The 115,343-nt window shown below is 32.3% G+C and carries 117 protein-coding genes, 8 tRNA genes, 1 pseudogene, 4 riboswitches and 1 other annotated feature (2 of these 131 cut by a window edge); of the genes and pseudogenes, 89 read left to right on the top strand and 37 right to left on the bottom strand.

Annotation, left to right across the window (positions count from 1 at the left end):
* Positions 1-117: the 3' portion of an aminotransferase class I/II-fold pyridoxal phosphate-dependent enzyme gene (locus DY123_RS00940; RefSeq protein WP_140923661.1), read on the top strand. Its footprint begins 1,059 nt before the window's first position; the window shows 117 of its 1,176 coding nt (coding positions 1,060-1,176); the start codon falls outside the window, past its left edge; its stop codon occupies positions 115-117.
* A gap of 20 nt (positions 118-137) precedes the next feature.
* The gene (gene ppcA, locus DY123_RS00935; protein ID WP_140923659.1) at positions 138-1,649 is read left to right on the top strand and encodes a phosphoenolpyruvate carboxylase; all 1,512 of its coding nucleotides are present in this window, start codon (positions 138-140) and stop codon (positions 1,647-1,649) included.
* A gap of 42 nt (positions 1,650-1,691) precedes the next feature.
* Here the strand turns inward: ppcA and DY123_RS00930 are convergent, their stop codons facing one another.
* The 3 genes from DY123_RS00930 to DY123_RS00920 form a co-directional block, all read right to left on the bottom strand.
* Complete coding sequence (locus DY123_RS00930; protein ID WP_140923657.1) at positions 1,692-3,092, bottom strand: MFS transporter; 1,401 nt, start codon at positions 3,090-3,092, stop codon at positions 1,692-1,694.
* A 95-nt stretch (positions 3,093-3,187) separates the two neighbouring features.
* Positions 3,188-4,162 carry a diaminopimelate epimerase gene (gene dapF / locus DY123_RS00925; protein WP_140923655.1) on the bottom strand — a complete coding sequence of 325 codons (975 nt, stop codon included), beginning with the start codon at positions 4,160-4,162 and terminating at the stop codon, positions 3,188-3,190.
* A gap of 12 nt (positions 4,163-4,174) precedes the next feature.
* A complete protein-coding gene (locus tag DY123_RS00920) occupies positions 4,175-5,533 on the bottom strand; it encodes an aspartate kinase (protein ID WP_140923653.1) in 1,359 nt (452 codons plus the stop codon).
* A gap of 174 nt (positions 5,534-5,707) precedes the next feature.
* Positions 5,708-5,893: riboswitch (Lysine riboswitch) on the top strand.
* A 133-nt stretch (positions 5,894-6,026) separates the two neighbouring features.
* Here DY123_RS00920 and lysA point away from each other — a divergent pair.
* From lysA to DY123_RS00885, 7 genes are read left to right on the top strand one after another with little or no spacing between them, the layout of a single operon-like run.
* Complete coding sequence (gene lysA, locus DY123_RS00915; protein WP_140923651.1) at positions 6,027-7,334, top strand: diaminopimelate decarboxylase; 1,308 nt, start codon at positions 6,027-6,029, stop codon at positions 7,332-7,334.
* Between the two features lie 14 nt (positions 7,335-7,348).
* Positions 7,349-8,053: a 2,3,4,5-tetrahydropyridine-2,6-dicarboxylate N-acetyltransferase gene (gene dapD, locus DY123_RS00910; RefSeq protein WP_140923649.1), complete on the top strand. Its 705-nt coding sequence runs from the start codon at positions 7,349-7,351 to the stop codon at positions 8,051-8,053.
* 5 nt (positions 8,054-8,058) lie between these two features.
* Positions 8,059-9,201, top strand: coding sequence for an N-acetyldiaminopimelate deacetylase (locus tag DY123_RS00905; RefSeq protein WP_140923647.1), 1,143 nt, complete (start codon positions 8,059-8,061; stop codon positions 9,199-9,201).
* A 9-nt stretch (positions 9,202-9,210) separates the two neighbouring features.
* Positions 9,211-10,125: a 4-hydroxy-tetrahydrodipicolinate synthase gene (gene dapA, locus DY123_RS00900; RefSeq protein WP_140923645.1), complete on the top strand. Its 915-nt coding sequence runs from the start codon at positions 9,211-9,213 to the stop codon at positions 10,123-10,125.
* Positions 10,122-10,898, top strand: coding sequence for a 4-hydroxy-tetrahydrodipicolinate reductase (dapB, locus tag DY123_RS00895; RefSeq protein ID WP_108983081.1), 777 nt, complete (start codon positions 10,122-10,124; stop codon positions 10,896-10,898). The genes dapA and dapB overlap by 4 nt, the downstream gene beginning before the upstream one ends.
* Positions 10,899-10,913: 15 nt before the next feature.
* Positions 10,914-12,092, top strand: a complete 1,179-nt coding sequence (locus DY123_RS00890) for an aminotransferase class I/II-fold pyridoxal phosphate-dependent enzyme (protein ID WP_140923643.1) — start codon at positions 10,914-10,916, stop codon at positions 12,090-12,092.
* Positions 12,093-12,103: 11 nt separating this feature from the next.
* On the top strand, positions 12,104-13,183 hold the full coding sequence (locus tag DY123_RS00885) for an aspartate-semialdehyde dehydrogenase (protein WP_140923641.1): 1,080 nt from the start codon (positions 12,104-12,106) through the stop codon (positions 13,181-13,183).
* A gap of 43 nt (positions 13,184-13,226) precedes the next feature.
* Here the strand turns inward: DY123_RS00885 and DY123_RS00880 are convergent, their stop codons facing one another.
* From DY123_RS00880 to DY123_RS00865, 4 genes are all read right to left on the bottom strand, one after another.
* Positions 13,227-13,676, bottom strand: coding sequence for a Fur family transcriptional regulator (locus DY123_RS00880; RefSeq protein ID WP_108983078.1), 450 nt, complete (start codon positions 13,674-13,676; stop codon positions 13,227-13,229).
* A gap of 106 nt (positions 13,677-13,782) precedes the next feature.
* A complete protein-coding gene (locus tag DY123_RS00875) occupies positions 13,783-14,211 on the bottom strand; it encodes a hypothetical protein (protein ID WP_108983077.1) in 429 nt (142 codons plus the stop codon).
* 57 nt (positions 14,212-14,268) lie between these two features.
* Entirely contained in the window at positions 14,269-15,228 is a 960-nt protein-coding gene (mmuM, locus tag DY123_RS00870) for a homocysteine S-methyltransferase (protein WP_140923639.1), read from the bottom strand.
* 2 nt (positions 15,229-15,230) lie between these two features.
* Positions 15,231-16,601 (bottom strand): amino acid permease, encoded by a 1,371-nt coding sequence (locus tag DY123_RS00865; RefSeq protein WP_140923637.1) that lies wholly within the window; start codon positions 16,599-16,601, stop codon positions 15,231-15,233.
* Positions 16,602-16,643: 42 nt separating this feature from the next.
* Positions 16,644-16,878: a binding site (T-box leader), on the bottom strand.
* A gap of 154 nt (positions 16,879-17,032) precedes the next feature.
* On the opposite strand from DY123_RS00865, the gene DY123_RS00860 reads away from it, so the two are divergent.
* Entirely contained in the window at positions 17,033-18,070 is a 1,038-nt protein-coding gene (locus tag DY123_RS00860; RefSeq protein WP_105963847.1) for a lactonase family protein, read from the top strand.
* A 26-nt stretch (positions 18,071-18,096) separates the two neighbouring features.
* Here the strand turns inward: DY123_RS00860 and DY123_RS00855 are convergent, their stop codons facing one another.
* Entirely contained in the window at positions 18,097-20,457 is a 2,361-nt protein-coding gene (locus DY123_RS00855; RefSeq protein WP_140923636.1) for an ATP-dependent DNA helicase, read from the bottom strand.
* A 41-nt stretch (positions 20,458-20,498) separates the two neighbouring features.
* Here DY123_RS00855 and DY123_RS00850 point away from each other — a divergent pair, with 41 nt between their 5' ends.
* The 3 genes from DY123_RS00850 (at position 20,499) to DY123_RS00840 (ending at position 22,292) form a co-directional block, all read left to right on the top strand.
* The gene (locus tag DY123_RS00850) at positions 20,499-20,699 is read left to right on the top strand and encodes a hypothetical protein (protein ID WP_140923634.1); all 201 of its coding nucleotides are present in this window, start codon (positions 20,499-20,501) and stop codon (positions 20,697-20,699) included.
* Between the two features lie 86 nt (positions 20,700-20,785).
* On the top strand, positions 20,786-21,265 hold the full coding sequence (locus tag DY123_RS00845) for a DUF2798 domain-containing protein (protein WP_140934309.1): 480 nt from the start codon (positions 20,786-20,788) through the stop codon (positions 21,263-21,265).
* Between the two features lie 178 nt (positions 21,266-21,443).
* Positions 21,444-22,292, top strand: a complete 849-nt coding sequence (locus tag DY123_RS00840) for a DegV family protein (protein WP_140923632.1) — start codon at positions 21,444-21,446, stop codon at positions 22,290-22,292.
* Here the strand turns inward: DY123_RS00840 and DY123_RS00835 are convergent.
* The 3 genes from DY123_RS00835 to DY123_RS00825 all read right to left on the bottom strand — a co-directional run bounded on the left by DY123_RS00835 (position 22,289) and on the right by DY123_RS00825 (position 24,818).
* Positions 22,289-22,978 carry an aquaporin gene (locus DY123_RS00835; RefSeq protein ID WP_105963842.1) on the bottom strand — a complete coding sequence of 230 codons (690 nt, stop codon included), beginning with the start codon at positions 22,976-22,978 and terminating at the stop codon, positions 22,289-22,291. The two genes, DY123_RS00840 and DY123_RS00835, sit on opposite strands and share 4 nt — an antisense overlap.
* 89 nt (positions 22,979-23,067) lie before the next feature.
* The gene (locus tag DY123_RS00830; RefSeq protein ID WP_140936356.1) at positions 23,068-23,442 is read right to left on the bottom strand and encodes a hypothetical protein; all 375 of its coding nucleotides are present in this window, start codon (positions 23,440-23,442) and stop codon (positions 23,068-23,070) included.
* 65 nt (positions 23,443-23,507) lie between these two features.
* Positions 23,508-24,818 (bottom strand): nucleobase:cation symporter-2 family protein, encoded by a 1,311-nt coding sequence (locus DY123_RS00825; RefSeq protein WP_263854102.1) that lies wholly within the window; start codon positions 24,816-24,818, stop codon positions 23,508-23,510.
* 75 nt (positions 24,819-24,893) lie between these two features.
* Positions 24,894-24,993, bottom strand: a riboswitch (purine riboswitch).
* A 123-nt stretch (positions 24,994-25,116) separates the two neighbouring features.
* Between DY123_RS00825 and DY123_RS00820 the strand changes: the two genes are divergently transcribed.
* The gene (locus tag DY123_RS00820) at positions 25,117-26,091 is read left to right on the top strand and encodes an asparaginase (RefSeq protein WP_140923628.1); all 975 of its coding nucleotides are present in this window, start codon (positions 25,117-25,119) and stop codon (positions 26,089-26,091) included.
* Positions 26,092-26,109: 18 nt separating this feature from the next.
* On the top strand, positions 26,110-27,273 hold the full coding sequence (locus DY123_RS00815; RefSeq protein ID WP_108982910.1) for a hypothetical protein: 1,164 nt from the start codon (positions 26,110-26,112) through the stop codon (positions 27,271-27,273).
* Positions 27,274-27,322: 49 nt separating this feature from the next.
* Here the strand turns inward: DY123_RS00815 and DY123_RS00810 are convergent, their stop codons facing one another.
* From DY123_RS00810 to DY123_RS00795, 4 genes are all read right to left on the bottom strand, one after another.
* Positions 27,323-27,505, bottom strand: a complete 183-nt coding sequence (locus DY123_RS00810) for an LBP_cg2779 family protein (RefSeq protein WP_105963838.1) — start codon at positions 27,503-27,505, stop codon at positions 27,323-27,325.
* Positions 27,506-27,578: 73 nt separating this feature from the next.
* Positions 27,579-28,220, bottom strand: a complete 642-nt coding sequence (locus DY123_RS00805; RefSeq protein WP_140923626.1) for an energy-coupling factor transporter transmembrane component T family protein — start codon at positions 28,218-28,220, stop codon at positions 27,579-27,581.
* Positions 28,221-29,630, bottom strand: a complete 1,410-nt coding sequence (locus DY123_RS00800; RefSeq protein ID WP_140923624.1) for an ATP-binding cassette domain-containing protein — start codon at positions 29,628-29,630, stop codon at positions 28,221-28,223.
* Between the two features lie 15 nt (positions 29,631-29,645).
* Positions 29,646-30,200, bottom strand: coding sequence for an ECF transporter S component (locus DY123_RS00795; protein WP_140923622.1), 555 nt, complete (start codon positions 30,198-30,200; stop codon positions 29,646-29,648).
* Positions 30,201-30,285: 85 nt separating this feature from the next.
* Positions 30,286-30,376, bottom strand: a riboswitch (TPP riboswitch).
* Between the two features lie 78 nt (positions 30,377-30,454).
* Between DY123_RS00795 and DY123_RS00790 the strand changes: the two genes are divergently transcribed.
* Both DY123_RS00790 and DY123_RS00785 read left to right on the top strand, forming a co-directional pair.
* The gene (locus tag DY123_RS00790; protein WP_181398767.1) at positions 30,455-31,438 is read left to right on the top strand and encodes a D-alanyl-D-alanine carboxypeptidase family protein; all 984 of its coding nucleotides are present in this window, start codon (positions 30,455-30,457) and stop codon (positions 31,436-31,438) included.
* Positions 31,439-31,557: 119 nt separating this feature from the next.
* Positions 31,558-32,175: an LVIS_2131 family protein gene (locus DY123_RS00785; RefSeq protein WP_140923619.1), complete on the top strand. Its 618-nt coding sequence runs from the start codon at positions 31,558-31,560 to the stop codon at positions 32,173-32,175.
* A gap of 39 nt (positions 32,176-32,214) precedes the next feature.
* Here DY123_RS00785 and DY123_RS00780 read toward each other — a convergent pair whose 3' ends face one another.
* Complete coding sequence (locus DY123_RS00780) at positions 32,215-34,059, bottom strand: FAD/NAD(P)-binding protein (RefSeq protein ID WP_140934308.1); 1,845 nt, start codon at positions 34,057-34,059, stop codon at positions 32,215-32,217.
* A 121-nt stretch (positions 34,060-34,180) separates the two neighbouring features.
* On the opposite strand from DY123_RS00780, the gene DY123_RS00775 reads away from it, so the two are divergent.
* The gene (locus tag DY123_RS00775) at positions 34,181-34,507 is read left to right on the top strand and encodes a hypothetical protein (RefSeq protein WP_140923615.1); all 327 of its coding nucleotides are present in this window, start codon (positions 34,181-34,183) and stop codon (positions 34,505-34,507) included.
* 37 nt (positions 34,508-34,544) lie between these two features.
* Here the strand turns inward: DY123_RS00775 and DY123_RS00770 are convergent, their stop codons facing one another.
* The gene (locus DY123_RS00770) at positions 34,545-35,054 is read right to left on the bottom strand and encodes a YbhB/YbcL family Raf kinase inhibitor-like protein (RefSeq protein ID WP_108982902.1); all 510 of its coding nucleotides are present in this window, start codon (positions 35,052-35,054) and stop codon (positions 34,545-34,547) included.
* A 109-nt stretch (positions 35,055-35,163) separates the two neighbouring features.
* On the opposite strand from DY123_RS00770, the gene DY123_RS00765 reads away from it, so the two are divergent.
* Positions 35,164-35,586, top strand: coding sequence for a MarR family winged helix-turn-helix transcriptional regulator (locus DY123_RS00765; RefSeq protein WP_140923613.1), 423 nt, complete (start codon positions 35,164-35,166; stop codon positions 35,584-35,586).
* A 4-nt stretch (positions 35,587-35,590) separates the two neighbouring features.
* The gene (locus DY123_RS00760) at positions 35,591-36,973 is read left to right on the top strand and encodes a DHA2 family efflux MFS transporter permease subunit (protein WP_140923611.1); all 1,383 of its coding nucleotides are present in this window, start codon (positions 35,591-35,593) and stop codon (positions 36,971-36,973) included.
* A 59-nt stretch (positions 36,974-37,032) separates the two neighbouring features.
* On the opposite strand, the gene DY123_RS00755 is transcribed toward DY123_RS00760, so the two are convergent.
* On the bottom strand, positions 37,033-37,563 hold the full coding sequence (locus DY123_RS00755; protein ID WP_108982899.1) for a hypothetical protein: 531 nt from the start codon (positions 37,561-37,563) through the stop codon (positions 37,033-37,035).
* A 157-nt stretch (positions 37,564-37,720) separates the two neighbouring features.
* Here DY123_RS00755 and DY123_RS00750 point away from each other — a divergent pair, with 157 nt between their 5' ends.
* Positions 37,721-38,581 (top strand): NAD(P)-dependent oxidoreductase, encoded by an 861-nt coding sequence (locus DY123_RS00750; protein ID WP_108982898.1) that lies wholly within the window; start codon positions 37,721-37,723, stop codon positions 38,579-38,581.
* Between the two features lie 43 nt (positions 38,582-38,624).
* Here DY123_RS00750 and DY123_RS00745 read toward each other — a convergent pair whose 3' ends face one another.
* The 5 genes from DY123_RS00745 to DY123_RS00725 form a co-directional block, all read right to left on the bottom strand.
* Positions 38,625-39,395 (bottom strand): ABC transporter ATP-binding protein, encoded by a 771-nt coding sequence (locus tag DY123_RS00745; RefSeq protein WP_108982897.1) that lies wholly within the window; start codon positions 39,393-39,395, stop codon positions 38,625-38,627.
* Positions 39,388-40,284, bottom strand: a complete 897-nt coding sequence (locus DY123_RS00740; protein ID WP_140923609.1) for an ABC transporter permease — start codon at positions 40,282-40,284, stop codon at positions 39,388-39,390. The genes DY123_RS00745 and DY123_RS00740 overlap by 8 nt, the downstream gene beginning before the upstream one ends.
* Positions 40,281-41,276, bottom strand: coding sequence for a tryptophan ABC transporter substrate-binding protein (gene trpX / locus DY123_RS00735; RefSeq protein WP_140923608.1), 996 nt, complete (start codon positions 41,274-41,276; stop codon positions 40,281-40,283). The genes DY123_RS00740 and trpX overlap by 4 nt, the downstream gene beginning before the upstream one ends.
* A 403-nt stretch (positions 41,277-41,679) precedes the next feature.
* The gene (locus tag DY123_RS00730) at positions 41,680-43,305 is read right to left on the bottom strand and encodes an APC family permease (RefSeq protein ID WP_108982894.1); all 1,626 of its coding nucleotides are present in this window, start codon (positions 43,303-43,305) and stop codon (positions 41,680-41,682) included.
* A gap of 171 nt (positions 43,306-43,476) precedes the next feature.
* Complete coding sequence (locus DY123_RS00725; protein WP_140923606.1) at positions 43,477-43,860, bottom strand: VOC family protein; 384 nt, start codon at positions 43,858-43,860, stop codon at positions 43,477-43,479.
* A gap of 151 nt (positions 43,861-44,011) precedes the next feature.
* Between DY123_RS00725 and DY123_RS00720 the strand changes: the two genes are divergently transcribed.
* A complete protein-coding gene (locus DY123_RS00720; protein ID WP_491700879.1) occupies positions 44,012-45,592 on the top strand; it encodes an ABC-F family ATP-binding cassette domain-containing protein in 1,581 nt (526 codons plus the stop codon).
* 38 nt (positions 45,593-45,630) lie between these two features.
* Here DY123_RS00720 and DY123_RS00715 read toward each other — a convergent pair whose 3' ends face one another.
* The 3 genes from DY123_RS00715 to DY123_RS00705 all read right to left on the bottom strand — a co-directional run bounded on the left by DY123_RS00715 (position 45,631) and on the right by DY123_RS00705 (position 49,918).
* Positions 45,631-46,443, bottom strand: coding sequence for a hypothetical protein (locus DY123_RS00715; RefSeq protein ID WP_140923604.1), 813 nt, complete (start codon positions 46,441-46,443; stop codon positions 45,631-45,633).
* 106 nt (positions 46,444-46,549) lie between these two features.
* Positions 46,550-47,461 (bottom strand): proline iminopeptidase-family hydrolase, encoded by a 912-nt coding sequence (locus tag DY123_RS00710; RefSeq protein ID WP_140934307.1) that lies wholly within the window; start codon positions 47,459-47,461, stop codon positions 46,550-46,552.
* A 36-nt stretch (positions 47,462-47,497) separates the two neighbouring features.
* Positions 47,498-49,918, bottom strand: a complete 2,421-nt coding sequence (locus tag DY123_RS00705) for a Xaa-Pro dipeptidyl-peptidase (protein WP_140923600.1) — start codon at positions 49,916-49,918, stop codon at positions 47,498-47,500.
* 146 nt (positions 49,919-50,064) lie between these two features.
* Between DY123_RS00705 and DY123_RS00700 the strand changes: the two genes are divergently transcribed.
* Together DY123_RS00700 and DY123_RS00695 are read left to right on the top strand one after the other, a co-directional pair.
* On the top strand, positions 50,065-50,481 hold the full coding sequence (locus tag DY123_RS00700) for a bis(5'-nucleosyl)-tetraphosphatase (RefSeq protein WP_140923598.1): 417 nt from the start codon (positions 50,065-50,067) through the stop codon (positions 50,479-50,481).
* Between the two features lies 1 nt (position 50,482).
* Entirely contained in the window at positions 50,483-51,043 is a 561-nt protein-coding gene (locus tag DY123_RS00695; RefSeq protein WP_140923597.1) for a guanylate kinase, read from the top strand.
* Positions 51,044-51,074: 31 nt separating this feature from the next.
* Here the strand turns inward: DY123_RS00695 and DY123_RS00690 are convergent, their stop codons facing one another.
* A complete protein-coding gene (locus tag DY123_RS00690) occupies positions 51,075-51,932 on the bottom strand; it encodes a LysR substrate-binding domain-containing protein (RefSeq protein WP_140933829.1) in 858 nt (285 codons plus the stop codon).
* A 103-nt stretch (positions 51,933-52,035) separates the two neighbouring features.
* On the opposite strand from DY123_RS00690, the gene DY123_RS00685 reads away from it, so the two are divergent.
* The gene (locus DY123_RS00685) at positions 52,036-53,058 is read left to right on the top strand and encodes a YeiH family protein (RefSeq protein WP_140934306.1); all 1,023 of its coding nucleotides are present in this window, start codon (positions 52,036-52,038) and stop codon (positions 53,056-53,058) included.
* Positions 53,059-53,100: 42 nt separating this feature from the next.
* Here the strand turns inward: DY123_RS00685 and hflX are convergent, their stop codons facing one another.
* Positions 53,101-54,369, bottom strand: a complete 1,269-nt coding sequence (gene hflX, locus DY123_RS00680; protein WP_140934305.1) for a GTPase HflX — start codon at positions 54,367-54,369, stop codon at positions 53,101-53,103.
* Between the two features lie 322 nt (positions 54,370-54,691).
* Here hflX and DY123_RS00675 point away from each other — a divergent pair, with 322 nt between their 5' ends.
* From DY123_RS00675 to DY123_RS00645, 7 genes are all read left to right on the top strand, one after another.
* Positions 54,692-56,320 (top strand): peptide ABC transporter substrate-binding protein, encoded by a 1,629-nt coding sequence (locus DY123_RS00675; RefSeq protein WP_140934304.1) that lies wholly within the window; start codon positions 54,692-54,694, stop codon positions 56,318-56,320.
* Positions 56,321-56,488: 168 nt separating this feature from the next.
* Positions 56,489-58,117 carry a peptide ABC transporter substrate-binding protein gene (locus tag DY123_RS00670; RefSeq protein ID WP_140934303.1) on the top strand — a complete coding sequence of 543 codons (1,629 nt, stop codon included), beginning with the start codon at positions 56,489-56,491 and terminating at the stop codon, positions 58,115-58,117.
* A gap of 149 nt (positions 58,118-58,266) precedes the next feature.
* Complete coding sequence (gene opp3b / locus DY123_RS00665) at positions 58,267-59,196, top strand: oligopeptide ABC transporter permease (protein WP_140934302.1); 930 nt, start codon at positions 58,267-58,269, stop codon at positions 59,194-59,196.
* Between the two features lie 4 nt (positions 59,197-59,200).
* Positions 59,201-60,220 (top strand): ABC transporter permease, encoded by a 1,020-nt coding sequence (locus tag DY123_RS00660; RefSeq protein WP_140934301.1) that lies wholly within the window; start codon positions 59,201-59,203, stop codon positions 60,218-60,220.
* 10 nt (positions 60,221-60,230) lie between these two features.
* Complete coding sequence (locus DY123_RS00655) at positions 60,231-61,277, top strand: ABC transporter ATP-binding protein (RefSeq protein ID WP_140934300.1); 1,047 nt, start codon at positions 60,231-60,233, stop codon at positions 61,275-61,277.
* Between the two features lie 18 nt (positions 61,278-61,295).
* A complete protein-coding gene (locus DY123_RS00650; protein ID WP_108982578.1) occupies positions 61,296-62,237 on the top strand; it encodes an ABC transporter ATP-binding protein in 942 nt (313 codons plus the stop codon).
* A 79-nt stretch (positions 62,238-62,316) separates the two neighbouring features.
* Entirely contained in the window at positions 62,317-62,580 is a 264-nt protein-coding gene (locus tag DY123_RS00645; protein WP_140934299.1) for a hypothetical protein, read from the top strand.
* A 48-nt stretch (positions 62,581-62,628) separates the two neighbouring features.
* On the opposite strand, the gene DY123_RS00640 is transcribed toward DY123_RS00645, so the two are convergent.
* Positions 62,629-63,291 carry a histidine phosphatase family protein gene (locus DY123_RS00640; RefSeq protein WP_225426724.1) on the bottom strand — a complete coding sequence of 221 codons (663 nt, stop codon included), beginning with the start codon at positions 63,289-63,291 and terminating at the stop codon, positions 62,629-62,631.
* Positions 63,292-63,447: 156 nt separating this feature from the next.
* Here DY123_RS00640 and helD point away from each other — a divergent pair, with 156 nt between their 5' ends.
* From helD to DY123_RS00615, 5 genes and pseudogenes are all read left to right on the top strand, one after another.
* Positions 63,448-65,748, top strand: a complete 2,301-nt coding sequence (helD, locus tag DY123_RS00635; RefSeq protein WP_140934297.1) for an RNA polymerase recycling motor HelD — start codon at positions 63,448-63,450, stop codon at positions 65,746-65,748.
* A 118-nt stretch (positions 65,749-65,866) separates the two neighbouring features.
* Positions 65,867-66,790 (top strand): type I pantothenate kinase, encoded by a 924-nt coding sequence (gene coaA / locus DY123_RS00630; RefSeq protein ID WP_140934296.1) that lies wholly within the window; start codon positions 65,867-65,869, stop codon positions 66,788-66,790.
* A gap of 80 nt (positions 66,791-66,870) precedes the next feature.
* Positions 66,871-68,418 (top strand): glutamine-hydrolyzing GMP synthase, encoded by a 1,548-nt coding sequence (gene guaA, locus DY123_RS00625; RefSeq protein ID WP_108982598.1) that lies wholly within the window; start codon positions 66,871-66,873, stop codon positions 68,416-68,418.
* Between the two features lie 122 nt (positions 68,419-68,540).
* Positions 68,541-68,936 (top strand): hypothetical protein, encoded by a 396-nt coding sequence (locus DY123_RS00620; RefSeq protein WP_140934294.1) that lies wholly within the window; start codon positions 68,541-68,543, stop codon positions 68,934-68,936.
* 31 nt (positions 68,937-68,967) lie between these two features.
* Positions 68,968-69,807 (top strand): annotated as a pseudogene (locus DY123_RS00615) (DNA/RNA non-specific endonuclease); the annotation flags it as partial.
* Positions 69,808-70,085: 278 nt separating this feature from the next.
* Here the strand turns inward: DY123_RS00615 and DY123_RS00610 are convergent.
* Positions 70,086-70,406 carry a hypothetical protein gene (locus DY123_RS00610; RefSeq protein ID WP_140936134.1) on the bottom strand — a complete coding sequence of 107 codons (321 nt, stop codon included), beginning with the start codon at positions 70,404-70,406 and terminating at the stop codon, positions 70,086-70,088.
* A gap of 79 nt (positions 70,407-70,485) precedes the next feature.
* Between DY123_RS00610 and DY123_RS00605 the strand changes: the two genes are divergently transcribed.
* The 7 genes from DY123_RS00605 to DY123_RS00575 all read left to right on the top strand — a co-directional run bounded on the left by DY123_RS00605 (position 70,486) and on the right by DY123_RS00575 (position 77,403).
* Positions 70,486-70,833 carry a hypothetical protein gene (locus tag DY123_RS00605; RefSeq protein WP_108982586.1) on the top strand — a complete coding sequence of 116 codons (348 nt, stop codon included), beginning with the start codon at positions 70,486-70,488 and terminating at the stop codon, positions 70,831-70,833.
* Between the two features lie 17 nt (positions 70,834-70,850).
* Positions 70,851-71,171, top strand: a complete 321-nt coding sequence (locus DY123_RS00600) for a hypothetical protein (RefSeq protein WP_140936133.1) — start codon at positions 70,851-70,853, stop codon at positions 71,169-71,171.
* An 83-nt stretch (positions 71,172-71,254) separates the two neighbouring features.
* Positions 71,255-72,184, top strand: a complete 930-nt coding sequence (locus DY123_RS00595; protein WP_140936132.1) for a hypothetical protein — start codon at positions 71,255-71,257, stop codon at positions 72,182-72,184.
* Between the two features lie 111 nt (positions 72,185-72,295).
* Positions 72,296-72,919 (top strand): YoaK family protein, encoded by a 624-nt coding sequence (locus tag DY123_RS00590; protein WP_140936131.1) that lies wholly within the window; start codon positions 72,296-72,298, stop codon positions 72,917-72,919.
* A 72-nt stretch (positions 72,920-72,991) separates the two neighbouring features.
* A complete protein-coding gene (locus DY123_RS00585; RefSeq protein ID WP_140936130.1) occupies positions 72,992-74,386 on the top strand; it encodes a flavocytochrome c in 1,395 nt (464 codons plus the stop codon).
* 37 nt (positions 74,387-74,423) lie between these two features.
* Entirely contained in the window at positions 74,424-74,813 is a 390-nt protein-coding gene (locus DY123_RS00580) for a hypothetical protein (protein ID WP_140939040.1), read from the top strand.
* A gap of 64 nt (positions 74,814-74,877) precedes the next feature.
* Positions 74,878-77,403, top strand: coding sequence for an ATP-binding cassette domain-containing protein (locus DY123_RS00575; RefSeq protein WP_140936129.1), 2,526 nt, complete (start codon positions 74,878-74,880; stop codon positions 77,401-77,403).
* A gap of 41 nt (positions 77,404-77,444) precedes the next feature.
* Here the strand turns inward: DY123_RS00575 and DY123_RS00570 are convergent, their stop codons facing one another.
* Positions 77,445-78,080 (bottom strand): carbonic anhydrase family protein, encoded by a 636-nt coding sequence (locus DY123_RS00570; protein WP_140934285.1) that lies wholly within the window; start codon positions 78,078-78,080, stop codon positions 77,445-77,447.
* An 89-nt stretch (positions 78,081-78,169) separates the two neighbouring features.
* Between DY123_RS00570 and DY123_RS00565 the strand changes: the two genes are divergently transcribed.
* The 5 genes from DY123_RS00565 to DY123_RS00545 all read left to right on the top strand — a co-directional run bounded on the left by DY123_RS00565 (position 78,170) and on the right by DY123_RS00545 (position 81,912).
* The gene (locus tag DY123_RS00565) at positions 78,170-79,048 is read left to right on the top strand and encodes an RluA family pseudouridine synthase (RefSeq protein ID WP_318530761.1); all 879 of its coding nucleotides are present in this window, start codon (positions 78,170-78,172) and stop codon (positions 79,046-79,048) included.
* Between the two features lie 14 nt (positions 79,049-79,062).
* Entirely contained in the window at positions 79,063-79,827 is a 765-nt protein-coding gene (locus tag DY123_RS00560; RefSeq protein ID WP_108982594.1) for a DUF1003 domain-containing protein, read from the top strand.
* 12 nt (positions 79,828-79,839) lie between these two features.
* Entirely contained in the window at positions 79,840-80,238 is a 399-nt protein-coding gene (locus DY123_RS00555) for a hypothetical protein (RefSeq protein WP_140934283.1), read from the top strand.
* A gap of 134 nt (positions 80,239-80,372) precedes the next feature.
* A complete protein-coding gene (locus DY123_RS00550) occupies positions 80,373-80,909 on the top strand; it encodes a GNAT family N-acetyltransferase (protein ID WP_140934282.1) in 537 nt (178 codons plus the stop codon).
* 91 nt (positions 80,910-81,000) lie between these two features.
* On the top strand, positions 81,001-81,912 hold the full coding sequence (locus DY123_RS00545) for a cation diffusion facilitator family transporter (protein WP_140925968.1): 912 nt from the start codon (positions 81,001-81,003) through the stop codon (positions 81,910-81,912).
* 46 nt (positions 81,913-81,958) lie between these two features.
* On the opposite strand, the gene DY123_RS00540 is transcribed toward DY123_RS00545, so the two are convergent.
* Positions 81,959-82,303, bottom strand: a complete 345-nt coding sequence (locus DY123_RS00540) for a hypothetical protein (RefSeq protein ID WP_140925969.1) — start codon at positions 82,301-82,303, stop codon at positions 81,959-81,961.
* 162 nt (positions 82,304-82,465) lie between these two features.
* Here DY123_RS00540 and DY123_RS00535 point away from each other — a divergent pair, with 162 nt between their 5' ends.
* From DY123_RS00535 to DY123_RS00525, 3 genes are all read left to right on the top strand, one after another.
* Entirely contained in the window at positions 82,466-83,125 is a 660-nt protein-coding gene (locus DY123_RS00535) for a metal-dependent transcriptional regulator (protein WP_108983222.1), read from the top strand.
* A 109-nt stretch (positions 83,126-83,234) separates the two neighbouring features.
* The gene (locus tag DY123_RS00530) at positions 83,235-83,990 is read left to right on the top strand and encodes a threonine/serine exporter family protein (protein ID WP_108983223.1); all 756 of its coding nucleotides are present in this window, start codon (positions 83,235-83,237) and stop codon (positions 83,988-83,990) included.
* Between the two features lie 9 nt (positions 83,991-83,999).
* On the top strand, positions 84,000-84,461 hold the full coding sequence (locus DY123_RS00525; protein ID WP_140934281.1) for a threonine/serine exporter family protein: 462 nt from the start codon (positions 84,000-84,002) through the stop codon (positions 84,459-84,461).
* 19 nt (positions 84,462-84,480) lie between these two features.
* Here the strand turns inward: DY123_RS00525 and DY123_RS00520 are convergent, their stop codons facing one another.
* On the bottom strand, positions 84,481-84,852 hold the full coding sequence (locus DY123_RS00520; protein WP_108983225.1) for a DUF1634 domain-containing protein: 372 nt from the start codon (positions 84,850-84,852) through the stop codon (positions 84,481-84,483).
* Between the two features lie 11 nt (positions 84,853-84,863).
* Entirely contained in the window at positions 84,864-85,697 is an 834-nt protein-coding gene (locus tag DY123_RS00515; protein ID WP_140922221.1) for a sulfite exporter TauE/SafE family protein, read from the bottom strand.
* 157 nt (positions 85,698-85,854) lie between these two features.
* Between DY123_RS00515 and DY123_RS00510 the strand changes: the two genes are divergently transcribed.
* Positions 85,855-86,523 carry a phosphatase PAP2 family protein gene (locus DY123_RS00510; RefSeq protein WP_105963791.1) on the top strand — a complete coding sequence of 223 codons (669 nt, stop codon included), beginning with the start codon at positions 85,855-85,857 and terminating at the stop codon, positions 86,521-86,523.
* A gap of 36 nt (positions 86,524-86,559) precedes the next feature.
* Here DY123_RS00510 and DY123_RS00505 read toward each other — a convergent pair whose 3' ends face one another.
* Complete coding sequence (locus DY123_RS00505) at positions 86,560-87,363, bottom strand: lp_1002 family arylesterase (protein WP_140934280.1); 804 nt, start codon at positions 87,361-87,363, stop codon at positions 86,560-86,562.
* Between the two features lie 62 nt (positions 87,364-87,425).
* Here DY123_RS00505 and DY123_RS00500 point away from each other — a divergent pair, with 62 nt between their 5' ends.
* The 16 genes from DY123_RS00500 to rpoC all read left to right on the top strand — a co-directional run bounded on the left by DY123_RS00500 (position 87,426) and on the right by rpoC (position 103,672).
* Positions 87,426-87,917, top strand: coding sequence for a GNAT family N-acetyltransferase (locus DY123_RS00500; RefSeq protein WP_140934279.1), 492 nt, complete (start codon positions 87,426-87,428; stop codon positions 87,915-87,917).
* Positions 87,918-87,958: 41 nt separating this feature from the next.
* A riboswitch (Lysine riboswitch) is annotated at positions 87,959-88,135 on the top strand.
* Between the two features lie 110 nt (positions 88,136-88,245).
* Positions 88,246-89,703: an amino acid permease gene (locus DY123_RS00495; RefSeq protein ID WP_108982478.1), complete on the top strand. Its 1,458-nt coding sequence runs from the start codon at positions 88,246-88,248 to the stop codon at positions 89,701-89,703.
* 121 nt (positions 89,704-89,824) lie between these two features.
* Positions 89,825-90,466 (top strand): deoxynucleoside kinase, encoded by a 642-nt coding sequence (locus DY123_RS00490; RefSeq protein ID WP_140934278.1) that lies wholly within the window; start codon positions 89,825-89,827, stop codon positions 90,464-90,466.
* 278 nt (positions 90,467-90,744) lie between these two features.
* Positions 90,745-92,028, top strand: coding sequence for a serine--tRNA ligase (gene serS / locus DY123_RS00485; RefSeq protein ID WP_105963786.1), 1,284 nt, complete (start codon positions 90,745-90,747; stop codon positions 92,026-92,028).
* Positions 92,029-92,245: 217 nt separating this feature from the next.
* A tRNA-Val gene (locus DY123_RS00480) sits at positions 92,246-92,318 on the top strand.
* Positions 92,319-92,320: 2 nt separating this feature from the next.
* Positions 92,321-92,393 (top strand) — tRNA-Lys (locus DY123_RS00475).
* A 21-nt stretch (positions 92,394-92,414) separates the two neighbouring features.
* Positions 92,415-92,498: transfer RNA gene (locus tag DY123_RS00470), tRNA-Leu, on the top strand.
* A gap of 18 nt (positions 92,499-92,516) precedes the next feature.
* Positions 92,517-92,590 (top strand) — tRNA-Thr (locus DY123_RS00465).
* A gap of 3 nt (positions 92,591-92,593) precedes the next feature.
* Positions 92,594-92,665 (top strand) — tRNA-Gly (locus tag DY123_RS00460).
* 20 nt (positions 92,666-92,685) lie between these two features.
* Positions 92,686-92,771, top strand: a tRNA-Leu gene (locus DY123_RS00455).
* 23 nt (positions 92,772-92,794) lie between these two features.
* Positions 92,795-92,868: transfer RNA gene (locus DY123_RS00450), tRNA-Arg, on the top strand.
* 13 nt (positions 92,869-92,881) lie between these two features.
* Positions 92,882-92,955: transfer RNA gene (locus tag DY123_RS00445), tRNA-Pro, on the top strand.
* Positions 92,956-93,131: 176 nt separating this feature from the next.
* Positions 93,132-93,599, top strand: a complete 468-nt coding sequence (locus DY123_RS00440; protein ID WP_105963785.1) for a CtsR family transcriptional regulator — start codon at positions 93,132-93,134, stop codon at positions 93,597-93,599.
* A gap of 16 nt (positions 93,600-93,615) precedes the next feature.
* A complete protein-coding gene (locus tag DY123_RS00435; RefSeq protein WP_108982474.1) occupies positions 93,616-96,132 on the top strand; it encodes an ATP-dependent Clp protease ATP-binding subunit in 2,517 nt (838 codons plus the stop codon).
* 266 nt (positions 96,133-96,398) lie between these two features.
* The gene (rpoB, locus tag DY123_RS00430) at positions 96,399-99,995 is read left to right on the top strand and encodes a DNA-directed RNA polymerase subunit beta (protein ID WP_181401234.1); all 3,597 of its coding nucleotides are present in this window, start codon (positions 96,399-96,401) and stop codon (positions 99,993-99,995) included.
* A gap of 17 nt (positions 99,996-100,012) precedes the next feature.
* Complete coding sequence (gene rpoC / locus DY123_RS00425) at positions 100,013-103,672, top strand: DNA-directed RNA polymerase subunit beta' (protein WP_140934277.1); 3,660 nt, start codon at positions 100,013-100,015, stop codon at positions 103,670-103,672.
* A gap of 35 nt (positions 103,673-103,707) precedes the next feature.
* Here rpoC and DY123_RS07755 read toward each other — a convergent pair whose 3' ends face one another.
* Both DY123_RS07755 and DY123_RS07705 read right to left on the bottom strand, forming a co-directional pair.
* The gene (locus DY123_RS07755; protein ID WP_498365770.1) at positions 103,708-103,950 is read right to left on the bottom strand and encodes a hypothetical protein; all 243 of its coding nucleotides are present in this window, start codon (positions 103,948-103,950) and stop codon (positions 103,708-103,710) included.
* A gap of 8 nt (positions 103,951-103,958) precedes the next feature.
* Entirely contained in the window at positions 103,959-104,354 is a 396-nt protein-coding gene (locus DY123_RS07705; protein WP_140936354.1) for a prepilin peptidase, read from the bottom strand.
* A 212-nt stretch (positions 104,355-104,566) separates the two neighbouring features.
* On the opposite strand from DY123_RS07705, the gene rpsL reads away from it, so the two are divergent.
* The 20 genes from rpsL to rplF all read left to right on the top strand — a co-directional run.
* Positions 104,567-104,980: a 30S ribosomal protein S12 gene (rpsL, locus tag DY123_RS00415; protein WP_105956384.1), complete on the top strand. Its 414-nt coding sequence runs from the start codon at positions 104,567-104,569 to the stop codon at positions 104,978-104,980.
* 37 nt (positions 104,981-105,017) lie between these two features.
* Positions 105,018-105,488 carry a 30S ribosomal protein S7 gene (gene rpsG / locus DY123_RS00410; protein WP_105956383.1) on the top strand — a complete coding sequence of 157 codons (471 nt, stop codon included), beginning with the start codon at positions 105,018-105,020 and terminating at the stop codon, positions 105,486-105,488.
* A gap of 93 nt (positions 105,489-105,581) precedes the next feature.
* Entirely contained in the window at positions 105,582-107,675 is a 2,094-nt protein-coding gene (gene fusA, locus DY123_RS00405) for an elongation factor G (RefSeq protein ID WP_105963780.1), read from the top strand.
* A 292-nt stretch (positions 107,676-107,967) separates the two neighbouring features.
* On the top strand, positions 107,968-108,276 hold the full coding sequence (gene rpsJ / locus DY123_RS00400; RefSeq protein WP_105956381.1) for a 30S ribosomal protein S10: 309 nt from the start codon (positions 107,968-107,970) through the stop codon (positions 108,274-108,276).
* A gap of 31 nt (positions 108,277-108,307) precedes the next feature.
* Positions 108,308-108,943 carry a 50S ribosomal protein L3 gene (rplC, locus tag DY123_RS00395; RefSeq protein WP_105956380.1) on the top strand — a complete coding sequence of 212 codons (636 nt, stop codon included), beginning with the start codon at positions 108,308-108,310 and terminating at the stop codon, positions 108,941-108,943.
* 17 nt (positions 108,944-108,960) lie between these two features.
* On the top strand, positions 108,961-109,584 hold the full coding sequence (gene rplD, locus DY123_RS00390) for a 50S ribosomal protein L4 (RefSeq protein WP_108982470.1): 624 nt from the start codon (positions 108,961-108,963) through the stop codon (positions 109,582-109,584).
* On the top strand, positions 109,584-109,871 hold the full coding sequence (gene rplW, locus DY123_RS00385) for a 50S ribosomal protein L23 (protein ID WP_105963778.1): 288 nt from the start codon (positions 109,584-109,586) through the stop codon (positions 109,869-109,871). Before rplD ends, rplW begins: the two co-directional genes overlap by 1 nt.
* Before the next feature lie 25 nt (positions 109,872-109,896).
* Positions 109,897-110,736 (top strand): 50S ribosomal protein L2, encoded by an 840-nt coding sequence (gene rplB, locus DY123_RS00380; RefSeq protein ID WP_105963777.1) that lies wholly within the window; start codon positions 109,897-109,899, stop codon positions 110,734-110,736.
* A 63-nt stretch (positions 110,737-110,799) separates the two neighbouring features.
* Positions 110,800-111,078 (top strand): 30S ribosomal protein S19, encoded by a 279-nt coding sequence (rpsS, locus tag DY123_RS00375; RefSeq protein ID WP_105963776.1) that lies wholly within the window; start codon positions 110,800-110,802, stop codon positions 111,076-111,078.
* Between the two features lie 16 nt (positions 111,079-111,094).
* Positions 111,095-111,442 carry a 50S ribosomal protein L22 gene (gene rplV / locus DY123_RS00370; RefSeq protein ID WP_108982469.1) on the top strand — a complete coding sequence of 116 codons (348 nt, stop codon included), beginning with the start codon at positions 111,095-111,097 and terminating at the stop codon, positions 111,440-111,442.
* Positions 111,443-111,455: 13 nt separating this feature from the next.
* Positions 111,456-112,127 carry a 30S ribosomal protein S3 gene (gene rpsC, locus DY123_RS00365; protein WP_108982468.1) on the top strand — a complete coding sequence of 224 codons (672 nt, stop codon included), beginning with the start codon at positions 111,456-111,458 and terminating at the stop codon, positions 112,125-112,127.
* 2 nt (positions 112,128-112,129) lie between these two features.
* Positions 112,130-112,564, top strand: a complete 435-nt coding sequence (rplP, locus tag DY123_RS00360) for a 50S ribosomal protein L16 (RefSeq protein WP_105963774.1) — start codon at positions 112,130-112,132, stop codon at positions 112,562-112,564.
* On the top strand, positions 112,554-112,748 hold the full coding sequence (gene rpmC, locus DY123_RS00355; RefSeq protein ID WP_105956372.1) for a 50S ribosomal protein L29: 195 nt from the start codon (positions 112,554-112,556) through the stop codon (positions 112,746-112,748). Before rplP ends, rpmC begins: the two co-directional genes overlap by 11 nt.
* A 20-nt stretch (positions 112,749-112,768) precedes the next feature.
* Positions 112,769-113,035 carry a 30S ribosomal protein S17 gene (gene rpsQ, locus DY123_RS00350; RefSeq protein ID WP_105963773.1) on the top strand — a complete coding sequence of 89 codons (267 nt, stop codon included), beginning with the start codon at positions 112,769-112,771 and terminating at the stop codon, positions 113,033-113,035.
* A 60-nt stretch (positions 113,036-113,095) separates the two neighbouring features.
* Positions 113,096-113,464 (top strand): 50S ribosomal protein L14, encoded by a 369-nt coding sequence (rplN, locus tag DY123_RS00345; RefSeq protein ID WP_105963772.1) that lies wholly within the window; start codon positions 113,096-113,098, stop codon positions 113,462-113,464.
* A 32-nt stretch (positions 113,465-113,496) separates the two neighbouring features.
* Positions 113,497-113,805 (top strand): 50S ribosomal protein L24, encoded by a 309-nt coding sequence (gene rplX / locus DY123_RS00340; protein WP_140923526.1) that lies wholly within the window; start codon positions 113,497-113,499, stop codon positions 113,803-113,805.
* A gap of 27 nt (positions 113,806-113,832) precedes the next feature.
* The gene (gene rplE / locus DY123_RS00335) at positions 113,833-114,375 is read left to right on the top strand and encodes a 50S ribosomal protein L5 (protein ID WP_105956368.1); all 543 of its coding nucleotides are present in this window, start codon (positions 113,833-113,835) and stop codon (positions 114,373-114,375) included.
* A 15-nt stretch (positions 114,376-114,390) separates the two neighbouring features.
* Entirely contained in the window at positions 114,391-114,576 is a 186-nt protein-coding gene (locus DY123_RS00330) for a type Z 30S ribosomal protein S14 (RefSeq protein ID WP_105956367.1), read from the top strand.
* Between the two features lie 30 nt (positions 114,577-114,606).
* Positions 114,607-115,005 (top strand): 30S ribosomal protein S8, encoded by a 399-nt coding sequence (gene rpsH, locus DY123_RS00325; protein ID WP_105963771.1) that lies wholly within the window; start codon positions 114,607-114,609, stop codon positions 115,003-115,005.
* A gap of 30 nt (positions 115,006-115,035) precedes the next feature.
* On the top strand, positions 115,036-115,343 hold the 5' portion of the coding sequence (rplF, locus tag DY123_RS00320) for a 50S ribosomal protein L6 (protein WP_105956365.1). It continues 232 nt past the right edge of the window; only the first 308 of its 540 coding nucleotides appear in the window; it begins with the start codon at positions 115,036-115,038; its stop codon lies off the right edge, out of view.

The raw sequence follows: 115,343 nt of genomic DNA, 5'->3' as shown, positions 1-115,343 counted from the left end.
GTAATTCCAGGAAGTGCATTTGGACCTGGTGGTGAAGGGCATATTAGATTTTCCTATGCAGCATCTGATGAAACTATTCATGAAGCACTAAAAAGACTGAAAGCATATTTAAACTAGACTATTTGGGGGTAAATATTATGGATAGAAGAATACCAAACATTATGGGCACTCAACACCCAGATAATGCTAATGTTCCATTTTTTAAAAAAGATGGTGAACAATTTGTTTCAGCTTTTAATGAAATTAATGAGGCATATCAAAATTATGCTGTTTTGGATGCTGATGAATACATGTGGGATTGGGAAGGTAAACATGCTGATTCATCAGTAATTGATCGATTATATTCAGAACATTATGAATACTTTAAGCAACATCCATTAGGTAATGACAAGTTTCTTACTTTTAGATTACCTAATATTTGGGAAGAAAAGGGCTATAGCCTCATGCAGGCCATGACAACCATTTTATTAGCTGAAGATTTTGCTGATGATTTGAACTTTAAAAATCGCCCATTATTTGAAGCAATCTTACCAATGGCTAGAACTGCTGAGCAATTATTAAAAATGGAAGAAAAATTTTCTAGTTTGGCTCATTTTAAAGACCAAGAATTTGGTAATGGTCACAAAAATACTGATCGCCTAAGAATGATTCCATTATTTGAAAGCTTTGAAGCGCAATATAATGCACCTAAAATTTTGCAAAAATATGTAGAACTTTATAAGAAAAACTTTGGTGAAGATTTAAAATATATGCGTGTATTTTTAGCTGGTTCTGATTCAGCACTATCAAATGGGTTCTTAAACAGTATTATTGGAAATAAATTAGCCTTGACCAAGTTAGGTGAATTTTCAACTGAATCTGGAATTGATATTTATCCAATTGCTGGTACTGGTAGTACTATTTTTAGAGGTGGATTATCTCCTAAGTTAGTCGATCGTTATCTAGAAGAATTCCCTGGATTGAAAACAGCAACCATTCAATCAGCATTTAGATATGACTATCCACTAGAATCGGTCGTTAAACCAGCAATTGCTAAATTGCGTGATGGACTACAACATAATGCATTTAAGATTATTAATGACGATGATCAAAAAACTTTATTGGATGTTGCTGACAAGGCAGCAGCTGAATATCATAAAACATTGGATCCACTGATTAATGATTTACAATCTGTATTTGATGCCTTTCCAAAGCGTCGTGATCGTCACCAACATGTTGGAATTATTGGATATTCTCGTGACGTTGATGGTTATAAGATGCCCCGTGCAATTACATTTACCGGATCATTATATTCAGTTGGAGTGCCACCAGAAGTGCTTGGAACTGGTCGTATTTTGCAAAAATTAGATAAAACAGAATTTAAAACTTTAACTCAATACTATCCAAATATTAAAAATGATTTTAAACATGTATTAAAATACTTTAGTACAGATGCTTTAGATTCATTAATTAAACAAAATAATAATTGGCAAGGCGTAAAAGAAGATGTTGATGCCATTCAAGATATCTTTGGGATTACTGTTGGACCAACTAATGAAGATGAAGTAGAACATGCTAAATTAGCGAATGATTTAGTTCGAATTGATGATGCAGAAGTGCGTAATATTTTAATTGAAAAAATGGCTAAATTAAGACATTTCTTAGGTTAATAAAAAACCACTACTAATTAATTTTAGTAGTGGTTTTCTCTTTTATTTTACATTTTTATGATGGTGCATTAACCAAACTAGCATTATTGTAACTGCCATCATAATTAAAGCAGCTATCCAGTAAGTAAAATGCATTCCAAATAAGAACCAATCATCATGTCCAAATGGATAAGTCGTGATTGAGCGATTAGCTTTAAAACTCATTCCAGTATATAACAACGATGTTGATAGGGATAATCCAACGGTAAAGCCGATATTACGACTTAATGCGAGAACTGATCCAGCAACACCTTGTTGTTCCTTGCTGGCGTTTTCCATTACCATTGGATTGTTTTGGAATAATCCATTAGCTGTAGCAAATACCATAAAACCAAATAACAGAATTGCTATTGGCCAAGTTGGTTGAACAACTGCAAAGATGATTTCTGCAATCACAAAGATAATGGATGCTCTAAATGACATTTTAACAGCACCATACTTATCACAAAGCACACCACCCAAATAAGCTGTAAAGACATTGACAACCGGTAAAACACTCATCATGAAACCAGTTTGCGAAGGGGAAAATTTTAGATTATCTTGAATATAAAATGGCAATAACACGTTATTAAAGTAAATAATAATATACATGAACATTAAAGAAATAATACTGATTGTAAAACCAGGATTTTTAAATAATGATAAATCTAAAATTGGTTCTGAAACCCTTAACTCAATTCTAATAAAGCCAATAATCAAAATGGCAGTAATAATGAATGCAATAATCACTCCTAAATTACTAAAACCAATTTCTTGGCCGGTAAAAATTGCCACAAAGAATAGACCAATAGCGAGTGCTAATGTTATAAAACCTAAATAATCAATATTTAATTTAGGTTTACTTTTATCAGGTTTGCTATAAACAAACTCACCAAAGATAAAAGCTGCAATTCCAATTGGCACATTGAATAAAAAGATCCAGTTCCAACTAGCCACTGACAAGATGATTCCGGCCACTGCAGGACCAGCGATGTATCCTAATTGGCCAATTGTGGTATTAATACCTAATGCTTTACCACGTGAACTAAATGGCACTGATTCAGTGATAATACCTAAATTGGTTGCCATAGTCATGGAGGCACCTAATCCTTGTAGACAACGAGCAATTAACAAGACAACTAGGTTCGTACTAATTCCACAAGCTAATGAACTAATTGTAAAAACTAGAGTGCCAAGTTGAAAAATTTTAGCCTTACTTAATTGGTCACCAAGTTTACCAAAAAGAATCAATGACATACATATTAGAACTAAGTATGCTGATGAAATCCATTCTGCTTGATTCATTGGCACGTTCAAATCTTTAGAAATTTGCGGTAATGCAGTATTTACAATACTCATATCAACCGTTCCTAAAAATGAAACAATTGCTACGGATAAAATAATAAGCATCTTTTTATGCTTCATATTTTCACTCCCTTAAGTTATTTATTTAATATTGTATCAGATAAAATGTACTTGCATTAACTAAAAAGGCATCCACTTTGAGTGAATGCCTTCTTTTATTTGATTGAATCAACAAATTGTTGATAATCTAATTCTTCACCGGTATCGGTAAAGTTAATATTATCGATTTTCGCAGCATGTAAATTTTCTTCTGAAATTGATAATTTGCCAACAAAAGTGGCATTACCAATTAATTCAATCCATTGATTATTGGAGGTGTTATGAACTTTAGTTTGGACCATTCCACCAGGATTATATACATAAATAGGTTCTTTGGTATTTATTAAATTAGGGAAGTTAATTGCAAATGCTAATGAAGTTGCTGACATTCCAGTTCCACAAGCATTTGTAAAACCGACACCACGCTCATAAGTATGTACAAATAACTTATTGCGACTTAATATTTTAGCAAAATTGACATTAACACCGTCAGTAAAATAAGGGTTAGGGTCATTTAGTTTTTTACCAATCTCTCCTAAAGTGTCATTTAAATCATGATCATTTTCTACAAAACTAATTAGGTGTGGATTAGGAACTGCAATTGCAGTAAATCTCAGATGGTCGCTTAATTGTGGTAATGCAGTGTTTAAAATGCTAGTAGTATTTAAATTTTTAAATGGAAAATATTTACCATCAAAATAAACCGGTGATATTTCGACACTAAAAGCAGCAACATTATGCGCCAAGTCTGCATGTCGGTTTACTAACAAATCAGCTGATTTAGTTTCTACTTTAAAGCTATCTTTATGGTATTTATTAGCTAAATATCTGGCTACACATCTTAAGCCATTACCACACATTGAGGCTTCACTACCATCAGCATTGATTACTCTCATTTGAGCTAAAGCATCTTGATGACTTGATTCATCAACAACTAATAAGCCATCTGCCGGATTTAAATCATTATCTTCACTAGTTATTGATCTTGTTAGTTTTATTAGTTCATTATCATTAAGCTTATTATTGAGTAATGTTTGATCTAAAATATAAAAATGGTTTTCAGAACCATGGACATAAAACAAATTAATCATATTAATTACTCCTTATTCAAAGAATTCATTGTAGATACTTTTAACAGCTTGATTAGCATTAGCTTCTCTAGTCCCAATCATGATAGAAATTTGAGAAGCACCTTGGTTAATCATGTGGATAGGGATGTTTTCATTAGTGATTGGATCAATAATGTCACTAATAGTAGTTGCAGCATCACGCATACCTTCACCAACCACCATGATAATAGCATAATCGTCAATCCAATTTAATTTATCAGGTTTGATACTTTCTTGAATTTCTTTACATAAGCTTTTAATTGTAATTTTGTCTAAACTTTCTTTATTAAAAATAACGGTTAAGTCATCGATTCCAGATGGCATATGTTCGTATGAAATATTATATTTTTGAAAAATTTGCAGTAATTTTAAAGTTATTCCAACTTCTTTATTTAGCAAGTATTTGTGTAAATAAAGTGCTGAAAAATGTTTCGATGATGACACTCCGGTAATAGGATGCTCAGGTTGAAATGAACCTTCTGGCACAATTAATGTTCCAGGTTCATCTGGCATATTAGTATTTTTAACGTTAATGGTTACATTCCCCTTAATTGCAGGGATAATAGCTTCATCATTAAAAACGGAAAAACCAGCATATGCAAGTTCACGCATTTCACGATAAGTCATCTTTTTAATTGGAGCAGGGTGATTGATAATTTTTGGATTAGCAGAATAAATTGAACTAACATCAGTGAAATTTTCATACATAGGAATGTTTAATCCGTTTGCAATAATGGATCCAGTGATATCTGAACCACCACGTGCAAAAGTTGCCATATTCCCATCTTTAGTATATCCAAAGAAACCAGGAATAACTAATTTTTCATTACCATAACCAAAGTGTCCCAAATTTTCATATGTTTCTTTGAGCACATCGGCAGCATTAGGATCATCTTTGGAAACAACAATGCCTAATTCTTTAGGATCTACGAACTTAGATTTAATGTTTAAGTGATTTAGCACAATTGACATTAATTTAGCGTTCATTCTTTCACCATGTGCTTTAAAAGCCGCCAATAAATATTCGTTATTAGGATATTTTTGTTTAGGTAGATTATTAAAAATACTTACAATTGGAGCAAATTCATCATCACTAATATCATATGTATCAGCAATATCTTTATATCGTCCAATAATATTATTTAAGATATCTTTATAATCTTGTTTATTAATCACAGCTTTTGCATATTGAATTAATAAATCGGTTACTTTAATATCATCATCAAATCTTTTACCAGGAGCTGATAAGACGATGATTTGTCGTGTTTTATCTTTTTTGATTATATTAATTACTTTTTTATATTGATCACCATTAGCTAGTGAACTACCACCAAATTTTATTAACTTTGTCATCTAATATCATCTCGCAATTTAATCTTTCTAATTAATTTGCATTTTAACATTAAAATTAAATTAGACAAGCAGCATATTTATTTGATGGATGCATTTTTAAAATGTATATATAGTAAATAAAAAATATGTTAGAAAAAGTAGTTGACTTAAGCGGGTAAATAGTTTTATTATGTAATCAATCGAAGAGGTCGCAACCGAGAATATTAGATAAACTCAGTCACTACAATGATTTTTAAAGTTTGTTGAAAGGCAAGGTTGCCGAAGCAAAGACTACTTGTGGGTAGTTGTTTGCTGGGACATGATTTAATAGATCATGGACTGTCACAAGAAAATATTTCTTGTGGAGCGCTTTCGACAATTGAAACCGAAAATGAGAAGAACATTAAATTTGGATTCTTTTGTACGAGTGTAACCACATTCATGCAAAGGAATCCTTTTTGTTTTCAATTGGCCGAAATCGAACGAATACATTCGATAGAAGGGCATGTTTATTATGACGAAACAAATAACAAAGCAAAATATTAATGAAGCAGGTCATTTAGAAATTGGTGGGTGTGATGCCATTGATTTAGCAAATCAATTTGGGACTCCACTAGTTGTATATGACACTGGAAAGATTAGATCACAATTCAGAAAATTTAAGGCTGTTTTTGAACAAAGTAATACTGATTATGCAGTTTGTTATGCTAGTAAGGCTTTTGCGAACACTGCAATGTATCAATTAGTTAATCAAGAACAAGGTCACATTGATGTAGTTTCGGGTGGAGAATTAGCAATGGCATTACATGCAGGTTTTCCAGCAAGCAGAATTAGCTTTCATGGTAATAATAAATCTAAAGACGAATTAAGAATGGCTTTGGAAAATCATGTTGGAGTAATTATGTTAGATAATTTTCATGAAATTGACTTATTAAATCAATTGTTGACTGATATGAATACTAATTGTGATGTTATGTTAAGAATTACACCTGGAATTTCAGCACATACACATGAATTTATTCAAACTGGTCAAACTGATAGTAAATTTGGCTTTGACCTAGAATCTGGTGAAGCTAAAAAAGCTTTTGAAATTGTGCATGCCAATAAATCAATGCATTTGTTAGGTATTCATGCACATATTGGTTCACAAGTTTTTGAATTAAAGGGGTTTGAGATGGCTGCTAGTAAGCTAGTTGATTTAGCAGCTGAATGGAAACAAGAATATGGATATGAAGCTCAAGTGATTAATGTTGGTGGTGGCTTTGGCATTCAATATACAGATGCAGATGATCCATTAAAGCCAGAAGCTTTTGTTCAAAAAATTGTTGAGACTGTTAAGGATAGAACTAAAGCTAAAGGCTTAAAGATGCCAGCTATTTGGATTGAACCAGGGCGTTCAATTGTTGGAAATGCTGGATATAATCTATATCGCATTGGTTCTAGAAAAGATGTTCCCGGTATTAAATCATATGTTTCAGTTGATGGTGGTATGGGTGACAATATCAGACCAATGTTGTATGACGCTAAATATGAAGCAGCAATGGCTGATCATCCATTACGTAGTTCAATTGAACATGTTCATCTGGTTGGTAAGTATTGTGAATCAGGTGATGTTTTAATTAAGTATCAACCATTACCAGCAACAAAACCAGGGGATGTAATTGTAATGTTGGATACTGGTGCTTATGGTTATTCCATGGCATCTAATTATAATTTGAATCCTAAACCAGCAATTGTTTTTGTGGAAAATGGTAAAGCACAATTAGTCACTCGACGTCAAAATTATACAGATTTATATGCGCTAGATAATCAATTGAAATAAAAGGAGACATAAAAATGGCAAATTTAGATGCACACGAAATTATTAATTATATTGGAAATGCAGAAAAGAAAACTCCAGTTAAAGTTTATATTAGTGGTCAAATGGACAAAATCGATTTTTCAAGTTCAATTAAAGTTTTTAAAGAACAACATACAGCTACTATTTTTGGTGATTGGAAAGATGTAGAAACATTGATTCAATCCGATTTGGTTGATGATTATGAAATTGAAAATAATGCCCGTAATTCCGCAGTGCCTTTATTAGATTTAAAGAATGTAAATGCGCGAATTGAACCAGGTGCAGTTATTCGTGATCAAGTAAAAATTGCTGATAATGCAGTCGTTATGATGGGTGCCATTATAAATATTGGTTGTGAAATTGGTGAAGGTTCCATGATTGATATGGGAGTTGTAATGGGTGGACGTGCCCTTGTTGGTAAGCATTCTCATATTGGTGCTGGTGCTGTCTTGGCTGGTGTAATTGAACCAGCATCAGCTAAGCCAGTTCAAATAGATGATGATGTTTTGATTGGTGCCAATGCAGTAGTTATTGAAGGAGTTCATGTTGGAAAAGGTGCAGTTGTAGCAGCTGGTGCAATTGTTACTTCAGACGTTGCTCCATACACAATGGTTGCTGGTACTCCAGCTCGTAAAATTAAAGATGTTGATGCTAAAACTCAATCTAAAACTAGTCTGGAAGATGATTTAAGAAAGTTGTGATTTAAATGGCTGAAATTAATTTAATCGATATTAGGCGTCATTTGCATCAGATTCCTGAATTAGCATTACATGAAAATCAAACCCACGATTATTTATTGCATATAATAGGAAGCTTTAATCAAGAAAATGTAACTATGGGTGGCATTGAATCTTTACCCACCGCTATTTTGGTAAGAATTCAGGGTAGTAATCCTAAGCGAACAATTGGTTATCGAACTGATATTGATGCATTACCAATAGAAGAAAAAACTAATTTGCCATTTTCATCAACTCATCCAGGAATTATGCATGCCTGTGGACATGATGTACATATGACGGTTGCTTTAGGTATCTTACATTATTTTACTGAACATCAGCCTAAAGATAATTTAGTATTTTTCTTTCAACCAGCTGAAGAAAGTGAAAGTGGTGGCCGTTTATCGTATGAAGCCAATGCATTTAGTGGACCATTCAAGATTGATGAATTTTATGGATTACATGACAATCCTAGCTTACCGGCTGGATCTATCGGATGTCGAATGGGGACTTTATTTGCTGGTACTACTGAAATTAATATTGATTTAACTGGTAAGGGTGGTCATGCTGCTTATCCTCAAAATGCTAATGACATGGTGGTAGCGGCCGCTCAATTAATTAATCAAGTGCAAACGATTATTTCTCGTAGCATTGATCCCATTCAAAGCGGAGTTATCACTTTAGGAAAAATTGAAGCTGGAACTATTCGGAATGTAATTGCTGGCCATGCCAGAATTGAAGGCACTATTCGAGGATTAACCCAATCAATGATTGAATTAATTGATCAAAGATTAAAAGATATTTGTCATGGCATTGAATTGAGCTATAACTGTAAAGTTGATTTAGAGTTAAATCAAGGTGGTTATTATCCAGTGGAGAATAATTCAGCATTGACTAAAGGCTTTATTCATTTTATGAAAAATAATTCAGATGTTGATTTTATTGAAACCAAGCCAGCGATGACTGGAGAAGATTTTGGTTACTTATTATCTAAGATTCCAGGAACGATGTTTTGGCTCGGAGTGGGCGATGATTCATCATTGCATACAGCAACTTTAACTCCTGATGAAAGTGCGATTGATAAAGGCGTTAATGCAATTATTAGTTTCTTAGAAAATCGAATGAAAGAATAGGTGATAATTATGTTTGAAAATGTAGATTTAATGACGGCAATTATTACGCCTTTTGATAATGATGGCAAAATTAATTTTGATGCTTTAAAAGCGATTACTGATCATTGCTTAAACACAGGTAATCGAGGATTTGTTATTGGTGGTACTACTGGAGAAACTCCTACATTAACTCATGACGAGAAAATTGAACTATATCGTCGCTTTGTTGACATTGTTGACGGTCGCGGTTCAATTATTGCGGGAACTGGTAGTAATAACACTCAAGAAACCATCGATTTTGCTAAGGAAGTTAGTATGATTAATGGTATTGATGCCGCTTTAGTAGTTGTTCCTTATTATAATAAGCCTAATCAGCGTTGTATGAAGGCTCATTTTGAAGCAGTTGCTAAGCAATCTAATGTACCATTAATTATTTATAATATTCCCGGTAGAACTGGCGTCACTATGAGTAATGAAACAGTGATTGAATTGTCTCACAATGAAAATATTGTGGGAGTAAAACAATGTACCTCAATGGAAGATTTGGAATATCTAGTTGAACATACTGATGATAATTTCAATATCTATACCGGTGAAGATGCACAAGCATTATTCGCTAAGTCAATTGGTGCAAATGGAGTTATTTCAGTTGCATCTCATATTTATGGAAATGCAATGCGTGAAATGTATGATGATTTAGATTCTGGTAATTATAAAGCTGCTGGTGCGATGCAAAGAAAATTAACGCCAAAGATGTCAGCATTGTTTATGTATCCATCACCATCACCTGTAAAAGCAGTTATGAGCGCGCAAGGATATCAAGTGGGTGCTTGTCGTTTACCAATTCTTTCATTAAATGATGAAGAAAAACAACATTTAGCCGATAATTTAGACTTAAGTCATGATGCATTATTAAATTCTTTACCAAAGGAGTTAAAACTATGATTAAAATTTTATTAGCTGGTTTTACTGGTTCAATGGGACAAAAAGCAATTAATTTAATAAATAATAATGATGATATGCAATTGAGTGGTGTTTATGCACCACATTGTACTGACGATCATGCTAAATATAATTTGTCCAATGAAGTTAATATTTATAATTCATTAAATCAAATTACAAATGATTTTGATGTTTGGGTAGACTTTACTCAACCTGATGCGGTTTATGAAAATACTAAATTTGCTATTGAACATAATATCCATCCGGTAATTGGTACTAGTGGAATGAGTGATGAACACCAAAAAGAACTAATTAGCTTATCCAAGGATAAACAGGTGGGTGGTATTATTGCACCTAATTTTGGCTTATCAGCAGTTCTGCTAATGAAATTTGCTGGTGAGGCTGCTAAATACTTTCCTGATGCTGAAGTAATTGAAATGCACCACCAAGATAAAAAAGATGCACCATCGGGAACTGCTTTAAACACGGCTAAAATTATTGGTCAAAATCGTGACGATAACGCAGTTAGTGATGATGAAACTAAAGATAATTTATCCAGTTCGCGTGGTGGTACATATGATGGTGTGCATGTTCATGCAGTGCGTTTGCCAGGATATGTTGCCCATGAACAAGTCTTATTTGGTGGGGCTGGCGAAGCCTTAACTCTTCGTCAAGATTCATTTGATCGCGGTTCATTTATGAAAGGGGTTAAAGTTGCAATTCAAAAAGTTAGTGACTTAGACCACTTAGTAATTGGACTAGAAAATATTCTATAGAAAAGATGATACAAAATGCCGGAATTATCTTTGGGATTAACGCAAACTTATAATCAACGTTTGAATTCAATTCAACCTTCTAACATTAGAGGATTTGATACCCAAATTTCTAAAATAAAAGATATTATTAAACTAACGATTGGTGAACCGGACTTAAACACTCCTGATCACATTAAGGATGCTGCTAAAAAGAGCATTGATGCTGATGATTCTCATTATTCAAATCAGGCAGGTAAATTACAATTACGTAAAGCCATTCATAACTATTTGTTTAAAAATTATGAATTAAATTATAATGCAGAAGATGAAATTGTAGTGACCATTGGTGCTACTGAAGCTATTTATGCTACTTTTGAAACATTGCTTAATCCAGGAGATGCGGTGATCTTGCCTACACCTTTGTTTTCACTATATGAACCTATCATTTCTTTATTAGGCGGTAAAGCCATTGATTTAGATACTTCAAATAATGGATTTAAATTGCAACCAGATCAATTAAAAGCAGTATTGTATAAATATGGTGATCAAGTTAAAGCAGTATTACTTAATTATCCAGGAAATCCTACTGGTATTGAATACTCACCGGATGAAGTTAAGTCACTGGCAGATGTTATTCAACAATATAATATTTTTGCAATTACTGATGAGATTTATTGTGAACTAACATATGATGTTAAGCATAAGTCCTTAGCTAGCTTTCTTCCAGAACAAACTATTTATATTAATGGCTTATCTAAATCACATGCTATGACTGGTTGGCGAGTTGGTTATGTTTGTGGCCCCCATGCATTTATTAAGAAGTTATTAATGGTACATGCATTTATGGTTACATGTCCACCAGACGTAACTCAAATAGCTGCTTATGAAGCGCTTAAAAATGGTTTAAAAGATCCTAAAAAAATGCGTGATATTTATAAATGTCGTCGTGACTTTATTAGTGAAAAATTAACTAGTTTTGGTTTTGAAATGGCAATGCCTAGTGGGGCATTCTATGTATTTGTTAAAATCCCTGACCGTTTTGGTAAAGACGATACCAAATTTGCTTTATCTTTGGCTAAACAAGCTAAAGTTGGAGTAATTCCAGGAAGTTGTTTTGGTAAGGGTGGCCAAGGATACATTCGCTTATCTTATGCTGCTTCAGATGAAAATATCAGAGAAGCAATGAATAGAATCGAACAATTTTTAAATAATTAAAGAAGGTAATTATGATGAAGGAATACAATGTAGCAATTTTAGGTGCAACTGGTGCTGTTGGAATGAGAATGGTTGATCAATTAGCTAATTCAACAGTTCCAGTTAAATCATTAAAACTATTAGCTTCAGCTCATTCTGCTGGGAAGCAAATGGAATTTAAGGGCGAAAAAATAACAGTGGAAGAAACTACGAATGATTCATTTGATAATGTTGACTTAGTATTAGCCTCAGCTGGTGGAGCTGCTTCTAAAAAATTCTTACCAGAAGCTGTTAAGCGCGGAGCTGTCTGTGTTGATAATACAAGTGCATTTAGAATGGATCCAGAAGTACCATTGGTTGTACCTGAAGTTAATCCGGAACAGTTGAAGAATCATAAAGGGATTATCGCCAATCCTAACTGTTCTACTATTCAAATGGTAGTAGCTTTAGCTCCAGTGTTTAAGAAGTATGGTTTAAAGCAAGTTATTGTTTCTACATATCAAGCTGCTTCTGGAGCTGGTCAATCTGCTTTAAATGAATTTTATCAACAAGCAAAGGATTACCTAGATGGTAAACAAATGTCTGCTGATATTTTACCAACAGCCGGTGATAAGAAACATTATCCATTAGCATTTAACTTACTTCCTCAAATTGATGTTTTTGAAGATGAAGGATATACACATGAAGAATGGAAAATGATTCATGAAACTAAGAAGATTATGCTTAATGATATGAATGCAACTGATTTAAAAGTTACTGCTACTTGTGTTCGTGTTCCAGTGCCTATTTCACATGGTGAATCTGTGTACTTCGAGGTTGAAGATAATAATGCTAGTGCAACTGATATTAAAAAGACGATTAGTGATGCTGCAGGAGTAACTTTACAAGATGATCCAGATCATCAAGTATATCCTCAACCATTAAATGCTGAAGGCAAGCGTGAAACTTTCGCTGGAAGAATTCGTCCCGACCAAGAAAATAAGGGATGTTTTAATATGTGGGTTGTTGCAGATAACCTCCTAAAAGGAGCCGCTTGGAATACGGTTGAAAATGCAGAACGCTTAGTTGATGAAGATTTGGTCAGGGTACCTAAAAATCATTATCAAGGCTAAGCAAATAAAAAGTAGTCATCAGATAAATTCTGATGACTACTTTTTATTTGCTTAGCCTTGCTTGGCATTCTTTACATAAGCCATAAACTTCAACATGACTTTGTCTAACTTTGAATCCAGTTTGTTCTTCTGTAGTTTTACTTAATGATTGTTCTAAACTCTTATAATCTGGATATTCTACATCAATAATTTTACCGCAGTTTTCACAAATTGCATGGAAATGTGGATTGCCAAAGAAATCATAACGAATACCACCATCTTCAGCTGGTAGTTCAATAATAATTCCCAATTTTTCGAATAGTTGTAAACTATTATAAATAGTGGCAACACTCAGATTAGAGAATTCCTTTTTTAATGCTTCATAAATAGTATCTACAGAAGGATGATTATCATGATTAATCAAGTACTTTAAAATTATTTGTCTTTGGGGAGTAATTCGAATCTTACTTTCACGCAAAGTATCTAAAGCTTTTTGATATGTTTCATTGGGCATCTAATATCCCTCCTTAAATAATAAGCTAGTTTAGAATTATTATTATCTTAATAATAAAATTAATTATATAATAAATCAAACAAATAGCTATTAAATAAAGCTGAAATTAGTAAAGTTTTAGATGACGTTCAATTTCTGCATTAGATGGATAAACATTATAACTGAATTTAGCAGTAGGCCAGTAGTTTTTAGCTAATATATGAATACGATTGATTAATTCTAATTCTAAACCAGTGTCCATGCTATCAATAGCTTGAATATAAATAGTAGGGGCAGTATCGTCCTCGCTAATATTAGCAATACCACCCATACCCATAAATTTATGATTTTCTTTATCTTCAATTCCCCATAAAAGGGCTTTTTGTCTCATAACATCTTTCATGGCCTCATTGATAAAATCGCCAGTTGATTTAATATCAGCATTTTTATCAAACTTTTTTTGAAAATCAATAACATCCTGTAGTTTAAATTCTGTTAACCAATCTAACCTTAAATGGTTAGTTAAAATTGGGTGTATGCCTTCAAAACTTTTCATATTAATTAAGCTCCTTTATTAAGTTCGTAGCTTAATTATATTCCATAAAAATTGTTTTTAAAAGAAATGTTTATTGATAGAAGCAGTCTGTTGTTCAGACATACAACAACATCCTCCAATATATTTTAATCCTATGTTTAGCCATTCTTGGACTAATTTATTAAATTCTTCAATGCTAATTCCTTGATTATCCCATTCTTTAATCTTTGGATTATAATGAGCACCAGAATTCGGAAAAGCAATTAGATCTTTGTGTGCGGGCTCATTATGAATGATTGCCTTTAATGCATTTGTTACGATTCGAGGGTCAGTACAATTTAATCCATAGGCAATCACATTTGATTGTTTTTCTAAGAATGATTGTACAAATTTAAAATTGGTTCCATCTGCTAAATGTGTAGCATCTTTCATAGAACAAGCTACGATTGAAGGAATATTAAATTGTTTGGTAAATTTAACCAATGCTTTTATTTCTTGAAAATTAGGTAGAGTTTCTAACAATAAAACATCAACTCCAGCTTTTACCAATATTTCAATTCTTTCTTTATGAAATTGTATATATTTATTTTCAGTTAAATGATAGTTACCAGTATATTCTGAGCCATTAGCCAAATATGCTCCATATGGACCAATTCCAGCTGCCAACCAAGTTGGATGATTTCTTGAAAGCTTTTGAGCATCTTTAGCAACATCAAAAGCTTTTTTGATCAATTTACGAGCTTCTCTATGACTATAGCCAGCATTTTTCATCAATTTACGAGCTTCTCTATGACTATAGCCAGCATTTTTCATTAATCCACTAACACTGGCTTGGTAGGTATTAATCGTAGTCATTGAAGAACCAGCATTAAAGTATGATTTATGAACATCTTTAATCAAATCACTATGATCTTTTAATGCTTTAGCTGTCCATAATTTGCCATTAAGCTTTAAGCCACGTTCTTCTAGACCGGTTGACATTGAACTATCAATTAAGATTCGTTTTTGTTGATTTGACCATTCTGTAAAGTTATTCATTTTTATTCAGCATCCTTTCTTGAGTAAAATATTTTATAAGATACATAGCAAATAATTGAGAAAGGAATCCCAATTATAATTGCAATTCTTTGGTTAGGATCAAAAGCAATTCCAATAAGTGATAATGAACAGATGACAATTACTAACCATGGCAAAATTGGATAAAATGGGGCTTTATAAGATAATTCAATTGTTGAATGTCCATTTTTAATAAATTGTTTACGAAAATTTAATTGGGCCCAACCGATAATTAGCCAAACTATGACAACTGCGAATGCCGAAATAGCTGTTAATGCTAAGTAAACAGTATTAGGTGCATAAATACTGGAAAACAATGCTAGGAATCCACCTAAAATAGTTAAACTCAGTCCATATATCGGAATGCCATTTTTACTTAATTTTGATAATTTTTTGGGTAACGTTTTCTTTTCAGCTAATGACCAAATCATTCTAGAAGCAGCATAAACACCTGAATTTGCACCTGAAAAAATAGTGATAAATAAAATAATATTCATAATATCTGATGCGTAAGGAATATTTATTGATTGTAAAATAGTCACGAATGGACTTTGTGATAACGAAGAAGAACTCTGAGGTAAAATTGATCCCAGTGCAATAATAGTGCCGATAAATAATACAATTAGAGTAATTAGTGTTTTTCGAATAGCTTTAGGTACTGATTTTTTAGGATTTTTACTTTCACCAGCACCTACAGCAATCATTTCAGTTCCTGAAAAAGCAAAATTAGCTGATAGGATAATTGAAATCACTGGTGAGATCCCATTTGGGAAAATCCCATTTTTGGATAATGGACCAAAAAATGGAGTAAAGTTTTGATGGTGAAAAGGTAGAATCTTAAATATTATTAAAACACTAATAATTAAAAATAGGGCTAATGCAATTACTTTGATTAATGACATGTAAAGTTCACTTTTAGCAAATAAATTCATATTAACAATGTTTAACAATAAAATAATAATGGCAAAAATTAAACTATATCCCCAAACAGGAATAAAGGTAATATATTGTTTAGCAATGGTAGAAAGAGCAATGAATTCAGAACCTAATGCAATTGTCCAAGTTAGCCAATACATCCAAGCGACAACAAACCCCATTGCTGGACTAATATATTTACTAGCATAAGTATGAAATGCTCCCGTACTAGGATCATGCACCGATAATTCGCCCAAACATGCCATTACCATACATACTAATAAGGATCCAATAATGTAAGCAATAATGGTGCCAATGGGCCCAGCAAACTGTATTGAATATCCAGTACTCATAAAAATACCAGTACCAATAACTCCACCTAATGACATAGTAATTAAGTGTCGACTTTGCAAATCTTTAGATAACCTTTGTTTGCTCATTTTCATCACTCCTTTAAAATAAAAAAGCATCCGTCCCTTATTGAAAAGGGCGAATGCTTCGCTGTACCACCTTAATTTATAGCCTTATTTTAAGACTACCTTATCCAGAACTTCTTACATATTCCTTTGTGCTATATCGGGCACTTACCGCTATGAGTTAAATATCACCCATAAAAGTTCAGAGACCATTTTCATTAATAATAATTTGCTCATTTTCATCAACCATGAACTTTCTGAAAAATTATTAATTAACTACTTTTCTCATCAAAACCTAATTATTTAATCAATTATTAATAATTATAATTGTAATTTATGAATAGTCAACATAAAATAGATAATAAGATTATCAAACCATTTCTGATTGATATAAAAATATGTATAATAGAAGTATACATTATTAATATAATTCTAGTTGAAAGTGAGATTTTAACATGATTGAAAAGTTCTTAATTGGAACGTATACTACGAAACTTAGTAAAGGTGTTTATGAAATTGATTTAGACACTGACAAAAAAGAATTAAAGAATTTACAATTCGTTGCTAAAGGTAGAAATCCTACATATGTAGCTATGTCAAAGGATAATAAAATTTATTCAGTTGATAAAGCTGAAAATGGTGCTGGTGGAGCAATGGCTTTAGATGCTTCTACTCGTCCAACTACAGAAATTAATCGTTGTATTAATGAAGCCACTAATCCAGCTTACATTACTGTTGATGAACAACGTCAATTTGTATATACTGCTAATTATCATACAGGTGAAGTAATGGTATATAAAATTGAATCAGATGGTTCAATTGATTTCCAAAATAAAGTTGTTCATGAAGGACATGTTGGCCCAAGACCTGAGCAACAAAATGGGGCACATCCTCATTATGCAGATTTAACTCCAGATAATCGTTTAGTTGTTGTTGACTTAGGACAAGATCGTGTTTACGTTTATGATATTAATGATGAAGATGGTAGTTTAACTGAAGTTTCATGTTTACACATGGAACCAGGATTTGGTCCAAGACATATTGTATTTGATCCAAAGAAACATCTTGCTTACTTGGTAGGAGAATTAAGTAGTAAGTTAGCGGTTCTAAGATACGATGCTGAAAATGGTTCATTTGAAGTTAAACATATTGTAGATACGATTCCTCATGATTGGGCTGATCATAATGGATCTGCTGCTATTAGAATGTCTGAAGATGGCCGCTTTATCTATGTTTCAAACCGTGGAAATAATAGTTTAGCTGTTTTTGAAGCTAAAGATAACGACAAAGTTGCACGTGTTCAATTAATACCAACTGAAGGTGATTTTCCACGTGACTTTAACTTCAATTCGGATGAAAGTTTCGTAATTGCTGTTAATCAAAATAGTGATAACGCTACATTATATGCTCGTGATAAGGAATCTGGTAAATTATCAGTTATTCAAAAAGACTTTATGGTTCCAGAAGGCGTTTGTGTAGCTCAAGAATATTAATAAAAAATAACGCACTTTAAAGTGCGTTATTTTTTATTATTCCAGAAATTATCTATTAAGTTTTTAGTATTATTTTTATTATAAGAAATTTTTACATTCCAATTGTTAGGGAAAAATTTTTGATATCTTTGCTGACTGAATCTACGATCTATAAGTATAATATTTCCTAAATCATGGTTAGTTCTAATTAATCTACCGGCTGCCTGCATCACATTATTTAATCCAGGAAGTTGATAAGCATATTCAAAGCCGTGGCCATTTTCTTTATCGAAATAATCTCTAATTAAATTATTTTCGGCACTTAATCCGGGCAATCCGACAGAAACAATTCCTACCCCAATTAAGTCATCATATTTTAGGTCGATTCCTTCACTAAAAATACCACCTAATAAGGCGAATCCAACTAAAATTTTACTTTGATTATTTTTAAATTGATCAATAAATGATTGTCTTGCTTTATCATCCATCGATGCTTTTTGTACAATTGTTTGTATGTGAGGATATCTTTTTTCAAAGGCTTCGACGATCATTAACAAATATTTATTTGATGGAGCAAAAATCATATAATGACCTTTTTTGCTACTGATCATGTCGAATATGCTTTCAATGATTAAGTTGATACTATTATTTCTTTGTTTATAAGTCGTTTCGATATAATTGGTGCTAATTAATTGTTGATTATTAATCGGAAATGGAGATTCAATTTCAAAAGCTAAACTATCATCTTCATGACCTAATACTCTTTGGTAATAATTCATAGGTGATAGGGTTGCAGAAAATAAAATTGCACTGCCACCTAATTGTAATGATTCACTTAAATGAGGGCTGGGATCCATACAGAAAAGTTTGATTATAATATTGTTATTGTAATCATGATAAATTCTAGTTTTATAAGTATCGTCATAATATTCATTGATTTTTTGATAATGCAATAACTTAAAATAATATTCCAAAATCTCATCATTTAACTTATCTTCTGGATGATTTTTCTTTAGCCAAGCATGAATTTTATCTACTAATTTGTTTACTTGTTTGTTAAATGCATCTAGTGGTTCTGTGACGTTTATTTGATCAACATTATTATCCTTTAGCACTTTAGTATTAATATTAAAAGACTGTTTAAAGGACTTTAGGGCCCGATGCAACTTATCGTTAATATCAGGATTATGTTTGCTCATTTTTATTAATTCATTTAATTTACTGTCACTCAATTCAGCAGAATACATATCACGAGAACGATCTACTAAATTATGAGCTTCATCAATTAAAAGTACGTTATTTGAATCTTCTACTGCGAAAAATCTTTGTAGATATATTTGTGGATCAAATAAATAATTATAGTCGCCAATAATAACGTCACAAAAGAGACTTAAATCTAATGAAAATTCAAATGGATCTAGCGTGTATTTTTTTGCATACTTTTGCACAACATTTCTGGTTATTTGATTTTCATTTTCCAATACTTTTTTGATAGCTGGTTTTAAACGGTCATAATATCCAACCATATAAGGATTATCCTCAGGCTTTAAATCTTTTTCTTCATCAAAAGTGATCTTTTCTTTTGATGTTATGGTAATACTTTTGATATATAAGTCTTTATTGGCCATCAAATTCATTGTATTTTCAGCGATATTTTGGGTACTTTGTTTAGCGGTTAAATAAAAAATACGATTACATAATTTTTCACCCATACCTTTAATGGCTGGAAATAATGTGGAAATGGTCTTACCAGTTCCAGTAGGAGCTTGGGCAAATAAATGCTTATTGAATGCAATGGTTTTATAAACAGCCGCAGATAATTCACGTTGACCTTTACGAAAACTTGTAAAGGGAAATTTCATTGCTTGAGCTGATTTATTACGTTTGGCGACAATATCACTACGTAATTTTAGCCATTCTTCATATTCATTAATTAATGATTGAAAGAATTGCTTAGACTCAGCTTGACCAATTTCTTTAAACTTTACTGTTATTTGTTCATCAGGGGTCTGTACATATGTTAATTTAAGTGTAGCTTTTTTAATCTTAGGATTCGCATCCATTAATAAATAAGCATAAGCTTGTGCTTGTCCCCAATAAAGTTGCAAAATACTATTAGGTAAATCTTCAAAGATAGTATCTGAAGTTTTGATTTCTTCAATTTCAGCCTGATTTTCTTTTAAAATAAGACCGTCAATGCGACCATCAATTTGAAAATTAATATTATTCATTTTGATATTTTTGGCAAGGGGCACTTCAGCTTGGTATTCTTTGCCATGTTTTTTCTGTAGTTTACGATGAATTTTAGCTCCTTGTTGAGCAGTATTATTACTATTTAGCTTACTATTTAAATCACCACTTTTAAGAGTGAATTCTACTAAGTCACGGACACCAATTTTATTAATGATAAATCACCTCTGAAAAATAAATTATGAAAGTAGTTTTATGTATGAATGAAAATGAATTAAAACAATTAGTTTTAGTATTTGCAAAATATAATATAAAAATTGAGCATAGTGGTTTAATGATTACTCAAATTAATCAGCAAGCAGCAACATTAGATGCTGGTACTTACATGCCAGATCAAATGGTGGAATTAATATGTAAATTTATGCAAACTCAAATTATTAAAGACATGTGGAATTTGTAACATAATTGTAACTTACGAAGAATTTTTTAGCATGGTATGGTTGAAATTGTTGATAACAGTACTATTTTAATAAGGAGATTGTATTAATGCCAAGAAATTTTAAAGAAGAATTAATGTTTACTGGAATGATGGCTGGAATGATGGTTATCGTTATGGAAGCATATAATATTGCCATTGCAAGTGGTGTTAATTCAGGTTTTATTTTAGATGTTCTAAAAGGTTACCCATTAGCGTTAATTGTTGCTGCTATTTTGGACTTAGTATTAGTAGGACCAATCGTTAAAGGAATCTTTTTTAAATTTATTTTTAAACCTGAATGGGAAGCAACACCAATTAAGATTGCTTTATGGATTTCATGTCTAATGGTCTTAGGAATGGTAACATTAATGTCACTATTTGGGATTATTGTAACATTTGGTTTAGGAAATATTTCTTTTGGAATTTATGCACATGCATGGATTTTTAATTTAATCGTTGCTTTACCATTACAATTAATTATTGTTGGTCCTATTAGTCGTATGGGACTAAATAAAATTCAATCAAGTGGCAATTCTAGCGAAGTTTAAACAAAGATAGATGGCTATATTTAGCCGTCTATTTTTTTATTATATATATATATAATAAGTTTTTTAAATATACCATATAATTGAATTTTAGATTGATACTTATAAAAAGATAGTGAAAAAATATATAAATACCTTTATCATAGTGATATATGAATACGTAAGCCAAAGGAGAATTAAAATGATTAAAATTGTAACTGATTCAACAGCATTAATTCCAGATAAAATAGTTAAAGAATTAGGAATTAAAGTTATTCCTCTGAATGTAAGTATTGGTGAGCAATCATTTAAGGATGATATTGATATCAATGGTAAAAAATTAATTAAAAATCTTGAAGATAATCCCAAAGGTGATTTCCCAATTACTAGTCAACCATCAATTGGTGATTTTGTTGAATTATATAACAGTCTGACCGCTAATGGTGATACTGTATTATCAATTCATATGACAGACTTATTAAGTGGAACTGTACATGCTGCCCAACAAGCAGCACAAATTGCTGATGGGACAGTTAAAGTTATTAATACTCATTTTATTGATCAAAGTTTAGGTCATATTGTAACTAGTGCTGCTAAGTTAGCTAATTCAAATGAATATAATCTTGATGAAATTTCAGCAGCAGTAGATAAAATGATTGAAAATAGTAACCTTTATATTGGTGCTAGTACTTTAGAAAACCTGGTTCGAGGCGGTAGAATTAGTAAAGCCAAGGGGATTATTTCAAAGTTAATTAATCTTCATGTTATTTTCGAAGTTTTACCCAAAGACATGGATTTGCAAGTTAAAGGTCGTGGGAAGAAAACATTTACTAAATGGCTAGATAAATATTGTGAAAGTGTAAAAGATGAACAATTTGAATTTATTGGCATTAGTTATACAGGTGATGATACTTTCCCATTAGTAATAAAAAAACGTCTAGGAGAAATGTTCCCAGACGCTGAGATTTCAATGTTATATACTTCTGCGATTGTTGCCACACATACTGGTAACGATGCATTTGCTGTTATGACCTGCAAGAAATGGTCTTAAAGGAAAAAGCTAAATATTATACCTAAAATACCACCGATAATTGGTCCTAGTAGTGGGACAATCGAATATTTCCATTGTGATAATCTTTTATCATAAGTTCTTGAAAAGAAGAAACGAGGGATAATATCACGAGTAGGGTTAAAGGCAGCACCAGTGATTGGTGCGATAACCGAAATGATAATAGTCATCAAGATGGATGACCAAATAGTCTTAATCCACCAGGGACTTTGTAAATTAGATGATGTTTGAGTATTTACCACAATTAAAAATGTACCAAATATTTCCCATCCAAAATTAGCACGCCAATTATTAATGTTTCTTGGAACAGTTGCATAAAAGTTAAGGTTTAATGGTAAGCTTCTAAGCCATTTAGACCAAACTAGCTTAACTGTTAATGATGCTAACCAAGCTCCAAAAATTTGTGTAATGACTTCACCAACAAATATCCAGAAACTTATTTTTCCGCTGACAGCTAATGTTAATGAAACTACAGGATTAAATCCAGCAGTGCCAAAGAAAATAGTTGTTATGAATGAAGGAATTAGGATACTAAGCCCCCAATAAAATCCCGTTAGGAAACGGTTTTGATGCTTTGGAAATAAGAAGTAATTAACTACAACACTACTTACTAGTCCAAGCGATAACATAATATATGTACCGATAAACTCTCCTAATAATGATTTCATTGATTGATTCCTCCTTTGCTAAATATTTTATATTAAAATTAAATAATATTTATCATAAAAAAACAAGCCATAAATATAGGCTTGCTTTTTTATGCTTCCCAAGCATCTAATGCTTGTTCATTTTTACCTAAGTAATTGAAAGCTTTTTTAGCAATTTCAGGTGCTTTTTGATTTACAATTTCACTATTGTGATCGTAAACGTCGTTTAAGTATCCAACACCAATATTGTAAAACTTTTCAGTTCTGCCAAATCCTTGGTCATTGAATAAGTTATCTAAGTTTTTAATATTACTTTTACCAGTTTCATAAATTTTATTAGCAACGTCAACATCGTTGCCTAATTTTTTAGCTCCATATTCTACCAAAAAGTCATCCATATCATGAATAATTTTTTCTTCCATATTAAGTATTTTCTTTTTGGTCATTTCAATCACCTCATACTTAATTCTAGTTCTAGCTTTCATTTATTATCAAGTAGGTTGTTTGTAAAAAAATAATCACTATACATTTTGTATAGTGATTATTTTGATTATTCTTTATCTAATTTAATTTGTCCACTGATACTGAACAATACAGTTATTAGTACAGCCATGAATCCACCAACAACAATCCCATTATCTAAGATAATTTGTGCTGCTTTAGGGAATGAACTAAATATTTGAGGATAAACAGTAACACCAATTCCTGATCCTACGGCAATTGCAACGATTAATAAGTTAGCATTTTTATTGAAATCAACTTGTTGAAGAATTCTAATACCCTGAACTCCAACCATTCCAAACATTACAATCATTGCACCACCAAGAACTGAACTTGGTACAACAGTAGCAAAAGCTCCAACCTTAGGTAATAATCCTAAAATTAATAAGAACAAACCAGCATAGTAAATAGGGCGCTTAGTTTTGATTCCTGATAATTGGACAACTCCAACATTTTCAGAGAATGTTGAGTATGGAAAAGTATTAAAAATTCCACCAAGCATAGCTGCAATTCCTTCTGCACGATATCCTTTGGCTAATTCTTTACTACTTAATTTACGACCAGTTAAATCACCTAAAGCTAAGAATACTCCAGTAGATTCAACCATTGTAGTTAATGATACTAAAATCATTGTTAAAATAGCTGACCAACTAAAGTGAGGGGTACCAAAGTAAAATGGCTGTGGTAATTTGAACCAACTAGCACTTGAAACTGAGCTTAATGAAATCATTCCCATAGCACCAGCTAAACCAGTTCCAACAATCATCCCAACTAATACTGAGATTGATCTTAAAAAGCCTTTACCAAAAATATTAATTAGTAACACAACTACCATTGTAACTAAACCAACAGTTAGATTTTGAGCATTAGCAAATGTTTTAGCAGTAGCATCACCACCACCCAAATCTTGCACGGCAACTGGAACTAATGAAAATCCAATAATTGTAATCAATGATCCAGTTACAACTGGTGGGAAAAATCTTCTTAATTTTGAAAATAGTCCAGAAATTAAGAAGACAAACAATCCAGAGCAAATAATTGCACCATAGATATAGGTAACACCTAGAGTACCGCCAATTGTTTCAAGTGGCGTAATAACTTGGACTGCACATCCTAAGACAACTGGTAATCCAATTCCTGTAATAGGGGTGCGTTTAAGTTGAAGCAAAGTGGCAATTCCACACATAAAAATATCTGCAGAAACTAAATAAGTCATTTGAGCAGCATTAAAATGTAGAAATGCTCCAATTAATAACGGTACTATGATATCGCCGGAATACATAGCTAATAAATGTTGTAGCCCTAAAACAGCAGCCTTTAAATGTGAAACTTGCTTTAAGCCTTTTTCACTATTATTCAAAATAATCCTCCTAAATTTTACTATTGACCTATATGTAAATAAGCAAATAAAAAAATCCCTATGCATAAGCAAAAGGATTTAGATCATTTCGCTTATAGTCTGAAATTTAAGGTTCCAGGTAGAAACTTACTAACCATATTTTAGTAATTATATAGGCAACAAAATATATATTATTAAAATAAATAATATATTAAAATATTTAAAAAAGCAACCTTACCATATTATATAATTGTGATAGTAATTAATTAAATGTACAATATAAAGTATTAGTTTCTATATTATTGGGAGGCATTTAGTCTTGAAGAAAATCTTAGCAATCCATACAGGTGGAACTATTTCTATGTCTCAAGATGATAGTGGAGAAGTAGTTCAAAATGAAAAGAATCCTATTGCGAATCAAGATAATTTATTAGGTCGTAATATTAAAATTGTAAATGAAGAATTGTTTAACTTACCTTCACCACACATTACGCCAAAAGTAATGTTGAAAATTGTTAAACGTATTAAAGAAGCAGAAGATGAAGGATACTATGGTGTAGTTGTTACGCATGGTACTGATACTTTGGAAGAGACTGCATACTTTTTAGACTTAACATTAAAAAATGATATGCCAGTAGTTGTCACAGGTGCAATGCGTTCTTCTAACGAAATTGGATCTGACGGACTTTATAATTTATTGAATGCTGCAGCTACTGCAGCAAGTGAAGATGCGAAGGGAAAGGGTGTCTTAGTAGTAATGAATGATGAAATTCATACTGCTAGATATGTAACTAAGACCCATACTACGAATGTAGCAACTTTTAGAACCCCAACCTTTGGTCCAATTGGGATTATTAGTAAACATCATCCATCATTTTTCCAAGAATTAATTCAAAGTGAAGTAGTAGATATTAATAAGGTCATTGATGGTGTTTATTTAATTAAAGGTTTTGCTGGCATGGATGGAACATTATTTGATGCTTTAGATAATGATACAACTAAGGGATTAGTCATTGAAGGCCTTGGAGCAGGTAATTTACCACCTGCAACTTTACCTGCAATACAAAAATTATTAAAGCGTCATATTCCAATTATTTTAGTATCGAGATGTATCAATGGAGTTGCTCAAGATATCTATGCTTACCATGGTGGTGGAATTGAACTGCAAGATATGGGACTAACTATTTGTCATGGATTAAATGGCCAAAAGGCTAGAATTAAATTAATAGTAGGCCTTAGTGCTGGTAAATCAGGCCAAGAATTAGCCCGTTTTATGGGCAACGCAATTTCTTAAAATTTGAGGTTTTTAAATATGGAGTATGTACTAGAAGAAATAAGGAAAGCATACCTAAATCATTTGTTAGTTAACATTTATCTAGTATCAGGTGATATTTTTTATACTGGTTATATTGACCGATATAATGAACATGAAGTTTTGGTTAAAACTTATGAATCAACTGCAATGGCTGATGGCTTTGTTGCAATTAAGTTATTTTCAATTGAAAGTATTGAGCATAAAAGCGAAGATTTAGATCGCATAGAAGAAAAAATGGTAGTGGTTGAAAACGATAATTTATTACAATTTTCTCCAAAACCAGTGCATTTTGCTAGTAAGATTAACTTATTTCAACAAATTTTAATTCAAAGTTATTTAGATAAACAAATGATGTTAATTCAAGAAAATGATTCAGAAAAATTTTATACAGGGATTATCAAAAAAGTGAACAATGATGGCATTGAATTTTTAGTCATTAATAAATTTAAATTGTCTGACAATTATTCAAAGAATTTTGCATTTAGTAATATTAGATTAATAGAATTTCAAGGTCGCGAACTTGAAACAATGAGTAAGGTCATTGATAAGGTTACTCCTAGTGATTCAATTGCACATACAGCTAAATCTATTAATCACATTATTGAAATGTTAACTCATTCTTTTGATCAACAAAGTTTTATTGAAGTTAATGCTAGATATAATCATAATTACTTTTATGTTGGAAAAGTTATTATGATTAATGAAGATAGCATTATCCTAAAAGTTGTTGATATGGCAGGACAGTTTGGTGGATACGTATTGATGCGAATGTTAGCTATTGATAGTGTCACCATTAATACTGACTATTTAAAAATTATGCAATTGATGGTTCAAAATAATATTAAGCAAAAAATTGAGAGACAACCGGTTTTAAACGCAGATCGTCAATTTGATATAACTGAAAATAATTTATTATTATTGTTAAATCAATCATTAAGTATGAAACATTTAATTAGACTACAGTTAAAAAATGGAAATGTGTTTTTAGGATATCCTTCTTTAATTACAAATGAATATATTAAATTTAATTTGTTAGATGAAACTAGAACTTTCTTTATTAATGATAAGGAGATTCCTGTAAATGATATTGCTGAAATTGGATTTGATTATATTCAAGCTTATTTAGATGAACGACGATTAAAATTAAATGGTGATTTGTAAAAAAAAGGTACTACACATATGCGTAGTACCTTTTTTCATGAATTTCAGATTAAGCTAAAGTTTGTTTAATTATATTAACTTCGTCTTGGTTTGGTGATTTTTCCATACTTTTAATATCGTGTAATTCTTCTACACTAAAATGTAATTTAAAAGCTAATAAAGTATCTGGGATATCATGATCCTTTTGATAATTAATGATTTCTTCAGAAATATTGTTCATTTTACGTTCCATCTGAAATGCCCCCTATGTAATTAGCATCTAATTTCATTATAACGTAATTATGAATTTACACATTAATTTAGTTTCAAAATTTGATTAACATTATTTGAACAAGAAAAATTATAATAATCATTTTGACGTAATCCAATTTATTTATATTTATATTTTTAAAGTGAGTTCTAGGACTATCTTCAATAAATAAATGAGATGTCATGCCTTCAGCCAATAAATTAGACCAATTCAATGCTGACATAATACTCTTAAAGTATAAAGTAGGGGAAAAGAAAGTTAAATGAACATTTCGCATTGCGGCGGCTAATTTAATTTGTTTGATTTCTTTTCGGATAGTCTCAGTTAAATTAAATGCTCCTAGTACTCCATATGCAAATTTAGCAGGTAACTTAAAATTTTGTTCAAGTGTAAATATCAAATCTTTAATCGATGCGGTTTTAGTAAAAGTTGTGCCTAAAAATACATATGCATAAACTCTTGTTGCAAGGATGATACCATAATTTGTACTACCATTTATTAGTTGAGCAGTATAAATTCCAATTGCTGGAATTATAGGTACTAAAAAAATGTACAATAAACTTTTTAAACTTATCTTGTTTAAGATTATTATTAATAAACTAACAATTATAATGATAAAATTTAATATCAAATTTTGCGTAAATGATATTTCAATTGCAATTATTAAAATAGTGATTAATTTAAGCGCTGGATTCATTTAAAAAGACTCCTTATACTCCAAATTTCTATTGCTTAAGGTTATATGAAAGTCTATTAATTCTTTTAGTTCATATCTTTGATGGCTAATAATTATTTGAGTTTGACCTCTTTTTTTAGCCAGTTTTATCATGTCATTTATGACTTTAATCGATTTTAAATCCACACCCTTAAAGGGTTCATCTAATAGTAAAACTGAATGACCCATAATTAGCATTGATAGAATTTGCAACTTTTTTTGTTGACCTTCACTTAATGAATATACTACTTGATCTAATAATGACTCTAATCCTAAATTTTTGATAAAATTATCAATTTCTATCGTAGAAAATAATTTATGATTATGTTTTTTTATTGATAATTGAATTTCTTCTTTGACGGTTAATTTAATGAATTGTTTGTCTGAATCTTGAAAGATAATACCAATGTCTTTGTAATATTTAGCAGTCCTTATTTTTCTGATATTTTTTTGATTAAATATTACTTCACCATTAAATGGGTGTAATTTTATTAAAGTGTTAAATAATGATGTTTTACCAGAACCATTCTTACCAGTAATTAGCGTTGTATATCCTTGATAGAAATTAATGCTATTGTTCTGGATTAATTTTTTATCACCATTATTTATAGATATATTTTGAAGTTCTAGGGTGATAGGCTGATTATTTGGTATGGAACATTTTATCGCAGGAGATATTTGAAACTCTTCAAACTTTCTAATAGATGCTTTATATGAAATAGACTTAAAATTATTATTATTATTATATATAATTAAATTATCAAATGTTTTTTCGTATAAAGACAAATCATGGTCAACAATTATGATCGTTTTTCCCATATGTTTTAATTGATCTAATTTTCCAATCAATATTTTTCTAGTTTCATAATCAACGCTGGCAAAAGGTTCATCCAATAAAATAATATTGGGATTTATTGCATATATTATGGATAATGCTACTCTTTGCTTTTCACCGCCTGATAAAGTATCAAAGGGATGATGTATAATATTACTTATATTGCCAAATTGAATGGCTTCATTAATTTTTTTACTGATTTTATCATTTGGTAATTGCAAATTTTCCATGGTAAATATTAGTTCGTCATATCCGTTTTGCATGCAAAACTGTTGATTGGGATTTTGAAACATCATAGCAATTTGTTTTCTAAATGAAAGTTCATTAATTAAATTAATATCTCTTTGATTTAAAAATATTTTACCAGAAGTGATACCTTCACTATATTTTGGATACAGTCTCGCAATGATTTTTAACAAGGTTGATTTACCACAACCAGAAGGTCCGTGAATTATTGAAAGTGTTTTAGGTGCAAAATGTAAATTTACATCATTAAATATTGGTATTTTGTTTTTTGCATAGTTAAATTTTAAATTCTTAATAGTTAATGTAGCCAAGTTATTTTACTCCTATTATTTAATTACATTACTTTTAGTTAACATGTTAGTAACTAATTTGGTTAAAATGCCACTAAATATAAAAATTGATATCATTCTAGTGATGAATAATAAAATTAGCATATGAATACTATAAGCACTATAACCATTTTTGAAGCAGTCCCATATAAATGTGATAATGGTTGTAGTTAAAGTGGTGCTAATGATTCCAATCCAATCGTAATGTTTATATTTCGTTAGAGTAAAGCCCAATTCAGAGGCTACACCTTGAATAAATCCGCTAATCATAGTGGAGGCACCCCATTGTCCACCTAGAAACATTTCTACAATTGATCCCAAAACTTCTGATAATATGGATGCTCCAGGAGCTTTAAAAATGAAACTAGCTAATGGGGCTGCCATAATCCATAAACCAATTAATATGTCATTGGCAAATGGTGCTAAACCAAATGGGGTTAACATTAATGATAAAGAATTATATATAAAACCAGTAGCAAAGAAAATAATTCCGCATATAATAGAAATTAAGGTTAATAATATAATATTTCTTAAATTCCAAGTTTTTTGCATATTGTTACTCCTTCCAGGGGCATAAAAAAAGAGCCCCAAAAAAGTTTGGAGCCCTTTAGATTACTGTTGAAAGCACAACGATATAAGGTAAAAGGTATTGTTTTCCTTCGCAGGGATTATCCTGAATCAGGTACAATGGGTTTATCTCAGCCTAAATGGCACCCCAAACATTAGTAATATTTATTTCATAAGTACTATACAATTAAATTAAACTAAAATCAACCTATATTTATATACAGAAAGTAGAATCGATGATGAATAGAAAAAAATTAGTCGTTTTTGTTGCCATAATAATTGCCTTTATAATAGGTCTCGGATTTATTAGTAAAGGTTCAATTTTTACAAAATCTTTTAATAAGATTGAAAATCAAAATCATAATATTTATTTTAAATACAATTTAATTTCGCACAAAATAAAACCCAAATTTTTAGGTGAACCAGAAGCTATGATAGCCATTGATGCCAAAAATGGTCAAATAGTTTACGCACATAATGAAAACAAGCCTGAAAAAATTGCATCATTATCTAAATTAATGACTTTATATTTGGTGATTCAAAAAGCACAAAAAAATCATGCTTGGAATCAAATTGTTAATACCACTAATCCTAATTTAGTTAGAATGAGTCATAGTTATGATTTAGGTGGCTTTGATTTTAAGCAAAATCATAAGTATACAGTTAAAGAACTTTATAAGGCTGCTTTAATTCGTTCCTCTAATAATGCGGCAATTGCTCTGGGTGAATGGGTAGCAGGTAGCAATAAAAAGTTTATTAATATGATGAATCAACAAGCTAAAATCTGGGGATTGAAAGCACATTTTGTATCATCATCTGGTTTGGAGAATAGTGACCTTAAGCATTATGGCTATAATCAAGTTGGCAATGATAATGATGGTAATGAGGTCTCTGCAAAAGATATTGGTAAAATTGCAGTTTATATTTTAAAAGCATATCCATCCATTGTTGATGATTCAATCCAAGCTGTCACTTATGATGGTGACCAAACTATTTATAATGAGAATGGTTTATTACCCGGAAAAGAATTTTATGATCCTAGTTTAGGTGTGGACGGACTAAAGACTGGTTATACTGATTCTGCTGGGTTATGTTTTGTTGGTACAGGTAAAGTAAAAGGCAAAGATCGCTTAGTAACAGTTACTTTGAATGATGATGATGAATTTAGTAATACTATTAAATTAATGAAATTTGTATACAAGAATTCTACGTTGTACAAATAAATAAGATAATACTTTTAATTTCTATAATAATAATTTGGTAATTTTACTGATATAGTGTAGAATACTTATTATGTAATTTTACGTTTTTATTTAGTTCACTTTATAGAAGGAGAAGATTTATGAAATCGAGCTGGAACTTAATTGGTTTGATTTTTTGGATTGCTCTAATTATTTATGCTGCATTTGTAGTACATAATATTGGTGTAAGAAGAAGTAGAATCATTTTAAACAACAATTATTCTTTTTCATGGAAACATTTGTACAAAACTTTAGCACAACTTATTATTTTGTTTTTGGGATTAGGTTTTATAATATTTGAAACTTTTAATTCAAATATTAGAGCTAAAGATGTTTCAATTAAAAGAGAATATAATCCATTAGTATTGGATACCAATGGTAAAAATTCTTACTATGTTAAAGTATTAACGCAAAAAGCTCCTAATTTGAATCAGTCTTATTCATATTTAATTAAAAATAAAATAAATCAAGTTTCTAGTAATTCATCCAATGTTTTAATGGGGGATAATAATGCAATTAATATCCCTAATTTTGCTTTTGATTGGAAAAAACAAAGCATAAAAAAATTAGATGATCATTATCAAAAAGCTTGGGTAATTAAAGTTAAAGCTACTTATAAAAACAATTTTTTGAATGGTATAGGGATGCATGCAGGTAGACAAGCACATGAATATACTTTAATCAGAGTGCCCGATAGCTCATTCATTTATAAAAATTAATTAAAATAGTCCAACAATCATTAGATTATTGGACTATTTTTACATATATTTAGTTGGATTTTTAACAGGAAGATTTAAAATATTTTTACTGATATTGTCAGCTGCAGTTAAAATATCATCTTTAACTCCAGGTCTAGGAATAGCACTTGTAACGAAATACAAACCTTCAGTGTTTAATCCCCAAGTAAACATATTAGGTTCACCTTTTACTTGATCATTTTCAACATTAATATCGATAGATGAATTATTAACATCATCATCTGCTAATTGAATGACTTGTGGCTTGATCATATTATTTTTCTTTAAATTATTTAATAGTGGATTATCTGTGATATTTACGTTTGGTGCATTTGTTCTGGCCTCAATTAAGGCGTCACCTTGAATAATTTGGTGTCCATAGAATGCAGAACGAGTTATAAATTTATGGTTAGCACCAATAATTTGCATTTGAGGAGGTAAAATTTCAATAATACCAGCGTTAATTAATGCTAAAAGTTCTTCACTTCTAATTACTGGGGCACCCATTGATAAGAATTTAATATTTGATGAAAATTGTCCTTTATATTTACTTACATAATCTTCATTTGATAATAAATTATTAGCTAAAACGTATCTAATATTATTTCTTAAATCTCTTAACATTTCCAGTGAACCAATAATGGGGCCTGTTTTAGATCCTAATCTGGCATCATTGATTACTGTTGATAACCATGTTTTGACATGGTCTTGGTAATCTCCCATGTTGGTAATTTTGATGCCAGCAACAGGATTTAAAATTAAATCCCAATTGAACATAGCTTCACTCGATAACCCTGATTTTTTAACCACCTCAATTGGATTATCACTATTTAAAAATTCATTTTGAAATGATTCTAAGTTAATCTTAGGATAATCTTTTTGGATTAAAAATGTATAATAGCGATATTCAACATCTAATCTTAATAGCTTTTGAAAAGCTTTAAATGGCAATTTACCATCTTTAAGATGTTTATTAATATTATCTTTAGTTAGGAAATAAGCAGGGTAGTTCTCATCAAATTGTTTTTGACTAATTGCTTTGGGATAGTATGGAATTCCACGTCTTGATCCAGCAAAAATTTTTGGTTCATTTCCAGATTTATGGTAACTTAATTTACCATTTTCATCCTTGATAAATTTACCACCACGTTCTTTAGTTAAACGACTTACATAATCATTGAAGCTAAGCCCTAATCCACGAATGATTACAGTATTTTGATTATTAATGCTTGATAGATCAGCTTCATCTGCATATTCAGGGGGAATGTAAGTTAGCTTGTTCTCACTAGCATATTTTTTAAAAGACTTTTCAGTGTTAGATAACTTATTTTCTTGTTGTCCTAAACTAAATACAACTTTATCAACAGTATAATTTTTTTGTGATTTTACAATGAAGTGATTACCATCTTTTTGAATATCATTAACTGTTTGATTAAGATGCAATGAAAGATTAAGATTGTTATCTTTATTAATCTTATTTTTTAACAACTCAAAGAACCAATTGCAGTAAGCTCCACAAATTGCCCTAGGGACGTAACTATTGTCTTTTATACTACTAATTGCATTAAACAAATTTTTTTTATTTGGATATTTGTTTTCATCTAATGATTGAATAAATTTGCTAGATTGATCTGATTTTATCCAATCAGCAATTGAATAGCTATTTGCTTGTTCATCATTGAATAATGTTAATTCATTAGCAGGGGTGTTCATAATTAAGTCAATTGGTTGATTTATTTTCCAAACACGACCACCAATGTTTTTTCGATCAAACAAATGAATATTTAATTGTTGATTATTATTTTGTATTAAATTATTTAATAAGAGTAGTCCTCTTGGACCAGCTCCAATAATTGCTATATCCATATATTTAGCACTCCTTTATTATATTAATAATGTTAACATGAAATGATTTAAAATTTATATTTTTGATTTTAAAATAATTGTTATCGATGTGATAAAATTATAAATAAGGATGGTGTTATAAATGAGCGAATCAATTCCAGAAAATATGGATGAAGTAAAATTGAAAATGGCACGTTTAAAAATTGATGGTTATGAAGATATAAGCGAAGATGATATTATCACTAAAGCAGTTAGTGATTTATTTCAAGATTATTTAGACGAAGCTGAAGAGGGTCACTATGATACTGGTAGCTTGGATGTTGATATAATCAGCGTTGTTGGTGTAACGGGTGATAAGATTACTGAATTCAAATCAAAAGAAAAAGATTTTATCTCAGATTTTAAAAAAGATGCCATGGGACTTTGTTTTAGATTAGAAGATGAAGCAATCAAAATCGCTAAAATGTAAAAAACGACTAGTTATGAACTAGCCATTTTTTATTTTTTTAGTTTTCAACTGGAAGGTTTAAAATCTCTTGTTCGATGATATGTCCATCCATTTTATGAATCATTTCGTTATACCAAAAACCAGTCTTTAAATCTAATTTTTTATCTAATGCATATACTGTAAAAGTGTAATTATGCTTTTTATCAGGTGGAGTAGGGCCGACATAACCTAAACTCATAGGATCATTTTTCATGTTTAATAAACCACCTGCTAAGCTATTGTATCCATGATCGTATTCAATTGAATTATCTTTGGCAGCATTTTCTGGGATGTGTTTAATTTTAGGATCAATGTTAGCACCAATCCAGTGAATCCATTCAAATCCACACACTGGAATTGAATCTAAGTCAGTTAAGGAAAATGCTAATGACTTAGTATCGGCAGGAATATTATCAATATCAACGGGGAATGATATTGAAGGCCTTCCATTTTCTTTGTACTTTTTATCTGTATGTTTAGTATATTTATCTAATAAATTACCATTTTTCATTGGAATATTAATGTCCATAAATAAAAAACCTCCATTTAACTTGATTCTAACCAATTTATCTTGAAAATAAAAACAAATCGTTTATAATAATTGTTAGTTAGCTAACTAAAATTGAGGTGAAATTAATTTGAAAGAAAATATCGGTCGTTTAGTAAAGGTAGCATCTATTCAATTCGTCAGACATTTCGATAACATGGCAAGAAAATACGATTTAACCAGTACTCAAATGTCGATTATTGATTTTCTTAGACTAAACAAGCAAAAAGAAATATTCCAAAAAGATATTGAAGAAGAATTTTATATTCAACGTTCTACTGCTTCAGTTTTACTAAAAAGGATGGAAAAGAAGCAATTAATTAAGCGTATTCCTTCTTCTTTGGATGCAAGAAAAAAACAAGTTATTCTTACTGATAAATCATTAAAACTACAATCTAAAATCAATGATTTTATGAATCAAAATCAAAAATTAATTAATGATAATTTTTCTGATAAAGATTTAAATGAATTAACTAAAGGATTAAAAAAAATAATTTATATTATGGGGGATTAAAAAGATGAATGATAAAATTTCTTTAAAAGTATTATTGTCAGTCATTGCAGCGGGAATTATGTCATTTAGTGGTGTGGTCATTGAAACTTCGATGAACATTACATTTCCAACCTTAATGAATGATTTTAATATTAATACAAGTACTGTCCAATGGATGACTACTATGTATTTACTAATAGTTTCAATTGTTATTCCATTGTCAGCCATTTTAAAACGAAATTTTAAAACCAAATCATTGTTTATAACAGCAAATGTATTATTTATAGTAGGTGTATTAATTGATTTAATAGCACCTAGTTTTGCGCTATTAATTATTGGAAGAGTAATTCAAGGATTAGGGACAGGTATTGCTTTACCATTGATGTTTAATATCATATTGGAACAAGTTCCTAGTAAGAAAATTGGTTTGATGATGGGAGTTGGTAACCTTATCACAGCGATTGCACCAGCAGTTGGGCCTACTTTTGGTGGAATTGTGGTTTCTTCAATTGGTTGGCGCTATATTTTTCTAATTTTATTACCAATATTAATTATTTCTTTACTAATGGGTAGCTTTTCAATTGAACAAAAAAGTAAGCCTCAACATACTAAATTAGATTTGCCTAGCTTAGTATTGATTGTCATTACCTTTGCTGGGCTTGTTTATGGTTTCAGTAGTATGGGTAGCGGTAGTATTCTCAGCTTGAAAGTAATATTACCAATTATTATTGGTTTGATGGCAGTTATTATTTTATACAAACGTTCAGTTAATATTGATAACCCAATTGTTAATTTATCCATATTAAAAAACACTAAATTTTCTGGTCACGTGATAGCTTTCTTTATCTTACAATTTATTACTTTAGGGATGTCATTCATCCTTCCTAATTATGTTCAGATAGTAAATAAACAATCTGCATTTGTTGCTGGATTAATTGTGTTACCCGGTGCTGCTTTAGGAGCTGTATTTGCACCATTGTCTGGGAAGATTATGGATAAAGTGGGTGCTTACAAACCTATTTTATTTGGAATGTTTGCTGGATTAGCTGGATTACTATTATTTACTATTTTTGGAACTCACTTATCAAATGCAATGATTTTAGTATTCTACCTGGTTTATATGCTATGTCTAGGGCTTTCGTTTGGTAACATTATGACTAGTGGATTAAGCACATTAGATGCTAATGATAGTTCGGATGGGAATGCTGTGTTTAATACAGTTCAACAAATATCTGGGGCTATTAGTACTTCTATTATTTCTGCAGTAGTTGCGATTAGCCAAATGAATCCAAATTACAGTAAACAATTAGGCACTGCAATTGGATCAGAACATGGATTTATTTTATTAATTATATTGTTATTATTAGCTGCAATTATTTTAAATAAAGTCGTAAGAAGAGCAAAATAATAAATAAAAATAACCCTAAGTATTAGATTGATAATACTTAAGGTTATTTTTGTTTCCATTTATTTAACAAACTTTAAAGTATAGTAGCCTTGACTATCAGAACTGACAGTATAAGTCCTATATCCATCGTTTAACCACTTACTTTGTGTAGCTTTAGCATAATTTTGTGCATCTGTTACTGAACTAAAGGTATGTGGTTGTGCAAACATATCGTCATTACTATCATTATTCTGGTTATTGTCATTTTGCTTATCGGCATTATTTTCGTTACTGTCATTAACTTTATTATCTTTTGCCTCAGAATCAGAACCTTGTTTACTATTTTCTTTTTTATAAGTTTTATTGTTAGTTTCCTGGCTAGTCGTGTTCTGAGTATTCCTTTTTTTAGATGTTAGTTCTGTTTTTGGATTATTATTGCCAGAGGTAAAATGGGTTATTGCTTTTACTCCACCAATAATTAAGGCAGCGATTACAACGATAAAAATAATAATTGGCCAAATACTGACATTGGAAGAAGTTGATTTTTTATTTCCATATTCTTCTTCATTAAAGTCATATTTCTTAATGCGATTATTTTCGTCATTATTCATATATGAATATTCCACTCCATTTCAAGTAAAATAAATTACAACATTTTATATTATAACAAAGTTTATCCATCTTCGTATAATTATTGAAACCTAAACACATTATTTGAAATATTAAAATGATAGTTTTAACCTAAATAAAAGAAAGAAGGCATATTGTATGAAAATTGGTTTTATAGGAACTGGTGTTATGGGCACTGGAATGATTAATAACCTACTTAAAAATAATTATGAAGTGAACGTTTTTAATCGAACTAAGGCTCATGCTGATACCGTAATTAAAAATGGTGCAAACTGGAACGATAGTCCTAAATCAGTCGCTGGAAATTCTGATGTTGTAATTACGATTGTCGGATTTCCAAATGATGTTGAGCAAGTTTATTTTGGTGATGATGGATTATTAGCAGGTGCTAGTAAAGGTGAAATTTTAATTGATTCTACTACTAGTAAACCTAAAATTGATGAAAAAATATATAATGAAAGTAAAAAATTAGGTGTTGAAGCATTAGATGCACCTGTATCCGGAGGGGATGTTGGTGCCCAAAATGGTAACTTAACTTTTATGGTTGGTGGTGATCAAGCCATCTTTAATAAAGTTAAACCTGTATTAAATTCCATGGGTAGTAACGTTCAAATATTTGGATCAGCTGGCAAGGGCCAACATACTAAAATGGCTAATCAAATCATGATTGCTGGTAATATGACAGGCCTAACTGAAATGCTTGATTATGGTAAGCATGCAGACCTTGATTTATCATCATTAATCAAAATTGTTAGCCAAGGTGGTGGTGATAACTGGAGCCTTGAAAATTATGGTCCTCGTGTATTAAAAGATGATTTTAAACCAGGATTTGCAGCTAAACACTTTCTGAAAGATTTACGTATTGCCTTGGAATGTGCAAATGAAATGCATATAGATTTACCAGCTACTAAATTGGCTAAACAATTATATGAAAAAATGGTTGATCAGATGGATTTAGGTAGTGATGGGACTCAAGGATTAATCAAATTATATAAATAATAAAAATAGCTATACTGACTAGGTTAGTCAATATAGCTATTTTTTATTGAATATCATTAAAGAAAGTTAATAATTTTTCTTTAGTTAAATTTTTCTTTTCTTCTCCAGAAATATCATATGATATTTTACCTTGATGTAGAACTAATAAACGATTTCCATATTTGATAGCATCATCTAGATGGTGAGTGATCATTAAACAGGTTAATTTTTCTTTATTAATAGTATTATCAGTAATATTCATTAATTGTTCTGAAGTTTTAGGATCTAATGCGGCCGTATGTTCATCTAGTAATAAAATTCCAGGTCTATTAATCGTGGCCATTAAGAAACTTAAAGTTTGTCTTTGACCACCAGATAGGTTACCAGTTGCAGTTTCTAGTCGATCGTCTAAATTATTATTCATTTTAGCAGTGATTTCTTTAAATTTACGCATCTGACTTTTAAGGTTACGGGGAATTAATGAATGTTTTTTACCACGTTTTTCTGCTAATAATAAATTTTCAGCAACGGTCATTCGAGGTGCAGTACCTAATTTAGGATCTTGAAAAACACGACTTAAAAATTCAGTTCTTCTGACCACTGACATTCTAGTTATATCTTTGCCATTATAAATTACTTGTCCAGAATCAGGTTTTAAATTACCACCAATCGTATTAAAAAGGGTAGATTTACCAGCTCCATTAGAACCCAAAATGGTAATAAAATCTCCTGGATAAATATCTAAATTGACATTATCTAAAATATTTAATTGTTCTGGTGTACCTTCATTGACGGTTTTAACAATGTTTTTTAATTGAAAGATTGGTTTAGTCATTTTTTAACCCCCGTTTCAAGACATGTTTTAAATGGAATTTATTTTCTAATGCTGGTAATCCCATGAAAATTGCTAATAAGATTGATGAAATTAAGTTTAAATCAGTAGCGTTGAAGCCTAATTGTAGAACCAATAATAAGACTAAACGATAAATAATGCTACCAATAGTGACGGCAATTAATCTTTGAATCATTGTTAAATCACCAAAAATAACTTCACCAATGATAATTGATGCAAGGGCAACTACAATGATCCCAATTCCCATATTTACATCTGAGTAACCATTATTTTGGGCGACTAACGCACCGCCTAGTGCAATTAGACCATTTGAAACACTTACACCCATGATCTTCATATTATCAGTATTTATACCTAATGATTCAGCCATATTTTCATTATCACCAGTAGCAATAAAAGCTTGTCCTAAGTCTGTTTGTAAAAAGTAAACTAGAATTGTTGTGACAATTACAATAACAATGAATCCTAAGGCAACACTGTCAAAGTATGGTGGTAAAGATTGGAAAAATTTACCACTTAATAATGTAGGCATACCAAGTAATGATTGATTAGGTTTACCCATAATTCTTAAATCAATGGAATAAGAAGCGGTCATTACTAAAATACCAGCTAATAATACAGGAATTTTTGCTTTTGTGTATAAGAGACCGGTTACTAGTCCAGCAATACAACCCACTAAGAAGGCAAGCAGCGTTGCGATAATAGGTGATACACCATGTGCAATAGCAGTAACAGCAGTAGCTGCTCCCATTGGAAATGTTCCTTCAACAGTCATATCAGGGAAGTCTAAAATTCTAAATGTTAAATAAAGGCCGACACCAATAACTGCCCATAATAGACCTTGCCCGATTGCAGAAATTATTAAACTCATTTGTAGATCACTCCTTGTTTTTCAGCTTTTTGAATTAATGATTGTGGAATATGGATACCTAGCTTTTTAGCTTGGTTTAGGTTAATGGCTAAATCGCCACGGTTTAATGTTTGAATAGGCATATTAGAAGCATTTTTACCTTTTAAAATTTGTGCAGTAACTTTTCCAGTTTCAACACCTAATTTAAATTGGTTTAGTCCATATGTTGCTAATCCACCATTTTTGACAACATTAGATGCAGTGGGAAAGATTGGAACGTTACGCTTATTTGCTACTGCCACTAATGTTTGAATAGCAGAAGCCACAGTATTATCGTTTGGAACATAAACAGCATCCACATTTTGTACCATTTGGGTGGCCACTTGATTTAAATCATTAGTATTTGCAATAGAATATCCTTTAACTCTAATACCTTCTTGTTTACATAATTGAGTAAATCTTTGATATTGACTAGTTGCCGAATCGTCACTAGAAGTATAAATGACACCAAGCGTTTTCATATGAGGCATGATTTGTTTAATTAAATCTATTTGTTGTTTCATAGGTGGTAAATCAGATACCCCAGTGGTATTTCTACCCGGTTTTTGATTAGAATCAACTAATCCAGCTGATTTAGGATCAGTGATAGCACCTAAAACTAATGGTCTATTTTTAACAGTATTTGCTAAAACTTGTGCTGAAGGGGTAGCAATTCCAATTGATAAATCAACATTCTCGTTAGCAAATTTAGTACTCATAGTTTTTAAATTACTTTGATCATTTTCGGCATTTTGAAAATCAATTTTAATATTTTTACCAGGTTGAAAACCAGATTCCTTTAATCCTTGAATGATTCCATGATGAATGGCATCTAAAGCAGGGTGTTCAGTTAATTGAAGAATGCCAACTTCTGGAATGTGATCTCGACTAATTTTAACTGGTTGTTGTTCTTTGTAATAACCAAATGCCAGTATTAAACATAGTAATATAATTGCTGAATATAAACGTTTCATTTATGTAAACTCCTTTACTTGATGTTATTAATAAATTATTCCAATAAAAAAGCGGATAACCCAAACACTACAGGTTATCCGCTTAATTAAAAGTTTTAGCAATACCTGTGGTGTTTTGAATTCATTCCGCACAGGCTTTTTATTATTCGTGAGAAAGAAGCCGGTACAGATGCGCTTAATTATATAGACATCTAATTAAATCGCATCTGTATATATTAATGCGATTTAATAACACCAGCTTTGCCAAGTAGAAACTAATAATAAATGTTGTAAAATATTTCTCATGGTTTCTTTCTCCTTTCATTTATTAATACTAATTCTAAAATTAAGACTTATAAAAGTCAAGTATAATAAAAAGAGTAAGCATTATAGCTTACTCTTTTGCAGATTTATTTTATTTGTCTTATTTATCTTTGTTGTCTTCATCTTCGAAATCTTCTAAGTTGATTTCATCATTTACTTCTTTGGCATTGTGAAGATCTTTAGTTACCATAGCACTTGAAATTCCCCATTTGTAGAATACAAGTGATGAAATAATGATAACGACAAAGTCTAATGGATATGGAATCCAGTTTTGACCACCAAATGGTGTTGATCCCATATAAGAAATGATTGAAATAAAGATTAAGTAACCAATCATCCAAAAACTTCCAGTGAATTGATTTCTAGTCTTTTTCCAACCAGTTTTCCATTCAAAGTAGAAGTAGAATGGTAAACCTAGTAAGATAACAAGAATTACTTTAACAGTTGTTGGCCACATTGCCCAGTAAGTTGCTAAACTAGCAAGTACAAAGGCTAATGGAGCCATAACTTTTAGTAACTTCAAACGAATAGGACGTTTAAAGTTAGGTGCCATTTGTCTTAGTGAAGTAACAGTAACAGGACCAGTTAAGTAAGCAATTAAAGTAGAAGTGGAAATAACACTAGCAAGTGTACCCCAACTTCTGAATATTGCTACTAATAGTACACTAATAACAAGGTTAACAACCATAGCCATTCTTGGGACACCCCAACGTTTATTGATTTTACCAATAAACTTAGGCATATGTTCGTTTTGCACCATAGCTGCTAATGTACGACCAGTTTGAGCAACGAAAGAAACTCCGGTACCAAATGGTGATACAAAAGCATCAAAATACAATAGTACGGCTAACCAATGAATACCTAGTAAGATGGCTAAGTCAGCAAATGGTGATTGGAAATCAACTCCATGCCAACCATTAGCTAAATCTTGAGGTACAATGGTACCAATAAATGTGAATTGTAATAGAACATAAATTACAATACTAATTGCAAGTGAGATTGTAATTCCCAATGCGATATTTCTCTTAGGATTTTTAATTTCCTTACCCATGTTGATAACAACTTGGAATGCATTATATGAGAAAATAATACCAGAAGCAGTTGTAGCTGAGAAAATAGCAGCACTACCATAAGGCATAAATCCTTGAGAATTAAAGTTTCCGGAATGAAAACCAGACATTAATAACATAATAATTGTTAGTAATGGAATTCCTAGTTTGAAAATTGAAATAAAACTAGTGAATCGAGCTAATAAATTAACAGACCAATAGTTTAATAGTGTAAAGACTAATATGAAAAGAAAAACGACAAATAAACCGGTATTGGATATTTCACCATTTACCAAGAATCCATGCGTCCAGTGTGCCCATTTCCAAGGCCAAGAACCCATGTATTGTACCGCTGCGACGGCTTCAATAGGAATCAAAGTAACTAATGATACCCAATTAGCCCAAGCAGCTATAAATCCTAGTAAAGAACCGTGGGTGTATTGAGCATATTTACTCATTCCACCACTTTCTGGAAACATAGAACCAAGTTCAATATAGTTGAATGCAATCGCACCAATAACAATGGCACCAATGATCCAAGATAGAATAGCAGCTGGTCCTGCAACCTTGGAAGCCTCCCAAGACCCGAATAACCAACCTGAACCAATAATGGAACTAAGTCCCAACATTACAATCTGAAATAAACCTATCTTTCCTGAATTATTATTTTTTTTCATAATACTCCTTTCATGGTCTTTAAGTATATTATCAAAAATAATTATCAGTGTAAACTGATAAAAGACCAGCATGATAAGCTTTTAAGCTCCCATTTACTATAATAATAGCATTTCAAAGCATTTACAAATAATTAAATTAATAATAAATACTATTAAAAAAATATAATATTATTAATTTTTATATTCACAAATTTCAATGATATTATTTTCGGGATCATTAACGTAAATTGAATTCATTTCTCCATTAGCACCACGTACTTTTTTAGGGCCATCAATAATATCTACACCATAATTTGCCAGGTGCGATGTAATATCTGATAATGAATCTTTTGCAATAATACAAAATTTACCTGAACCAGCGGTTGGATTTTTGGGATTGTTTTTTTCATCAGAAATAATAGGTAAGAAAATTAATTTTTGTTTACCTAATTGAAATTCCAATTGCTTATCGTCAAATTTTAGGATAGGTAAATCAAATACTTCATGATAAAAACGCATACATTTTTCTAAATCATCCACAAATATGGTGATATGATCAATATCTTTAACTTTCATTTTTAAATTCCTTTCTAAAATTAATATTTAACCTAACTATAATATTATAAACAAATTTATCTGGAAATGAAATTGACTAAACGTTTTTTAGTGTGGTACTTTTAAAGGTATGTATAAGTACGATTACAAAAATGATAGGGAGTGAAAAATAGTGGCTTTACTTGATGTTAAAGATATAAGTATGGGCTTTGCTGACAAGAAATTATATGATGAAGCCAGCTTCACCTTAAATAAAGGTGAACATATGGGGATTGTTGGGCAAAACGGTGTTGGTAAAAGTACACTTATTAAGATTATTACTGGGGTCGAGTTACCAGTATCTGGATCAGTTAAGTGGCAAAATAATGTTAGTGTCGGTTATTTAGACCAATATGCTGATATCGAAGATGGTATGACATTAATTGATTTCTTACACACTGCTTATAAAGGCTTATATGAACAATCAAATCATATGCAAAAATTATATGAAAAATATGCTGAAAATTTTGATGATAAATTATTAGAACAAGCAGGTCGCATTCAAGAAAATTTAGAAGCTAACAACTTCTATGATATTGAAACTGAAATTGAACAAGTAATCACTGGTTTAGGTTTAGATGATGTTAAGCGTGACCAACAAATTGCTCATATGTCAGGAGGACAACGTTCTAAAATTATTTTAGCGAAATTAATCTTAGAAAATCCAGATGTTATTTTGCTTGATGAACCAACCAATTATTTGGATACTGCTCACATTTCATGGTTGGAAGATTATCTAAATAATTTTGATGGTGCAGTTATGGTAATTTCTCATGATTATGAATTTTTGGAAAAAGTTACTAATTGTATCGTAAATATTGCTTTTGGTAAAATTACTAAATATCGTGGTGATTTTAAAGCAGCCATGCGTCAACGTGATGAACGTGAAAAAGTTCAACAAAGAGAATATGACAAACAACAAGTTGAAATTGAAAAGGCCAAAGCTTTCATTCGTAAAAATAAAGCTGGTTCTAGATCAACAATGGCTAAATCACGTGAAAAAATGCTATCACATATGGAAGTTGTTGATCCACCATCAACTAACATTCATGCTTCATTCAACTTTCCATATGAAGATACTGGTTCACAAAATGCCTTGGTAGTTGATGAACTATCAGTTGGATACGATAAACCATTATTAAAACCAGTTAGCTTCTCAGTGAATACTGATGAAAAAGTTGGTTTTGAAGGATTTAATGGGGTTGGTAAATCAACTTTAATTAAATCAATCTTAGGTTTATTAAAACCAATGGGTGGTAAAGCGGACTTTTCACCATCTGCTAAAGTTAGTTACTTTAGTCAAGATTTAATCTGGTCCAATGATAAAGAAACTCCATTACAAATTATCCAAAACAAGTTCCCTAAGTTGGAACAAAAACCAATTCGTACTAAATTAGCTAAATGTGGTTTAGATGCTGCAAATGCAATGAAACCAATTGGTGAATTATCTGGTGGGGAACAAACTAAGGTTAAATTAGCCATGCTAGAATTTACACCAAGTAATTTCTTGATCATGGATGAACCTACTAATCATTTGGATGATGAAACTAAGGAATCATTAAAACAAGCAATTAATAATTTTCCTGGTAACGCAATTATCGTATCTCATGAAACTAGTTTTTATAATGGCTTAGTTGATAAGGTATTAGATGTTGAAAAACTAAGTTTACGTGATAAAGATGAAATTGAAAAAGCCAATGGTCAAAGCAATTAAATAATAAAAAAGTGCACTTCATTCAGAAGTGCACTTTTTTATTTGAAATTTTTAGGTTCATCTGCATAGTCATGCATAAAAGCTTTAGCATCACTGTAGGAAGGAAATTGACTGATAATTGTAATCTTAGAATTATGTCTTTTTAATCTTAAGTCAGTTACTTTTTTAATTAAGAAGTATTCTTTGATATCATCTAAAGGTTTTAATTCATTATTTTTAACAAATATCTGTAAGAATATTTGTTTATCATTAATTGTAAATTCACGTTTTGCTAAATTAATATATTCTTTTGAATCTAAATGACTCTCGCGGGGATGTTTTTCTGAAATGATATTATCTGTTTTACAGAAATACATTAAGCACCAATATATATTTGCGATTAATAAAAATAGAGAAAAGATGTTTCTAAATAAAATTGGGAAAAATTGGGTTATAAGGTTGTTGTTTTTAGTGATCGTTAATAAGAATCGAAAATCAATCATACTTTGTAAATTAGTAGCTAAAAGACAAATTATGAATATAATGATCCAATAGAATTTATAAACTTTAGTTACTTGATGTAAAAAATTATAATGCAAATTTTCAAAATAATGATGATCAGTTGAAATCTTTGATATAGTAATTGAAATTATCCAAACAATAACTAAAAGGAATGGGACTTTATAGTCAGTTAATAAGTAGAAAATATTTAATAAAAAAGTATTCATAGATGTAGATAGGAATGTTGGAATTCGATAACCCAATATTTCTAATATAACCAGCAAAATAGCACCCTCACGAATTAAATTAATGAACTTTTCAGAACTATTACTATTAGTCCGGTTAATAACTAAATTATAAAGATTATTCATAAGCATAAACTCCTTAAATATCTAAATATAGTTATACCACTAAATTATTAAAATAAACATAAAAAATAAAAAGCATAACTACAATCAAGTAGCTATGCTTTAATTTTTATTTATTAAAAGAATTATTTTCAACTTCACGAATGAAAGTTGCCAAATGATCATAATAAACGGGCGCATTATCAATCATATGATGATGTCCTGCATTTGGAGTAGAAACAAACTTAGCATTTGGAATCATCTTAGCCATTCTTTTACCAGTTTCAACAGGCATTGATTCATGTTCACCAAAAGTAACTAGGGTAGGAACATGATTATCTTTTAAGTTCTTAGTATTGTGCCATTCACCTAACTTACCAGTAATAACAAATTCATTGTCACCTTGGAATGCATTGTAAATGTCAGTGTTAGAAAGACCAATTAAATGATCTAATTTTGAAGGTTGCTTACGATCAATGTAGTCCTTGTTTAATTTATCAACGTCTTGTTGGTAACGGTCATTGTCATAATCATTATTAGCTTCACATTTTTTCATAAATGCTAGTTCATCAGGGGCAAATTCTTTTTCACGAATTTCATCTAAATGAGCAGTGTAATCATCAATTTCATCAACCATTGATGAAATAATCGCACCTTTTAAATGCTTACCATATTTTTGAGCATATAGTTGAACTAATAGGCCACCCCAAGATTGACCAATTAGATAGAAATTATCTAAGCCAAGTTTTTGTCTAACTTCTTCAATTTCATCTAAAAAGTAATCATATGTTAAAACTTTTTTGGCAACTTCAGGATCGGAAAAGTCAGGAGTATCTGAATACCATGATCCTAATTGATCATAATAAGTTACTGAAACATCTAATCCTTGTTTCTTTAGTTCGTCAGCAGTATTTTCCCAATATTCATGGGTACCACCAGGGCCACCATGGAGAGCAAGTAAATTAATTTTACCTTCACCTGAGGTGTGAGTCCATAAATGATATCCGCTATCTAAAGTAATAATTTTAGTCTTTTGTTTCATGACAATCCCTCATTTCTTTTAATTAATATCCTAACACTATTGTTTACGGATAGGCAATTTAATATCTGTTTCAGCTAAACTAATTCTGTATTTAAGATCTTGATTACCACGAATAGTATTTTCAAAGTCAGTTGCAAAAATAATTAAGCCTAATTGATGACCCGCAAGAACATGATAAAAAGTAGGTTGTAATTCTAATTCCATATCATAAAATTCATTGGCTTCCATATCGTCAACATGATAGCTATTCTTACGATTTTGCATATTAATGTGACCTTCTGCAATTTCTTTATAAGGAGTTTTCTTATTTTGTATTTTAAATTCTCTTAATGAATCTTCACGCCATAGATAGCCTTCATTAATACGATGACCCAGATTCTTTGGTGATTCAGTTAAACGGTATGCTTCACCATAATCAACTAACATACAACTTAGCATTCCATAGTTTTGTGTTGATGATGCATTTAATGAAATTTTAACTTTACCATCAATTGTGAAGTCCTCTTTAGTAGGAGTAGTTTTGAAAATAACTCGATTATTTGTTAGAGGATTATTTTCATGGTCTAATACTAAATCATCACGCCATTGTTTGTAATCCAGACAATATTTTTCAAAGTCGCTAACTGATAGTTGATCTTTAAACTCTTTACGTCCATGATCGAATTCATCGGTTAGTTCATTATTATTGGAAGGGTGAAGAGTTTTTACATCATCAGGATTTTCCCATTCATCAAATGCATTCCAAGTTTCAGCCTTAACATTATCTTGGATTAGCACGTTTGGAATAAGTTCATCAGCCTTGTTATCAACATCTAATAATTTATAAGTTAACCATAGGTTAATCATATCGGTAAAATCAATTGATTGAAATGCATTAATGTAAATATGTTTTCCTTGATGCAAAATTAATTTTTTATTGATATTTAATGTTTTAATTGCGTTCCAAATTTGTTCCACATTTTTAGGTTTAACATTATCATCATTTAGACCATGAATTAAGAACATATCGGCTTTAATGTTTTTAGCGTTCTTTAAGTAGTTTCGAGCATCCCAAAATTCATTATAGTTACCAGTGTCACGATCTTGACCATCTGTGATTGAACTTAATTGCTTTTCCCAAGCATCTTTATTTTTATAAAATTCAGTTGCTTGTTGTTTACGACTATAAGTTTCAGCTGCTAGGACATCAGCATCTTCACCTTGAAAGCCGCCGGGAGCTAATACTAATCCATTTTCACGGTAGTAGTCGTACCAATTAGAAATAGCAGCTTCAGCGATACAAGTTTTTAATCCGTCAATGCCAGTGGTAGCAGCAGCAATTTGAAGAGTTCCTAGATATGAGCGACCAGACATCGCAATACTACCGTTGGACCAATAAGCTTCAATTTGATTGTTGTCGGTTTTATTAGTAAAAGCAGTTCGTTTTCCATTTAGCCATTCAATAATAGCAGTTGCTGATAAAGTTTCATCATCATCACCAGTAGTTCTAAAGCCATCTGATTCATAAGTTCCAATGCCAGCAGAATAAACGACGGCAAAACCACGTGCTAAAAAGTAATCATTTAATGTATAAGATTGTTCACGATCGAGGGTTTGCTCTGCTTTTCTAGTTTTACCTTCAATTGGACGAGGCTCAGGTAATGTTTCTTTTTTAGAATGATGTTCAATATCTGAATATGAGTAATTATTAGGTTCTTTGTGTTTTAAACTTACATTAACATTATGTGTTAATTGTTCACCATCTTTATCATTAGTACCTTGATTGTAAGGACTAGCAGTAAAGATAACAGGAACTTTATTTTTATTACTTTCTTTTGGTCTGATAATTTCGGTTTTTAATAAGTTTAATTTACCATCGTGGTCATTATCTTGTGATGATTCTACATAGACTACTTCACGAATTAAATTATTGGTATCATAAACTGGCATAGTCTTACCATTAAAAATTAAAGGCTTTTTAAAACCGTTTAAATTTTGTGCGAAATAACCTTTAGATGCTAATTCATCAATAAAAGTAGTACCATACTTGTTATGAGTGTTTAATAGTAAATACCATGCTGTCATGGTGTCATATAAATTCATATTGTCATGAACGTTAGCTACAGGTAAATTAAGAGTCTTCATTTTAGTGATTGGATTATCAATTAAAAAATCTTCGCCAACTTCAAAATGTAATAGTTGTAGCGCGATATTGTAAAAACCAATTTTTGAAATAGGGGCATTTTTATCGAGAAATGTTAACGCATTTTCTTCAAAGCTAGCTAACATTCCTGCAATTTTTTGTCCTCTAATTGCCAAACTTTGTTGATCCAAAAATGATTTTAACAAGAAAGTTTTTAATAGTTCAGCTGGATTGTCGATGTCATCAGTTGAATCATCTAAGAAGTGAAGATCTCTTAGTTCTTTCTTTACAATTTTTAAATTGTAGTCGGCAATTGCGTATTGATGATTTTTCATGAAAGTCCTCCTAAAATTTATATATATTTTACATTATATCGTAAATTGTAAGAAAATGAGGAGAAAATCAATAGTTAATTATTTAGGACCTGATTTTCAAAATGATATAATAACAATAGATAATAAATCTTAATGGAGGCATAACTATGTTTACTGAAATTGATGGTGGCGCAATTGTTTATAAAATGGTAGATAACAAACCAAAATATTTATTGGAAAAAAGTGCAACTAGTGATTTTTGGGGATTCCCTAAAGGTCATATTGAAGGTAAAGAAACATTAGAACAAGCTGCAATTAGAGAAATTAAAGAAGAAACCGATATTGATGCGACAATCGATACTGATTTTAGTGTTGATGCTGAATATGATATGAAGAATGGGCATCATAAAATAGTTACTTTTTATACATCTAAAGTGGGCAACCCTAAGGTCACTTTACAAAAAGAAGAAATTAGTGATTACGTTTGGCAAAATTATGCAGATGCTCGTAAGACTTTAACTTATGATAATTTGAAAGAAATTTTAGACAAAACAAATGACTATGTAGCAAGTAAGTGGTCATAATATGGAAGGAAAAGAAAAGTTAATTGTAATTACAGGAGCTACTGGTAGTGGTAAAACCACGGTTCGTAACTACTTAGTTAATCAATACCATGTGGCCAAAGTAATCACGCATACTACTAGATCTCCACGTAAAAATGAAAAAAACGATGTTGATTATTACTTTGAGAGTGATTCAAGTTTTGCTAAAAAACATTTTTTAGAACACGTTGAATATGCTAATGCTAAATATGGTTCTTCATATGAAGGATTAAAAAAAGCTTGGCATGATAATCCGATTGCTTCCATTGTTTTAGATACTCAAGGTGCAATTACTTATCTAAATGAATTAGGAAATCAAGCAATCATTTTCTTTATCCAAGTCAATGATCATAATAGTTTGAAAAAACGGATGATTGAGCGTGGCGATAGTAAAGAAAAAATTAAACAAAGGTTATGTAGTGCTGAATATGAAAGAGATTTAAATATTCCGATTGAATTACGTTCATCGGCACATATTATTGATAATAGTAATTGGCAAACTGCCAAGCATACTGTTGATAAATTAATGCATGAGCTATTTTAAAAGGAGTTATGTTTTAAACATAACCCCTTTTTTATTCTATTAAATTGACCAGCTCATTAAAGTAGTTATTTTTTAAGGCAACTAAGTTAATGGGTCTAACAATATCTAAACCTTTAATTTTAATTTCTTTTAAATGACCAGCATTAATTTCTTTTTCAGCTAATGACTTATACATAAATGAAATACCTAAATTATTTTGTAATAGGTTATTAATAACAGTGGGTTCGTTTACATTAATTACTTTATTAAAATCGTTTTCGGTAATATTTAAAGATTCCAACCAGTTGGCAAAGATAAAACGAGTACCAGACCCCATTTCTCTTAACAATAAATTTTGTTTTAATAGTTCTTGAATCTTAAATGTTTTATTACTGGCTAGCGGATTATCAACCCCAGCAACACAAATAAATTGCTCATCTTTAATAACATGATAACTATATTTTCGTTTATTAAAATTACCTTCTAAAATTGCAAAATCTAATTTACCATTATCAATCATTTTTAATATTTCATTGGTATTAGTAACAACACATTCAATATTGTGAAATTGATTTTCCAATTTCTTAATTATATTGGGGGTCATAAAAATTGCTACAGATCTAGTTGATCCAAAAACTAATTTACGTTTTTTAGGTGTTTCTTTTAGTTGATGAATGAATTTATTACTCTGTATATTAATATTATTAATAAATTCAGCTAATTTTTGGCCATCTTTAGTAATTTGTAACGATGGTTGTTTATAATTAACCAGTTTTAAATTTAATTCATTTTCCAAACTCTTAATTTGTTGAGTGACTGCTGGCTGAGTAATGAATAATTTTTCTGCAGTCTTTGTGTACGATTTAGTTTTAGATAAAATTTGAAAAGTAATATATCGTTGATCTAACATAATTCTTCCTTATAAGTATTATTAATATCATAATTAAAAATGATAATTTTATTTTATATTAACACACCGATATACTTAAAACATAAGTTAATAGGGGGAAATTATATTGAAAATTATATTTACACCTAAATTTTGGGTAACCATTATTGTTACATTTATTTGTACAATGATTGGTACATATTTAGCTGGCATGCCATATTTAAATATTATTGGTTCATTGGTTTTAGCACTTATTTTTGGAATGTTATTACAAGTTCAACCTAAAATTACTAGGGGATTAAAAGCTGAAGCTGGATTTATTTCTAATAAATTTCTACGTTTAGGAATTATTTTGTTAGGTTTTAAATTAAACCTCAATACTTTAATGTCTTCAGGAATTAAAACCATTTTATTAGCAATTTTAGTAGTCTTAGGAACAATTACTGGAACTTATTTACTTAATCGTAAATTAGGGGTGAATAAGGAGCTATCCATTTTAACTGCTAGTGGGACAGGTATTTGTGGAGCTGCTGCAGTTATGGGTATTTCACCACAAATTAAAGTTAGTTCAGACAAGCAAGCACAAAAAGAAGAAGATCAAGTCCTTGCAGTCGCTATTGTTGCCATTATGGGAACAGTCTTTACTTTAATCGAAATTGCCATTAAACCATTATTACACATGGCACCAGATCAATTTGGTGTGATGGCGGGTGGCTCTTTACATGAAATTGCGCATGCAGTGGCAACTGGTAGTTCTGATGGTCCAGTTGCTTTAAACATTGCAATTATTACTAAGCTATCGCGAGTACTAATGTTAGCACCGGCTGCATTAATTATTGGAATCTGGTATCAAAAAACTACTACTAATGGTGAAGTTAGCGGTAAACGCAAACTACCAATTCCATGGTTTATGGCCGGATTTATTCTAACTAGTATTATTGGGACATATGCTCATTTTAGTGCGGGCTTATTGTCCATATTAGTAAATGCCGCTTATATTTTCTTAGGAATGGCTATGGCAGCATTAGGGATGACCGTTAACTTTAAGGTTTTACTTAACCGCGGAGTTAAGCCTTTGATTGCTTCATTCACAAGTTCAGTTATTTTATTAGTATTTGTCATTATTGTTAGTAAATTATTCTTTTAAAATATTAAATAAAAATGCCGCTAATTATCTAGCGACATTTTTTTAATCTTCATTTTTAATAATATAATCTTTAAATCTGTCCATTTGTGAAGCTGGAAGTTCAGCTTTGATTTTAGTTCCTTCAGCAAGATAGTCGGTTGCTAATACATTTGCATTATTATTTAAATAATTAATAATTTCACCCTTATCAAATGGAACTATGAATTCAGCAACAGCATAATTAGAATAACTGTTCTTTTTAATTACTTTGACTAATTCATCGATAGAATCATCTTCATTAGCTGAGATGATTAAATCTTCACCTACATGTTCTGGACGTTTTTCATTAGCTAAATCAGCTTTATTGAAGACTGTAATCATTGGAACGTTTTCAACACCAATTTCTTTTAAAGTCTTCATAGTAGTATCCATCATTAATTCTTTGTTTTCATCAGACTCATCAACTACTTGAATCAATAAATCAGCGTTAGCAGCTTCTGATAAAGTAGAACGAAAGGCCTGAACTAACTGATGGGGTAACTTACTAACAAAACCAACAGTATCGGAAAGCAACATATCCTTATTATCTGGGAAGGTTATTTTTCTGACACTTGTATTTAAAGTAGCAAATAGCATATTTTTAACCATTACTTGTTTATCAACATTTTCGCCGTAACGACCAACTAGTTGATTCATAATAGTCGATTTACCAGCATTAGTATATCCGACTAAAGCAACGGTTGGAATATTAGTTGAATCACGTTGTTTACGCTGCGTTTTGTCTGATTTTTGAATTGCTTTTAACTCATTTTTAATATGAGTAACGTCTCTTTCAATCGCACGACGGTTTAATTCAATTTGTGATTCACCAGAACCACGGTTGGCAAAACCACCGCCACCTTGTTGATCTAGGCGTTGGCTGGCACTAGTATGCAATCTAGGTAATTGATATTCCAATTTGGCTAATTGAACTTGTAGTTTGGCTTCATGAGTTTGAGCACGAGTACCAAATATTTCTAAAATTAATCCAGTACGATCAATAACTTTAGTATTAGTTTTCTTTTCTAAATTTCTTAATTGACTAGGTGAAAGTTCGTCATTAACGATGATCATATCGGCATCGTAATCAATAATATCAGTTGCTAATTCCTCAACTTTTCCTTTACCAAAATAGGTTGCTGAATCGGGATGGTCTAATTTTTGCACTAATGTAGAAAGTACTTCAATATTATTAGCATTTGCTAGTGCTGTTAGTTCATCCATTGAATAATCGAATTCTTCATTATCTAAATTTAATCCGATTGTGATTGCGGTTGTTTGCTTGTTATCCACTCGATCATCCTCCTTGATTTGCTATATTATAACATTTCTATTCTTGAATTAATTTATTTATGACAAATTATAAAAATATGAGAATTTATTTTTTAATAATAATATTAATTGGCCGTTTTAATGATTTATAACCAAATTCTTTGGTTGAAAATAGGGCATTTGTAATAAAATATTACATGTAGCCACTATTTTTTGTATAAAATTAAAATAATATTATAAAAGTTATTGCTTTAGATTATAAAGCGGTGTTAACATTTCATTAATATGTCTATAAAATAAACATTATGTTTGATAGACATATTTATATTGGGGGTAATTAATTATGAAGATAAAATCAGCTATCATGGCTGGTGCTGTCAGTGTTTCATCGTTATGTTTACTTTCAGCATGTGGTAATAAACAACAATCAAGTAGTAAATTAGTGCAATGGCAACAACCAACTAATTTAACTACCTTGGATGCTTCTAAAGCTACTGATAACGTTTCCTTTGGGACTCTAAATAATAGTAATGAGGGCCTATTAATGGCTGCAAAAAATAACACAGTGAAACCAGGAGTTGCTAAAAGTTATCAAGTTTCTCCAGACGGTAAAACTTATACCTTTAATTTACGCCATTCTAAATGGAGTAATGGAAAACCAGTAACTGCTAATAATTTTGTATATGCTTGGCAACGAACGGTTAATCCAAAAACAGCTTCTCAATATTCATATTTATTTGATCATATAAAAAATGCTAGCCAAATTGGTGAAAATAAAGCTTCATTATCTTCACTGGGGGTTAAATCAGATGGTGATTATAAATTAGTAGTGAGCTTAACTAAGCCACAATCATATTTTAAATACTTAGTAGCAATGGCACCATTCTATCCACAAAGTAAGGAAACCGTTAATAAGTATGGGCAATCATATGGTACTAACAGTGATGACATGCTTTACAATGGGCCATTTAAGGTTACAGATTGGACTGGAACTAACGACAGTTGGAAATTGATTAAAAATAATAATTATTGGAATGCTAAAAATATTAAATTTAATGGTGTTAAATTTAATGTACAAAAAGATTCTAATACTGCTTTAAATCAATATTCCACCGGTGCTTTAGATTTAACAAATCTTGTTGGTAAACAACAAGTCGGAGAAATTAAACATTCTAAAGAATTACATAATGTAGATATGGCGGCGCCATTTTATATCGAAATGAATGAGAAAAATAATTCTGTCTTTAAAAATATAAATATTAGAAAAGCCATTTCGTTGGCTATTGATCGTGATCAATTTACTAAGAGCACTTTAGGTGATGGATCAAAACCAGCTCAAGGTTATGTTTCACCAGGAATGCCTAAACATAATGGTAAAACATTTATTCAAGATGCTGGTACTAAAAATGGTATTTCTTATAATTTAAATGATGCCAAGAAGTTATGGAATAAAGGACTAAAAGAAATTGGTAAAAGTTCAGTTAATATTAGTCTTCTTGCCGATGATACAGATAATGGTAAATCTACTACTGAATTTTTGCAGACTTCATTAGAAAAATTACCAGGCTTAAACGTTTCATCACAAAACGTACCATCTAAATCAAAATTAACTCGTGCACAAAGTGGTGACTTTGATATGGTTATTAATTCATGGGTAGCAGACTTTCCAGATCCAATTTCTTTCTTATCATTATTTACCAGCAATGGTTCATATAATAATGGGAAGTGGAGTAATGCTAAATATGATTCATTAGTTAATAGAGCAGAAGGTGCTGATGCTAATAATTCTAATAAACGTTGGGATGATTTAGTTAATGCTGAAAAGACTTTAATGAGTAATCAAGGGATTATTCCAATTTATTACCAAGTTAGGCCTATTGCCATTAAGCCAAGAATTAGTGGTATTCAATTTTTCCCAACGGGATCACCATATGATCTTAGAAATATCCATATAGACAATAACCAACATTGACATGTTAGTTTATATAACACCGTTTTACAAAAGTTGTATAAAAATTAAAATTAAATTAGAAAATGCCTTGCTTTTGATTATAAAGTAATGGTAGAATTTCATTAATCCTTTTAAAAGAAGTTTAATCTATTTCGCGAATAGGTATATGTAATTGGGGGTAAGGATATTATGAAGTTAAAATCAATGTTGGAAGTTGGTGCTGTTGGAGCAGCATCAGCATTCCTGTTGGTCGCTTGTGGAAATAATAGCGGCAAAGAATCAAGTAGTAAGTTAATTCAATGGCAACAATCAGCCAACTTAACTACTTTAGATGCATCAAAAGTTACTGATAATACAGCTTTTGGTACATTAAATAACAGTAATGAAGGATTGTTAATTTCTGGTGAAAACAATACAGTTAAACCAGGAGTTGCCGAAAATTATAAAGTTTCTAAAGATGGTAAGACCTATACATTTAATCTTAGACATTCTAAATGGAGTAATGGGAAACCAGTTACTGCTAAAGACTTTGTATATGGTTGGCAACGTACTGTAAATCCAAAGACTGCTTCTCAATATTCATACTTATTCGATCATGTTAAAAATGCGACCGAAATTGGTAAAAATAAGGCGCCACTTTCTTCTTTAGGTGTTAAAGCAGATGGTGATTATAAACTAGTCGTAAGTTTGACTAAACCACAAACATACTTTAAATACTTAGTAGCAATGGCACCATTCTATCCACAAGATGAAGCCACTGTTAATAAATATGGACAATCATATGGTACTAACAGTAATAATATGATTTACAATGGACCATTTAAAGTTACTGGATGGACCGGTACTAACGATAGTTGGAAATTAGTTAAGAACAACGACTACTGGAATGCTAAGAACATTAAATTTGATGGTGTTAAGTTTAATGTACAAAAAGATCCTAATACAGCATTAAATCAATATCAAACTGGTGGTTTAGATATTGATACACTTGTTGGAAAACAACAAGTTGGTGAATTCAAGAATAGTAAAGAACTACACAGTGCTAAAGGTGCAACAACTTTCTATATTGAAATGAACGAAAAGACTAATCCGGTATTTAAGAATGCTAACATCAGAAAAGCTATTTCATTGGCAATTGACCGTAAACAATTCACTCAAGATGTCTTAGGTGATGGATCAACTCCAGCTGTTGGCTACGTTGCTCCAGGAATGTCTAAGCGTAATGGTAAAGACTTTACTGATGATGCTGGTACTAAAGATGGTGTTAGTTATAACTTATCTGAAGCTAAGAAATTGTGGGCACAAGGTCTAAAAGAAACTGGTAAAAAATCAGTAAATGTTTCAATGTTATCTGATGATACTCCTAATGGTAAGAACACTACTGAATATTTACAAACAGCCTTAGAAAAACTACCTAATTTGAAGGTTACCGCACAAAATATTCCGTTTAAATCAAGATTAAGCCGTTCACAAAATGGTCAATTTGATATGGTAGTAAGTGCATGGGGTGCTGACTTCCCAGACCCAATTTCATTCTTATCATTATTTACCAGTGATGGTTCATACAATAATGGTAAATGGAGTAATAAAGAATATGATACTTTAGTACAAGATGCTGAAGGTAAAGATGCTAATAATGCAAGTAAACGTTGGGATGATCTTGTCAAAGCTGAAAAAGTATTGATGTCAGATCAAGGAATTATTCCTATCTATCATCAAGTAACTCCAAGAGTTATCAAACCAAGAGTTCAAGGAATTCAATTCTTCCCAACAGGTTCACCATATAATCTTAGAGATGTAACTTTATCAAATAAATAGTACACAAGTTATTTGAGATATTGTTAATAGATAGACTATAATAGGGAATAAGTTAAATGCTTACTGTATCTATGGCGGGTGTTTAACTTTTTCCGTACATATTAAACATAGTTTAGTATAAAAACTAAAAAAGATTGTGAGGAGTCATTATGGTAAGATATCTGGCAAAGCGAATATTTTATTTAATCTTGACATTATTTATTGTAACGACAGTTACTTTCTTTCTTATGAAGATAATGCCAGGGACACCATTGACTAATGAAGCGAAGTTATCGCCTTCAGAAAGAAATATGGTTTTACAACAATATGGTTTAAATAAACCAGTTTGGCAGCAATATATTAGTTATATTGTAAATGCTGTTCATGGTAATTTTGGAACATCATTCCAATTTAGTGATCAACAGGTTTCTTACTTAATTTCTAGTCGTGTTGGACCTTCATTATTATTAGGTCTACAAGCAATTATCGTAGGAGTTTTGGCAGGAATTGTTGTTGGATCATTAGGAGCCATTAAAAAAGGAACATGGGTTGACACAACAACTACCATTGTTTCCATTTTAGGAATTTCAATTCCTTCATTTGTGCTTTCAATTTTATTACAATATTTTGTAGCATTGAAATGGGGTTGGTTACCTATTGCCGGTTGGAGTGGATTTGCTTACACGATTCTGCCAACGCTAGCGTTAGCAGCAATGCCATTTGCTGAATCTGCTAGGTTTGTTAGAACTGAAATGGTTGATGTTTTAAGTGCCGACTACATTGAATTAGCTCGTGCTAAAGGTTTAAGCAAATTTGGTATTATTTATCATCATGCTTTAAGAAACAGTTTGATTCCATTAGTAACAATTGTTGGACCACTAGCTGTTAATATTATGACTGGTTCACTTGTTGTTGAAAATATCTTTGCTATTCCTGGTATTGGTGAACAATTTGTTAACTCAGTTGTAACTAACGATTACCCAACTATTATGGGACTAACCATTATGTACTGCTTTATGTTATGTGTGGTACTACTAATAACTGATATTATTTATGGATTAATTGATCCAAGAATCAGAATTACAGGAAAGAAGGGTTAAAGATATGGCAGATAAACAACAAGAATTACCAAAAGATGCATTTGAACCCTTATCAGATGGTTCACATCTAGATAATGAAAAAATTGCTGCTCCTTCGTTAACTTTCTTAAGAGATTCTTGGCGTCGTTTAAAGAAAAATAAAGCGGCAATGATTTCGTTAATTATTTTAATTTTATTATTCGTGGTGGCATTTGGCTCAGCTTTAATTCCATCTATGAATAATGTTGCAACTAATCCTAATTTAAATAATTTGCCTCCACGTATTCCGGGTATTGACATTCCTGGATTTAACGGAACCTTAGTTCAAGGTGGGCAAAGAGTTAATGCTTATACCGGTGCGGCTGCTAACCATTACTTCTGGTTTGGTAGTGATTACTTAGGTCGTGACTTATTGGCTAGAACATTATATGGTACTAGAATTTCATTAATCATTGCGGTGGTAGCAACTTTCTTTGATTTAACTATCGGAGTTGCTTACGGAATTATTTCCGGCTGGAAAGGCGGAAAAGTTGATACTGTAATGCAAAGAATTATTGAAATTATGCTATCAATTCCTAACTTAGTCGTTATGATTCTACTATTATTAATCTTAAAACCAGGTATTCCTGCTATTATTATTGCGATTGCTTTTACTAGTTGGATTAATATGGCACGTTTAGTTCGTGCACAAACACTGGAATTAAAGAACCAAGAATTTGTGCTAGCTGCTAGATCATTAGGTGAAAGCTCAATTAAGATTTCATTTAAGCATCTATTACCTAACTTGACTAGTGTTATTATCATTAATACGATGTTTACTATTCCAAGTGCAATTTTCTTCGAAGCATTCCTATCATTTATTGGAATTGGGGTTCCAGCTCCAGCTGCTTCATTAGGTACTTTAATTAGTAATGGTCAAAAATCATTCCAATTCTTACCATATCAAATGTGGGTTCCCGCAGTTGTGCTATCAGTATTAATGATTGCATTTAACATTTTAGGTGATGGATTGCGTGATGCATTTGATCCAAAATCAAGAGAGTAGGTGACATAGAATGGAAAACAAAGATGATATCCTAGAAGTTAGAAATTTAACAATTAATTTCAAAACTTATGCAGGTAAAGTTCAAGCCATTCGTGACATTAGTTTTGATTTGAAGAAAGGTGAAACCTTAGCAATTGTGGGTGAATCCGGTTCTGGTAAATCAGTTACTACTCGTAGCATTATGGGTTTGAATGCGCCTAACGCTGAAATTGCTGGCGGTAGCATTAAGTTTAAAGATGAAGAAATTTTAGATAAAAATGAAAAACAATTAAGTAAACTTCGTGGTAAAAGCATTGCTGAAATTTTTCAAGACCCAATGACTTCATTGGATCCAACCATGAAAGTTGGTAAGCAAGTTGCTGAACCTTTACGTGTTCATCAAGGAATGAGTAAAGAAAAAGCCATGGAAAAAGCTTTAGAAATTATGAAATTAGTTGGTATTACCAACGCCAAAGAAAGAATCAATGATTATCCATATCAATTTTCTGGTGGGATGAGACAAAGAATTGTTATCGCAATTGCTTTAGTTAACTATCCACAAGTATTGATTGCCGATGAACCAACCACTGCCTTGGATGTTACAATCCAAGCTAAGATTCTTCATTTAATGAAGGAACTACAAACTAAGATTAATACTTCAATTATCTTTATCACTCATGATTTGGGTGTAGTTGCAGGAATGGCTGATCGTGTTGCAGTTATGTATGCTGGAAAAATTGTCGAATATGGAACTGTTGATGAAATCTTCTACAATGCTAAACATCCATATACTTGGGGATTATTAGGTTCAATGCCTACCCTAGATACTGATGCCGACGTATTACCATCAATTCCAGGAACACCTCCTGATTTGTTGGATCCACCAGTTGGGGATGCCTTTGCTGCTAGAAATAAGTATGCACTTAAGATTGATACATTAAAACAACCACCATTCTTTAAAGTTTCCAATACTCACTATGCAGCAACCTGGTTATTAGATGACCGTGCACCAAAGGTCACACCACCAGCTGACATTGTTAAGCGTCAAGAACACTTTAAAGCAACACATAATAATTAATAATTAGGTGGTGAAATCATGTTAGAAGAAAATGCTCCTAAAATTCTAGAAGTTGAAGGATTAAAACAATACTTTAATGTTGGTAAAGCAGATGAAGTAAAAGCGGTTGATGACATTTCATTCGATGTTTATAAGGGTGAAACCTTTGGTCTAGTTGGTGAATCTGGTTCTGGTAAAACCACTACTGGTCGTGCCATTAGTCATTTGTATGAACCAACTGCTGGAAAAATTATCTTTGATGGCAAAGATGTTTCTAAGTTAAGACATAAAGCACAAAAGCAACAATTTAGAAGTGATATTCAAACAATCTTCCAAGATCCATATGCTTCTTTAAACCCTCGTATGAAGGTTGAAGATATTGTAGCTGAAGGAATTGATATTAATCATTTAGCTAAGGATAAAGAAGATCGTAAACATCAAGTTGAAGACTTACTTGAGACGGTTGGTTTGAATAAAGAACACGCTAACCGTTATCCACATGAATTCTCAGGTGGACAAAGACAACGTATCGGGATTGCTCGTGCTTTAGCGGTCAAGCCTAAGTTTATTATCGCTGATGAACCTATTTCTGCATTGGATGTTTCAATCCAAGCCCAAGTGGTTAACTTATTAAAAGATTTACAAAAGAAACGTAAATTAACTTACTTATTCATCGCTCATGATTTATCAATGGTTAAGTACATTAGTGATCGAATTGGTGTTATGCATTATGGCCGTATGTTGGAAATTGCGGACGCTGATGAATTGTATGCTAATCCATTACACGATTATACAAGAAGTCTATTATCAGCAGTTCCAGTTCCTGATCCAGAATACGAACGTAGTCGTCAAGCCTTTGATTATGATGCAAGTAAAGAAGATGATGGTAAGGATCGCAAGCTAGTTGAAATTGCGCCTCGTCATTATGTTCGTGCATCTGAAGATGAAATTGATATGTATAAAGAACGCTTGAAAAAATAAGAAAATCGCTGGAATATTAAGTTCTAGCGATTTTTTTGATACAATAATTTTAATACTTAGTTTAGGAGCTATTAATTTTATGAATCACAAAGAAGATGAAGAATTTAAACAAAGAAGGCATGCGATGATTGCCCATAAAGTATCATGGATATGTGTTTATATTGTGATGCTTTTCTTATCGTCAGGAATTTTGACACATGTGATTGATATCTTATTTTATTTTATTGATTTTCCTTACATTAATATTTTACAAGGGGGATTAGAACTTTTTATTTTCTTTTTTCAATTTTATGCTGCTTGGTGGATTACGCATTATTTATTAGGTAAATATAGTTGGGGATAAAAAAGAGTCGTTATCTTAAATGATAACGGCTCTTTAATATTTTATTTATTATATGTTTTCATCTTTACGATTGTAGTATTCAACTTTAATATTAGTACCATCAGGTTCAGCAGTTAATTTAGACACACTACCATTTAAGATAGATTCAGAGACATCAATATTGCTATTAGCAAATTGATCAACTGCCCATCTAATAATAGTACCATGTGCTGCAATTAAAATGTTTTCGCCATCTTTAGCATTTTGAATAACTTTCTTTAATCCAGGCATGAAACGAGCACGAATATCACTATCAGTTTCGGCATCACCATAAGGATCTGCTTCAGCGATTAAATCAGCAGTACCACCCATACCTAATTTATCAATCATTTCACCATAGCTACCTATACCTTTAGGGCCACCAATTTGGTGCCAAGCTTGTTCACTGTCATTTCCTTCGAAGTAACCGAAGTTTTCTTCACGAAATGCGGTATCCATAATAGGTTCTTCAAGTGATGAAGGATTTTGTTTCAAAATATATTTACCAGTATCATATGCACGTGGCATATCACTTGAGTAAGCATGGTCAAATTTAATGTTGCTCAATCTTTTACCAGCATCCACCGCATCAGCAACTCCCTTAACAGTTAATGGAGCATTAGATAATCCTTGGATACGGAAATATTTGTTTAAATAAGTTTGTCCATGACGTACTAGATAAATATTAATCATAAAAAGACCTCCTATTTTTTCATAAGTCTCTACCAAAGTTGATTTTATCATACAAGTTCATACTAATAAAAAGATGACCCTCAGGTTAAAAAGTTTATTTTGCTAATTATTTGTGCTAAAATTATTAATCAACTTTTGAATGGAGGAAATGTCTAAATGGCTGACTCAATTAGAGAATATGAAACTAAACATTTAAAGAACGTCTTAGGAAAAATTGGCGTTGCTAAAACTGAAGCAGCACAAAAGATTAATCGTGCTGAAAAAGATGAAAGTGCAATCAATAAAAACTTTTATAATGATGTCCGTTTAAAAACAAGTACTTATAGTGGGATGATGGAAACTTCGGTTTCAATTCGTCAGCAACAACAAATGCTTGAAGAACGTGAAAATAGTTGGAAACATGCTACTAGAGAATACGATAAATTAAATAAAATGGAAGCTCGTCCATACTTCGCACGTTTGGACTTTGAAGAAGCAGGCGAAGGCCAACCTGAAACCATCTATATTGGATTAGGTTCATTTGCTGATAGTCCTGATCATTATTTGATTTATGATTGGCGTGCACCTATTTCAAGTATTTACTATGATAGTAAGATTGGTAAATTAACTTATAATACTCCTATGGGACCCCAAGAAGTTAATGTGACTTTAAAACGTCAATTCCAAATTAAAGATGGAGAAATTGATACCATTTTTGATACCGACCAGGTAGTTGGGGACCAAATGTTACTAGATAACTTAAATGGCAAGTCTAGTACTAAGATGAAGAGTATTGTTACTACCATTCAAGCTGAACAAAATAAGATTATTCGTGATACTGATTCCGACTTGTTATTTGTGCAAGGAGCTGCTGGTTCAGGGAAAACGGCTGCTGTTTTACAAAGAATTGCTTTCTTACTATATCAATATCGTGGGAAATTGCATTCTGGTCAAGTAATCTTATTTTCACCGAACCAATTGTTTAATGATTATATTAATCAAGTGTTACCTGAATTAGGGGAACAAAACATGGTGCAAATGACTTATTATCAATACAGTAGTTTGCGGGTTCCACATATGAATGTTGAAACCTTATCTGAACGCTTTGAAGAAGATAATTCTGAAGATGGTCAAGTTCGTAAGATTAATAATCTAAAGAATAGTTTGGACTATTTTAAAGCAGTTACAGCTTACGCTAATCATTTGAACACTGAAGATATGAAATTTAAGAATTTGAAGTTCAATGGTGAAATCTTTATTTCTCGTGAAAAGATTGCTGAAATCTACTATAGTTTTAATGAAAATTATAATTTAAGAAATCGTCTTTCTGCTACTAAAGAACGACTTGTTAAGATGTTGAATCGTCGTGTGAAAGCAGAAATGAAAACGCAGTGGGTTGAACAAGCAGTTCAAGATTTGACTCGTGAACAAATTGAAGCGGTCCAAAGAACGCATCCAGACGAATTTGAAAATGCTGATAAGGAATTTAATTTCTTAGCTAAACATATTGTGATTGGAGCATTTAGAAAAATTCGTAAACAAATTGTTCATTCTCGTTTCTTAAGAATTAATAATCAATTTGTCCACATGTTAAGAAATATTCCTAATCTAGTGAACTTAAATGATTATGATTTGACTAAGGATGATTGGGAAAAGAGTGTTGATCATTCCATTGAACAAATGAAGTCGGGGGATATTTCAATCTCAGATGTCTCAGCTTACCTATATCTATTTGATAAAATTTCTGGTAAACGTGCCAAGACTGATATTAGATATCTATTCATTGATGAAGTGCAAGACTACACGGCCTTTCAAATGGCTTTCTTGAAATTCACATTCCCCCGTGCTCGTTTCACATTATTAGGGGACTTGAATCAAGCCATCTTTACCCATGAAAATAGTCATAAATTATTGCAAGAACTAGGGACCATGTTTGATTCTGAAAAGACCAATGTTGTGCAATTGACTAAATCATATCGTTCAACTGAACAAATCACTGACTTTACTAAACATCTATTAGGTTATGGCGTTGAAATTGAATCCTTCGCTCGTGAAGGTGACAAGCCATTGATTAATGTGGTTGATGATCAAAAAGCAGCACTTAATAAGTTAAATGATAAAATTAATGCGGATAAGCAAAAGCATGATACAACTGCGATTATTGTTAAAACATTAGCGGATGCTGAATCATTATCCGAACAATTAAATCAAATGAATGTAAAAAATACGCTTATTAGAACTGAAAATCAACGTTTGGCTACTGGAACCTTAATTATTCCTTCATACCTTGCAAAAGGGCTAGAATTTGATTCTGTAGTGATGTGGGATGCTAGTGCTGAACAATATGGTGACGAAGCAGATCGCCAATTAGTTTATACTATCTGTACGCGTGCAATGCATGAACTAACTATCATTGCTGAAAAACAATTATCACCAATTTTTGATAGTGTACCTGCAAAATTTTATGATTTACAATAATTAATATTAGTAACAAGCAAAAAGAGCTTAACTAAGCAAGTTAAGCTCTTTTTTAATACATCCAAATCCAGAAATGTTATGATTAAAAACAATTATTTATTTTATTGGAGGGATTGCCTTGGCAAATCCAATTAACTATTACACATTTAAAAAAGATGAATGGAAAAACTTTTACCATACCCAATCAGTACCATTGACTAAAGAAAGTTTAAAACAAATCAAAGCTTTTAATGACCAAATTTCATTGCAAGATGTTAAAGATGTTTATATTCCAATTGTGCATTTATTAGATTTATGTACGCAAAATTTTAATGACTGGCAAAAAACTAAAACCCAATTTTTAGATAAAGAAAATCGTAAAGTTCCATTTATTATCGGGATCTCTGGAAGTGTAGCCGTTGGTAAATCAACGACTGCTCGTTTATTGGAAGTTTTATTGAGTCACTTTTTCCCAGAAAAGAAAGTTCAATTAATTACGACTGATGGATTTTTATATAATACCAAAGAACTAGAACGTCGTGGAATTATTCAACAAAAGGGTTTTCCAGAAAGTTATGATATGAAGGCCTTAATTAACTTTTTAAATGAAGTTAAATCTGGTCAACCAAATGTAAAAGCACCAGTTTATTCACATGAAGTCTATGATATTATTCCTAATCGTTATGATATTATTGACCGTCCTGACATTCTAATTATTGAAGGAATTAATACGCTTCAATTACCAAGTAATCAACAAATTTATGTGAGTGATTTTACTGACTTCTCCATTTATATTGATGCAGCTGATGATTTAATTGAAAAATGGTATCTAGATCGTTTTAAAAAATTAATGGATACCGCTTTTCAAAATCCTTCTAACCATTATTATGAATTAGCACATTCTAATCGTGATAAAGCAGTGCAAATGGCAAAAGATGTCTGGCAATCAATTAATTTACCAAACTTGAAAGAAAATATTAAACCAACTAAAACCAGAGCCGATTTAATTATTCATAAAGGTGAAGAACACCGCATTGACAATGTTTTATTAAGAAAATACTAACTAGTAAAATTTGACACATTCCCATCTTCTCGGTATGATTAAAAGCAATTTAGAAAAGGAGCGTGGATGGTTTGGCTGAAATGGACTTATCTTCATTTGATAAAATTTTGGTGCTTGATTTCGGTAGTCAATATAACCAACTAATCACCCGTCGTATTCGTGATTTTGGTGTATATTCCGAGTTGAAGTCTCACAATATGTCAATCGAAGAGATTAAAGCTTTTAACCCTAAGGGAATTATCTTCTCTGGTGGACCTAACAGTGTTTATGCTGATGACGCCTTGAAAGTTGACCCTAAAATTTTTGAAATGAATATTCCAATCCTAGGAATTTGCTATGGAATGCAATTGATGGCATATGACCTAGGTGGTGGAAAAGTTGATGGCGAAGATCATGGTCAATATGGACATGCTGATATCGACATTACGACTGACGATGCTGATTTATTTAAGGGCTTACCTAAAAATCAACCAGTTTGGATGAGTCATGGAGACCTTGTTAGAAAGGCTCCAGATGGCTTCGAAAATGTGGCTTCCGCAAAGGGTTGTCCCATTACTGCAATGCAAGATACCGCTAGAAAGTTCTATGGAATTCAATTCCATGCTGAAGTTAGAAATACCAAATATGGTACTGACATCTTAAAGAACTTCGTGTTTAACGTTTGTGGCGCAGAAGCAAACTGGTCAATGAATGATTTTATTGACTTAAAGATTAAACAAATCCGCGAAGAAGTCGGTGACAAGAAAGTTATCCTTGGTCTATCCGGTGGGGTTGATTCAAGTGTAACTGGAGTTTTATTACACAAGGCCATTGGTGACCAATTAACTTGTATCTTCGTAGACCATGGTTTACTACGTAAGAACGAAGTTGAAGAAGTTATGGATAGTCTAAAAGGTAAATTCGGCTTGAATATCATCCAAGTGGATGCAAGTGATCGTTTCTTAGGTAAGTTGAAGGGTGTTTCTGATCCGGAACAAAAACGTAAGATTATCGGTAACGAATTTATCGAAGTTTTCAATGATGAAGCTCGTAAGCTAAAAGATATTGATTTCTTAGCTCAAGGAACTCTATACACCGATGTGATTGAAAGTGGTACTGATACTGCCCAAACTATTAAATCTCATCATAACGTGGGTGGACTTCCCGAAGACATGCATTTTGAATTAATTGAACCAGTGCGTTCGTTATTCAAGGATGAAACTAGACACTTAGGTGAAGAAATGGGGATGCCAGCTAACTTGGTATGGCGTCAACCATTCCCAGGCCCTGGTCTAGGAATTCGTGTCATTGGTGAAATCACTCAAGAAAAATTACGTATCGTGCGTGATAGTGACTTTATTCTACGTAAAGAAATCGCTAAAGCAGGTCTTGATACTGAAATCTGGCAATACTTCACGGTCTTACCTGGATTCAAGAGTGTGGGTGTCATGGGGGATGAAAGAACTTATGACTACACCATCGCAATTCGTGCAGTGAACTCAATCGATGGAATGACTGCTGACTTTGCACAAATTCCATGGGATGTTTTATCAAACATTTCAACGAAGATTGCAAACGAAGTTGATGGTATTAACCGAGTAGTGTATGACATTACTAGTAAGCCACCTTCGACAATTGAATGGGAATAATGTTTTATTCCTAGTTAAAAGGCGTTATCCATTTGTGGATAACGCTTTTTTTAGTTTGCCAAAAATAAATTAAAGAATTATTATTAAAAAGTAATGTATTTATAAATAAAGGAGATATACATATGAAAATACGTAATTTCGTAAAGTATTCGTTAATTACATTTGGGATGGTTTCAATTATGTCCGCTTGTTATGGAACACAAGCACATGCTAAATATATGGGACATCATCAAACACCCACTGAAATCAGAGGAAATTGGTATCAATGGGATGAAAATAAGATGACACATATGCATATTTATAAAAAAAGTATTTATATAAATGGTAAAAAAGATAAAAATAAATTAGATATCATCAAACATGGTAAAAATGCCTATAATTTATATAGTTATCAACAAGGTGATATACCAATTTACACTTTAACTCATAAAAAAATTCATGGTAAAAGGGCTTTGTTTACTGGTGGTGGCAGTACGATTTATTGGACCAGATCAAAAATTAAGCATACATATTTTTAATAATGTTATGTAAATATAATTAGGAGATAACATGAAAAAAATATTAACTGGAGGAATTGTTACCTTTTTACTACTAGCCTTATTAGGTAGTTGTATGGGTGGCAAAGATTCCTCAAAAAAGAATAGTAATTCCAGTTCGGAACCAAGTTCTAGCTTACAAAGTAGTGATCATAGTTCATCGCATAGTGATAAACATGTTGCTAAAAAGCAAGCTAAGGCTACTAAAAAACATGTTCAAAGTGATAATGAACTAGCTGATTTAAATTATACTTCTGGTGCGCAAGCCTTTACTTATGTAAATAATGACCATGCCAATTTAAAGACGACTGATTGGAAATACAATCATGTTATTTACAGCAATTTAGATAATTTGAATCGAACTTCAGCTGGAAACACCGCTTATTTAGAATCACGAAACGTTGCTAACGATAGTTTACGTTCTACTCAAGATGTTAAACCAACTGGTTGGCATCAAAAATTTATCAATCGTGAAGCCATCATTAATCGTGGTCATGAGATTGCTTACAGTTTATCTAAAGGCATTAGTGTAAATGGTAATTATGAACCTCGTTTACAATCTGGTGATCAAAATAATTTAAAAAACTTATTTACCCAAACTGCTTTTAGTAATCAAAAAGTACAAACCATTTACGAAAGTAAGGTGCGTGATGCTTTACGTGCTGGTAAGAAGGTCATTTATCAAGTTACACCTGTCTTTAAAGGCAGTGACTTAATGGCACGTGGCGTTCATTTGCAAGCATTATCTACTGATAATACTTTAGATTTCAATGTATATTTATATAATGTGCAACCAGGAGTTCAATTTAACTATGCGGATGGAACTTCTAAGATTGATCATAATATAAATGTACCAACACCAGCAGGGGCACCTAGTTTTAGTGAACATCGTAATTATAATGGTGAACACTATCATCGCCATCATTATGTTAGGGATGCGTTGATTGCTGGAGCAGCTCATCATTATATTAAGCGTCACTATCAAAGAAAATATGAACGTCATTATTATTATCACCCATATCATCGTCATTTTTATGGATATCATAGACGTCATCATTTATTTTAAATATTAAAAGCAGTCCTTTTATTGATAAGGACTGCTTTTTTAATTATTTCTTATACCAATGATTATTAGTTTTTTGGAACTAAGTAAAATGATTTATGGGTAACTTTATAATGTCTGTTTTTGACTACATAACCACCAGTGGACATAAAGTACATTGATACTTTTAAATGAGTGCCTTTTTTTATGTAACCGGCATATTTAAATTTATTAGCTGCCTCATATTTACCAGGAATTATCTTATATACTTTTACTCTTTTGGTAGTCTTTACATTATTTTTAGCTGATGATCCATATTCATAGCCAGAAATTGCATTAGCATTGATACTAAAAGTTAAAAACATTATGAATAATGATAAAAGAACTACTATTGATTGCTTGATCTTCATATAATTCACCTCCATATATTAATATTACCATTTATTTATGATAATATTAGAATTAAACGTTTTTATATTAAGGAGTTTTATGCAATATATAAAGAAATTAATAATTCAATTTTTCATTTTATTCTTACCAGTATATTCAATCATTGATGGTGCAATTGGATTAGCACATGATGATTTGTCTCATCCAGACGTGCTAGTATTATTTGGTGTATTGGTCATTGGAATTATTAGCTTAGTAAATATTTTAATTTTCATTAGTAAATTATTCTCATTAGGATGGCATAATATACCGATTTATTACAAAATAATGTTTGTATTTTATTTAATCTTAATTATTCCTAGTCTGATATCTTGGTTATCATTTTTTGAAATTATCCCTTGGAATTGGAATGCAATTGAGTTTATTTATTACCTAGTTCATAGATAACTAAGTAGAGAGTTTATATGAATTATAAAGATAAATTATGGATACAGGGAGTAATTTTATTCATTCCATTATTTATGATTATTGATGGCATGATTGAAAAGGCTAACGGGAATATTTATCATCCAGATACTTTTGTATTATTTGACTTACTAATCATGGGAGTTATTAGTTTAATTAGCGTTTTGTTATCTGCGGTGAAAATTATTAGTTATGGCTGGCGTAATATATCTACATATGATAAATGTTATTTTATTTTTTATCTACTTTGGTTAATGCCAACCATTGTTTTATGGTTATTCTTTTTAAATATTATCCCCATATCATTATTAAATTTTTAAAATTAGCATGGTCTCTTTAGACGATGCTTTTTTGTTGTTATATAATTAATGTAAATCTTTGATATGAGGAGATGAATTTAAGCATGACGCCAGCAGAATTCCACAAGATTTATGATTCATTAAATCAATATGGCAAGTCAGCGTTAAATTCTATCACTGATGAGCAGTCCGATTATCGAACCCATTCACATGATATTATTTATAAACGATTTTATATTAATGCCCATGATATTGGTGAAATTTATCATTACACGAGTATTAGTGCTTTAAAAAACATTGTACAAACCAAATTATTCTATGTTGGGTATATTCATTCGATGAATGATCCGCTGGAAGTTCGTTATACTTATCGAGTTGCGATTGAATACTTAAAGCAGTTAGATGCGACCCAAGTAGAAATTGATGCATTCATTAATGATTATCAGCATAACAATTTTGATAGTTATGTTTGGAGCTTTTCGCCTAATCGTAATTCGCAAGCCCTAGGTAACTATGGGGATGTGGCATTAGGCTTTGATAGCCAAAAGATTCAACAAAAATTATCTGATCAATACACTTCGCCTGATTTTCAACATATGGGAGAAGGATATGGTTATGTATTTCCATTAAAAGTTGAATATAGTAAAAAAACGCATAAAGCTTTTATCATGCCTATTATTAAAGAATGGCTCGATGCTTATCGTGGCCTAAGAGGAGTTTGGAATGAAGTGGCAATTGATATTCGTAAAAAATGTTTAAGTTCATTATTCTTATTATCATTATGTTTTAAACGCCAAATTTTATGGCAAGAAGAAGAAATCCGCTATGTGATTGTGAAACCGAAAAGTAATCATTTTGATGCATCAGCATTAGTTAGTGATCGACCTATTTCATTGGCGAAAATTAATCCTAATATTTTACGTGAGGTAGTTTTAAGTCGGAATTCAGAAGGCCGTAAACAAGAGGTTAAAGATATCTTAACTGATAATGGCTTTTCCAAAACTAAGGTTAAAATTACCGATTTACCTTACTGAAAACACTATTTAGTATTTTTATTAATATTTATATACTATGATATATAATATATAAATTGATTTTTAAAGGAGTATGTAAATATTAATAAGAATATCTACGAAGCACCAATTGTGGGTTTATTGTTAGCGATGAATTCTGGGGCAATTGATGCATATACTTTTTTACAACATGGCGAAGTCTTTGTTGGTTTACAAACAGGAAACTTTATTTTATTTGGTATTAGTTTAAGTCAATTAGCGTGGTGGCAATCATTGCGTTATTTATTTTCCATTGTAATGTTTGCACTAGGAGTAGTTTTTATTAAACATTTACAAGCTAGTCGTTATCGAGAGCGCGATATTAAAAGGATTATTTTAATTATTGATTTATTATTGCTAGTAGTTGTTGGGATTTTAGCTAATTTTATTTCTGACATTATAATTGTAGGTTTATTAGCGATTGCTGCTGCCGCCCAATTTCAAGAATTTAAATTAATGAATGGAAATCCATTTAATCCCTTAATGATGACCGGTAATTTGAGAAAGTTATTGGATAATTTTTATTCATTCTTGCGATTTAAAAATGTGAAGGCAAGACGCATTGCAATTGATACTTGTTTAGTATTATTTTGCTTTATCTTAGGCTCTTTAATCATGGGTCTTTTAACAAATGTCTTTGATAAGTATGCTATTTTCATGAATGTAATTATTATTTCAATTGTTTTATTAGTTACTAATCAAAAATTTAAGGTTTAAGCATTGTTCTTTGGACAATGCTTTTTTTGTAATAAAATAAATGTATTAATTAAATCTTAAGGAGTGTGAACAATGGGGAAGTATGTATTTCAACCAACTGCCATCGATCAATTAAAAGCTAATTATGATGTAGTAATCGTTGGTTCTGGTTCAACTGGTTTAGTTAGTGCGATTCAAGCTTATGAACTAGGTTTAAAACCAGTGATTTTAGAAAAAATGGATAAATTAGGTGGTAATTCCACGCGTGCATCTTCTGGGATGAACGCTGCTGAGACCGAAACACAATTAAAACATCATATTATTGATAGTTTTAAAGCTTTCTATAACGATACTTTTATTGGTGGCGATCAACAAAATAATCCTGAAATGCTTGATTATTTTACCAGTCATTCTGCATTATCAGTGGATTGGTTAGCTGATCATGGCATTGCTTTGGATGATTTAACTATTACTGGCGGTATGCATACTAAAAGGACGCATCGTCCTAGTTCGGGAGCACCTATTGGAGCATTCTTAGTTACTAACTTTCTTAAAATTGTTGAAAAAGACCAAATTCCAGTTTTCAATAACGTTGATGTAGATAAAATCTTAAAAGAAGATAATAAGGTTACCGGCGTGAATGTGAAATTATCAGATGGTAATGAACAATCAATTCATGCAAAAGCAGTTATGTTAGCGACTGGTGGTTTTGGTGCTAGTAAAGAAATTATTGGTAAATATCGTAGTGATTTAACTCATTATCGAACTACTAATCAACCTGGGGCAACCGGTGATGGTCTAAAATTAGCCACTGATGCAGGAGCTGGTCTAGTTGATATGGATAAAATTCAAGTTCATCCTACTGTTCAACAAGATAATGATCATGCTTTTTTAATTGGAGAAGCTGTTCGTGGTGAAGGTGCCATTTTAGTTGATCAGAATGGGCACCGTTTCGTGAATGAATTGGATACGCGTAAAAATGTAACTGCTGCAATTAATCAATTACCTGAAAAGTCAGCTTATTTGATTTTAAATCAGGGGATTCGTGATAATGTTGGTGCCATCAATTTTTATGATTCAATTGGTTTAGTTATTCATGGGGATTCACTTGGTGATTTAGCTGAAAATATTAAAGTAAATCCTGAATTATTAAAAGCTACATTAGATAAATGGAACCAAGTAGTTAGAACTCAACATGATGATGACTTTAATCGTACCACTGGGATGGATCGTGATCTTAGTGCAGGACCTTATTTTGCAATTCACATTGCTCCAGCGGTTCATTACACAATGGGCGGAATTAAAGTAAATGCTGAAACCCAAGTTTTAAATTCAGATAATCAACCAGTTAAAGGTTTGTTTGCTGGTGGTGAAGTTGCTGGAGGTTTACATGGTGATAACCGTATTGGTGGCAATTCAATTGCTGAAACCGTGATTTTTGGTCGCCAAGCAGGGCAACAAGTATTTAAATATATTGATGAGAAATAATATTTACTAAAAAGCATTGTTCTTTGGACAATGCTTTTTGTCTGCTACAATATTTTTAGGAGATGAATTACATATGCACAGTGGAGAATTAGCTGAATGGGTTGCTGCTATAGCTGAATCTCTATCAGTTATTGTGGCACTTCTTTTACCATATTATAATAGTCATAAAGAAAAGAAATTAAAACGTCGTAATGTTAAAATTGTTATTAAGAAAATGACTGAAAGAGCCATTCAAGGTGATAAGGATGGTGTTGAACATTTACGTGCAATGTTAACGAATGTCTTGTTTAACAATTTGGATTCTCGATTAGAAGATATTATTGATTCTGGTCAACAAATTTATGAAATCTTAAAAGATCATCATGAATTATCCAAAGAAGATATTCAAAAACTTCATGATTTATTAGATCAAATTGATAAAAAGTAATTAACAAAGTGCTGATATTTAATCGGCACTTTTTTAGCATAAAGTTACGAAAGGAAAATCTATAATGTCCAAGCAAAATATTTTACCTACCCAAATTGAAGTTCGGGGAGGCAATGTGCATAATTTAAAAAATATAAATGTTGATATTCCATTAAACCAATTTGTTGCCATTTCTGGACCATCTGGTTCAGGGAAAAGTTCACTTGCAATGGGGATACTATATGCAGAAGGTTCCAGAAGATATTTAGAAGCATTATCTACATATACTAGGCGTCGGATTGGACAAACTGCACATACTAACGTTCGTGAAGTCCGTCATATTCCATCAGCGATTGCTTTAAAGCAACGTCCCAATGTTCCTTCTGAACGCTCAACGGTTGGTTCAATGAGTGAAATTTTTAATATTATTCGTTTAATTTTTTCACTCCTGGGGTCACCAGTATGTCCGAATGGACATCGAGTTGCGCCTAGTTTAAAAATTGCTCAAGCAATGGACTTACTAAGTGGTGGAAAAAGAGGCATGGGAGTAATCAAATGCCCTACATGTGGAGTTAATTTTGATGCCAAATCTGCTGAAGATTTTGCCTTTAATTCCAATGGTGCTTGTCCTAAATGTGATGGAACAGGTCAAGTCAGTGCATTAGATCCAGATACTATCATTGAAGATGAAAATGAATCGATTGATGAAGGTGCGATTGCACCATGGCATTTACCGGGGCGTAGTTTTATGTCATCGATTGCCCAATCATTAGGGGTGCGTACTAATGTTCCTTATAAAGATTTAACTGATCAAGAAAAGCAAATTGTTTTACATGGTGAAAAGAAAAAGTACAAAATGGATTTTCATACTTCCACTGGAAGAGTATTTCATTCAGATAATGCTTTGTATGAAAATGCTTATGAATCTGTATACGAATCAATGAAGAAAGCAAAAACTTCACGTGCAATTAAACGCATTAGTAAATTTTTCCACTTTTCGACCTGTCCAGTTTGCCATGGATCACGTTTGAATCCAGATTTATTAAATCAATTAGTTGCTGGTAAAAACATTGCTGAAGTTTCTGATTTAACATTAGGAGAATTAGCAGCTTTCGAAAAATCAACTAAGCAGTCATTACCAGATAATATGCAACATATGGCTGATATCTTGTTTGAAAGTTTAGACGATAATTTAAATCCTTTATTAGAGCTAGGCTTAGATTATTTAACACTATCGAGAAGTGGTAACACCTTATCAACTGGTGAACTACAAAGAATTCAATTAGCTAAAACTCTACGAACAGAAACAACCGGGGTTTTGTATGTATTAGATGAGCCTTCAGTAGGCTTGCATCCCGATAATATTAAAGGCTTGATTCATATTTTTCATGCTTTAATTGCTCAAGGCAATTCATTAGTAGTAGTTGACCACGAAGTTAATATTATTAGTGCTGCTGATTGGGTCATTGAAATTGGACCTGGTTCTGGTGATGAAGGTGGAAATGTGATTGCGCAAGGAACACCTAAACAATTAACTCATAATCAACAATCACTAATTGGCCCCTTCATTGCTGGGAAAGCTGATATTATGCATGCTAAAGTTCCAGCTAGTGCTGATTGTGCAGATACTAATATCCAGATCAGTGATTATTATAATTTGCATAATGTGAAAGCCACTATTCCTAGTGGTCAAATCACTGCAGTAACTGGTTTTTCAGGTGCTGGTAAGACCAGTTTAATCTTGAATAGTTTAGTTCCAGCTATTCATGAATATCAGCGTGGAAAATTACCTAAACAGGTAGCTAATTTAACAACAGGGATCCAACATATTGTAAGTGTGGATGCTAAGCCAGTTGGTAAAAATGAACGTTCCACTTTAGCTACTTACACTACGATCATGGATCACTTAAGACATATGTTTGCTAAACTACCAGCTGCTAAAGATAAACACTATGGCATTGGAGCATTTTCCTATAACAACAAGCAAGGAGCTTGTCCTACTTGTGGTGGTTTAGGAAATATTCATTTGGACGTGCAATATTTACCAGATATTGAAGAGGTCTGTCCTACTTGTCATGGCAATCGTTTTAATCCTACTATCCAGGAAATTAAATGGCATAGTTATAGTATTGTTGATTTATTAAAATTATCAGTGAAAAATGCGTTACCAATTTTCAAAAATGTCCCATCGATTGAAAGCCAATTAAGAATCCTTGATGAAATTGGTTTGAATTATTTACATCTAGGAGAAAGTACACCTAGTTTATCTGGTGGAGAAGCCCAACGTTTAAAATTGGTTAAACATCTAAGTAATAATCAAAGTGCTACGATGTTTGTGTTTGACGAACCATCAGTAGGCTTACATCCAACTGATGTGCAAACTTTAATTGGTGTGGTTAATCAATTAAAACAAAAAGGTGCAACCATTATTCTAATTACTCATGATTTAGATTTAATGACCAATGCTGATTATATGATTGATTTAGGACCTAAAGGTGGTAACTTTGGTGGTAAAATTATGGCTTCAGGAAAGCCAAATGAATTAATTAAAAATCCTGATAGTCTAACTTTACAATATTTAACTAAGCATTTTAAAAAGTTTAATCTATAAAAAAAGCATCCCTAAATTTATTGAAAATTAGGGATGTATTTTTATTTGTTTTCATAATATTCAACGTTGCGATTATTAATTGCTTGGCACTGACGATTATTATTACCAAACTGTTTAACAAACCAATTGACTTGATTTTGACTAACTGTCATTGAACTATTAGTAATAACAATCCACTCAACATTTTCAGTTAATGGTGGGGTAGTTAATGATCCTGCATAATGAAAACCATTAGCTAAGTTTGGAATCCATTCCGTGAGATTAATTGAAACATCAGTTTCTTCATTAGGGACAAAGTTATTAATAATTTCTTGAAGTGATGCATCAGCATTACCAATTTGTACTAATAATGCGACCACCACAGTTTGGCCAATCGCATTTTGATGTACTAAATGAATTTCAAAAGGTGCTGCTTTGCCATCAACAGTGTGTTCAGCAGGGGTGTGAAAGTGAATTTGTTGAAAGTTAAATTCACGATTGAATACAGTAGCGTTACCCATTCCAGTTAATCTAATCGTAGTTCCATCATCAATTTCATTATTTAATTGATAGAAGTCATCTACACTGATTGGTAAGAATTCTTGATATTGATTTTGTTCATCAATTGATAAGTCAATTGGTGATTGCATTTTGCCAAAACCATTCGGCCAATTTCCTTGATTATTATAATTTAACATCTTATGTCTTCTTTCTATAATTATGAAATTTAGCAGTCTCTCTAATTAATATGTTAATATAACATACATATAAAATAAACTGGAGGAACGTGACTTTGAAATTTACTTGGGCAAATAATGATAAAATTGGATATGGAATCAAGCAATTTTTAGTAAAAAAAGGTGTTAGTCATCGTATGTATAATGACTTAAAACATGATGGTGATATTTTATTAAATCATGATCATACTAAATTTGATGCTCAAGTAAAACCAGGGGATGAATTAACGGTCATTTTTCCCGATGAACAAAGTGATGACGAGGTTGCCTTTAGTGAACAACCAATTGATATTATTTATGAAGATGATAATTGGTTAGTGGTGAACAAACCGGCAGGATTAACCAGTGTTCCAGGGCCTTCAAATCGAGAAGATACATTAGTTAATCGTATTAAAGGCTATTTAAGAAAAAAAGGTAGTCATGATTTAAAGCCCCATTTAATTACGCGTTTGGATCGTTTTACTTCTGGCTTAGTTTTAATTGCTAAAAACCGGTTAGCCAATAGCTTGGCAAACCAACAAGTGGCCAAACATCAGATTGAAAAATATTATTATGCGATTGTTGACGGTAAATTAGCGAAGTCACATGCAATCATTGATCAACCAATTGGCAGAGTAGGCGATAATTTTCGTCGGGAAGTAATTGCTGATGGTAAAAATGCAGTGACTGAATATTGGGTTGAAACAAGTAGTTCTAATAACACCATGGTAAAAATTAAACTACATACCGGTAGAACGCATCAAATTAGGGTACACATGACTGCATTGGGGCATCCACTATTAGGTGACCAATTATATAATGGACCCTTAGATAGAGGAATCAAACGCCAAGCGTTACATGCTTATTATTTAAAATTCCATGATGATTTATCAAATGTCGACCGTGAATTTAAATTAGATTTACCAGCCGATATGAAAGCAATTTTATAGTGGAGGATGGAAAAATGAATAGAGATTCACAAGAACAAGTAAAATGTTTAGTTGATGGTAAAACATATCTAAGAGATGAAGGGGTAATCTTAAAAGAGTTAGCCCAACCCATTTCGAATGCAATTAAGCAAGATTATCCTAAAGCTAAAGTAAGTAGTTTCATTTGTGCTAATCATTTATTAAAATATCGAATGAATCGTGTGGATTCGTTAATTAATTCAGATTTAAGACAAAGTCACAAAATTAATCGTAAATTAACTAAGGCATTAAAAGATGATAATTATGAAATCACTGATGTTAACGTATCGCTTAGTCAAAGCACTACTTTTGGTCAAAAAGTATCTGATGCAGTGGCCAAATTTGGTGGAAGTTGGACTTTTATTTTCATTTTTATAGCAATTCTGTTAACATGGATGCTTATAAATGGTTTAGCCATTTTCGGCATTCATTTTGATCCTTATCCATATATACTATTGAATTTATTTTTAAGCTGCTTTTCAGCAATTCAAGCGCCAATTATTATGATGAGTCAAAATCGTTCAGCCCAACGTGATCGTTTAGATGCTGAGAATGATTTCCATGTTAATTTAAAATCAGAACATGAATTACGTATTTTGCATGCGAAGTTAGATCATTTAACTCAAAATCAAATGCCCCACGATTTAGAAATTGAAAAATTACAACTACAAATTTTAGGTGAAGTGCGTTCTGAACTAACTAACTTAAGAAATGAAAATATAAAATTAAAAGTACAATTAAAGCAACAAAAACAAAATTAGAGGTGAAAGATAATGGAAGACAATATCCAAATGGGAACTCCAGCTTTTAGTAAGATGATGTTTGTATTAAACACTCCTGTTACTGAAGCTAATCATAAGTACTATCGTTTTATGAATGAAGAAATGCAACAAATTGCAGAAGACATTTGGGCAATGCCTGCTTACATGAAAGAAAATGATGACTTTTCAATGTTCTTTATTATTACCAAGATTGAATCAGGTGAAACGGTAATTGCTTTTGCGGAAGGTCATTTACAAGAAAATGATTTTTCATTGGGTCAACCAATGTCATCAGGTAAAGGGTTAAACAAGTTAAATGAACATGACGTAAAGCGTGCTAGTTCAGTGCTTCATTTTATCAATCAAATTTCTAAAGCAGCTGAAGGTAATTGGCGCATGCTTGAAGATTAATGAATTAACATTCCATTTTGATGGGATGTTTTTTATTTATAAAAAAGTAGAAAATCCTTTGCATTTATTTAAAATGGTGATATTATCTTTAAATCGAGTTTTAAATAATTAAATTGATAAAGGGGGGCTTGATCATGTTAATGAGAAGAGCACACATCGAAGATTTTGCAGCAATCAAACAAATTGTTTTCGAAGGAAAGGACTTACTGGCTAAACAAGGTGTTAACCAATGGCAAAATGGTTATCCTAATGCTGATTCATTAATGAATGATATTCTTAACCAATGGACTGTTGTACTAGAAGAAGACGGAGAAATTTTAGGTACCGCTGCCGTCATTCCTGGCAAAGATAACAGTTATGAACATTTAGATGGTAAATGGTTATCAAATGGCCCCTATGTATCAATTCATCGTGTGGCTGTTTCAAGTCACCACCATGGTCGTGGCTTATCACAAAAATTATTTGAAGCCATTTATGATGTCGTAAAAAATGTAAATGGTATTAATAGTATTCGTGTTGACACTAATCCTGGTAATTTAGTGATGCAACATGTTATTAAAAAAGCTGGTTTCGTAGAAACAGGTAAGGTAGTTCCAATTTCTGCAACTGCCAACACCGATGTTAGAAATTTTGCCTACGAACGTTTAATTAAACAACCATTATTAGTTTAAAAATGCCAAAAGGTCGCTTTCTTTTAAAGCGGCCTTTTTTTGTTATATGTATTTATTGTATAATTAATATAATAGATAGGAGGGAGTTTAAATGCATTCACATGATGAAGAACAAAACCAGATGACTGGTAGTCGCTTTTTGTTTGTGACCGTTTTAAATTCGTTAATTACGTTAGTTGAATTTATAGGTGGAATTTTATCTGGAAGTTTGTCACTACTATCAGATGCTTTTCATAATTTAGGTGATTCAGCTTCAGTGGTAGGCAGCTATTATGCACATCGTATTAGTGAACGTCCACAAAACAAATTTAATACTTTTGGTTATAAGCGCGCTCAAATTATTTCAGCATTTTTAAATTCAATTTTCTTGTTAATGATTTCGGCGGTATTAATTTTTGAAGCAATTCCAAAACTGTTTAAACCAGAACAAATTAATGGAAACTTGATGTTAATTGTTGCTGTGGTTTCAACAGTTGCTAATTTGATTTCAACTATTATGTTGAATCATGGTTCGAAAAATAATTTGAATGTTAGAGCTACATATTTACACTTATTAAGTGATACTTTAGCATCAATTGGCATTATCATTGGTGGAATTTTAATTAGATTATTTGGTTGGAATATTATTGATCCTTTAGTAACTATTATTGTGGCACTATATATTATTTCTGAAACATTCCCAATTATTAGTAAGACTATTAAAATTTTGATGCAAGGAGCACCACATATTGATTGCTATTCAATTCAGAAAGACTTATTGAGTATTGATGGAGTTACAGGTGTTCATCATGTTCATATTTGGTCAGTTGACGAAAATAGTATTATGTTTTCTGCTCATATTAATATGCAAGACATGATGATTAGCGATGCTGAAAAAATATATGATCCGATTACTAAATTACTTCATGATAAATACAATGTTGAACATGTTACATTACAGGCTGAAGTAGAGCGTGGTAAAAAAGAAGATTTGTTTTATGATAGTGGTACTGACATTAAATAATTAATAAAAAAATCTCAACCTCATTTGGAGGTTGAGATTTTTTATTTTATAGTCCAGCTGGTACTTTATCATATTTTGTTTGGTACCAATCTTCCCAAGGTAATTCAGAAGTACCATTAGCCAAAAAGTTAATGTCCAAATCTTTTAAAATTTCTCGATAATTTCTGCTGCAATATTTAACAGTATCTTTAGCAGCATGTTCAATTGATTCAAAACGATTACGATATACTTCGCGGTCGATATCCCATAAGAAAGAATTATTAATATCTTGACTAATTAGTTCCATGTTGCGATCTCGATACATTTTGACAAAGAATTTACTGAAACCTTTGACACTATTTTCTTGAGATTGTTCGCTGAGTTGATCGAACTTGAATAACTTTTCACTCATATTTCCATCTCCAGTTTCTTATAACTTATGTAACTTACAACTCAATTATATATTTTTTATTAAAAAAAGTTAAATAAAAATGGTAAAATTGTATTAAATGCTGTAGTATTAAATATTAAAACCCAATGCATTTAGATTTTGATTTAGGAGACGCTGATAAGAATGACCCCAAAAAAAGAGGACTATTTAAAAATTATATTTGAACTAGGTGGAACTAAAGATAAAGTTTCCAATAAAAGAATTGCAATCAGTTTAGATATAGCTGCAGCCTCTGTAACTGAAATGGTGAATAAATTACTTGAAGAAGGTTTGGTTTACCATGAACCTTATTCCGGTGTCTACTTAACAGAAAAAGGGATTAAGTTAGCTGAAGTGTTAGTTAGAAAACACCGTATTTGGGAAAGCTTTTTAGTTAATGAATTAAATTATCCACTTCCTGATTTAGATAAAGAAGCTGAAGTATTAGAACATGTTACAAGTGATCGTTTATTAAAAGCAATGTATGATAAACTTGGTCATCCTACTCATTGTCCACATGGTGGAGTAATTCCTAGTATGGATGGTCACTATAAAGAAGACAGCCATTTGTTACTAAATGACGCTAAAGATGGTGATACGGTAATCGTTGACCGTTTCATCGATAATCATGATCTATTAACTTATTTAGGCGATATTCAGCTTGATATTGGTGATAAGTTAAAAGTCATTAAGCATTCACCATTTGAAGGCCCAGTTACTGTACAAAATTTAACTGATAAACAAGAAAATGCAATTAGTTATAAAGCATCACATTATATTTTTATTAAGAATTCGAACGAATAAAACGAGGATAAGTGGATAACACTTAAAACTCGTTTTTTTATTTCACTTAAAATAATCCATGTTATAATTTGAAATAATATTATTGTTACGTAAAATGTAGGTGAATTTTTTGAATGAAAAAAGGAAAAGCAAACTAGTAGTGGAAACTTGTTTATTAGCAGGCAAAATCATGATTGAAAATGGTTCTGAAATGGTTAGAGTAAACGATACAATTGATCGTATTTGTCATAATGCGGGCTTTTCTGATAACCGTTCTTATGTGACTTTAACCGGAATTATAATGACAGTTAGCCCTGATATGGGTTCACAAGTTATTTCAATTGATAAACGTAGTTTCGATTTAGAAAAAGTTTCAGTAGTTAATGATTATTCTAGGCAATTTCAAGCTGGTTTGATTACTTTAGGCCAGTTTTATCATTCATTAAAGCATATTGATAAGCGTGTAACTAGATATCCATTTTGGGTTGAACTACTAGGGGCTGCGGTTGTTAGTGGAACCTTGGAAATTGTTTTTAGACATAATGCTTTTGATTTTTGGGCAGCTGCTTTTATTGGAGTTTTAGGTTGGCTTGTCTATAATGTTATCGATAAATATACTTCCATTAAATTTTTAAATGAATTTATATCTGCATTAACTATTGGTTTTGCTTCTATAGTTATGATTAGGATGCATTTAGCCAATAGTGCCGATGATTTAATTACTGGTGGATTAATGCCATTGGTTCCTGGAGTACCTATTACTAATGCGGTTCGTGATGTTTTATCAGGAAATTTAATTTCAGGACCTTCTCGTGGAGTTGAGGCCATCATGAGTGCTTGTGCTTTAGGATTTGGTGTGGCGATGGCAATTAAAATCATGGGATGAGGTGTTTATTTGGGACTATTTATTAATATTGTTTGTGTTTATTTAGCAACAATTGGTTTTGGATTATTAGTTAATTTACCTAAGCGAGCACTGAATGTGAGTGGAATTGTAAGTGTTTCTGGTTGGCTTGTTTATTTCTACATTAATACATATATAAGTGGATATATTTTTGCCAATTTATTTGGAACTTTTACAGTCGGAATTTTAAGTATTTTTGCATCACGTTATAAAAAAATGCCGGTTATTATTTTTAATATTCCAGCTTTAGTACCACTTGTTCCTGGAGGACAGGCATATCAAGTTATGAAATCATTGGCAACTGGTAACTTTATTTTAGCTAAATCCAATTTAATCCAAGTTGTATTTATTGCAGGAGCAATTGCTTCTGGTTTCCTATTTTCCGAATTTTTAAACCAACTATACATTCGTTGGCGTGTTAATTTAGCAAATAAAAAGAGCAATGAAAAATAATTTTCATTGCTCTTTTTTATTATTGTCCTAAGAAGAAACTAAAGATTAAGACTAATAGTACGAACGTTGTGATATAAACGTATAACATATCATGTTCTTTATAAAATGAATATATTGAAACGATTACTCGTAAAACAGGGGTAAGAATTAAGCAAAATATTCCTAACATCATAATTGCATATGGCTTTAATCGGACAATGCCATGAAAAATTTCTTTAAATGATGAGGGATGATAATTACCAGCATATCCAGAATTACCAGTAATAAGGAACATTAGTAGGCCAATTATCATAATTGCAGCTGATATGATAACCCCAATTCTTAGGATTTTACCAATTACTAATTCAATTTCATTCATTTCTGCTTTAGTGGTTTGCTTAGAATTGTTCATTTGTTAACCTCCTAGAAACCTTTAATAACCATGCTAATACCAATATACAATAGTATTGGTACGAAACAGATTCGAATCCATCTTGCTGGTAAAATTTGCATGATTCTTGATCCGATTGTTGCTCCAACTAAAATTCCTAATGCTAATGGTACTGCAATGTATGGCAAGATTGATCCATTAAAGAAATAAACAGTAGCAGATGCAGCTGCTGTAACTCCCATCATTAAATTACTAGTAGCACTGGAAGGCTTTAATGGCATTTTCATAAATGTATCCATAGCAATAACTTTAAAAGCCCCGGAACCAATCCCTAATAATCCAGAAGCTAATCCGGCACCAAACATTACTGATAAACCACCAGGGATGTTTTCAACTTTATAGTCAATTTGTTTATGCTCAGCTTTATCATAATAGCTACCGTTTAAGCGCATTTTTTGAGCAATCTTATCATTTTTATTGCTAAGATTAGATTTATTTTTATTCATTAATTTGCGCGCCATGTTGAATGATGAAAATAATAATAGCAATCCAAATAATATGTAAAGATATTTTGGTTCTAAAATCCCAGTTAATAATGCTCCAGAAACGGCTCCAATAGTAGTAGCAATTTCTAAAAACATTGCTACTCGAAGATTCAAGACCTCATCCTTTAAATATGCGATTGTTGATCCAGAACTGGTAGCAATTACTACGATGACACTAGCTCCAATGGCATATTTAATGTCTAGATGACAAGCTAAAGTCAAAATGGGGGTGACGATAATTCCGCCACCTAATCCTAAGATAGCACCAGCAATTCCAGCAAATAGGCCAATGACTATCATAAGTATTACTGTTCCAATCATGATTTTGCCTCCTAAAGTATTTAATTGTTTTTATTATAACAATGATTGAATTATATACCTTTGAAAGTGATTTTTATAATTTTTATTAAAATATGAATGCATATATATTAGCTATGTTATACTAAATTTAAAACTTTTTTAGGGGGATTAAGGTTTCATGATAATTGATAAGGATAATAAAAGAATATTCAAAATCACTTTGGGATTAATATTATCATTATTTGTTTCTATTTCAGTGATTATGAATTCTGGTTATTTAAAATTTATTGATTCAATTATTATCGGATCAATTCAGAAGTCACAAGGTGGATTTAAAGAACAATTGATGCACTTATCGACTACATTAGCTAGTCCTAAAATGGATATTGTGTGGATATTAATTATTGCATTTTTCCTTTGGGGATTTAGAAATAAAATTGTTGCGCTATGGTCAATATTCACTATTATTGGTGGCGATGTTGTTGCCTTTATTGTTAAAAATATCGTTAGAAGACCACGTCCATCATTACATAGTGCAGCCGATACTGGATTTAGTTTCCCTAGTGGACATGTTTTTGGAATCTTTATTGTGATTAGTATTATATGGATTGTATTGGTGCCAATGATTAAGAGTTGGAAGAAGCAATTATTTATACAAATTATAACTTTTATTTTCTTATTGTTAGTGATGGCATCACGTATTTATTTGAATGCTCATTATCCTACTGATACTTTAGGAGCTGCCTTTGTTGCTTATACATGGGTACAAATTTCTGAAACATTTTATGTTAGATATGCTCAGCGCCTAAAAGAGCATTGGCGTCCAGTTCGTCGTTCATATTTATAAATTAAAAAGCTGATATCATTTTGATATCAGCTTTTTTTATAGAATTTGTTTTAACCAATCATTTGATAAATCAAACCATTTAGCAACGTGTGGATTATTGGAAGCTTCATTCCAAGCAGTAACTGAATTAGCTAATGCCATTCCATGAGGCCCATGGTGAAAAATGTGTAATTCATTATCGATATTATGTTGGTTTAAGCTCATTGAATATTTTAAAGAATTATTAACTGGCACAAATGGATCATCTGCGGTATGCCAAATAAATGTAGGAGCATTAGTATCAGTTACATGTTCTGCAGCAGCTAGTTCTTTTTGATCACTAACCCAGTTATCGATAGTTTCTTTGTCGCCTGGAAAACCAAGTGTTAAATCGGTCACTGGGTAATTTAGAATCACTGCATTTGGTTTTAATATTTTAGCATCTGATAAATCTACCTTATCCATTAACCACTTACTATCATAAAAGTCATTGTATAGACTGGTAATGTGACCACCAATTGAAAATCCAGAAATAACAATTTTATTAGGGTCAATGTTCCATTTTCTAGCATTTTTACGAATCATTTTAATAGCGTTTGCTAATTCTACTAGTGGGTTAGGTAGTAATGGGCGTGCTTCTTGTTCAAAGGTATATCGAACAAAGAAACTTTGATATCCCTTAGCTGAATAATTTAAGGCAATACTTTCCGCTTGGACCATTGGAATGTGGTTATAAGAACCGCCGGGAAGAATGATAATGGCGGGATGTTTGAAATTATTAGTTTCAACATCTGCAGGTCTAAGGTATCCTTGAATAAAAGCGTTTGAATTTTTACGAATTGATTCTTTTATTATTTTCATATTTACACCTCAAATATATAATATCTGTGATTATTTTAACGCAAGAATGGTGGTAATGTCTGTTGAAGAATATAAATATTAACTTAGGTGAAATTAAATTAGACACCCTAAATCCTAATGATTTTAAAGATTATTGGGAAATGATTGCTAATGATCAAGTAGCCAAAAAGACTGGTTTTGAACCAGTTAAAGATGAAAGTAAAGCTAAAATGCTTTTCCAGTCAGAAAATGAAGATCATGTTACTTTTGTGATTCGATTAGTGGATTCTGGGAAAGTTATTGGTTTAATTAATTTATTTCCCGAGATTGGTGAAAATTTTGAACCAGTTTATGATAATTTGGAATTAGGTTATTTCATGAATAATAATTATCAAAAAAGAGGTTATATGACAAAGGCTTTGTCAGCAGTTCTTGAAAATTTTGACGAAGCTTCTTTAATTGAAGCAACTGTTAATCAAAATAACGAGCCTTCAATGAAAGTGTTAAATAAACTAGGCTTTCATCAAATTGATAAATATGATGGTTATAAGACATTCGAATTAAAATTATCATAGTTATTGTTTAATTAACTTATATGTTATATAATTACTTAGTAAATCTAAGAAGAGGCGCAAATGACATTAATAACCAATCTTTGTCAATAAAGTGATGTATATAGATTGGTGAAAGGGGATTTTGCCGAAACTAATAGCTGCTTTATCAACTATTAGTTGGGGCTCAGTTGAATAAGCTGAGGACTGTCGTAGTTTTTCTACGGAGTGCTTTCTAGGATCAATAATTAAAATTTGATTGATTACGGATCTCTTCTTATATATAGGGGAGATCCTTTTTAGTTATTTTTCTGATGGCACCTCTTAGAATCATAAGAGAGGATGACATATTATGAGTGAAAACTCACAGGATAAAGGGGTAAAGAGACGACTTAAGACAAGACATGTTTCGATGATTGCCCTAGGAGGTTCAATTGGAACCGGATTATTTGTTGCTTCAGGTTCAGTTATTAGTCAAGCTGGACCAGGTGGAGCATTAGTTGCTTACTTCTTAATGGGACTAATGGTTTACTTTTTAATGACTAGTTTGGGGGAAATGGCTACTAACACACCTGTTTCTGGTTCATTTTCTGTTTATGCAGCTAAATATGTAGATCCTGCTTTAGGATTTGCGATGGGATGGAATTATTGGTTTAACTGGGCAATTACCGTGGCAGTTGATATTAGTACGGCTGCCTTGGTAATGAAATTCTGGTTACCTAATATGCCGAGTTGGATATTTAGTGCGATTACTTTAGCGCTAATATTGTTAATCAATGCTTTATCAGTTAAAGCTTTTGGTGAAACTGAGTTTTGGATGTCATTGATTAAAGTTATTACTATCTTCGTCTTTTTAGGTGTAGGAATTTTAACTATTTTTGGTATTATGGGTGGTCATACCATTGGGTTATCTAACTTCCACTATAAACAAGCACCATTTGTTGGTGGCATTCCAATGATTTTAGCAGTTTTTGTGGTTGCTGGGTTCTCATTCCAAGGAACAGAACTAGTTGGGATTACAGCAGGTGAAGCTGATAATCCTAGTAAGGCAGTTCCTCGTGCAATTAAAGATGTCTTTTGGCGCATTATTTTATTTTATATTTTAGCTATTTTTGTAATTGGTGCCATTATTCCATACACTAGTCCTGATCTATTAGGATCAAGTGCTAGTGACGTTGCAATTAGTCCATTTACAATTGTTTTCAAGCGTGCAGGGCTAGCAGCAGCGGCTTCAATTATGAATGCGGTCATCTTAACTTCAGTAATTTCATCAGCCAATTCAGGGATGTATGCTTCCACTAGAATGCTATATTCAATGTCACATGAAGGGTATGCACCTAAGATTATGGGACGTACCAACAAGCGTGGAATTCCTTATCTTGCTTTGGGTGCAACTACTTTAGTTTCATTGGCTACATTTATTAGTAGTATTGCTGGACCACAAATTTATGTTTGGTTAGTAGCTGCTTCTGGTTTAACTGGATTCATTGCTTGGGTTGGAATTGCACTTTCACACTTTAGATTTAGACGTGCATTTATCAAACAAGGTCATAGTTTAGATGAACTAAAATACCATGCAACATGGTTCCCAACCGGTCCAATTATTACTTTAATTATTTGTATTTTAGTTATTTGTGGTCAAGATATCTCTTCATTTGTAAACTTTAATTGGCAACAAATTGGAATTACTTATATTTCAGTACCATTAGTATTTATTTTATATTTTGCATATAAATTCAAAAATCATACTAAGATTATCCCATTAGATAAAGTAGATGTTTCACCTACTGATTTAAGAGATAAAGAATAAAATTAAAGGATGCCTCTTATTTTGAATAGGGCATCTTTTTTACTGGTTTAAAATATTTAATGTAACTTTTTTAATTATGTATTAAAATATAAATATTATTGATTTATTTAAGGAGAATTACATGCTGGTACTAGCAGGAACTATTGGAGCAGGAAAGACTTCATTAACTAGATTATTGTCTGAACATTTGGATTCGACTGGCTATTATGAATCGGTTGATGATAACGAAATTTTGCCATTATTTTATAAAGATCCTAAACGTTATGCCTTTTTATTACAAATTTATTTTTTGAATACTAGATTTGAAAACCTTGAACAAGCACAAAGTGAAAAGTTAAGCGTGATGGATCGTTCAATCTATGAAGATTCATTGATGTTTAGATTGAATGCAGATATGAATCGTGCTACTGAAACTGAAGCTGATATTTATGATTCTTTATTGGAAAATATGATGGAGGAAATTCCCAATTCATCACTACAAAAGAACCCAGACTTATTAATTCATATTAATATTTCATTTGATACAATGTTAAAACGAATTAAAAAGCGTGGACGTAGTTTTGAACAAGTAGATAATGATCCAAGTTTATATGATTATTATCAGGATTTAAACGATCGTTATAATAATTTTTATAAAAATTATGACCAATCGCCAAAAATTCAAATTGATGGCGATAAATATGATTTTATTGAAAATGAGAATGATCGTAAAAAAGTTTTACAGCAGATTGATAATAAGTTAAAAGAATTGAATTTAAAATAGTTGATTATCTAAAATAGATGTAATATTATTATTTATAGATGCAAACGCGATGTATGTTTATTAGTAGACATCAAGAGATGTGATGGTTGGTGAAAATCACAAGTCGAAATTTCCGGCATACGAAAAGCGGGTAGGTAATGCTACACGGTAAGTGACCGTTATCACAATACGAGTGTTTAGTTATGACTAAGAACTTGGGTGGTACCGCGAAAAGAAGGCCTTCGTCCCAATTGGATGAGGCCTTCTTTTTTATTATCTATTACTAGGAGGTATTACTTATGTTAGACATGAAAATGATTAGACAAAATCCTGATTTTATTAAGGATAAATTAGCAACTAGAGGGATTAAAGCTGAAACTATTGATGAATTGATTGGATATGATGAAAAACGCCGTGAATTAATTCTTAAGAGTGAAACTTTAAAGGCTAATAAGAACAAAGCATCTAAGAAAATTGCCGAAGCAAAACGCAATAAAGAAGATGCAACAGATGCTATTAATGAGATGAAGCAAGTCGGTGCTGATATTAAACAATTAGATGCCGATCTAGAAAAAACTGAAAAAGATCAACACGATTTAGCTGCGCATTTACCAAATATTCCAGCAGATGGGGTTCCTGAAAGCTTAACTGAAGAAGGTGCCGTAGAATTACGTAAGATTGGTAAACCACGTAATTTTAAATTTGAACCAAAACATCATTGGGATATTGGCGAAAAGCTAGGAATTTTAAACTTTGATGCTAGTGCTAAAGTTGCTGGTAGTCGTTTTGTATATTACATGGGGGCAGGTGCTAAACTAGAACGTGCCGTATATAACTTTTATTTAGATCAAAACGATAAAGCAGGTTATACTGAAGTTTTACCACCATACATGGTAAATTCAGCTTCAATGTATGGAACAGGTCAATTTCCTAAATTCTTAGAAAATAAGGCCGGTTTTGAGATTGCTGATAGTGATTTAACTATGATTCCAACTGCTGAAGTTCCACTGGTTAATTATTATCGTGATGATGTTATTCCAACTGAAAAATTACCAGTTAAATTTACTGCTTTAACACCTGCATTTAGATCAGAAGCAGGTAGTGCTGGTCGTGATACTCGTGGTTTGATTCGTTTACACCAATTTAACAAGGTTGAAATGGTACAATTTACTAAGCCTGAAGATTCATGGGATGCATTAGAAAGTATTACTGAACATGCGGAATCACTACTTAAATTGTTGAAGATTCCATACCATGTTATTACTTTAACTACTAGTGATATGAGTTTTACTGCTGCAATGACTCATGATCTTGAAGTTTGGATGCCTGCTCAAGGTCGTTATCGTGAAATTTCAAGTTGTTCAAATACCACTGATTTCCAAGCTAGAAGAGCACATATCCAATACCGTGATGAAAATGGTAAATTACAATATGTTCATACATTAAATGGTTCTGGACTTGCAGTTGGAAGAACAGTTGCAGCCATTTTAGAAAATTATCAAAATGAAGATGGTACTGTTGATATTCCAGAAGTATTACAACCATATATGCATGGAATGAAGAAAATTAGTAAAGAAAATTAGTTTAATAATATTTAAAGAGCAATCATTGATTGCTCTTTTTTTATAAAATTTAAAATTAAGGGTAGACAATTCATTGTATGTTAGATATAATATTTTTTGTTGAGTTTTTTGAAATAAACAATTTAATTAATTATTAAAAAAGTTGTTGACTTTATAAAAAACAAATGATATTATTAAATAGTTGTCTTGTTGAGATAACTTATCGGAATGACCTCATGGAGGATTAGCTCAGTTGGGAGAGCATCTGCCTTACAAGCAGGAGGTCACAGGTTCGAGCCCTGTATCCTCCATTGAGCCGTTAGCTCAGCCGGTAGAGCATCTGACTTTTAATCAGAGGGTCGGCAGTTCGAACCTGCCACGGCTCATTACAATTAAAAAAGCAACTTGCGGGCGTGGCGGAATTGGCAGACGCGCTAGATTTAGGTTCTAGTTTCTATATGGAAGTGGGGGTTCGAATCCCTTCGCCCGCATTATGCATAGCATATGTTGCCGACTTAGCTCAGTTGGCTAGAGCGCTTCACTAGTAATGAAGAGGTCGGGTGTTCGAATCATCTAGTCGGCATATGCGGAAGTAGTTCAGTGGTAGAACATCACCTTGCCATGGTGGGGGTCGCGAGTTCGAATCTCGTCTTCCGCTTTTTATATTGTAATATGTCTGCCGGGGTGGCGGAATTGGCAGACGCACAGGACTTAAAATCCTGCGGTTAGTAATAACCGTACCGGTTCGATCCCGGTCCTCGGCATTTAACTGAATATAATTTATTTTGCACCCATAGCGCAACTGGATAGAGTGTCTGACTACGAATCAGAAGGTTGTAGGTTCGAGTCCTACTGGGTGCATTTTTTATTTCCTCGGGAAGTAGCTCAGCTTGGTAGAGCACCTGGTTTGGGACCAGGGGGTCGCAGGTTCGAATCCTGTCTTCCCGATAATAATTTTATTTTGAGAAAATGATTTGACTATTAATTGCTTTTGTAAGAGAGTAATGACGTAGGAAAGTTGTTTTCTCATTTTTTGTCTATAAATAATTCAAAATACTTTTATTTTGTAGAATAACTACGTATAATAAAAGTCAATATTAGTCAAAGATGGGACGGTTATTTATATGCAAGGTAAAAATCTGTCTGATGTTATTGAAGCGTATTTAAAGAAAATATTGGCTAATGACGAAAAAGTTGAAATTAGTCGATCTGATATTGCCAACCTTTTCGATGTAGTTCCATCTCAAATTAACTATGTTATAAAAACCAGATTTACCATTCAAAATGGTTACACTGTTGAAAGTAAACGTGGCGGTGGTGGATATATAAGAATTGAAAAGGTTAAGTTGCTTGATAATTTAGATATTTTGGATACACTGATTAATGCAATTGGTGATTCAATATCTCAACGTGAAGGTAAGGCAGTGATTGGAACATTGTTAGCAAATGAATTAGTTACTGTTAATGAAGCTGACTTGTTATCAGCTGCAAGTGATAAGCAAACTTTATCCATTGGCAATAAAGAATTAGAAAATGAAATTAGAGCTAAGATTATGGTTTCAATATTGAATCATTTGAGATACAAAAGCTAGAAAGTGGGGCTACTTTATGGATAACATTTTTACTCCAAGCGCAAAGAACGTTTTAATTTTAGCACAAGAACAAGCGAAAATTTTTGGTCACCAAGCTGTTGGTACTGAACATTTATTATTAGCTTTAACAATTGAAAAAAATGGCATTGCTTATTCAGCATTAAAACAAAGCGGTGTCTCTGAAGATGACGTCAAAGGTGAAATTGAACTTGTAATTGGTTATGGAAACTTTAAGGATCCTGATAAGAACACTTATTTACCATATTCTCCTAAGTCTCAAGGTGTACTTACACTTTCTGGACAATTAGCTAAAAGATATGGTTCTATCAAGATTGGAACTGAACATTTACTATTAGCATTGTTGGATACACCTGATATTTTATCTAATCGATTGTTAAATAACCTGGGGACTAATGAAACTTCAGTTCCAAATGTAAAAACAGTTTTATTACGTAAAATGGGTGTTTCTGCCAATGACAATACTAAACACATCCCATTCCCTGGTTCTAGAGAATCTAAAAATAAAGCAGGAACTCCTACATTGGATTCATTAGCTACTGATTTAACTCAACAAGCTCGTGATGGCTTAATTGATCCTACTATTGGTCGTGATGGTGTCATTAAACGAGTAGTCCAAGTTCTAAGTCGTCGTACTAAAAATAATCCCGTTTTACTAGGTGAAGCAGGAGTTGGTAAAACAGCTGTTGTTGAAGGATTAGCTCGTAAAATGGTTAAAAAAGAAGTACCAGAAGATATTTCTGGTAAACGTTTAATGATGCTTGAAATGGGTACTTTAGTTGCTGGAACTAAATATCGTGGAGAATTTGAAAAACGTTTAATGAAGATTATTCAAGAAATTAAAGCTGATGGTCATGTAATTCTATTTATTGATGAATTGCATACACTAATGGGCGCTGGTGGTGCTGAAGGTGCTATTGATGCATCTAATATTCTAAAACCAGCATTAGCTCGTGGTGAAATTCAAACCATTGGTGCTACAACCTTAAATGAATATCAAAAACACATTGAAAAAGATGGCGCTTTAGCAAGACGTTTTGAAACAGTTGATGTTCCAGAACCTACTAAAGAAGAAACTAAACAAATTTTACAAGGTATTCGTCCTAAATATGAAGATCATCATCAAGTTAAGATTACGGATGAAGCTATTGATAAAGCTGTTGACCTATCAACCAGATATATCAGTGACCGTTTCTTGCCAGATAAGGCAATTGACTTAATTGATGAATCTGCTGCAATGGTTAGAATCAATAATTTAGATGATTCAGATAAATTATCTGAAAAAGAAGCCAAATTAGATGAATACAAGAACAAAATGGAAGAAGCCATTGAAAGTCAAAAATTTGAAGAGGCTGTTAAGATTCGTGAACAAGAACAAAGCCTTCGTTTAGAAATTGAAGCTGAAGCATCTAAGCTAGAGGATAAAAAAGCTCAAGCTAAACAAGATCGTGACTATAATCTAAAGGATACTGGCGAAGATGTTGCTCAAATTGTTTCTGAATGGACAGGAATTCCAGTTACTAAAATGAAGCAATCAGATGCTAACCGCTTAGTTAATCTAGAAAATATTTTACACAAAAAGATTATTGGACAAGATGAAGCTGTATCTGCGGTTTCACGTGCTATTAGAAGAGCTCGTAGTGGATTGAAAAATCCAAACCGTCCAATTGGTTCATTTATCTTCTTAGGACCTACTGGTGTTGGTAAGACTGAACTAGCTAAGGACTTAGCTGAAGAAATGTTTGGATCAAAAGATGATATTATCCGAATTGATATGTCTGAATATATGGAAAAAACTTCTACTAGTCGCATGGTTGGTTCAGCACCTGGTTATGTTGGCTATGATGAAGGCGGTCAATTAACTGAAAAAGTTAGAAGACATCCTTACTCAGTCGTTTTATTTGATGAAGTTGAAAAAGCGCATCCAGATGTATTTAATCTATTATTACAAGTCTTAGATGATGGATACTTGACTGATGCTAAGGGTCGTCGTGTTGACTTTAGAAATACAGTTTTGATTATGACTTCAAACTTAGGTGCTACAACTTTACGTGATAAGAAGACAGTAGGTTTTGGTGCAGAGTCAGAAGATCAAGAAGCAAATCAATATAAAGAAATGTCAGCTACTATTAAGAGTCAAATGAGAAGATTCTTTAAACCTGAATTCTTAAATCGTATTGATGAAACTATTATTTTCCATGAACTTAATAAGAAACAAGTTCAACAAATTGTTAAATTAATGGCTAATGACTTACTTGTTCGTGTAAAAGAACAAGGAATCAATATTAAGGTAACTCCTAGTGCTGTTGATTTAATCGCTGAAAAAGGATTTAATCCTGAATTTGGTGCTCGTCCTATTAGAAGAACTATTCAAACTGAAGTTGAAGATAAACTTTCAGAAGCAATGTTATCTGGTGAAATTAAACCTGGTGACAATGTGAGCGTTGGAGCTTCAAAAGGGCAAATTAATATTGTTAAAAAAGAAAATAATAAAAAAGAAACTGTAAAATTATAGAATTTAAAAAGAGGGATTTTATTCCTCTTTTTTTGTATAATCATTGACTTTATTTTTTGATACGTGTATTATACTAAATATGTAACTACGAAGTTAAATGTGTGCTGGCGATCTATTGTCCGTCAAGCATGCTTATAATTAACCAAAAATAAGTTTATTTAGTTTACTTATTTTGGTTTTTTTTTGCTCATTTTTAGTAAAAATAGGCAAAAAAAGTTAATTGTAATAAAAATGTAATATAATCCTTCGTAGAATATTTTGGAGAGGTGAAGAACTTGGCAGGACATTTAGTTAAATATGGTAAACACCGTATTAGAAGAAGTTACTCTCAAATCAAGGAAGTTCTTGATTTACCTAATTTAATTGAAATTCAAACTGACTCATACAAATGGTTTTTAGATGAAGGTTTGCGTGAAATGTTTAACGGCATCATGCCAATCGATGATTTTCAAGGAAAACTTTCATTAGAATTCGTTGATTATCAGCTATTAGAACCTAAGTATACTGTTGATGAAGCGAGAGATCACGAAGCAAATTACTCTGCTCCGCTTCATATTACTTTAAAATTGACCAATCATGAAACTGGTGAAATTAAAACCCAAGATGTATTCTTTGGTGATTTCCCACTTATGACTGATCAAGGAACATTCATCATTAATGGTGCAGAACGTGTTATTGTTTCACAATTAGTACGTTCACCAGGTGTATTTTTCCATGAAGATAGAGCCAAAAATGGTCGTCTATCATATGGAACAACTGTTATTCCTAACCGTGGTGCATGGATGGAATTTGAAACAGATGCTAAAAATCTTTCATATGTACGAATTGACAGAACTAGAAAGTTACCTATTACTGAATTAGTACGTGCTTTAGGTTTTGGTTCTGATGATGAAATTACTCAAATTTTAGGTAGTAACGATAGTCTTTCACTTACTTTGGAAAAAGATGTTCATAAAGATACTGAAGATTCACGTGTTGAAGAATCATTAAAGGATATTTACGAACGTCTACGTCCAGGTGAACCTAAGACAGCAGATTCTTCACGTAGTTTACTAACAACTAGATTCTTTGATCATAAGCGTTATGACATGGCACCAGTAGGTCGTTACAAGACTAACAACAAGTTAAGTTTGAAGACCCGTTTATTAGGATTAACTCTTGCTGAAACATTGGCAGATCCTGATACTGGTGAAATTATTGCTAATAAAGGTACTGTTGTTGATAAAAACGTTATGAAGACATTGGCACCATACCTAGATCGTGATGACTTTAAGGCTTATACATTCAATCCTTCAGAACAATCAGTTGTTCCTGAACCAATGACTGTACAAATTATTAAAGTTCAATCTGAAAATGCTCCAGATCATGTTGTTAATGTTATTGGTAACGATAATATTCCATTAGATTACCAACACATTACTCCTGCTGATATTATTTCTTCAATTAATTACTTCTTCAATCTACAAGAAGGAATTGGTGAACCAGATGATATTGATCACTTGGGTAATCGTCGTATTCGTTCAGTTGGTGAATTATTACAAAACCAATTTAGAATTGGTTTAGCAAGAATGGAACGTGTTGTTCGCGAACGTATGTCAATTCAAGATACTAGTACCGTTACTCCACAACAATTAATTAACATTCGTCCAGTTGTTGCATCAATCAAAGAATTCTTTGGTTCATCACAACTATCACAATTTATGGATCAAACTAACCCATTGGGTGAATTAACTCATAAACGTCGTTTATCAGCATTGGGACCTGGTGGTTTAACTAGAGATCGTGCTGGATATGAAGTTCGTGATGTTCATTACACTCACTATGGTCGTATTTGTCCAATTGAAACTCCTGAAGGTCCTAATATTGGTTTAATCAGTTCACTTTCAAGTTATGCTAAAATCAACAAATATGGATTCATTGAAACACCATACCGTCGTGTTTCATGGGACAATCATAAAGTTACCGAAAAAATTGATTACTTGTCAGCTGATGAAGAAGATAATTTTGTTGTAGCACAAGCTAACTCACCATTAAATGAAGATGGATCATTTGCTAATGATATTGTTATGGCTAGATACAAATCCAAGAATATTGAAACTAAGATTGAAAATGTTGATTACATGGATGTTTCTCCTAAACAAGTTGTTTCTGTTGCAACTGCATGTATTCCTTTCTTAGAAAACGATGACTCTAACCGTGCTTTAATGGGTGCTAATATGCAACGTCAAGCGGTTCCTTTGGTTAATCCACATGCTCCATTAGTTGGAACTGGGATTGAATACAAAGCTGCTCATGATTCTGGTGTTGCTTTAATTTGTAAACATCCAGGAACTGTTGAATATGTTGACGCTGACGAAGTTCGTGTTCGTCGTGACGATGGATCATTAGATACTTACAAGCTAATGAAATTCCAACGTTCAAATGGTGGTAAGAACTATAATCAACGTCCAATTGTTCGTGCTAATGACCATGTTGATGCTGATGAAATTCTAGCTGATGGTCCTTCAATGGAAAATGGTGAATTAGCATTAGGACAAAACCCAGTTGTAGCATTTATGACTTGGCAAGGTTATAACTTCGAAGATGCTATTGGTATTTCAGAAAGATTAGTTCGTGATGATGTATATACTTCTATTCATATTGAAGAATACGAATCAGAAACTAGAGATACTAAACTTGGACCTGAAGAAATGACTAGAGAAATTCCTAACGTTGGGGAAGATGCGTTAAAAGACCTTAACGAAGAAGGAACTATTCGTGTTGGTGCTGAAGTTCATGATGGTGATATTTTAGTTGGTAAAGTTACTCCTAAGGGTGTTACTGAATTATCAGCTGAAGAAAGATTATTACATGCAATCTTTGGTGAAAAATCACGTGAAGTTCGTGATACATCTCTACGTGTACCTCATGGTGGTGGCGGTATCGTCCAAGATGTAAAAGTCTTTACTAGAAAAAATGGTGATGAACTATCTCCTGGTGTAAACAAGATGGTTCGTGTATACATTGCTCAAAAACGTAAGATTCAAGTAGGGGACAAAATGTCTGGTCGTCACGGTAACAAGGGTACTGTTTCCATTGTTATTCCTGAAGAAGATATGCCTTACTTACCAGATGGTACTCCAATTGATATTCTGTTGAGTCCAATGGGTGTTCCTTCTCGTATGAATATTGGTCAAGTTCTTGAACTTCATTTAGGTATGGCTGCAAGAAAACTTGGTATTCATGTAAGTACACCTGTGTTTGATGGTGCTCGTGATAAAGATATCTGGGGTACAGTTAAAGAAGCTGGAATGGCATCAGATGGTAAATCTATCGTTTATGATGGACGTACAGGTGAACCATTTGATAAACGTGTTGCTGTTGGTGTAATGCACTACTTGAAACTTGCTCACATGGTTGATGATAAGATTCATGCTCGTGCTATTGGACCTTACTCACTTGTTACTCAACAACCACTTGGTGGTAAAGCACAATTTGGTGGACAACGTTTTGGTGAAATGGAAGTTTGGGCTCTTGAAGCATATGGAGCTGCCTACACATTGCAAGAAATTTTAACTTACAAATCTGACGATGTTGTTGGACGTGTTAAAACATATGAAGCAATTGTTAAGGGTGAACCAATTCCTAAACCAGGTGTTCCTGAATCTTTCCGTGTTTTAGTTAAAGAACTACAAGCATTAGGTCTTGATATGAAAGTTCTTGATTCAGATAACCAAGAAATTGAACTTCGTGACTTAGATGGTGAAGATGATGAAGTGGTTAATGTTGATGCATTAAGTAAGCTGGCTGAAAAACAAAAGGCTGAAAAAGAAGAACAAGAAAACACTAAGTCTGATAAAACAAATACCAACACTAAGGAATAAAGAAAGGGGACTATCCATTGGTCGATGTAAATAAATTTTCAAGCATGCAAATCGGTTTAGCATCTTCTGACAAGATTCGTAGTTGGTCATTTGGTGAAGTTAAAAAACCAGAAACTATTAACTATAGAACTTTAAAGCCAGAAAAAGATGGTTTATTCGATGAAAGAATTTTCGGTCCTACAAAGGATTGGGAATGTGCTTGTGGTAAATATAAACGTATTAGATACAAAGGTATCGTTTGTGATCGCTGTGGAGTTGAAGTTACTCGTTCAAAAGTACGTCGTGAACGTATGGGACACATTGAATTAGCTGCCCCAGTTACTCATATTTGGTACTTTAAGGGTATTCCAAGTCGTATGGGACTTATCTTAGATATGAGTCCACGTGCATTGGAAGAAATTATTTACTTTGCATCATATGTTGTTACTGATCCTGGTGATACACCACTAGAAAATAAACAACTTATGTCAGAACAAGACTATCGTCAAAAGAAACAAGAATATGGTAATCGTTTTGAAGGTAAGATTGGTGCTGAAGCTATCAGAACCTTACTTAAAAACGTTGACGTTAAAAAAGAAGTTGCTGAACTAAAGGATCAATTAAAGAAAGCTACTGGTCAAAAACGTGTTCGTGCTGTTAGAAGACTAGATATTCTAGAATCATTTGTTAAATCTGGAAACGACTTAACATGGATGATTATGGAAGCTATTCCAGTTGTTCCACCTGATTTAAGACCAATGGTTCAACTTGAAGGTGGTCGTTTTGCTACTTCTGATTTGAATGATTTATATCGTCGTGTTATTAACCGTAATAATCGTTTGAAGAGATTATTAGATTTACATGCTCCTGGTATTATCGTTCAAAATGAAAAACGTATGTTACAAGAAGCAGTTGATGCTTTAATTGATAATGGTCGTCGTGGACGCCCAGTTGCTGGACCAGGTAACAGACCATTGAAGTCACTTTCACATATGCTTAAAGGTAAGCAAGGTCGTTTCAGACAAAACTTACTTGGTAAGCGTGTTGACTATTCTGGTCGTTCAGTTATTGATGTTGGACCATTCTTAAAATTCAATCAAATGGGACTACCTGTTCCAATGGCTCTTGAATTATTCAAGCCTTTCATTATGAAAGAATTGGTTAACCGTGAAATTGCTTCTAATATTAAATCAGCTAAACGTCAAATTGAACGTAAAGATGAAGAAGTCTTTGATGTCCTAGAAGATGTTATTAAAGAGCATCCAGTTCTATTGAACCGTGCACCTACACTTCATAGATTAGGTATTCAAGCCTTTGAACCAGTGTTGGTTTCTGGTAAATCAATGCGTCTTCATCCATTAGCTTGTGAAGCTTATAATGCCGATTTTGATGGTGACCAAATGGCTATTCACGTTCCTTTATCTGATGAAGCTCAAGCTGAATCAAGACTATTGATGTTAGCTGCTACTCATATTTTGGCACCTCGTGATGGTAATCCTATCGTTACTCCTTCCCAAGATATGGTTATTGGTAACTACTACTTAACTATGGAAGAATCTGGACGTGAAGGTGAAGGTATGATCTTCAATAATCCTGAAGAAGCTAAATTGTCATACCAAAGTGGTTTAACTCATTGGCACAGTCGTGTTGGAATTGCTGCTAGTTCAATGCCAGAAAAACCATTTACTGATGAACAAAGAAATAAGATTTTAGTAACTACAATTGGTAAGATTATCTTCAATGGTATTCTCCCTGATTCATTCACTTATTTGAATGAACCAACTGATACTAACTTAAATGGTCATTTATCTGATAAATTCTTCTTAGAACCTGGGGAAGACATTCATGAACATCTAAAGGATGCACCAATTATTGGTTCATTTAAGAAGGGCTTCTTGTCAGATATCATTGCCGCAGTTTACAAACAATATAAAGTTACTGAAACTTCACACTTATTGGATAGGATTAAAGATTTAGGTTATAATGAATCTACTAAGTCTGGTTTAACTGTTGGTATTACTGATGTTACTGACTTAAAAGAAAAACCTGAAATTATTACTGAATCTCATAAGAAAGTTGAAAACATTACTAAACAATTCCGTCGTGGTTTAATTACTGATCATGAACGTTATGAAAGAGTTATTGGTGTCTGGAGTGACGCCAAGGATGAAATTCAAAATAAATTGATGGAAAGTTTTGATCCTCAAAATCCTATCTTTATGATGAGTGATTCTGGTGCTCGTGGTAATATCTCTAACTTTACTCAACTTGCTGGTATGCGTGGATTAATGGCTGCTCCTAATGGTGAAATTATGGAATTACCTATTACTGCTAATTTCCGTGAAGGACTATCTGTTTTGGAAATGTTCATTTCTACCCACGGTGCTCGTAAAGGTATGACTGATACTGCCTTGAAGACTGCCAACTCTGGTTACTTAACTCGTCGTTTAGTTGATGTTGCTCAAGATGTTATTATTCGTGAAGAAGATTGTGGTACTGATCGTGGTGTTATCGTTACTGCCTTGAAGCAAGGAAATGAAATGATTGAACCACTTTATGATAGAATTCTTGGTCGTTATGCTATGAAGACAGTTAAGAATCCTACTACTGGTGAAGTGATTGTTAAGCATAATCAAATTATCAATGAACCAGAGGCTCAAGCAATTACTGATGCAGGTATTAAAGAAGTTGAAATTCGTTCAGCATTTACTTGTAACACTGTTCATGGTGTTTGTGAAAAATGTTATGGACGTAATTTAGCTACTGGATCTCCTGTTGAAGTTGGTGAAGCAGTTGGTACTGTTGCTGCTCAATCAATTGGTGAACCTGGTACTCAATTAACTATGAGAAACTTCCATACTGGTGGTGTTGCTGGTAACGCTGATATTACTCAAGGACTTCCTCGTGTTCAAGAAATTTTTGAAGCTAGAAATCCTAAAGGTAAAGCAGAAATTTCAGAAGTTACTGGTACCGTTGATTTAATTGAAGAAAATCCTGCTGAAAGAGTTAAGGAAGTTACAATTAAAGGTGACGCTGATACCAGAACTTACAAGGTCCCAATCAATGCACGTATGAACGTTGCTGAAGGTGACGTAATTCGTCGTGGTGGAGCTATTAATGAAGGTTCTGTTGATCCTAAAGAACTTATTAAAGTTCGTGATTCATTATCAACAGAAGTTTACTTGCTAAGTGAAGTTCAAAAGACTTACCGTATGCAAGGGGTTGAAGTTAGTGATAAGCATGCTGAAATCATGGTTCGTCAAATGTTACGTAAAGTAAGAATCATGGATGCAGGTGACACTGATGTTCTTCCTGGTACATTAATGGATATTGATGCTTTCAAGAAAGCTAATGCTGATGCAATTATTTCTGGAAAGATTCCAGCAACTGCACGTCCAGTTATCTTAGGAATTACTAAGGCTGCTCTAGAAACAAATAGTTTCTTATCAGCTGCATCATTCCAAGAAACTACTCGTGTATTAACTGATGCTGCTATTCGTGGTAAGAATGATCCATTAGTTGGACTTAAAGAAAATGTTATTATTGGTAAATTAATTCCTGCAGGTACTGGTATGAAGACTTATGGTCGTATCGAACCAAAGGTCGATGAAAAGGAAAACAACGATAAATCAAAAGATGTTTACTCAATTGATGAAATTGACAAACGTATGAATGAAGAAAACGTTGACAATAAATAATAATTAAAAAAATAGCAATTGCTTTTTAGCAATTGCTATTTTTGTATACATATAGATATTACCGTGCCAATAAATATAAATGGAATGAATGGAATCGTTTTAGTTTTTCTTTTTATCAAAATGAAATAAATTAAACATGTTGATGATGATAAAAGCGTAATATTTATTAATTGATTTATATTAAATACTAATGCACATATACTTAATACATCAATATCGGCCATTCCTATAAAGTTAAATTTATTATTAAAACAAAATATAAAAAGGTATATTACCATAACTATAATCACTTTTTTATGTTAAATGAAATTAATAGTGTTGATAACAGCAATAATAATATTGAAGATAAAGATACAAATTTATTTTTAAAATCTTGTACTGATAAAAATATTAGAATAAATAGAAAGGGGATATACTTGATATTTAACGTAAAAATATAAATCATCGTTGTTGAAACTATGGTTAATAATTCTATTAAGAAAAATGACCTATTTATTTTAAATTTACATTTTCTACATTTTCCTAAAAGAAATATATAACTTATTATGGGAATTAAATCAAACCATTTTAAAATGTAACCACAATTATCACAGTGTGAGCGTGGAAATACTATAGATTGATTGTTGCTTATCCGGTATTCTACTAGTGCAATAAAAGATCCGATAACTCCACTAACTATCATTATTATAAAAAATTCATATTTTAAAATTTACATCACCTCTATATTATATTTACGAAAATAATAAATAATTATTTGAAATTACATTGACGAGATTTTGTGCCCATGTTAATATTATCAAGTACTTATTCATTCGGTGAGTTTTGTTATAAAAAGAACCACCTGGATGTGTGGACTTAAAAATATAAAAAATTTTCGGAAGGAGGAATTTTTAGATGCCTACTATTAACCAATTAGTACGTAAAGGTCGTCATTCTAGAAGTTCTAAATCAAAAGCCCCAGCTTTAAATCATGGGTATAACAGTTACAAGAAGAAGCAAACTAACAACCCTGCTCCTCAAAAACGTGGGGTAGCTACTCGTGTTGGTACTATGACTCCAAAGAAGCCTAACTCAGCTTTACGTAAATACGCTCGTGTTAGATTATCAAACTTAATTGAAGTTACTGCCTACATTCCTGGTATTGGTCATAATCTTCAAGAACATAGTGTTGTTTTAATTCGTGGTGGTCGTGTTAAGGATTTACCTGGTGTTCGTTATCATATCGTTCGTGGTGCATTAGATACTGCTGGTGTTACTGATCGTCGCCAAGGTCGTTCAAAATACGGTACTAAGAAACCTAAAGAATAATTTTAATTAAAGCTATAATAACAAGGAGGATTTTTTAATGCCAAGAAAAGGAAATGTTCAACAACGTGAAGTTCTTCCTGATCCAATTTATAACTCAAAAATGGTTGCTAGCTTAATCAACCGTTTGATGTTAGATGGTAAAAAGGGAACTGCTACAGAAATTTTATATGGTGCATTTGACCTTATTAAGAAAGAAACTGGAAACGAAGCAGTTGATGTATTCGAAGAAGCTATGAAAAACGTTATGCCTGTACTAGAAGTTAAGGCTCGTCGTGTTGGTGGATCAAACTACCAAGTTCCTATTGAAGTACGTCCTGATCGTCGTGTTACTTTAGGTTTACGTTGGATTGTAAACTATGCACGTTTACGTGGTGAACACACTATGGTTGAACGTCTAGGACGTGAAATCATGGATGCTGCTAACAACACAGGTGCTTCAGTTAAAAAACGTGAAGACACTCATAAGATGGCAGAAGCTAACCGTGCATTTGCTCACTACCGTTGGTAATATAAACTTGTACAATTTTGTGCAATTGGATTAGTGGCTAATGGTATTAGCCACTTTTTTAAAAAGTGAATTATTGAGAGGAGAAACATTTTAATGGCTAACAACAAACGTGAATTTCCATTAGAAAAAACACGTAACATTGGTATTACTGCGCATATTGATGCTGGTAAAACAACTGCTACTGAACGTATTTTGTACTATACTGGTAGAATCCACAAAATTGGTGAAACTCATGATGGTGCTTCACAAATGGACTGGATGGTACAAGAACAAGAACGTGGTATTACTATCACTTCTGCTGCTACTACTGCTCAATGGAAAGACTACCGTATCAATATTATTGATACCCCAGGACACGTTGACTTTACTGCCGAAGTTGAACGTTCATTACGTGTTCTAGATGGTTCTATTACTATTCTTGATGCTGCTGCTGGTGTTGAACCACAAACAGAAACTGTTTGGCGTCAAGCTTCAGAATATAATGTTCCTCGTATTGTTTTTGCTAATAAGATGGATAAATTAGGTGCTGATTTTGCTGCATCAGTTCAATCATTACATGATCGTCTAGATGCTAATGCACATGCTATTCAAATTCCTATTGGTAAAGAAGATACATTCGAAGGTGTTATCGATTTAATCGATATGAAAGCCGATATTTATGATGAAGATAAATTAGGTGCAAAATGGGATACTGTTGATGTTCCTGAAGAATACAAAGAAGAAGCCGAAAAAGCTCGTCAATCATTGATTGAAGCTGTTGCTGATATTGATGATGATGTTATGGATAAATATCTTGAAGGTGAAGAAATTTCAAATGATGAAATCAAGGCTGCTATCCGTAAGGGTACATTAAATCTTGAATTCTTCCCTGTTCTAGCTGGTTCAGCATTTAAGAACAAAGGTATTCAAATGTTAATGGATGCTGTTCTTGAATACTTACCATCACCATTAGATGTTCGTCCTTACAAGGCAACTGATCCAGAAACTGGTGATGATGTTGAACTAAAAGCTGATGACAGTAAACCATTTGCTTCATTAGCATTTAAGGTTGCAACTGATCCATATGTTGGTCGTTTAACTTATATTCGTGTATACCAAGGTACTCTTGAAGCTGGTTCATATGTTTTAAATGCTACTAAGGACAAACGTGAACGTGTTGGTCGTTTACTACAAATGCATTCAAACCATAGAAAAGAAATTCCTGAAGTATTCTCTGGTGATATTGCTGCTGCTATTGGTTTGAAGAATACTACTACTGGTGATTCTTTAACTGATCAAAAACATCCTTTACATCTTGAATCAATGGTCTTCCCAGACCCAGTTATTAGTGTTTCTGTTGAACCTAAGACTAAGGCTGACCAAGATAAGATGGACATTGCTTTACAAAAATTAGCTGAAGAAGATCCAACATTTAAGGCTGAAACTAATAATGAAACTGGTGAAACTATTATTGCTGGTATGGGTGAACTTCACTTGAACATCATTATTGATCGTTTGAAACGTGAATTTAATGTTGAAGCTAAAATTGGTGCTCCACAAGTTGCTTATAGAGAAGCATTTACTAAGCCAACTAAGGCTCAAGGTAAATTTATTCGTCAATCTGGTGGTAAAGGTCAATATGGTGATGTTTCTATTGAATTTACTCCAAACGAAACTGGTAAAGGTTTTGAATTCGAAGACGCTATCGTTGGTGGTGTTGTTCCTCGTGAATTCATTCCATCAGTTGAACAAGGTCTAAAAGAATCAATGGCTAATGGTGTTCTTGCTGGATACCCATTAATTGATGTTAAAGCTAAGTTATATGATGGTAGTTATCATGATGTCGATTCATCTGAAGCTGCATTTAAGGTTGCTGCATCAATTGCATTGAAGAACGCTGCTAAAACTGCTGGCCCAGTTATTTTGGAACCAATTATGAAAGTTGATATTGTTGTTCCTGAAGAATACATGGGTGATGTTATGGGACAAGTTACTTCACGTCGTGGTAGTGTTGAAGGTATGGAAGTTAGAAATAAAGCTCAACTTATCCATGCATTTGTTCCACTATCAGAAATGTTTGGTTATGCTACTACCTTACGTTCTGCTTCACAAGGTAGAGGTACTTTCACAATGACATTTGATCATTACTCAGCTGTTCCTAAGGCTATTCAAGAAGAAATCATTGAAAAAAATGGTGGAAATGAATAATTTTATAATAAAAAGTGTTGAATTTATTCAACACTTTTTTTATTATGTAATTTAACAATATTTATTCTATATCTTTCATAAATAATTATGTAAAATCCCTTGCGTTATTTGCATATTTTTTGTATTATATAGAGGTACCTGTTTGAGGGACATCTATGTTCCTGTACAGTTATCTAATTCAGGCTTTGATGTGGGAGGTTGCGACACACCCGGCCGCTTTGCCATGATAGGGCGTGGCGGTAATTTCCACGGAGCTAGTCTTATTTTTAAATAAAGGCGAGGAGGGAAAACAATGGCAAAACAAAAAATTCGTATTCGTTTAAAGGCATATGAACACCGCACTTTAGACCAATCAGCTGAAAAAATTGTGGCTACTGCGCAAAGAACTGGTGCCAACATTTCTGGTCCAATTCCATTGCCAACAGATAGAACTGTTTATACTGTTCTAGCTTCACCACATAAATTTAAGAAGTCACGTGAACAATTTGAAATGTTAACTCACAAACGTTTAATTGACATCTTAAACCCAACACCAAAAACTGTTGATTCATTAATGAAACTTGATTTACCAAGTGGTGTTGATATCGAAATCAAACTATAATTAAAAATTACAATATATCGGAGGTGTACTCATGACCAAAAAAGGAATCTTAGGTAAAAAGGTCGGAATGACTCAAGTTTTCACTGAAAATGGTGAATTAATTCCAGTTACTGCTGTTGATGTAACACCAAACGTTGTGTTACAAACAAAGTCAACTGAAAGCGATGGATACAATGCTATCCAATTGGGTTACGATGACAAGCGTGATGTTTTAAGTAACAAGCCAGAAAAAGGTCATGTAGCAAAAGCAAATACAAATCCTAAGCGCTTCATTAAAGAAATCAGAAATGTTGAGCTTAGCGATTACAATGTAGCAGACGAAGTTAAGGCAGACATTTTTGAAGCCGGTGACATCGTAGATGTAACAGGAATTACAAAAGGTCATGGTTACCAAGGTAACGTTCATAAAGATGGCCAAGGTAGAGGACCTGAAACTCACGGTTCAAGATACCATCGTCGTCCTGGTTCACTTGGTGTTATTATTAACCGAGTTACAAAGGGTATGAAATTACCTGGTAGAATGGGTAACAAACAAGTTACTATTCAAAATCTTGAAGTTGTTAAGGCTGATGTTGACAACAACGTAATCTTAATTAAAGGTAACGTTCCTGGTGCTAATAAATCATTCTTAACAATTAAATCTGCTGCTCGCGGATCACAAAAATAAGAAAGGAGGAACCATAAATGACAAGCGTAGCATTATATAAACAAGATGGTAGTAAAAATGGCAACGTTGATTTAAACGATGAAATTTTTGCTATTGAACAAAACGATAGCGTTGTATTTGACGTTGTAACTATGCAAAGAGCATCTTTACGTCAAGGTACACATGCTGTTAAAAATAGACATGCCGTTAGTGGTGGTGGTAAAAAACCATGGCGTCAAAAGGGTACTGGACGTGCTCGTCAAGGTTCAATCCGTTCACCACAATTTCGTGGAGGTGGAATCGTTTTTGGACCTACTACACGTTCATACGGTTACCATTTACCAAAGAAAGTTAGTCGTTTAGCTATTAAATCTGTTTTATCAGAAAAAGTTGCTAATGATGACTTTGTTGTTGTTGATTCATTAAACTTTGATGCTCCTAAAACTAAGGACTTCTCAGAATCATTAAACAAATTAAACGCTTCAGCTAAGACATTAGTAGTCTTGGAGGAAGACAATAAAAACGCTGCTTTATCAGCTCGTAACATTGATAATGTTGAAGTAATTAGCGCAAAGAGCCTAAATACTTTAGCTGTTGTTAATAGTAGCAAGATTGTCATCACAAAGGCTGCTCTTTCTCAAGTAGAGGAGGTGCTCGCATAATGGAATCACGTGAGATTATTTTACGCCCAGTTGTTACTGAACAATCAACAGCAATGATGGACAACAAAAAATACACTTTTGACGTTGACGTACGAGCAACTAAAACACAAGTAAAAAATGCAATTGAAGACATCTTTGATGTTAAAGTTGTTAAAGTAAATATTATGAATCTTAAAGGTAAGCTAAAGCGTCAAGGACGTTACGAAGGATACACTAAGAAACGTCGTAAAGCTATTGCTACTTTATCAAACGATTCAAAAGAAATTAAATTATTTAGCGATAAATAAAATATAAACATAGGAGGGAAATACCGTGGCTATTAAAACATACAAAGCAACCACTAATGGTCGTCGTAATATGACTGGTCTTGATTATGATGTTATTACAACCTCAAAACCAGAAAAGTCATTATTGGCTTCCAAGTCACATACTGCTGGTCGTAATAATTATGGTCATATGACAGTTCGTCATCGCGGTGGTGGTAATAAAAACCAATACCGTATCATTGATTTTAAACGTAATCATGATGATGTTGATGGTACTGTAAAGACTATTGAATACGATCCAAACCGTACTGCTAATATTGCATTAGTTGTATATTCTGATGGTATCAAGAAATATATTCTTGCACCTAAAGGATTAAAGGTTGGCGATAAAGTTCAATCTGGAGAAAATGCTGATATTAAGGTTGGTAATTCATTACCACTTAACAACATTCCAGTTGGTACAACTATTCACAACATTGAATTAAAACCAGGTAAGGGTGGACAATTAGTTCGTTCTGCTGGTGCTTCTGCTCAATTGTTAGGTAAAGAAGGAAAATACGCATTAGTTAGATTAGCTTCTGGTGAAGTTCGTATGATTCTTTCAGTTAACCGTGCAACTATTGGAAGCATGGGTAATGAAGAACACTCATTAGTAAATGTTGGTAAAGCTGGTCGTAACCGTTACAAGGGTCAACGTCCACATGTTCGTGGTTCTGTAATGAACCCTAACGATCACCCTCATGGTGGTGGTGAAGGTAAAGCTCCAGTTGGTTACCCATCACCATTATCACCATGGCATAAGAAAACTAATGGTAAGAAAACTCGTAAGAGACAAGCTCGTTCCAACAAGTTTATTGTACGTCGTCGTAAAGGATCAAAGATGTAATAAACTGATATATACTTTTAGGTATATATTTCTCTATAACGTTATTGAAGAGGAGGTTTCATAATGGGTCGTAGTTTAAAAAAGGGACCTTTTGCCGATAAGCATCTTTTAAAGAAAATTGATGCTCAAAAAGACCAAGATAAGAAAGACGTAATCAAAACATGGTCACGTCGTTCAACAATTTTCCCTAGTTTCATCGGTTACACTATTGCTGTATACGATGGAAGAAAGAATGTTCCTGTATATGTACAAGAAGACATGGTAGGACATAAATTAGGTGAATTTGTACCAACTCGTACTTTCCATGGGCATGGAAATGGCGACGATAAGAAAACTGTCTAAGCAAGGAGGATAACAAATGGCTGAACAAGTTACATCAGCACAAGCTACTGCTAGAACTGTTCGTATTGCCGCTCGTAAGGTCCGCCTTGTAGTTGATCTTATTAGAGGTAAAAGCGTTTCTGAAGCTGCTGGTATTTTGAAGTTCACTCCAAGAAGTGCTTCACCAGTTGTTTCAAAAGTTTTAATGTCAGCTGTAGCTAATGCAGAAAACAATTTTGATTTAGATCGTGAAGACTTGGTAGTAAGCGAAGTTTTTGTTAACGAAGGACCAACTTTAAAACGTTTCCGTCCTCGTGCTAAAGGTTCTGCTTCTCCAATTAATAAACGTACAAGTCACATTACTGTGATAGTTTCAGAAAAATAAGGAGGGATTAGCCGTGGGTCAAAAGATAAATCCTACCGGATTACGTGTCGGAATTATTCGTGATTGGGACGCAAAATGGTATGCTGAAAAAGCTGATTTTGCTAGCGATTTGAATGAAGACTTGAAAATCCGTGAATATATTAGTAAAAGACTCGCTGACGCTTCCGTATCAAGAGTTGTAATTGAACGTGCTGCAAAGCGTGTTAATATTTCAATCAACACTGCAAAACCAGGAATGGTTATCGGTAAAGGCGGATCAGAAGTCGAAAATCTTCGTAAAGAATTAAATGCATTAACAGGTAAAAGAGTTCATATCAACATTATTGAAATTAAGAAACCTGATTTAGATGCTAAATTAGTTGGTGAAAACATTGCTCGTCAATTAGAAGGCCGTGTAGCTTTCCGTCGTGCAATGCGCCAAGGTATGCAACGTGCAAGTAGAGCAGGTGCTAAGGGTGTTAAAACTCAAGTATCCGGTCGTTTAAATGGTGCTGACATGTCACGTGTTGAATCATATGCTGAAGGTACTGTTCCATTGCATACATTAAGAGCAGACATTGACTACTCATGGGAAGAAGCTCACACTACTTATGGTTCAATTGGTGTTAAAACTTGGATCTATCGTGGTGAAGTTTTACCACAAGTAGCTGATGATAAGAAAGATAATAATAAAGGAGGGAAATAAACATGCTAGTACCAAAACGTGTTAAGTTCCGTCGTGAACACCGTGGTAAACTACGTGGACATTCAAAAGGTGGAAACACTGTTGCTTTTGGTAGTTACGGTTTAAAAGCTTTGGATTCACATTGGATTACCAATCGTCAAATTGAAGCTTGCCGTATTGCTATTACAAGATATATGAAGCGTGGTGGGAAAGTTTGGATTAAAATTTTCCCTCATAAATCTTACACTGAAAAAGGTGTAGGGGTTCGTATGGGTAACGGAAAAGGTTCTCCTGCTGGTTGGGTTGCTCCAGTTAAGCGTGGAAAAATCCTATTTGAAATTGGAGAAGTTTCTGATGAAGTTGCTAAAGAAGCTTTGCGTTTAGCTTCTACTAAACTTCCTGTTCGAACAAAGATTATTAAACGTGAGGAAGTAGGTGGCGAATCAAATGAAGGCTAAAGAAATTAATGAACTAACCACTGCTCAAATGCATGAAAAAGAACAAAGCTACAAAGAAGAACTATTCAACCTTCGTTTTCAATTAGCTACTGGTCAATTGGAAAACACTGCAAGATTGAAGAAGGTTCGTAAAAACATTGCACGTATTAAAACTGCATTGCGTCAACAAGAATTAAACAAATAAGAATACGATAAAGGAGGTTAATGTTAATGGAACGTAATATGCGTAAGGTCTACAGAGGCCGTGTTGTTTCAGACAAAATGGACAAGACAATTGCTGTTGTTGTTGAAACTTATAAGACACATTCTACTTACGGAAAACGTGTTAAGTACTCAAAGAAGTACAAAGCTCATGATGAAAACAATGAAGCTAAAACTGGTGATATCGTTGAAATTATGGAAACACGACCATTGTCAGCTACAAAACATTTCCGCTTAGTTAATATCGTTAAAAAAGATGTTACTATTTAATATTTTAGAATGTTTTAATTTATCGTATTCTGAGTAAATACCGGAAGGAGGGTATTAGCTATGATTCAACAAGAAAGTCGTTTGAAAGTTGCTGATAACTCAGGTGCTCGTGAACTTTTAACTATTAAAGTTTTAGGTGGATCAAGCAGAAGATATGCAGGTATCGGTGATATTGTTGTTGCTACTGTAAAACAAGCAACACCAGGTGGCGTTGTCAAAAAAGGTGACGTTGTTAAAGCTGTTATTGTTAGAACTAAAGCTGTTGCACGTCGTTCAGATGGTTCATACATCCGTTTCGATGAAAATGCTGCTGTGTTAGTTCAAGACGATAAAAGTCCAAAAGGAACACGTATTTTTGGACCTGTTGCACGTGAACTACGTGACAACAAATTCATGAAGATTGTTTCTTTAGCGCCTGAAGTACTTTAATTAACTACTGTTAACCAAGGAGGTGCCAATAAATGTTTATTAAAACTGGTGACAAAGTTCGCGTAATTAGTGGTAAAGATAAAGGTAAAGAAGGAACTGTTACTAAAACTATCTCATCACAAAATCGCGTAATTGTTGAAGGTATTAACATTGTTAAAAAACATCAAAAAGCTTCTCAATCAAATCCACAAGGTGGAATCAATGATATCGAAGCACCTATTCATGTTTCTAACGTAATGTTAATTGACCCATCAACTAACGAACCAACAAAGGTTGGTTTCAAAATTGAAAATGGTAAGAAAGTTCGTATTTCCAAAAAATCTAACAAATCAATCGATTAATTTTAATTGAAAGGAGGATACCTTTCCATGTCAAACCGTTTACAAGACAAATACAAAGATGAAATTTCAAAATCATTAGTTGATAAGTTTAACTACTCATCAATTATGCAAGCACCTAAGCTTGATAAAATTGTTCTAAATATGGGTGTTGGTGACGCTGTTACTAATGCTAAGAATTTAGACGAAGCTGTTTCAGAATTAACTCAAATTTCTGGACAAAAACCTTTAGTAACTAAGGCTAAAAAATCAATTGCTGGTTTCCGTTTACGTGAAGGTATGTCAATTGGTGCTAAAGTTACTTTACGTGGTGAACGTATGTATGATTTCTTAGACAAATTAGTTAATGTTTCACTACCTCGTGTTCGTGATTTCCATGGTGTTAATAATCGTTCATTCGATGGCCGTGGTAACTACACATTAGGTGTTCGTGAACAATTAATTTTCCCTGAAATTAATTATGATAACGTTAATCGCGTTCGTGGTTTAGATATCGTTGTTGTAACTACTGCAAATACTGATGAAGAATCAAAAGAATTATTGACTCAATTCGGTATGCCATTTGCAAAATAATAGGAGGGTATAAATATGGCTAGAAAAGCACTTATTGTAAAGAGTGAACGTCCTGCTAAGTTTTCAACTAGAAATTACACTCGTTGTGAACGTTGTGGAAGACCTCATTCAGTTTACAAAAAATTTCATTTATGCCGTCTATGTATCAGAGATCTTGCTCATAAGGGCCAAATTCCTGGTATGAAGAAGGCAAGTTGGTAAAATTAACTTAGTAAAAAGGAGGTTACGTTAATGTCCATGACAGATCCAATCGCTGACTTTTTAACAAGAGTTCGTAACGCTAATATGGCTCGTCACGAATCTGTTGAAGTTCCAGCTTCAAAAATTAAAAAAAGCATTGCTGAAATTTTAAAACGTGAAGGTTTTGTTCGCGATGTTGAATATATGGATGATGACAAACAAGGTGTTATTCGTGTATTCCTTAAATATGGTAAAAACAATGAACATGTTATTTCTGGTTTGAAACGTATTTCAAAGCCAGGTCTACGTTCATATGTAAAATCTGATTCAATTCCTAAAGTATTAAATGGTTTAGGTGTTGCAGTTATTTCAACTTCTGAAGGTGTTATCACCGATAAAGAAGCTCGTGCTAAAAAAATTGGTGGAGAAGTATTAGCATACATTTGGTAATACTTTTCTCTTGAACTGGAGGTGTAATAAATGAGTCGTATTGGTTATAGAAAAATTGTTTTACCAGAAAGTGTTGAATTAACTACTGAAGGTAACAATGTAACTGTTAAGGGTGAAAAGGGTTCTTTAACTCGTGAATTTTCACCAAACATTAAAATGAATGTTAAAGATAATATCGTAACATTTGAACCTGCTGTGAGATATAGCAATAAGGTACGTGCTATGCACGGTACTATGCGTGCTAACTTAAATAACATGGTTGAAGGTGTAACTAATGGCTTTAAGAAAACCCTTAAATTAGTCGGTGTTGGTTACCGTGCTCAAGCTAAGGGCTCAGT

Source organism: Apilactobacillus micheneri, from assembly GCF_006493595.1.
GTDB classification, from domain to species: domain Bacteria; phylum Bacillota; class Bacilli; order Lactobacillales; family Lactobacillaceae; genus Apilactobacillus; species Apilactobacillus micheneri.
Note: the sequence above shows the minus strand (reverse complement) of the source record. Positions and strands in the feature narration are given on the sequence as shown.

Coding starts and splice junctions, on each gene's coding strand:
- DY123_RS00570 (WP_140934285.1), bottom strand. CDS start 78,080: ATGTTAAATTATAATAATCAAGGAAATTGGCCGAATGGTTTTGGCAAA.
- DY123_RS00860 (WP_105963847.1), top strand. CDS start 17,033: ATGATTGAAAAGTTCTTAATTGGAACGTATACTACGAAACTTAGTAAA.
- dapB (WP_108983081.1), top strand. CDS start 10,122: ATGATTAAAATTTTATTAGCTGGTTTTACTGGTTCAATGGGACAAAAA.
- DY123_RS07755 (WP_498365770.1), bottom strand. CDS start 103,950: ATGGTAATATACCTTTTTATATTTTGTTTTAATAATAAATTTAACTTT.
- DY123_RS00600 (WP_140936133.1), top strand. CDS start 70,851: ATGAATTATAAAGATAAATTATGGATACAGGGAGTAATTTTATTCATT.
- DY123_RS00620 (WP_140934294.1), top strand. CDS start 68,541: ATGAAAATACGTAATTTCGTAAAGTATTCGTTAATTACATTTGGGATG.
- DY123_RS00745 (WP_108982897.1), bottom strand. CDS start 39,395: ATGACTAAACCAATCTTTCAATTAAAAAACATTGTTAAAACCGTCAAT.
- DY123_RS00790 (WP_181398767.1), top strand. CDS start 30,455: ATGAATAGAAAAAAATTAGTCGTTTTTGTTGCCATAATAATTGCCTTT.
- DY123_RS00815 (WP_108982910.1), top strand. CDS start 26,110: ATGGAGTATGTACTAGAAGAAATAAGGAAAGCATACCTAAATCATTTG.
- DY123_RS00760 (WP_140923611.1), top strand. CDS start 35,591: ATGAATGATAAAATTTCTTTAAAAGTATTATTGTCAGTCATTGCAGCG.
- helD (WP_140934297.1), top strand. CDS start 63,448: ATGGCTGACTCAATTAGAGAATATGAAACTAAACATTTAAAGAACGTC.
- DY123_RS00675 (WP_140934304.1), top strand. CDS start 54,692: ATGAAGATAAAATCAGCTATCATGGCTGGTGCTGTCAGTGTTTCATCG.
- DY123_RS00920 (WP_140923653.1), bottom strand. CDS start 5,533: ATGACAAAGTTAATAAAATTTGGTGGTAGTTCACTAGCTAATGGTGAT.
- DY123_RS00550 (WP_140934282.1), top strand. CDS start 80,373: ATGTTAATGAGAAGAGCACACATCGAAGATTTTGCAGCAATCAAACAA.
- rpsG (WP_105956383.1), top strand. CDS start 105,018: ATGCCAAGAAAAGGAAATGTTCAACAACGTGAAGTTCTTCCTGATCCA.
- rplP (WP_105963774.1), top strand. CDS start 112,130: ATGCTAGTACCAAAACGTGTTAAGTTCCGTCGTGAACACCGTGGTAAA.
- DY123_RS07705 (WP_140936354.1), bottom strand. CDS start 104,354: ATGATAGTTAGTGGAGTTATCGGATCTTTTATTGCACTAGTAGAATAC.
- DY123_RS00505 (WP_140934280.1), bottom strand. CDS start 87,363: ATGAAAATAATAAAAGAATCAATTCGTAAAAATTCAAACGCTTTTATT.
- DY123_RS00850 (WP_140923634.1), top strand. CDS start 20,499: ATGAATGAAAATGAATTAAAACAATTAGTTTTAGTATTTGCAAAATAT.
- DY123_RS00650 (WP_108982578.1), top strand. CDS start 61,296: ATGTTAGAAGAAAATGCTCCTAAAATTCTAGAAGTTGAAGGATTAAAA.
- DY123_RS00845 (WP_140934309.1), top strand. CDS start 20,786: ATGCCAAGAAATTTTAAAGAAGAATTAATGTTTACTGGAATGATGGCT.
- fusA (WP_105963780.1), top strand. CDS start 105,582: ATGGCTAACAACAAACGTGAATTTCCATTAGAAAAAACACGTAACATT.
- DY123_RS00495 (WP_108982478.1), top strand. CDS start 88,246: ATGAGTGAAAACTCACAGGATAAAGGGGTAAAGAGACGACTTAAGACA.
- opp3b (WP_140934302.1), top strand. CDS start 58,267: ATGGTAAGATATCTGGCAAAGCGAATATTTTATTTAATCTTGACATTA.
- rpmC (WP_105956372.1), top strand. CDS start 112,554: ATGAAGGCTAAAGAAATTAATGAACTAACCACTGCTCAAATGCATGAA.
- DY123_RS00775 (WP_140923615.1), top strand. CDS start 34,181: ATGAGCGAATCAATTCCAGAAAATATGGATGAAGTAAAATTGAAAATG.
- DY123_RS00810 (WP_105963838.1), bottom strand. CDS start 27,505: ATGGAACGTAAAATGAACAATATTTCTGAAGAAATCATTAATTATCAA.
- DY123_RS00595 (WP_140936132.1), top strand. CDS start 71,255: ATGACGCCAGCAGAATTCCACAAGATTTATGATTCATTAAATCAATAT.
- rplN (WP_105963772.1), top strand. CDS start 113,096: ATGATTCAACAAGAAAGTCGTTTGAAAGTTGCTGATAACTCAGGTGCT.
- DY123_RS00890 (WP_140923643.1), top strand. CDS start 10,914: ATGCCGGAATTATCTTTGGGATTAACGCAAACTTATAATCAACGTTTG.
- DY123_RS00880 (WP_108983078.1), bottom strand. CDS start 13,676: ATGCCCAATGAAACATATCAAAAAGCTTTAGATACTTTGCGTGAAAGT.
- rpsH (WP_105963771.1), top strand. CDS start 114,607: ATGTCCATGACAGATCCAATCGCTGACTTTTTAACAAGAGTTCGTAAC.
- DY123_RS00725 (WP_140923606.1), bottom strand. CDS start 43,860: ATGAAAGTTAAAGATATTGATCATATCACCATATTTGTGGATGATTTA.
- DY123_RS00930 (WP_140923657.1), bottom strand. CDS start 3,092: ATGAAGCATAAAAAGATGCTTATTATTTTATCCGTAGCAATTGTTTCA.
- rpsS (WP_105963776.1), top strand. CDS start 110,800: ATGGGTCGTAGTTTAAAAAAGGGACCTTTTGCCGATAAGCATCTTTTA.
- DY123_RS00830 (WP_140936356.1), bottom strand. CDS start 23,442: ATGAAAGCTAGAACTAGAATTAAGTATGAGGTGATTGAAATGACCAAA.
- DY123_RS00865 (WP_140923637.1), bottom strand. CDS start 16,601: ATGAGCAAACAAAGGTTATCTAAAGATTTGCAAAGTCGACACTTAATT.
- dapF (WP_140923655.1), bottom strand. CDS start 4,162: ATGATTAATTTGTTTTATGTCCATGGTTCTGAAAACCATTTTTATATT.
- DY123_RS00840 (WP_140923632.1), top strand. CDS start 21,444: ATGATTAAAATTGTAACTGATTCAACAGCATTAATTCCAGATAAAATA.
- serS (WP_105963786.1), top strand. CDS start 90,745: ATGTTAGACATGAAAATGATTAGACAAAATCCTGATTTTATTAAGGAT.
- DY123_RS00535 (WP_108983222.1), top strand. CDS start 82,466: ATGACCCCAAAAAAAGAGGACTATTTAAAAATTATATTTGAACTAGGT.
- DY123_RS00555 (WP_140934283.1), top strand. CDS start 79,840: ATGGAAGACAATATCCAAATGGGAACTCCAGCTTTTAGTAAGATGATG.
- mmuM (WP_140923639.1), bottom strand. CDS start 15,228: ATGAATAACTTTACAGAATGGTCAAATCAACAAAAACGAATCTTAATT.
- DY123_RS00540 (WP_140925969.1), bottom strand. CDS start 82,303: ATGAGTGAAAAGTTATTCAAGTTCGATCAACTCAGCGAACAATCTCAA.
- DY123_RS00755 (WP_108982899.1), bottom strand. CDS start 37,563: ATGAATAATGACGAAAATAATCGCATTAAGAAATATGACTTTAATGAA.
- DY123_RS00770 (WP_108982902.1), bottom strand. CDS start 35,054: ATGGACATTAATATTCCAATGAAAAATGGTAATTTATTAGATAAATAT.
- DY123_RS00575 (WP_140936129.1), top strand. CDS start 74,878: ATGTCCAAGCAAAATATTTTACCTACCCAAATTGAAGTTCGGGGAGGC.
- rplV (WP_108982469.1), top strand. CDS start 111,095: ATGGCTGAACAAGTTACATCAGCACAAGCTACTGCTAGAACTGTTCGT.
- rpsJ (WP_105956381.1), top strand. CDS start 107,968: ATGGCAAAACAAAAAATTCGTATTCGTTTAAAGGCATATGAACACCGC.
- DY123_RS00730 (WP_108982894.1), bottom strand. CDS start 43,305: ATGAAAAAAAATAATAATTCAGGAAAGATAGGTTTATTTCAGATTGTA.
- dapA (WP_140923645.1), top strand. CDS start 9,211: ATGTTTGAAAATGTAGATTTAATGACGGCAATTATTACGCCTTTTGAT.
- DY123_RS00660 (WP_140934301.1), top strand. CDS start 59,201: ATGGCAGATAAACAACAAGAATTACCAAAAGATGCATTTGAACCCTTA.
- DY123_RS00785 (WP_140923619.1), top strand. CDS start 31,558: ATGAAATCGAGCTGGAACTTAATTGGTTTGATTTTTTGGATTGCTCTA.
- DY123_RS00640 (WP_225426724.1), bottom strand. CDS start 63,291: ATGATTAATATTTATCTAGTACGTCATGGACAAACTTATTTAAACAAA.
- rpsQ (WP_105963773.1), top strand. CDS start 112,769: ATGTTAATGGAACGTAATATGCGTAAGGTCTACAGAGGCCGTGTTGTT.
- DY123_RS00520 (WP_108983225.1), bottom strand. CDS start 84,852: ATGAACAATTCTAAGCAAACCACTAAAGCAGAAATGAATGAAATTGAA.
- DY123_RS00750 (WP_108982898.1), top strand. CDS start 37,721: ATGAAAATTGGTTTTATAGGAACTGGTGTTATGGGCACTGGAATGATT.
- DY123_RS00545 (WP_140925968.1), top strand. CDS start 81,001: ATGCATTCACATGATGAAGAACAAAACCAGATGACTGGTAGTCGCTTT.
- DY123_RS00605 (WP_108982586.1), top strand. CDS start 70,486: ATGCAATATATAAAGAAATTAATAATTCAATTTTTCATTTTATTCTTA.
- DY123_RS00560 (WP_108982594.1), top strand. CDS start 79,063: ATGAATAGAGATTCACAAGAACAAGTAAAATGTTTAGTTGATGGTAAA.
- DY123_RS00610 (WP_140936134.1), bottom strand. CDS start 70,406: ATGAAGATCAAGCAATCAATAGTAGTTCTTTTATCATTATTCATAATG.
- rplW (WP_105963778.1), top strand. CDS start 109,584: ATGGAATCACGTGAGATTATTTTACGCCCAGTTGTTACTGAACAATCA.
- lysA (WP_140923651.1), top strand. CDS start 6,027: ATGACGAAACAAATAACAAAGCAAAATATTAATGAAGCAGGTCATTTA.
- DY123_RS00670 (WP_140934303.1), top strand. CDS start 56,489: ATGAAGTTAAAATCAATGTTGGAAGTTGGTGCTGTTGGAGCAGCATCA.
- DY123_RS00700 (WP_140923598.1), top strand. CDS start 50,065: ATGTTTACTGAAATTGATGGTGGCGCAATTGTTTATAAAATGGTAGAT.
- dapD (WP_140923649.1), top strand. CDS start 7,349: ATGGCAAATTTAGATGCACACGAAATTATTAATTATATTGGAAATGCA.
- ppcA (WP_140923659.1), top strand. CDS start 138: ATGGATAGAAGAATACCAAACATTATGGGCACTCAACACCCAGATAAT.
- DY123_RS00885 (WP_140923641.1), top strand. CDS start 12,104: ATGATGAAGGAATACAATGTAGCAATTTTAGGTGCAACTGGTGCTGTT.
- DY123_RS00510 (WP_105963791.1), top strand. CDS start 85,855: ATGATAATTGATAAGGATAATAAAAGAATATTCAAAATCACTTTGGGA.
- DY123_RS00645 (WP_140934299.1), top strand. CDS start 62,317: ATGAATCACAAAGAAGATGAAGAATTTAAACAAAGAAGGCATGCGATG.
- rplD (WP_108982470.1), top strand. CDS start 108,961: ATGACAAGCGTAGCATTATATAAACAAGATGGTAGTAAAAATGGCAAC.
- DY123_RS00875 (WP_108983077.1), bottom strand. CDS start 14,211: ATGAAAAGTTTTGAAGGCATACACCCAATTTTAACTAACCATTTAAGG.
- DY123_RS00515 (WP_140922221.1), bottom strand. CDS start 85,697: ATGATTGGAACAGTAATACTTATGATAGTCATTGGCCTATTTGCTGGA.
- guaA (WP_108982598.1), top strand. CDS start 66,871: ATGGACTTATCTTCATTTGATAAAATTTTGGTGCTTGATTTCGGTAGT.
- DY123_RS00805 (WP_140923626.1), bottom strand. CDS start 28,220: ATGAATCCAGCGCTTAAATTAATCACTATTTTAATAATTGCAATTGAA.
- trpX (WP_140923608.1), bottom strand. CDS start 41,276: ATGAAACGTTTATATTCAGCAATTATATTACTATGTTTAATACTGGCA.
- DY123_RS00440 (WP_105963785.1), top strand. CDS start 93,132: ATGCAAGGTAAAAATCTGTCTGATGTTATTGAAGCGTATTTAAAGAAA.
- DY123_RS00795 (WP_140923622.1), bottom strand. CDS start 30,200: ATGCAAAAAACTTGGAATTTAAGAAATATTATATTATTAACCTTAATT.
- DY123_RS00705 (WP_140923600.1), bottom strand. CDS start 49,918: ATGAAAAATCATCAATACGCAATTGCCGACTACAATTTAAAAATTGTA.
- DY123_RS00655 (WP_140934300.1), top strand. CDS start 60,231: ATGGAAAACAAAGATGATATCCTAGAAGTTAGAAATTTAACAATTAAT.
- DY123_RS00435 (WP_108982474.1), top strand. CDS start 93,616: ATGGATAACATTTTTACTCCAAGCGCAAAGAACGTTTTAATTTTAGCA.
- DY123_RS00330 (WP_105956367.1), top strand. CDS start 114,391: ATGGCTAGAAAAGCACTTATTGTAAAGAGTGAACGTCCTGCTAAGTTT.
- DY123_RS00715 (WP_140923604.1), bottom strand. CDS start 46,443: ATGAATAATCTTTATAATTTAGTTATTAACCGGACTAATAGTAATAGT.
- rplX (WP_140923526.1), top strand. CDS start 113,497: ATGTTTATTAAAACTGGTGACAAAGTTCGCGTAATTAGTGGTAAAGAT.
- DY123_RS00710 (WP_140934307.1), bottom strand. CDS start 47,461: ATGAAACAAAAGACTAAAATTATTACTTTAGATAGCGGATATCATTTA.
- rpsL (WP_105956384.1), top strand. CDS start 104,567: ATGCCTACTATTAACCAATTAGTACGTAAAGGTCGTCATTCTAGAAGT.
- DY123_RS00780 (WP_140934308.1), bottom strand. CDS start 34,059: ATGGATATAGCAATTATTGGAGCTGGTCCAAGAGGACTACTCTTATTA.
- DY123_RS00690 (WP_140933829.1), bottom strand. CDS start 51,932: ATGTTAGATCAACGATATATTACTTTTCAAATTTTATCTAAAACTAAA.
- DY123_RS00490 (WP_140934278.1), top strand. CDS start 89,825: ATGCTGGTACTAGCAGGAACTATTGGAGCAGGAAAGACTTCATTAACT.
- DY123_RS00695 (WP_140923597.1), top strand. CDS start 50,483: ATGGAAGGAAAAGAAAAGTTAATTGTAATTACAGGAGCTACTGGTAGT.
- rplE (WP_105956368.1), top strand. CDS start 113,833: ATGTCAAACCGTTTACAAGACAAATACAAAGATGAAATTTCAAAATCA.
- DY123_RS00585 (WP_140936130.1), top strand. CDS start 72,992: ATGGGGAAGTATGTATTTCAACCAACTGCCATCGATCAATTAAAAGCT.
- rplC (WP_105956380.1), top strand. CDS start 108,308: ATGACCAAAAAAGGAATCTTAGGTAAAAAGGTCGGAATGACTCAAGTT.
- DY123_RS00740 (WP_140923609.1), bottom strand. CDS start 40,284: ATGAGTTTAATAATTTCTGCAATCGGGCAAGGTCTATTATGGGCAGTT.
- DY123_RS00835 (WP_105963842.1), bottom strand. CDS start 22,978: ATGAAATCATTATTAGGAGAGTTTATCGGTACATATATTATGTTATCG.
- DY123_RS00905 (WP_140923647.1), top strand. CDS start 8,059: ATGGCTGAAATTAATTTAATCGATATTAGGCGTCATTTGCATCAGATT.